This window comes from Duganella rivi (assembly GCF_009857435.1).
In the GTDB taxonomy this organism is placed as follows: Bacteria; Pseudomonadota; Gammaproteobacteria; order Burkholderiales; family Burkholderiaceae_D; genus Rugamonas; species Rugamonas rivi.
Genome location: NZ_WWCK01000005.1, coordinates 572,289 through 685,963 on the forward strand (window position 1 = coordinate 572,289; position 113,675 = coordinate 685,963).

The 113,675-nt window shown below is 61.4% G+C and carries 109 protein-coding genes, 2 tRNA genes and 1 pseudogene (2 of these 112 cut by a window edge); 47 read left to right on the forward strand and 65 right to left on the reverse strand.

The window, feature by feature from the left end; all coding sequences use genetic code 11:
- Positions 1-797: the 3' portion of a LysR family transcriptional regulator ArgP gene (locus tag GTP45_RS18685; protein WP_161015378.1), read on the forward strand. Its footprint begins 94 nt before the window's first position; the window shows 797 of its 891 coding nt (coding positions 95-891); its start codon lies beyond the left edge, outside the window; the stop codon is at positions 795-797.
- On the opposite strand, the gene GTP45_RS18690 is transcribed toward GTP45_RS18685, so the two are convergent.
- Genes GTP45_RS18690 through GTP45_RS18700 form a run of 3 tightly spaced genes read right to left on the reverse strand, consistent with a single transcriptional unit; the run spans position 766 to position 2,896 of the window.
- The gene (locus GTP45_RS18690) at positions 766-1,419 is read right to left on the reverse strand and encodes a lysoplasmalogenase (protein ID WP_161015379.1); all 654 of its coding nucleotides are present in this window, start codon (positions 1,417-1,419) and stop codon (positions 766-768) included. The genes GTP45_RS18685 and GTP45_RS18690 overlap by 32 nt on opposite strands.
- Positions 1,416-2,510 (reverse strand): class I SAM-dependent methyltransferase, encoded by a 1,095-nt coding sequence (locus GTP45_RS18695; RefSeq protein ID WP_161015380.1) that lies wholly within the window; start codon positions 2,508-2,510, stop codon positions 1,416-1,418. Before GTP45_RS18695 ends, GTP45_RS18690 begins: the two co-directional genes overlap by 4 nt.
- 20 nt (positions 2,511-2,530) lie before the next feature.
- Complete coding sequence (locus GTP45_RS18700) at positions 2,531-2,896, reverse strand: DUF5710 domain-containing protein (protein WP_161015381.1); 366 nt, start codon at positions 2,894-2,896, stop codon at positions 2,531-2,533.
- Between the two features lie 48 nt (positions 2,897-2,944).
- On the opposite strand from GTP45_RS18700, the gene GTP45_RS18705 reads away from it, so the two are divergent.
- Positions 2,945-3,586: a hypothetical protein gene (locus GTP45_RS18705; protein WP_161015382.1), complete on the forward strand. Its 642-nt coding sequence runs from the start codon at positions 2,945-2,947 to the stop codon at positions 3,584-3,586.
- A 5-nt stretch (positions 3,587-3,591) separates the two neighbouring features.
- Here GTP45_RS18705 and GTP45_RS18710 read toward each other — a convergent pair whose 3' ends face one another.
- Positions 3,592-4,698 (reverse strand): Gfo/Idh/MocA family protein, encoded by a 1,107-nt coding sequence (locus tag GTP45_RS18710; protein ID WP_161015383.1) that lies wholly within the window; start codon positions 4,696-4,698, stop codon positions 3,592-3,594.
- A 175-nt stretch (positions 4,699-4,873) separates the two neighbouring features.
- On the opposite strand from GTP45_RS18710, the gene GTP45_RS18715 reads away from it, so the two are divergent.
- Together GTP45_RS18715 and GTP45_RS18720 are read left to right on the forward strand one after the other, a co-directional pair.
- On the forward strand, positions 4,874-6,865 hold the full coding sequence (locus GTP45_RS18715) for a sensor histidine kinase (RefSeq protein ID WP_161015384.1): 1,992 nt from the start codon (positions 4,874-4,876) through the stop codon (positions 6,863-6,865).
- On the forward strand, positions 6,862-7,587 hold the full coding sequence (locus GTP45_RS18720; protein ID WP_161015385.1) for a substrate-binding periplasmic protein: 726 nt from the start codon (positions 6,862-6,864) through the stop codon (positions 7,585-7,587). The genes GTP45_RS18715 and GTP45_RS18720 overlap by 4 nt, the downstream gene beginning before the upstream one ends.
- On the opposite strand, the gene GTP45_RS18725 is transcribed toward GTP45_RS18720, so the two are convergent.
- The 10 genes and pseudogenes from GTP45_RS18725 to ybiB form a co-directional block, all read right to left on the reverse strand.
- Positions 7,556-7,897, reverse strand: a complete 342-nt coding sequence (locus GTP45_RS18725; RefSeq protein WP_161015386.1) for an excisionase family DNA-binding protein — start codon at positions 7,895-7,897, stop codon at positions 7,556-7,558. The genes GTP45_RS18720 and GTP45_RS18725 overlap by 32 nt on opposite strands.
- A gap of 7 nt (positions 7,898-7,904) precedes the next feature.
- Positions 7,905-8,225, reverse strand: a complete 321-nt coding sequence (locus GTP45_RS18730) for a type II toxin-antitoxin system RelE/ParE family toxin (RefSeq protein ID WP_229258530.1) — start codon at positions 8,223-8,225, stop codon at positions 7,905-7,907.
- Positions 8,226-8,668: 443 nt separating this feature from the next.
- Positions 8,669-8,992, reverse strand: a pseudogene (locus tag GTP45_RS18735) (helix-turn-helix domain-containing protein); the annotation flags it as partial.
- A 66-nt stretch (positions 8,993-9,058) separates the two neighbouring features.
- Positions 9,059-10,060, reverse strand: coding sequence for a hypothetical protein (locus GTP45_RS18740; protein WP_161015387.1), 1,002 nt, complete (start codon positions 10,058-10,060; stop codon positions 9,059-9,061).
- Between the two features lie 849 nt (positions 10,061-10,909).
- A complete protein-coding gene (rpoD, locus tag GTP45_RS18745) occupies positions 10,910-13,153 on the reverse strand; it encodes an RNA polymerase sigma factor RpoD (protein ID WP_161015388.1) in 2,244 nt (747 codons plus the stop codon).
- Positions 13,154-13,584: 431 nt separating this feature from the next.
- Positions 13,585-15,381, reverse strand: coding sequence for a DNA primase (gene dnaG, locus GTP45_RS18750; protein WP_161015389.1), 1,797 nt, complete (start codon positions 15,379-15,381; stop codon positions 13,585-13,587).
- An 87-nt stretch (positions 15,382-15,468) separates the two neighbouring features.
- Positions 15,469-15,918 carry a GatB/YqeY domain-containing protein gene (locus GTP45_RS18755; RefSeq protein ID WP_161015390.1) on the reverse strand — a complete coding sequence of 150 codons (450 nt, stop codon included), beginning with the start codon at positions 15,916-15,918 and terminating at the stop codon, positions 15,469-15,471.
- Between the two features lie 126 nt (positions 15,919-16,044).
- A complete protein-coding gene (rpsU, locus tag GTP45_RS18760) occupies positions 16,045-16,257 on the reverse strand; it encodes a 30S ribosomal protein S21 (RefSeq protein WP_008451879.1) in 213 nt (70 codons plus the stop codon).
- A gap of 140 nt (positions 16,258-16,397) precedes the next feature.
- Positions 16,398-17,603, reverse strand: coding sequence for a BaiN/RdsA family NAD(P)/FAD-dependent oxidoreductase (locus GTP45_RS18765; protein ID WP_161015391.1), 1,206 nt, complete (start codon positions 17,601-17,603; stop codon positions 16,398-16,400).
- Positions 17,604-17,637: 34 nt separating this feature from the next.
- A complete protein-coding gene (gene ybiB / locus GTP45_RS18770) occupies positions 17,638-18,621 on the reverse strand; it encodes a DNA-binding protein YbiB (RefSeq protein ID WP_161015392.1) in 984 nt (327 codons plus the stop codon).
- 75 nt (positions 18,622-18,696) lie between these two features.
- Between ybiB and GTP45_RS18775 the strand changes: the two genes are divergently transcribed.
- Positions 18,697-19,755 carry a 3-deoxy-7-phosphoheptulonate synthase gene (locus GTP45_RS18775; protein WP_161015393.1) on the forward strand — a complete coding sequence of 353 codons (1,059 nt, stop codon included), beginning with the start codon at positions 18,697-18,699 and terminating at the stop codon, positions 19,753-19,755.
- Between the two features lie 9 nt (positions 19,756-19,764).
- On the opposite strand, the gene GTP45_RS18780 is transcribed toward GTP45_RS18775, so the two are convergent.
- Positions 19,765-20,064, reverse strand: coding sequence for a Rieske (2Fe-2S) protein (locus GTP45_RS18780; RefSeq protein WP_161015394.1), 300 nt, complete (start codon positions 20,062-20,064; stop codon positions 19,765-19,767).
- Positions 20,065-20,243: 179 nt separating this feature from the next.
- Here GTP45_RS18780 and tsaD point away from each other — a divergent pair, with 179 nt between their 5' ends.
- A complete protein-coding gene (tsaD, locus tag GTP45_RS18785; protein WP_161015395.1) occupies positions 20,244-21,284 on the forward strand; it encodes a tRNA (adenosine(37)-N6)-threonylcarbamoyltransferase complex transferase subunit TsaD in 1,041 nt (346 codons plus the stop codon).
- On the opposite strand, the gene GTP45_RS18790 is transcribed toward tsaD, so the two are convergent.
- Together GTP45_RS18790 and GTP45_RS18795 are read right to left on the reverse strand one after the other, a co-directional pair.
- Complete coding sequence (locus GTP45_RS18790) at positions 21,281-21,466, reverse strand: hypothetical protein (RefSeq protein WP_161015396.1); 186 nt, start codon at positions 21,464-21,466, stop codon at positions 21,281-21,283. The genes tsaD and GTP45_RS18790 overlap by 4 nt on opposite strands.
- A 177-nt stretch (positions 21,467-21,643) precedes the next feature.
- A complete protein-coding gene (locus tag GTP45_RS18795) occupies positions 21,644-22,579 on the reverse strand; it encodes a LysR family transcriptional regulator (protein ID WP_161015397.1) in 936 nt (311 codons plus the stop codon).
- Between the two features lie 108 nt (positions 22,580-22,687).
- On the opposite strand from GTP45_RS18795, the gene GTP45_RS18800 reads away from it, so the two are divergent.
- Positions 22,688-23,539: an oxidoreductase gene (locus tag GTP45_RS18800; RefSeq protein ID WP_161015398.1), complete on the forward strand. Its 852-nt coding sequence runs from the start codon at positions 22,688-22,690 to the stop codon at positions 23,537-23,539.
- Here GTP45_RS18800 and GTP45_RS18805 read toward each other — a convergent pair.
- From GTP45_RS18805 to ybaK, 6 genes are all read right to left on the reverse strand, one after another.
- On the reverse strand, positions 23,536-24,711 hold the full coding sequence (locus GTP45_RS18805; RefSeq protein WP_161015399.1) for a metal-dependent hydrolase: 1,176 nt from the start codon (positions 24,709-24,711) through the stop codon (positions 23,536-23,538). The genes GTP45_RS18800 and GTP45_RS18805 overlap by 4 nt on opposite strands.
- On the reverse strand, positions 24,712-25,002 hold the full coding sequence (locus GTP45_RS18810) for a DUF427 domain-containing protein (RefSeq protein WP_161015400.1): 291 nt from the start codon (positions 25,000-25,002) through the stop codon (positions 24,712-24,714). It abuts the gene before it with no gap.
- Between the two features lie 13 nt (positions 25,003-25,015).
- The gene (locus GTP45_RS18815) at positions 25,016-26,068 is read right to left on the reverse strand and encodes a sensor domain-containing diguanylate cyclase (RefSeq protein ID WP_161015401.1); all 1,053 of its coding nucleotides are present in this window, start codon (positions 26,066-26,068) and stop codon (positions 25,016-25,018) included.
- A gap of 84 nt (positions 26,069-26,152) precedes the next feature.
- Positions 26,153-26,800, reverse strand: a complete 648-nt coding sequence (locus GTP45_RS18820; protein WP_161015402.1) for a DsbA family oxidoreductase — start codon at positions 26,798-26,800, stop codon at positions 26,153-26,155.
- A gap of 2 nt (positions 26,801-26,802) precedes the next feature.
- Complete coding sequence (plsY, locus tag GTP45_RS18825) at positions 26,803-27,414, reverse strand: glycerol-3-phosphate 1-O-acyltransferase PlsY (RefSeq protein WP_161015403.1); 612 nt, start codon at positions 27,412-27,414, stop codon at positions 26,803-26,805.
- 124 nt (positions 27,415-27,538) lie between these two features.
- The gene (gene ybaK / locus GTP45_RS18830; RefSeq protein ID WP_161015404.1) at positions 27,539-28,030 is read right to left on the reverse strand and encodes a Cys-tRNA(Pro) deacylase; all 492 of its coding nucleotides are present in this window, start codon (positions 28,028-28,030) and stop codon (positions 27,539-27,541) included.
- A 26-nt stretch (positions 28,031-28,056) separates the two neighbouring features.
- Between ybaK and GTP45_RS18835 the strand changes: the two genes are divergently transcribed.
- The 3 genes from GTP45_RS18835 (at position 28,057) to GTP45_RS18845 (ending at position 33,511) form a co-directional block, all read left to right on the forward strand.
- On the forward strand, positions 28,057-29,028 hold the full coding sequence (locus tag GTP45_RS18835; protein ID WP_161015405.1) for an endonuclease/exonuclease/phosphatase family protein: 972 nt from the start codon (positions 28,057-28,059) through the stop codon (positions 29,026-29,028).
- 164 nt (positions 29,029-29,192) lie between these two features.
- Positions 29,193-30,383 (forward strand): efflux RND transporter periplasmic adaptor subunit, encoded by a 1,191-nt coding sequence (locus GTP45_RS18840; protein WP_371874473.1) that lies wholly within the window; start codon positions 29,193-29,195, stop codon positions 30,381-30,383.
- Positions 30,384-30,385: 2 nt separating this feature from the next.
- A complete protein-coding gene (locus tag GTP45_RS18845; protein ID WP_161015407.1) occupies positions 30,386-33,511 on the forward strand; it encodes an efflux RND transporter permease subunit in 3,126 nt (1,041 codons plus the stop codon).
- A gap of 211 nt (positions 33,512-33,722) precedes the next feature.
- Here the strand turns inward: GTP45_RS18845 and GTP45_RS18850 are convergent, their stop codons facing one another.
- The 6 genes from GTP45_RS18850 to GTP45_RS18875 all read right to left on the reverse strand — a co-directional run bounded on the left by GTP45_RS18850 (position 33,723) and on the right by GTP45_RS18875 (position 38,644).
- The gene (locus tag GTP45_RS18850; RefSeq protein WP_161015408.1) at positions 33,723-33,902 is read right to left on the reverse strand and encodes a hypothetical protein; all 180 of its coding nucleotides are present in this window, start codon (positions 33,900-33,902) and stop codon (positions 33,723-33,725) included.
- A gap of 53 nt (positions 33,903-33,955) precedes the next feature.
- Positions 33,956-34,858: a site-specific tyrosine recombinase XerD gene (xerD, locus tag GTP45_RS18855; RefSeq protein ID WP_161015409.1), complete on the reverse strand. Its 903-nt coding sequence runs from the start codon at positions 34,856-34,858 to the stop codon at positions 33,956-33,958.
- Entirely contained in the window at positions 34,834-35,298 is a 465-nt protein-coding gene (locus GTP45_RS18860; RefSeq protein ID WP_229258546.1) for a methylated-DNA--[protein]-cysteine S-methyltransferase, read from the reverse strand. The genes xerD and GTP45_RS18860 overlap by 25 nt, the downstream gene beginning before the upstream one ends.
- A 454-nt stretch (positions 35,299-35,752) precedes the next feature.
- Positions 35,753-37,033, reverse strand: coding sequence for a TRAP transporter large permease (locus GTP45_RS18865; RefSeq protein WP_161015411.1), 1,281 nt, complete (start codon positions 37,031-37,033; stop codon positions 35,753-35,755).
- Complete coding sequence (locus GTP45_RS18870; protein ID WP_161015412.1) at positions 37,030-37,599, reverse strand: TRAP transporter small permease; 570 nt, start codon at positions 37,597-37,599, stop codon at positions 37,030-37,032. Before GTP45_RS18870 ends, GTP45_RS18865 begins: the two co-directional genes overlap by 4 nt.
- Positions 37,600-37,657: 58 nt before the next feature.
- The gene (locus GTP45_RS18875) at positions 37,658-38,644 is read right to left on the reverse strand and encodes a TRAP transporter substrate-binding protein (RefSeq protein WP_161015413.1); all 987 of its coding nucleotides are present in this window, start codon (positions 38,642-38,644) and stop codon (positions 37,658-37,660) included.
- A 128-nt stretch (positions 38,645-38,772) separates the two neighbouring features.
- On the opposite strand from GTP45_RS18875, the gene GTP45_RS18880 reads away from it, so the two are divergent.
- The 4 genes from GTP45_RS18880 (at position 38,773) to GTP45_RS18895 (ending at position 42,684) form a co-directional block, all read left to right on the forward strand.
- Positions 38,773-40,791 carry a two-component system sensor histidine kinase NtrB gene (locus tag GTP45_RS18880; RefSeq protein WP_161015414.1) on the forward strand — a complete coding sequence of 673 codons (2,019 nt, stop codon included), beginning with the start codon at positions 38,773-38,775 and terminating at the stop codon, positions 40,789-40,791.
- A gap of 4 nt (positions 40,792-40,795) precedes the next feature.
- The gene (locus GTP45_RS18885) at positions 40,796-41,383 is read left to right on the forward strand and encodes a response regulator transcription factor (protein ID WP_161015415.1); all 588 of its coding nucleotides are present in this window, start codon (positions 40,796-40,798) and stop codon (positions 41,381-41,383) included.
- A 57-nt stretch (positions 41,384-41,440) separates the two neighbouring features.
- The gene (locus tag GTP45_RS18890) at positions 41,441-42,277 is read left to right on the forward strand and encodes a CPBP family intramembrane glutamic endopeptidase (RefSeq protein ID WP_161015416.1); all 837 of its coding nucleotides are present in this window, start codon (positions 41,441-41,443) and stop codon (positions 42,275-42,277) included.
- Between the two features lie 110 nt (positions 42,278-42,387).
- Positions 42,388-42,684, forward strand: coding sequence for a hypothetical protein (locus tag GTP45_RS18895; RefSeq protein WP_161015417.1), 297 nt, complete (start codon positions 42,388-42,390; stop codon positions 42,682-42,684).
- A 35-nt stretch (positions 42,685-42,719) separates the two neighbouring features.
- Here GTP45_RS18895 and GTP45_RS18900 read toward each other — a convergent pair whose 3' ends face one another.
- From GTP45_RS18900 to queG, 4 genes are read right to left on the reverse strand one after another with little or no spacing between them, the layout of a single operon-like run.
- Positions 42,720-43,460, reverse strand: coding sequence for a hypothetical protein (locus tag GTP45_RS18900; protein WP_161015418.1), 741 nt, complete (start codon positions 43,458-43,460; stop codon positions 42,720-42,722).
- Position 43,461: 1 nt separating this feature from the next.
- The gene (locus tag GTP45_RS18905; RefSeq protein WP_161015419.1) at positions 43,462-45,222 is read right to left on the reverse strand and encodes a DUF885 domain-containing protein; all 1,761 of its coding nucleotides are present in this window, start codon (positions 45,220-45,222) and stop codon (positions 43,462-43,464) included.
- 45 nt (positions 45,223-45,267) lie between these two features.
- Positions 45,268-46,689, reverse strand: a complete 1,422-nt coding sequence (locus tag GTP45_RS18910) for a sensor domain-containing diguanylate cyclase (protein ID WP_161015420.1) — start codon at positions 46,687-46,689, stop codon at positions 45,268-45,270.
- Positions 46,690-46,731: 42 nt separating this feature from the next.
- The gene (gene queG / locus GTP45_RS18915; protein WP_161015421.1) at positions 46,732-47,823 is read right to left on the reverse strand and encodes a tRNA epoxyqueuosine(34) reductase QueG; all 1,092 of its coding nucleotides are present in this window, start codon (positions 47,821-47,823) and stop codon (positions 46,732-46,734) included.
- Positions 47,824-47,880: 57 nt separating this feature from the next.
- Here queG and tsaE point away from each other — a divergent pair, with 57 nt between their 5' ends.
- Genes tsaE through GTP45_RS18930 form a run of 3 tightly spaced genes read left to right on the forward strand, consistent with a single transcriptional unit; the run spans position 47,881 to position 50,536 of the window.
- A complete protein-coding gene (gene tsaE / locus GTP45_RS18920; protein WP_161015422.1) occupies positions 47,881-48,366 on the forward strand; it encodes a tRNA (adenosine(37)-N6)-threonylcarbamoyltransferase complex ATPase subunit type 1 TsaE in 486 nt (161 codons plus the stop codon).
- Positions 48,330-49,679, forward strand: coding sequence for an N-acetylmuramoyl-L-alanine amidase (locus GTP45_RS18925; protein ID WP_161015423.1), 1,350 nt, complete (start codon positions 48,330-48,332; stop codon positions 49,677-49,679). Before tsaE ends, GTP45_RS18925 begins: the two co-directional genes overlap by 37 nt.
- A 17-nt stretch (positions 49,680-49,696) precedes the next feature.
- The gene (locus GTP45_RS18930; protein ID WP_161015424.1) at positions 49,697-50,536 is read left to right on the forward strand and encodes a D-hexose-6-phosphate mutarotase; all 840 of its coding nucleotides are present in this window, start codon (positions 49,697-49,699) and stop codon (positions 50,534-50,536) included.
- Here GTP45_RS18930 and GTP45_RS18935 read toward each other — a convergent pair.
- The gene (locus tag GTP45_RS18935) at positions 50,533-51,549 is read right to left on the reverse strand and encodes a carbonic anhydrase (RefSeq protein ID WP_161015425.1); all 1,017 of its coding nucleotides are present in this window, start codon (positions 51,547-51,549) and stop codon (positions 50,533-50,535) included. The genes GTP45_RS18930 and GTP45_RS18935 overlap by 4 nt on opposite strands.
- A 137-nt stretch (positions 51,550-51,686) precedes the next feature.
- A complete protein-coding gene (locus GTP45_RS18940; protein ID WP_161015426.1) occupies positions 51,687-52,331 on the reverse strand; it encodes a VTT domain-containing protein in 645 nt (214 codons plus the stop codon).
- A 135-nt stretch (positions 52,332-52,466) separates the two neighbouring features.
- Between GTP45_RS18940 and GTP45_RS18945 the strand changes: the two genes are divergently transcribed.
- From GTP45_RS18945 to miaA, 3 genes are read left to right on the forward strand one after another with little or no spacing between them, the layout of a single operon-like run.
- Positions 52,467-53,399, forward strand: coding sequence for a peptidylprolyl isomerase (locus tag GTP45_RS18945; protein ID WP_161015427.1), 933 nt, complete (start codon positions 52,467-52,469; stop codon positions 53,397-53,399).
- A 7-nt stretch (positions 53,400-53,406) separates the two neighbouring features.
- Complete coding sequence (gene mutL / locus GTP45_RS18950) at positions 53,407-55,362, forward strand: DNA mismatch repair endonuclease MutL (RefSeq protein ID WP_161015428.1); 1,956 nt, start codon at positions 53,407-53,409, stop codon at positions 55,360-55,362.
- Positions 55,363-55,364: 2 nt separating this feature from the next.
- The gene (gene miaA / locus GTP45_RS18955; protein ID WP_161015429.1) at positions 55,365-56,312 is read left to right on the forward strand and encodes a tRNA (adenosine(37)-N6)-dimethylallyltransferase MiaA; all 948 of its coding nucleotides are present in this window, start codon (positions 55,365-55,367) and stop codon (positions 56,310-56,312) included.
- Here the strand turns inward: miaA and GTP45_RS18960 are convergent, their stop codons facing one another.
- Complete coding sequence (locus GTP45_RS18960) at positions 56,313-56,717, reverse strand: VOC family protein (RefSeq protein WP_161015430.1); 405 nt, start codon at positions 56,715-56,717, stop codon at positions 56,313-56,315. It abuts the gene before it with no gap.
- Positions 56,718-56,868: 151 nt separating this feature from the next.
- On the opposite strand from GTP45_RS18960, the gene GTP45_RS18965 reads away from it, so the two are divergent.
- From GTP45_RS18965 to GTP45_RS18990, 6 genes are all read left to right on the forward strand, one after another.
- Positions 56,869-56,945: transfer RNA gene (locus tag GTP45_RS18965), tRNA-Met, on the forward strand.
- A 65-nt stretch (positions 56,946-57,010) separates the two neighbouring features.
- A tRNA-Met gene (locus GTP45_RS18970) sits at positions 57,011-57,087 on the forward strand.
- A 353-nt stretch (positions 57,088-57,440) separates the two neighbouring features.
- Entirely contained in the window at positions 57,441-60,290 is a 2,850-nt protein-coding gene (locus tag GTP45_RS18975) for a TonB-dependent receptor (protein ID WP_161015431.1), read from the forward strand.
- Between the two features lie 3 nt (positions 60,291-60,293).
- Positions 60,294-61,424: a glycoside hydrolase family 88/105 protein gene (locus tag GTP45_RS18980; protein ID WP_229258531.1), complete on the forward strand. Its 1,131-nt coding sequence runs from the start codon at positions 60,294-60,296 to the stop codon at positions 61,422-61,424.
- Between the two features lie 13 nt (positions 61,425-61,437).
- Positions 61,438-62,685: a DUF2264 domain-containing protein gene (locus tag GTP45_RS18985; RefSeq protein WP_161015432.1), complete on the forward strand. Its 1,248-nt coding sequence runs from the start codon at positions 61,438-61,440 to the stop codon at positions 62,683-62,685.
- Positions 62,686-65,043: a beta-galactosidase gene (locus GTP45_RS18990; RefSeq protein ID WP_161015433.1), complete on the forward strand. Its 2,358-nt coding sequence runs from the start codon at positions 62,686-62,688 to the stop codon at positions 65,041-65,043.
- Between the two features lies 1 nt (position 65,044).
- Here the strand turns inward: GTP45_RS18990 and GTP45_RS18995 are convergent, their stop codons facing one another.
- Both GTP45_RS18995 and GTP45_RS19000 read right to left on the reverse strand, forming a co-directional pair.
- Complete coding sequence (locus tag GTP45_RS18995; RefSeq protein ID WP_161015434.1) at positions 65,045-67,432, reverse strand: DUF4214 domain-containing protein; 2,388 nt, start codon at positions 67,430-67,432, stop codon at positions 65,045-65,047.
- A 61-nt stretch (positions 67,433-67,493) separates the two neighbouring features.
- Positions 67,494-68,261, reverse strand: a complete 768-nt coding sequence (locus GTP45_RS19000) for an AraC family transcriptional regulator (RefSeq protein WP_161015435.1) — start codon at positions 68,259-68,261, stop codon at positions 67,494-67,496.
- 92 nt (positions 68,262-68,353) lie between these two features.
- On the opposite strand from GTP45_RS19000, the gene GTP45_RS19005 reads away from it, so the two are divergent.
- From GTP45_RS19005 to GTP45_RS19020, 4 genes are read left to right on the forward strand one after another with little or no spacing between them, the layout of a single operon-like run.
- Positions 68,354-69,286, forward strand: coding sequence for a 4-hydroxyproline epimerase (locus GTP45_RS19005; protein ID WP_161015436.1), 933 nt, complete (start codon positions 68,354-68,356; stop codon positions 69,284-69,286).
- Complete coding sequence (locus GTP45_RS19010; RefSeq protein ID WP_161015565.1) at positions 69,286-70,389, forward strand: NAD(P)/FAD-dependent oxidoreductase; 1,104 nt, start codon at positions 69,286-69,288, stop codon at positions 70,387-70,389. Before GTP45_RS19005 ends, GTP45_RS19010 begins: the two co-directional genes overlap by 1 nt.
- Positions 70,382-70,645 carry a (2Fe-2S)-binding protein gene (locus tag GTP45_RS19015; protein ID WP_161015437.1) on the forward strand — a complete coding sequence of 88 codons (264 nt, stop codon included), beginning with the start codon at positions 70,382-70,384 and terminating at the stop codon, positions 70,643-70,645. The genes GTP45_RS19010 and GTP45_RS19015 overlap by 8 nt, the downstream gene beginning before the upstream one ends.
- Positions 70,642-71,904 (forward strand): NAD(P)/FAD-dependent oxidoreductase, encoded by a 1,263-nt coding sequence (locus tag GTP45_RS19020; protein WP_161015438.1) that lies wholly within the window; start codon positions 70,642-70,644, stop codon positions 71,902-71,904. The genes GTP45_RS19015 and GTP45_RS19020 overlap by 4 nt, the downstream gene beginning before the upstream one ends.
- 220 nt (positions 71,905-72,124) lie before the next feature.
- Here the strand turns inward: GTP45_RS19020 and GTP45_RS19025 are convergent, their stop codons facing one another.
- The 6 genes from GTP45_RS19025 to GTP45_RS19050 form a co-directional block, all read right to left on the reverse strand.
- Positions 72,125-73,117 carry a LacI family DNA-binding transcriptional regulator gene (locus GTP45_RS19025; RefSeq protein ID WP_161015439.1) on the reverse strand — a complete coding sequence of 331 codons (993 nt, stop codon included), beginning with the start codon at positions 73,115-73,117 and terminating at the stop codon, positions 72,125-72,127.
- 70 nt (positions 73,118-73,187) lie between these two features.
- Positions 73,188-74,279 carry an aldose epimerase family protein gene (locus tag GTP45_RS19030; RefSeq protein WP_229258548.1) on the reverse strand — a complete coding sequence of 364 codons (1,092 nt, stop codon included), beginning with the start codon at positions 74,277-74,279 and terminating at the stop codon, positions 73,188-73,190.
- A complete protein-coding gene (locus GTP45_RS19035) occupies positions 74,279-75,676 on the reverse strand; it encodes an MFS transporter (protein WP_161015441.1) in 1,398 nt (465 codons plus the stop codon). The genes GTP45_RS19030 and GTP45_RS19035 overlap by 1 nt, the downstream gene beginning before the upstream one ends.
- A gap of 142 nt (positions 75,677-75,818) precedes the next feature.
- The gene (locus GTP45_RS19040; RefSeq protein ID WP_161015442.1) at positions 75,819-77,093 is read right to left on the reverse strand and encodes an MFS transporter; all 1,275 of its coding nucleotides are present in this window, start codon (positions 77,091-77,093) and stop codon (positions 75,819-75,821) included.
- Positions 77,094-77,168: 75 nt separating this feature from the next.
- Positions 77,169-77,492 (reverse strand): thioredoxin family protein, encoded by a 324-nt coding sequence (locus GTP45_RS19045; protein ID WP_161015443.1) that lies wholly within the window; start codon positions 77,490-77,492, stop codon positions 77,169-77,171.
- On the reverse strand, positions 77,493-78,287 hold the full coding sequence (locus GTP45_RS19050; RefSeq protein WP_371874474.1) for a ChaN family lipoprotein: 795 nt from the start codon (positions 78,285-78,287) through the stop codon (positions 77,493-77,495).
- 300 nt (positions 78,288-78,587) lie between these two features.
- On the opposite strand from GTP45_RS19050, the gene GTP45_RS19055 reads away from it, so the two are divergent.
- Positions 78,588-78,941, forward strand: coding sequence for a PEP-CTERM sorting domain-containing protein (locus tag GTP45_RS19055; protein ID WP_161015445.1), 354 nt, complete (start codon positions 78,588-78,590; stop codon positions 78,939-78,941).
- A 54-nt stretch (positions 78,942-78,995) separates the two neighbouring features.
- Here the strand turns inward: GTP45_RS19055 and GTP45_RS28060 are convergent, their stop codons facing one another.
- The 3 genes from GTP45_RS28060 to GTP45_RS19065 are packed head-to-tail and all read right to left on the reverse strand — an operon-like array spanning position 78,996 to position 81,157.
- Positions 78,996-79,163: a hypothetical protein gene (locus GTP45_RS28060; RefSeq protein WP_166454667.1), complete on the reverse strand. Its 168-nt coding sequence runs from the start codon at positions 79,161-79,163 to the stop codon at positions 78,996-78,998.
- A 9-nt stretch (positions 79,164-79,172) separates the two neighbouring features.
- Positions 79,173-79,562 carry a DUF3224 domain-containing protein gene (locus GTP45_RS19060; protein ID WP_161015446.1) on the reverse strand — a complete coding sequence of 130 codons (390 nt, stop codon included), beginning with the start codon at positions 79,560-79,562 and terminating at the stop codon, positions 79,173-79,175.
- Between the two features lie 14 nt (positions 79,563-79,576).
- The gene (locus GTP45_RS19065; protein WP_161015447.1) at positions 79,577-81,157 is read right to left on the reverse strand and encodes a sensor histidine kinase; all 1,581 of its coding nucleotides are present in this window, start codon (positions 81,155-81,157) and stop codon (positions 79,577-79,579) included.
- A gap of 120 nt (positions 81,158-81,277) precedes the next feature.
- Here GTP45_RS19065 and GTP45_RS19070 point away from each other — a divergent pair, with 120 nt between their 5' ends.
- Positions 81,278-81,625: a hypothetical protein gene (locus GTP45_RS19070; protein WP_161015448.1), complete on the forward strand. Its 348-nt coding sequence runs from the start codon at positions 81,278-81,280 to the stop codon at positions 81,623-81,625.
- The gene (locus GTP45_RS19075; protein WP_161015449.1) at positions 81,618-82,466 is read left to right on the forward strand and encodes an HDOD domain-containing protein; all 849 of its coding nucleotides are present in this window, start codon (positions 81,618-81,620) and stop codon (positions 82,464-82,466) included. Before GTP45_RS19070 ends, GTP45_RS19075 begins: the two co-directional genes overlap by 8 nt.
- 61 nt (positions 82,467-82,527) lie before the next feature.
- On the opposite strand, the gene GTP45_RS19080 is transcribed toward GTP45_RS19075, so the two are convergent.
- Entirely contained in the window at positions 82,528-82,863 is a 336-nt protein-coding gene (locus GTP45_RS19080) for a hypothetical protein (protein WP_161015450.1), read from the reverse strand.
- A 226-nt stretch (positions 82,864-83,089) separates the two neighbouring features.
- Entirely contained in the window at positions 83,090-83,413 is a 324-nt protein-coding gene (locus tag GTP45_RS19085; protein WP_161015451.1) for a hypothetical protein, read from the reverse strand.
- Between the two features lie 93 nt (positions 83,414-83,506).
- Here GTP45_RS19085 and GTP45_RS19090 point away from each other — a divergent pair, with 93 nt between their 5' ends.
- Positions 83,507-84,628: a PhoH family protein gene (locus GTP45_RS19090; protein ID WP_161015452.1), complete on the forward strand. Its 1,122-nt coding sequence runs from the start codon at positions 83,507-83,509 to the stop codon at positions 84,626-84,628.
- Positions 84,612-85,079: an rRNA maturation RNase YbeY gene (ybeY, locus tag GTP45_RS19095; protein WP_161015453.1), complete on the forward strand. Its 468-nt coding sequence runs from the start codon at positions 84,612-84,614 to the stop codon at positions 85,077-85,079. Before GTP45_RS19090 ends, ybeY begins: the two co-directional genes overlap by 17 nt.
- Positions 85,080-85,081: 2 nt before the next feature.
- On the opposite strand, the gene GTP45_RS19100 is transcribed toward ybeY, so the two are convergent.
- Complete coding sequence (locus GTP45_RS19100; RefSeq protein WP_161015454.1) at positions 85,082-85,834, reverse strand: substrate-binding periplasmic protein; 753 nt, start codon at positions 85,832-85,834, stop codon at positions 85,082-85,084.
- 144 nt (positions 85,835-85,978) lie between these two features.
- Here GTP45_RS19100 and GTP45_RS19105 point away from each other — a divergent pair, with 144 nt between their 5' ends.
- From GTP45_RS19105 to GTP45_RS19150, 10 genes are all read left to right on the forward strand, one after another.
- Positions 85,979-86,863, forward strand: a complete 885-nt coding sequence (locus GTP45_RS19105; RefSeq protein WP_161015455.1) for a CorC family transporter — start codon at positions 85,979-85,981, stop codon at positions 86,861-86,863.
- Positions 86,863-88,434, forward strand: a complete 1,572-nt coding sequence (lnt, locus tag GTP45_RS19110) for an apolipoprotein N-acyltransferase (RefSeq protein WP_161015456.1) — start codon at positions 86,863-86,865, stop codon at positions 88,432-88,434. The genes GTP45_RS19105 and lnt overlap by 1 nt, the downstream gene beginning before the upstream one ends.
- A gap of 69 nt (positions 88,435-88,503) precedes the next feature.
- Positions 88,504-89,415 carry a glycine--tRNA ligase subunit alpha gene (gene glyQ / locus GTP45_RS19115; protein ID WP_161015457.1) on the forward strand — a complete coding sequence of 304 codons (912 nt, stop codon included), beginning with the start codon at positions 88,504-88,506 and terminating at the stop codon, positions 89,413-89,415.
- A 15-nt stretch (positions 89,416-89,430) separates the two neighbouring features.
- On the forward strand, positions 89,431-91,539 hold the full coding sequence (glyS, locus tag GTP45_RS19120; RefSeq protein WP_161015458.1) for a glycine--tRNA ligase subunit beta: 2,109 nt from the start codon (positions 89,431-89,433) through the stop codon (positions 91,537-91,539).
- Positions 91,540-91,554: 15 nt separating this feature from the next.
- Complete coding sequence (gene gmhB / locus GTP45_RS19125; protein ID WP_161015566.1) at positions 91,555-92,121, forward strand: D-glycero-beta-D-manno-heptose 1,7-bisphosphate 7-phosphatase; 567 nt, start codon at positions 91,555-91,557, stop codon at positions 92,119-92,121.
- Between the two features lie 67 nt (positions 92,122-92,188).
- The gene (locus GTP45_RS19130) at positions 92,189-92,881 is read left to right on the forward strand and encodes a lysophospholipid acyltransferase family protein (protein ID WP_371874482.1); all 693 of its coding nucleotides are present in this window, start codon (positions 92,189-92,191) and stop codon (positions 92,879-92,881) included.
- A 5-nt stretch (positions 92,882-92,886) separates the two neighbouring features.
- The gene (locus GTP45_RS19135; protein WP_161015460.1) at positions 92,887-93,825 is read left to right on the forward strand and encodes a M48 family metallopeptidase; all 939 of its coding nucleotides are present in this window, start codon (positions 92,887-92,889) and stop codon (positions 93,823-93,825) included.
- A gap of 95 nt (positions 93,826-93,920) precedes the next feature.
- Positions 93,921-94,112, forward strand: coding sequence for a hypothetical protein (locus GTP45_RS19140; RefSeq protein ID WP_161015461.1), 192 nt, complete (start codon positions 93,921-93,923; stop codon positions 94,110-94,112).
- A 101-nt stretch (positions 94,113-94,213) separates the two neighbouring features.
- The gene (locus GTP45_RS28420; RefSeq protein WP_217363373.1) at positions 94,214-96,634 is read left to right on the forward strand and encodes a hypothetical protein; all 2,421 of its coding nucleotides are present in this window, start codon (positions 94,214-94,216) and stop codon (positions 96,632-96,634) included.
- Positions 96,635-96,641: 7 nt separating this feature from the next.
- Positions 96,642-97,766, forward strand: a complete 1,125-nt coding sequence (locus GTP45_RS19150; protein WP_161015462.1) for a hypothetical protein — start codon at positions 96,642-96,644, stop codon at positions 97,764-97,766.
- Here GTP45_RS19150 and waaA read toward each other — a convergent pair.
- From waaA to rfbB, 8 genes are all read right to left on the reverse strand, one after another.
- The gene (gene waaA / locus GTP45_RS19155) at positions 97,754-99,031 is read right to left on the reverse strand and encodes a lipid IV(A) 3-deoxy-D-manno-octulosonic acid transferase (RefSeq protein ID WP_161015463.1); all 1,278 of its coding nucleotides are present in this window, start codon (positions 99,029-99,031) and stop codon (positions 97,754-97,756) included. The two genes, GTP45_RS19150 and waaA, sit on opposite strands and share 13 nt — an antisense overlap.
- Before the next feature lie 5 nt (positions 99,032-99,036).
- Positions 99,037-100,023 carry a lipopolysaccharide heptosyltransferase I gene (gene waaC, locus GTP45_RS19160; protein WP_161015464.1) on the reverse strand — a complete coding sequence of 329 codons (987 nt, stop codon included), beginning with the start codon at positions 100,021-100,023 and terminating at the stop codon, positions 99,037-99,039.
- Between the two features lie 4 nt (positions 100,024-100,027).
- On the reverse strand, positions 100,028-101,410 hold the full coding sequence (locus tag GTP45_RS19165; RefSeq protein WP_161015465.1) for a phosphomannomutase/phosphoglucomutase: 1,383 nt from the start codon (positions 101,408-101,410) through the stop codon (positions 100,028-100,030).
- A gap of 46 nt (positions 101,411-101,456) precedes the next feature.
- A complete protein-coding gene (locus tag GTP45_RS19170; protein WP_161015466.1) occupies positions 101,457-102,551 on the reverse strand; it encodes a glycosyltransferase family 4 protein in 1,095 nt (364 codons plus the stop codon).
- Between the two features lie 111 nt (positions 102,552-102,662).
- On the reverse strand, positions 102,663-103,520 hold the full coding sequence (gene rfbD / locus GTP45_RS19175; protein WP_161015467.1) for a dTDP-4-dehydrorhamnose reductase: 858 nt from the start codon (positions 103,518-103,520) through the stop codon (positions 102,663-102,665).
- On the reverse strand, positions 103,517-104,065 hold the full coding sequence (gene rfbC / locus GTP45_RS19180; protein ID WP_161015468.1) for a dTDP-4-dehydrorhamnose 3,5-epimerase: 549 nt from the start codon (positions 104,063-104,065) through the stop codon (positions 103,517-103,519). Before rfbC ends, rfbD begins: the two co-directional genes overlap by 4 nt.
- Positions 104,062-104,955 carry a glucose-1-phosphate thymidylyltransferase RfbA gene (rfbA, locus tag GTP45_RS19185; RefSeq protein ID WP_161015469.1) on the reverse strand — a complete coding sequence of 298 codons (894 nt, stop codon included), beginning with the start codon at positions 104,953-104,955 and terminating at the stop codon, positions 104,062-104,064. Before rfbA ends, rfbC begins: the two co-directional genes overlap by 4 nt.
- The gene (gene rfbB / locus GTP45_RS19190) at positions 104,955-106,022 is read right to left on the reverse strand and encodes a dTDP-glucose 4,6-dehydratase (RefSeq protein ID WP_161015470.1); all 1,068 of its coding nucleotides are present in this window, start codon (positions 106,020-106,022) and stop codon (positions 104,955-104,957) included. Before rfbB ends, rfbA begins: the two co-directional genes overlap by 1 nt.
- Positions 106,023-106,143: 121 nt before the next feature.
- Here rfbB and GTP45_RS19195 point away from each other — a divergent pair, with 121 nt between their 5' ends.
- Positions 106,144-107,010, forward strand: a complete 867-nt coding sequence (locus GTP45_RS19195; RefSeq protein WP_161015471.1) for a symmetrical bis(5'-nucleosyl)-tetraphosphatase — start codon at positions 106,144-106,146, stop codon at positions 107,008-107,010.
- Positions 107,011-107,083: 73 nt separating this feature from the next.
- On the opposite strand, the gene GTP45_RS19200 is transcribed toward GTP45_RS19195, so the two are convergent.
- The 6 genes from GTP45_RS19200 to GTP45_RS19225 are packed head-to-tail and all read right to left on the reverse strand — an operon-like array spanning position 107,084 to position 111,682.
- Positions 107,084-107,833: a lysophospholipid acyltransferase family protein gene (locus GTP45_RS19200; protein ID WP_161015472.1), complete on the reverse strand. Its 750-nt coding sequence runs from the start codon at positions 107,831-107,833 to the stop codon at positions 107,084-107,086.
- Positions 107,834-107,843: 10 nt separating this feature from the next.
- Positions 107,844-109,148 carry a dihydroorotase gene (locus GTP45_RS19205; RefSeq protein ID WP_161015473.1) on the reverse strand — a complete coding sequence of 435 codons (1,305 nt, stop codon included), beginning with the start codon at positions 109,146-109,148 and terminating at the stop codon, positions 107,844-107,846.
- On the reverse strand, positions 109,145-110,110 hold the full coding sequence (locus GTP45_RS19210) for an aspartate carbamoyltransferase catalytic subunit (protein WP_161015474.1): 966 nt from the start codon (positions 110,108-110,110) through the stop codon (positions 109,145-109,147). The genes GTP45_RS19205 and GTP45_RS19210 overlap by 4 nt, the downstream gene beginning before the upstream one ends.
- A gap of 16 nt (positions 110,111-110,126) precedes the next feature.
- Positions 110,127-110,636: a bifunctional pyr operon transcriptional regulator/uracil phosphoribosyltransferase PyrR gene (gene pyrR / locus GTP45_RS19215; protein WP_161015475.1), complete on the reverse strand. Its 510-nt coding sequence runs from the start codon at positions 110,634-110,636 to the stop codon at positions 110,127-110,129.
- A 2-nt stretch (positions 110,637-110,638) separates the two neighbouring features.
- Positions 110,639-111,028 carry a Holliday junction resolvase RuvX gene (ruvX, locus tag GTP45_RS19220; protein WP_166454668.1) on the reverse strand — a complete coding sequence of 130 codons (390 nt, stop codon included), beginning with the start codon at positions 111,026-111,028 and terminating at the stop codon, positions 110,639-110,641.
- Entirely contained in the window at positions 111,029-111,682 is a 654-nt protein-coding gene (locus tag GTP45_RS19225) for a YqgE/AlgH family protein (protein WP_161015476.1), read from the reverse strand.
- Positions 111,683-111,834: 152 nt separating this feature from the next.
- On the opposite strand from GTP45_RS19225, the gene GTP45_RS19230 reads away from it, so the two are divergent.
- Entirely contained in the window at positions 111,835-113,283 is a 1,449-nt protein-coding gene (locus tag GTP45_RS19230) for a cryptochrome/photolyase family protein (protein WP_161015477.1), read from the forward strand.
- Positions 113,284-113,327: 44 nt separating this feature from the next.
- Here the strand turns inward: GTP45_RS19230 and GTP45_RS19235 are convergent, their stop codons facing one another.
- Positions 113,328-113,675 carry the final stretch of a hybrid sensor histidine kinase/response regulator gene (locus GTP45_RS19235; RefSeq protein ID WP_161015478.1) on the reverse strand. It continues 5,271 nt past the right edge of the window, so 348 of the gene's 5,619 nt are visible here — the last part of the coding sequence; its start codon lies off the right edge, out of view; its stop codon occupies positions 113,328-113,330.

Here is a 113,675-nt window from a genome sequence, read left to right on the forward strand (position 1 = left end):
AATCGGCAGTGTCGCAGCGCATCCGCATGCTGGAAAACAGCGCCGGCGAGCTGCTGATCGTGCGCAGCCAGCCGCCCTCCCCGACCGAAGCGGGCCAGCGCCTGATCGCCCATTACCGCCAAGTTCGGCTGCTGGAATTGGCGCTGGACAAGCGTCCCGGCGATGCCGACGCGCGGCCGGAAATTGCCATCGCCATCAACGCCGACAGTGCCGCCACTTGGTTGCAGGAAGCACTCACCCCGCTGATGAGCAGCGGCGATTGCATGCTGCAAATCCGCCTGGACGACCAAGACCACACGTTAAGCATGCTGCGCGAAGGCCGGGTGTTCGGCTGCGTGACCAGCGAAACCGCCCAAGTAGCGGGCACCACCGTCACGCCGCTGGGCGTAATGCGCTATTTTTGCGTCGCCAGCCCGGCGTTTGCAGCCCGCTGGTTTCCGGATGGCATGACGGCGCAGGCAGTCCAGCAAGCGCCGGTGATGAATTTCGATCGCAAGGACATGCTGCAAACCCGTTTTATCGCCCAGCACACCGGCTACAGCGGGCGCTATCCGCATCACACCCTGTCCAGTTCGGACGGTTTCGTGCGCTTTGTCGAGGCCGGATTTGGCTACGGCATGCTGCCGATCCAGCAATGCGGACGGCAATTGGAGGAAGGCAAGCTCATCGACCTCGCGCCCGGCCAGTGGCTGGATATACCCCTGATGTGGCATATGTGGGACATCCAAACCCCGTTTACGCGTGCTTTGTCTGACAACTTGATCGCTACTGCGCGTAAGTGGCTGATTCAAACTTAACCGACAGCGCGATCAAATACAGCGCCGCGTAGTAGCTGCCCAGTACCAGCAGCGTCGAAGCGGGCACCGGTGCGTGGAATTTGTTGTAGGCCAAGGTGGTGTCGGAAATCAGGAAGGCAATGCCGCCGCAAGCCGCCAGCCGACCATCCACCGTGCCGAGGCTGAGCGCGCGCGACACCGCCTGCGCCGTCATCGCCACCAGGCACAGCATGTAGGCCAGCACCGGCAATTGCAGACCCGGCCCCACGCCCGGCCACAGCACCAGCAGATTGGCGACGCTCAGCGCCAGCAGCAGGATCAGCGGTAAACGCTTGCCGAACAGGGGCGCATCTCGCGTGAACGCCCGCAAAAAGAACAAATGCGCGATCAGGAAACTTGCCAGCCCCAACTCGAAACCGAAGCGCATCGGCAGCATCAGGAATACATCGCCGCACAGCGACAGCAGCAGCGCCGCCAAGATGGCCTTGCGGTACAGCGGCTGTACGGTGGTGACGCGCCACACCATGGCCCACACCAGGATCGTGGTCAGCGGCTTGAAAATGTAGTGCAGCCAGATGGCGTCGCCGCCCAGCGTGGAGCCCAGAATTGCCAGCAAGGCCGACGCCAAAATTGCCAAACTCATGCACTTCCTCCAGTCATGGCATGCAAATCCGCGCGGGCGCGGGCTTCCCACGCGTCAGCATCGGGCTGATGCAGGTAGCGCGCTTCCGACGCCGGCTGCGCCATCTGCGGGCCGATACGCTGGTAAATCATCACACTGGTCCACGACAAGGTGCCCGGCGCATGCGATTGCAGCAGCCGGAACGCCGGATGCTTGATCGGATAGGTGGTGGTGCTGACCAGCGCGCCTTCCGGCAACTCGCGCGCCAGCTTGTCGCTGATGGCGTCCATCAGCGGGCCGAAGCAGGTGCTGTACAGGAACACGAGGCCGGCGCCACGCACGTCGACCTTGAACATATCGTTTTCAAGGAACAGGATGCGCGAGCCCAAGTCCAGCAGGTGGCGGCCATTGGCCATCACGCCGGACGGCAGTTGCAGCGGGGTTTCCAAGGTCAGCGGCTCGGGCAAGGCTTCCAACCCTTGCCGCGCCAAGGTCAGCAGGCGCACCAGCCGCTCCTGCGCCAAGCGGTGGCGGTAGTTGAGCAACTCCACGCCGATACAGCGGGTGAACGGCAGCGTCAGCGCAGCAGTCATCACCACTTTGCCGAGACCACTGCCGAGATCCACCATCACGCCGCCCGGCGGCAGGAAAGGCTTGATGGCGTCGAAGTAGTTTTCCAGCTCAAAACGCTGCATTTCGCCGTAGATCAGGCCGCCTTCCTGGATCAGCCAATCGCGCACTTCAGCGTCGCTAATCTCTTCCAGCTGGCGGAAACCGGGCAGCGGCGCCAGCTTGGGAAGCATGCCCATCGGCATGATACTGGCTGGCAGCGTGCCGATCATCACGCTAAGGTGCGGGCGCAGGCGTTCCAGCAAGTAATCGTGGCGCGCCGGTTTTTCCAAGCAGGCACGCAGCGCGAAGCCGATTTCCAGGAATGGCAGGAAGGGAGAATCCGGCGTCAACTCCAGCGTCGGGCGGGCGTGGGCCTCGCCGCCCTGCACGCTTTGGAACAGCGCTTCGAAAATATCGGCGGGCTGCCGGACGCGCTGCACCGGAACGGTGGGGCGATTCTCGGTGCGGAAAGTGGCGGCTTGCAGGGTCGTGCTATCCATTGCACGAGGATAATAGAAGCCTATGCTGGCCGCAATGGCTTTAGCATTTTTGCAACATCATCGTAGTGGCCCTGCCAGCCGGAGCTGGCCAGCTTGGGCGCGCACTCGGGGCACACCTCGAACGGATCGCAGTTATGCGGCAACTCCAGGTAATAGCGGCCGATCACCGGCTTGCCGGCGTAGGAATCGGTCATTACCGGGCGCGACTTGAGCGAAGGCTTGGCCACGGCCGGCACGAAGTCGGCGCCGCCCGGCGGCAGCCAGCGTTCGAAGGCTTCGACCGGCTTGCCATCCGGCACGTACCATGACTTGCGCTCGTTATTCCAGCGTGCGCCCAGCGCCTTGGCTTCTTCTTTTTCCGCGAACGGCACCTTTAAAAACATCATCTTGTATCACTCCTTGCTGCGAGAGTGCCATTATCGGACAATATCGCCATGCCTACCATAGAACCACTGACCCTCACGCTGGCCGAACTGGCCGAGCGCTGGAACATGAGCCCGCAGCAAGTGCTGGAATCCCCGCACGCGCTGCCCATGTATTTTTACTTCGACGGACTGGTGTTCGACTTCAACGACAAGTGGCACCGCGCCAACGGCGACGCCAGCGTGCTGCAAACGCTAGAGCAGCACAAGTCGCGCTTGTCCACCCTGGAAATCGATCTGCAGCGCCAAACCATGCACAAGCGCGGCTTGCTCAAGCTGACGCAGTGGGAGGAAGCGCTCAGCGACGAGGAGATGCAAGAGCAGCAAGCGGAAGCGGATCGCCTGACCGAGGAAATCCCGCAGCTGAGCGAACAGCTCAAGCAGCGCCGCGATGAACGCCAGCGCCGCGTGCGCAACGGCTTGCTGCGCGCCGCGCCACGCACGGTGAGCGAAATCGCCAAGCACGGCCAAGTCCGTTTCCCGCAATTCGCCTACATGCCGCATGCGCCGAACCAGGCCGAGAGCGAACACGCCATCGCCGCCGGTGCGGTGGTTGCGCTGGAGGACGGCTTCCCGCTGAAAGAATTCCTCACGGTAGCCGACCTGGTTGCAGCGATGGTCGATGTGCGCCTGGCCGAAGACGGCGCCGCCTAAGCTGGCTACGCCAGCGCGATGCGCTTCTGCTCGCGCGCCGAGCGGTACACCGCCTCGATGATGCGGATATCGCGCAAGCCCTCTTCGCCCGCGACGATAGGCTCCTTGTTGTTGAGGATGCACAGCGACAGGTGGTCTAGCTGGCCGGCCCACTGCGTCAGGCCCGGCCCCGGCGGCGGCGTGATCTGGTTGCTGCGGTCTTGCCCGACCCACAGCTTGTTGCCGTCGTAGCGCGTGCCCGGCTCCATATCGATGCGGCCCTTGTCGCCCACCAGCAGTATGTGGTTCTGGTTGGCGCTGTACATCGACATGCACGAGCCGATCACGCCCGATGGGAATTCCAGCTGGAACTCGATCATATCCTCCACTTCGCGGAAGCGCGGATCGTTGCGGTCGGTAGTTTCCTTGGCGTAGACGGCGATCGGTTCTTCGCCCGTCATGTAGCGCGCCGCGTTGAGCGCGTAGATGCCGATATCCATCAGCGAACCGCCGCCCGACATGGCTTTCTTCAAGCGCCATGCATTCGGATTGCCGGCCGTGAAGCCGTGCTCGGAGCGGAAGTAGCGCAGCTTGCCGATCGCGCCGGAACGGGCAAAGCGCACGGCTTCCAGGTTGTGCGCTTCGAAGTGGCAGCGGTAGCCGATCATCAGCTTCTTGCCGGCCTTTTTGCAGGCGGCGATCATGGCTTCGCATTCGGCCGACGAGACCGCCATCGGCTTCTCGCACATCACATGTTTGCCGGCTGCGGCGGCGCGGATGGTGTACTCGGCGTGCATGGACACTGGCAGGCAGACGTAGACGATGTCGATGTCCGGGTTGTCCTTGATGGCGTCGAAATTCTTGTAGTCGTAAATGCTGCGCTCCGGCACGCCGTACTCGGCCGCCACGCGCTTGGCCTTGGCCGGGTCGCCGCTGACCAGCGCCACCAGCTTGCTGTGCTGGCAGTTCTTGAACTGCGGGATGATGATCCCCAGCCCATAGCCGCCCAGTCCGACAATCGCGTATCCGAGCTTGCGTCCCGGCGTGGCGGCCAGCACCGGCAAACCTACGGCCGATGCCGTGATAGCGCTACCAGCAGCAAGTACAAGATTGCGTCGATTTATATTCATCATGCCCGTCTCCTTATTGGTTTCAGCCTGCGAATGGCAATTTTAGTATAAGCACAAGGTTGCGGCGCATCCTGCTGCGCAAAAATCACGGAAATGAAACATCACCAAACATCACTTGTCCAAGGCAAGCGAGCTTATGGGATACTGACCGGGCAGCAGCATGCTGTGGAGGCAGCCCATGACCGAGTCCGAAGTTCATGTTTCAGGCACCCTGAGCGACGCCGATGACGCAGAAGCCCAGCTGCAAACGCTGCGCGAATGCCTGATGGCGCACGAGCTCACGCACTTCACCGGCACGCTGCAATACTTGGCCACCTGCACGCTCAACGCCTCGCAGGCGCTGGAACTGGCCGCCTTCCAATTGCTGTCGCGCGCAGCCGACGTCAACCAGCCCGCCGACGATATCCTGATTGCTGCACGCGACTTGCAGCTGCAAGCGCAGACCGCCCAGCACCCCTTGGCCCAGGCCGCCGCCCTGCGCGCGCTGCACTGGGTGCAGATGCGCATCCGCCTGCATCACGCCGCGCTCGATAGCCTGGCCAAGGCGGCCGAACTGTACGAGCGCTGCGACCTGCCCGCGCTGGCCGTGCAGACGCGGGCGGCGCGTTGCCGCGTCATGCTCAGCGCCGAGATGCACGAGGAGCTGCACGCGTTCTGCGACGATATGCTGTCGCAGCCGGAAACGCTGACGCCATCCATCCACACCATGCTGCTCGATTACTCGGCCTCGTCGTCCTACTACCTCGCACTGGAAAATATCGACCGTCCCGAGGCCGAACCGCACTGGAACGATTGCGCGCTGCGGCGCGGGCAAGTGCTGCACATGGCGCGCGATCACGGGCTGCGTTCGCAGGAGTGCCTGGCGCTGCTGAACCTGTCCATTGTTTGCGCTACCCGCGAACAGGCCGATGACTGCCGCCACTACATGCAGCAACTGCACGCGGCATTCGGGCACGAGGGCTACTGGGAACCGTGGCTGCAATTGTGCGTGGTGCTGATGCAATGCGTGGAAGGCGAGCGCACGCAGGCGTGGCAAGCGCTGCTGGATTACGATGCATGGCTGGAAAGCGACGCGCTCAATAGCTCGCGCCTGCGCGACATCAGCCTGATGGCGATCCGCCGCTACGGACGCCGCTGGGGCCACCTTGAACAGGCGCTGCAAGCATGCATGGCGCAGGTCGCCAACGAGCGCCGGCACAAGCGCGAGCTGACCAATTCGCTCGGTGCGACACTGAACGCGGTGATGGAGCGGCCGCAGCTGCTGTATCAAAACGCGCTGCTGGCGCAGCATGGCACGGTGCTGGAAAACTCGCTCATGCAGCGCAACCAGGAACTGAAGCAGGCGCACGATCAGCTGGAGCAGAAAGTACGCGAGCGCAGCGCCGAACTGGCACAGGCACTGCAATCGCTGATGCGGCAGGAGAAGCAGTTGGGCTTGTCGCGGCTGGTGGTCGGCATGGCGCATGAACTGAATACGCCGCTGGGCAATGCCCGCGTGGCGGCCAGCGCCATCACCGAGCGCGCGGCCGAATTGCAGCAGAGCCTGGATGATGGTTCGCTGCGGCGCAGCCAGTTGGCCGGCTTGCTGGAGAGCGTCACGCAAGGCGGCGATTTGGTCGAACGGGCGCTGGTGCAGATTAGCGAGTTGGTGGAGCGGTTCAAGGGCTTATCGGTGCATCCGTCGCAGGAGAGCCGCAGCTACTTCGATCTTAGCGAGCGGCTGCACTTCTTCCGCAATAGCTGGGCGCGCACCTTGAAATCGCGCAGCATCCGCATGACGCTGGTGACGCCGGAAACCTTGTGGCTGCAAGGCTATCCGGGCGCATGCCAGATCGTATTCCAGCACCTGCTCGACAACTGCATGCAGCATGCGTTTAAAGAGCAGCGTCAGGGGGCGATCATGGTATCGGTCGAGGCGCTGGAAGGCGCCGTGCAGGTGCGCTGGGAAGACGACGGCATCGGCATCGCGGCCGATCAATTGGCGCAAGTGTTCGATCCGTTCTACACCACGCAATTGGGAACGACCGGCATGGGCCTCGGGCTGGCCAGCGTGCACAGCATGATCGTCAACCTGATGCGCGGCGAGGTCACGCTGGAAAGTACACCCGGCCACGGCACCCGCGTTCTGCTGCGCCTGCCAATAGAAGGAGGTCCGACAGGATGCAATTGAAGCGACGATTAATGCTGATGATGATGCTGTGCACGCTGCCGGCAATGGCGGCGGAGCCACTGAAGCTCATGGTAGGCGACATGGCCCCGTATTCGATGGCGTCCGGCGTGGCCGGGCCGGGATCGATGGTGGAAATCACCCAGGCGCTGGCGCGGCGCATGGGGATACCGGTGGAAGTGCAGTTCTATCCATGGTCGCGGGCGCTGGTGATGGTCTCGCTGGCGCCGCGCACACTGGTGCTGCCGCTGACGCGCACCGCCGAGCGCGAGAACAAATACCGCTGGCTGCTGAAACTCTACCGGCAAACCTTCATCTTCGTCGGCCAGCAAGGCAATCCGCAATTGAGTGATCCGGCGCGCCTGCTGCATGCGCGGCTGGTGGTCTTGCGCGGCACGCCGCACAAGCAACTGCTGCTCGACGCCGGCTATACCGACATCTCCGAGTGCGCGACCATCCGCGAATGTATCCGCATGGTTAAAAAAGGCATCGCCGAGGCCAGCTTCGGCGCCGAGGACACCCACCGCAGCGCGGCCCGCATGGACGGCAACAAGGCCGCCGAGTTCAGCTACAGCCCGGTGTTCCGCCAGGACGACGTCTGGCTGGCCGGCTCGCTCGACTTCACCGAAGAAGAGGCCCGGAAATGGCGCACCACCATGGAAACCCTGCGCACCGACGGCACCATCGGGCGCATCATGCACAAGTATGGCGCGGTAGGGAATTAACTCCCCGCAGAGATTTCTTAAACGATTTCAAATCCGCGGTGGCAAAGAGCTGGTTCCGGCCCATCTCTTTAGCAGCCGTAATCCTTCCGTGAGCCACGTATCGACGGAATGTAGACATCGACACGCCCAGATACTCGGCCGCCTCCGCTGCAGTGAATGTCGCTCCAGCCAAGTGACCGAATACCTCTTCATGTGAGAAATTCTGGACTTGCAGGCTCGGTTCCGCGAGCAATGCAAAAAATTTCGCACGCTCGCCAGGCGACAATTGGGTAAAGTTTTTATAAACAACTTCTGCGGTAATGCGGCTCATACAGGCCTCACGATTTCAGGTACTTCTTCAGGGCAGCATAGAAATTCTCGTGCGTTCCCATCTGGTAAAAATCAATAAACAGTAACTCAGCATCAATTCCCTCAGCCTTGAGCTCCTCATCCGTTGGCGGGCGGTAGGCCATCAGGTACTGCTGGCGTTTGTGTGCAAACTTATAGACCCAAATACCCTTGAGGTCGCCGACCTTCGCCTCGCCAATGAAGGGATCAGCACAGACCACTTCAACCACATCCTCAATCACGAGTTGGAATGCTCTGGGCTGTTTTCTTACAAACTTTTCGAAGGGAGGTTTGTAGTTCGGCCTCATCATCTGATCTCTTATTTTACCAAATATGAGTACATATGATGTCACACCACGGAGAACGCTTTATTGAGGCAAAACAAAAAAGGACTTAGGTTTGCACCTAAGTCCTTGATTTGTATTTGGTAGGCCCTCGCGGAGTCGAACCGCGCACCAAAGGATTATGAGTCCGCAAGATACGCCTCCTGAAACCCGCATTCCATCGTCAAAAACCGACTAAATTATTGATTTTTAATGATTTTTACTTACCACTGTTTGCCATTGTTTGCCGTGAATTTCCACTGAATTGTAGCCTAATTTGTAGCCTAAAATTCGTCCATTCTTGTACACTAGTACCGACAGTTCTAATTTAGAAAACACCAAAAGCACGTCTATCCACGTGAATTTGAGTGTCTTTGTGTACAAGTTGTTCGTTTGTGAGCAGGATTGACCCGGTCGATTTGACCCTCCCTCCATGTCCTGGCGAACGCCGCGACCCTGTCGTAAGACCCCTCGAACCCCAATTCTTTTAGGTCCTCATGGATCTGCTTTAGCGTGCGTCGCTGCTTCCGCGATCGTGCCGCTTCGGTCTTGAGCATTGCCGAAAGTTGGAAAGCGTATTGGTCGATGGCGCGTTTGGAGCGCCGCTCAGCGTAGGCAGGCTCTATGGTTTCTGAGCGCAGATAGCGCCGAACGGTGTTTCGTGAGATGCCTAAACGCCTGGCGATCTCTCTTAATGGGACCTGGTCTCGAATATGCCAGCGTCGAATAATGCCTAGTAATGCCACGTCGATCACTCCAAATCCCCGCTCAATGTCGTGAGCAGGATTGTGTCTTATACGTGGGTCAGATTCGTTTGCAAATTACACGGTAAAGTGGGTCAGATTTCGCTGCAAATCAACACATTCTTTCAATGTAGCTTTCAATTGATCCTTTTCAGAAGCAAATCCTTTTCCATTAGACTTAATCACAGCAACCACCCTTGCGATATCTGATTCATTATCTAATCTAAAAGAGGGATTTTTTAAAATGGATTTAACCCTACGTCCTACGTCTGCATTATAAAAAACGGGATAATAAAACTCAATTGATTGATAATAAGCCAAAAATTGCAATAACGGCATTCGTGCAGCTGACCTAGCATACCAAAATAAATCTATAGGCGCACCTTCATAAAAACTCCTAGGAAATTCAAGCGGCACTTCATGTTCCTGCGGACGAGCGTATTTTCTTTTTTGCTGCCTTCTAACAAGTGATAAATAAATATTTCTTTGGACATCGATGGCAAAAAATAATGAGTCAGAATATTTTTTTAGAATATCTATGGCCTGCTGATTTGTTTTAACACCCGAATTGGAAATTTCAATACTAATACCTAAGTTATCTGGTTGAGTCAAAGTCCTCACCTCAACACTTGTCTTTTTTAACTTTATAATAATACCATCAGAAGAATCTGATTCCAATACTACCCCTCTATTTAAAGAGGACTGTGGGAACAAACCAAGATTTTTTCTAATGACACGATATGCTCCCACTGTGGATGATGGCGCAGTAATCACCGCCTCAATTATGTCTGATCCGTATGAAACTATTGCTGCATAGTTCCCCACTAAGGTGTAGTCTTCAAAATTTATGCTGTGAAACGTTTTGATATCATCTAAGTCGTATAAAACAATGTCTTTGGTGTCGCGTCCAGCAGGGAAATGAATTCGGACGTCGATATCAAAATCTTCTTTTGATGACTTATCCGAATATTTGATATTTTTTGCATCACAGCGTCGCTTAATATCTTCAATTAATAAAACTGCAGACTCGAAATCTTTTTCGTAATCATCAAAGTCATTTGATGGATCGTCGTTTCCCATTATTCACTTTCAAAATTTAAGAAGCAAAGAGAACATCTATTTATTATTTCTGGAGGGGTATTTTGCTAGTTAATTTTGCCATGTATGAGGCAAGATTCACAGCTGAAAGTGCGTATGTGTCATAGATTCATTCTGCAAATTCCTTGTGTATCGTAGAAGATATCCAGCAGTATACGTTTTAGTAATGAAATCAGAAGTTGAACAGATCATCAACATTATTGGGCAAAAAAAAACCGCTTCATGTAAGTGAAGCGGTTTTTTATTTTTTGGTAGGCCTCCCGTGAGTCGAACACGGCACCAACGGATTCTGGTTTGTGTGACTTTCGCCACTCCCTGGACTATGCCTTCACCGTAGCTTACGCCTTAGGTGGGTGCCGTCTAGTCTCTACACCTTCAACAGCACTTTCGTACTGGAGCTTGGCTCGGCATTGCCATACGCATTGCTGCACTTAGGTTTCACCGAATTTGACACCATCCCTTACGTAGTTTCCCCTCGCAAGGCACATTTACATATGAGTCCGCTGCTCTAACCAAGCATGAGCTAGAGGCCCGAAACTTTACTTCCAACAGCACAAGAACCAATGCCGTTGAATATTAATACTATTTCCACGCCAACTGAATGAAATTAGACCATTCGTCAGGATCTCAGAATTATACCAAAGCGAACATCTGCAAAAGCAACTGTAGCCTAATTTGTAGCCTAAAATCAATTACTCGATCGTAAGTTATTGATTTTAAACAACTTTTTTCCTCTCGGCAGAGAGTTATGAGTCCTCTGCTCTAACCAAGCATGAGCTAAGGGCCCGAAGAACACGGGAGCATATAGGCTCCCCTACCCTCAGTCAAGCCTTAGTTACCTTCCAGGAAACTCTTCAGCTTGTCCGAACGGCTCGGGTGACGCAGCTTGCGCAGGGCTTTGGCTTCGATCTGGCGGATGCGCTCGCGCGTCACGTCAAACTGTTTGCCCACCTCTTCCAGCGTGTGGTCGGTCGACATTTCGATACCGAAACGCATGCGCAGCACTTTGGCTTCGCGCGGCGTCAGGGAATCAAGCACGTCTTTCACCACGCCGCGCATCGAGGCATGCAGGGCCGCGTCGGACGGCGCCAGGGTGTTGTTGTCCTCGATGAAGTCGCCCAGATGCGAATCGTCGTCGTCGCCAATTGGCGTCTCCATCGATATCGGTTCCTTGGCGATCTTCATGATCTTGCGGATCTTGTCCTCTGGCATTTCCATCTTGATGGCCAGCGTGGCTGGATCCGGCTCTGCGCCCGTTTCTTGCAGGATTTGGCGCGAGATGCGGTTCATCTTGTTGATGGTCTCGATCATGTGCACCGGGATACGGATGGTGCGCGCCTGGTCGGCGATCGAGCGGGTGATGGCCTGACGAATCCACCACGTTGCATAGGTCGAGAACTTGTAGCCGCGGCGGTATTCAAACTTGTCCACCGCCTTCATCAGGCCGATGTTGCCTTCCTGGATCAGGTCGAGGAATTGCAGACCACGGTTGGTGTATTTCTTCGCAATCGAAATTACCAGGCGCAAGTTGGCCTCGGTCATTTCGCGCTTGGCCTTGCGCGCCTTCATTTCACCAGCCGCCATTTGACGGTTGATGTTGCGCAAGTCCGGCAGCGGCAGCACCACGCGCGCTTGCAGGTCGATCAGGCGCTGTTGCAGCTCTTTAATGGTCGGGATGTTACGGCCGAGGATCGCGCTGTAAGCGTGACCGGCCGCCACTTCGCCATCCACCCATTCCAGGTTGGTTTCGTTGCCTGGGAAGACTTTGATGAAGTGAGCGCGCGGCATGCCGCACTTGTTCACGGCCACGTCGAGGATTTGCTTCTCGATATGGCGCACTTCGTCCACCTGGCCGCGCAGGGTGTCGCACAGCTTCTCGACCACTTTGGCGGTGAAGCGAATGCCGAGCAGCTCTGCCGAGATCGCTTCCTGCGCTTTGACGTAGGCCTTGGAGTTGTAGCCTTCTTTCTCGAAGGCGCGGCGCATCTTGTCGAATTGCAGGGAGATGACGTCGAATTTTTCCAGCGAAGCGTTTTTCATCGCTTCCAGCTGTTCGGCCGAGTAGCCGGCCGCAGCGCCCGATGGGCTGGCCTCTTCCTCTTCCTCTTCTTCCTCTTCTTCCTCGTCCTCTTCTTCCTCGTCTTCATCGGAGGAAGCAGCGGCCGGGGCCGGTGCGGCGTCTTCGTTTTCGTCGACCAGGCCGTCGACGATTTCATCGATCTTGATTTCGTCGGCGCGGATGCGGTCGGAGGCGGCGATGATTTCAGCAATCGTCACCGGGCAGGCGGAAATCGCCTGGATCATGTCTTTCAGGCCGTCTTCGATGCGCTTGGCGATTTCGATCTCGCCCTCGCGGGTCAGCAGCTCGACCGAGCCCATTTCGCGCATGTACATGCGGACTGGGTCGGTGGTACGGCCGAAATCGGAGTCGACGGTGGACAGCGCCGCTTCGGCAGCAGCCTCGGCCTCGTCATCGCTGGTGACGGTGGCAACATTGTCGGACAGCAGCAGCGTCTCGGCATCGGGCGCGTGCTCGTAGACGGCAATGCCCATGTCGTTGAAGGTGCCGATGATGCCTTCGATCGCTTCCGGGTCAACGATGTTGTCCGGCAAGTGGTCGTTGATCTCGGCGTAGGTCAGGAAGCCGCGTTCCTTACCGAACTTGATCAGGGTTTTGAGTTTTTGACGACGGCGCTCGAGTTCTTCCTCGGTCGCTTCCGTGTCCGACGAGAAGGCGTCCTTGAGCAAGGCCTTTTCCTTGGCCTTGCGGTCTTTGGCCTTGGCCTTGTCGACGGCCTTGAGTTCGGCGCGTTCGACCGCGTTGAGCGCGGCAACTTCGTCGTTCTCAGGCTGGAATTCTTTGGGTTTGCGCCCGCGCCGGCCCGGCACTTTGACCGAAGGCAGCACGTAACCCGAGGTGTCAATCGCGGCCAATGCAGCAGCGTCCGTGGTCTGGTTGACCGCAGGCGGTTGGCTGGCTACGCGCGTCTCCGGCTTATCCGCAGTTTTCGCGGATTTTGCGCTTACTTTAGTCGGCTTTGCAGCCGCTTTGGATTCAGGTTTCTTGATTGGCACAGGCGCTTTCGATTACGGATAAAGTTTCGATCCTTCTGGGATCACTACGTCTTCGAACTTGCCGACTACACAAGTCCGACAATACTACGACTTACTTACACCTGGGTCAGGCCGACCGAGTCTTATAGAATTCCAAGGAATTCTACTGCATCAGACACGTGCGTGGGGGCAAGAAACCGTGACTCGGTTAGGGAGCAAACAGACTCGTTGCCCCGCCGTAGCTGGCTCTGGCCGCCGACACCCGTCCTTCCGCGTCGATCAAGAGCCTAACTCACTGAAAACAAACACACTCTGAACAGAAAAACGATGCCAAAAATTACAACACTTAGCGTTTTATTATAGCACGTCACTTTTCAATTTCCAGAGGGAAGACCCCCATCTCTCCCTCTGGAATGATGACAGAAACATTACGACACAAACACGGCCCGGCTTTAGCGCCCCGGCACCTCCGCCTGCGCCTCCCGCAGCAGCTGATCTTGCTGCGCGGTCAATTCGCGGTAGCGCACGCCGATCTCGTCCGAGGTCAGCCCGGCCGAGAACAACTGGCTGAGCTCCTGCTTGAGGGCGTCGTGCTTGACCTGGCGGATCGCCGCCCGCAGCACCAGCCGCTCGGTATCGCGCTCCGACTCCGGCTCCTTGACGATCTCGCCGATAATGCCGTCGTACTCATCGCCCTGCGACTTCAAATGCTGCGCAAATGCGGCGAAATTGCCGCTATCGCCCAGCATCTTCGCCGAAGCCACCAGCTGCGCCAAGCGCTCGGCCGACTCGGCGCCGAAGAACTGGAAGGCCGCCAGCGCCGCCGCGTCGACTTCCAGCGCCAGCGCCGGGTGCGCCACCAGCAGACGCACGATCTGCAATTCCAGCCCTTTCGGCTGCGGCCGCCCGCTTTTCGGCGGCGCGATCTTGGCCGGCGCCGTCGGTCTGGACAGCTCGAACAGCGACTCGATCTCGTAAGTCGAGGTCATGCTGATCTGCGCCAGCGCATGGACGATTTGCAGGCGCAACGCGGTCGGCGTCATCGCTTGCAGCATCGGCTTGGCGTCGAACTGCGCGCGGGCGCGGCCTTCCGGGCTGCTCATATCGTGCTCGCCGACTGCTTCCTTGATCAGGAATTGCGACAGCGGCATGGCTTCATGGATTTCTTGCTCGAACGCTTCCTTGCCGTAAGTGCGCACATAACTGTCTGGATCGTGCTCCGTAGGCAAGAATAGGAACTTGATGGTCTTGTTATCCGTCACGTGCGGCAGGCAGGCCTCCAGCGCGCGCCGGGCAGCGCGGCGGCCGGCCTTGTCGCCGTCAAAACTGAAGATCACCGTGTCGGTCTGGCGCAACAACTTCTGCACGTGATTGGTGGTGCAAGCCGTTCCCAGCGTCGCTACCGCCTGCGGGAAACCCATTTGCGCCAGCGCCACCACGTCCATATAGCCTTCCGTGACCAGCACATAGCCCGCATCGCGGATTGCCTGGCGCGCTTCAAACAGGCCATACAGCTCGTGCCCCTTTGAAAATAAAGGCGTTTCGGGGGAATTCAAGTATTTCGGCTCGCCTTGATCGAGCACACGGCCGCCGAAGGCAATCACCTGCCCCTTGGTGTTTTTAATCGGGAACATGACCCGCTCGCGGAAGCGGTCGTAACGTTTCTTGTTGCCACCATCCTCGTCCACCTTGTCGATCACAAGGCCGGACTCGGCCAGCACCACCGCGTCGTACTCGGGGAACACGGAACGCAAGTTGTCCCAGCCGGCCGGCGCATAGCCGAGGCCGAAGCGGGCGGCGATTTCACCGGTCAGGCCGCGGTTTTTCAGGTAGGCGATGGCGTTCGGCGCACTGCGCAGTTGCAGCTTGAAGAAATCGCTGGCGCGCGTCATGGCGTCGGTCAGGGCCATGGTCTGGGCCTGCATTTGCGCGCGCTGCGCCGGCGGAATCTTGTCATCCTGCTCAGGCACCACCATGCCGACGCCCTGCGCCAGCTCTTTGACGGCATCGACAAAGCCCATGCCGGAGTATTCGATCATGAAACCGATCGAGGTGCCATGCGCGCCGCAGCCAAAGCAATGGTAAAACTGCTTGGTCGGGCTCACCGTGAAGCTGGGCGATTTTTCGCTGTGAAACGGGCACAAGCCCATGAAATTCGCGCCGCCTTTTTTCAGCTGCACATAGCGTCCGACAACGTCGACGATATCGACGCGGTTCAACAAATCGGCGATAAAAGATTGTGGGATCACTGGGCTGAACGGTCTTGTTGTTAATCAGACTAATCCGCCATAGCTGATCCGCTTTGATGCAGATCAAACTATGGCGGCGAAACTACATCAAGCTGGGGTCAGCGCTTTTTTCACCAGGGCCGAGACCACGGTCATATCGGCACGGCCAGCCAGTTTCGGCTTGACGATGCCCATGACTTTGCCCATGTCTTGCGGGCCGGCAGCACCCGAGGCGGCCACGGCAGCAGCGACTTCGGCGGCGATTTCTTCGTCCGACAGGCCGGCAGGCATGTAGGCGCTCAGCACGGCCAGTTCGGCTTTTTCAATGTCAGCCAGGTCGGCGCGGCCGCCGGCTTCAAACTGGGTGATCGAATCTTTGCGCTGCTTGATCATTTTTTCAACGATGGCAACGGTTTGCTCATCGCTGACTTCAATCTGCTCGTCCACTTCCTTGCGCTTGATTTCCGCCAGAATCAGGCGGATGGTCGCCAGGCGGCCAGCTTCCTTGGCGCGCATGGCGGTTTTCATGTCTTCGGTGATCTGTGCTTTCAAGCCCATGGCGTTTCTTTCAGAAAAGAGTGGAATAAAAATGCGAAAACCCGCTGCGGAATAAACCGGAGCGGGTATTCTCTTAGATGCCGCTAAACACAACCGGCATAGGCCAGGTTGTCTGCGTAAGCAATCTTAGAAGAGTTTTTTCGGCAGCTGTTGGCTGCGGATGCGCTTGTAGTGACGCTTAACAGCAGCAGCCAGCTTGCGCTTGCGCTCTGCGGTTGGCTTTTCGTAGAACTCGCGTGCGCGCAGTTCGGTCAGCAGGCCGGTTTTTTCGATGGTGCGCTTGAAGCGACGCATTGCGACTTCGAACGGCTCGTTTTCTTTAAGGCGAATAGTGGTCATGTAAATTCAAACCGTTGGAGGTTATAGGGAGACAGAGACTATAGCAGCTTTTTCCGGGAAATGGAAGCCCCGCAGCCGTTCAACACGGCCTGTCATGCGGCTTTCCTAGGAAAAACAACAACGTGCAGGAGGCTAGTATATCAAACTGCCTGGCCCGCCGCTACACCGGAAGCCCATGCCCACTGGAAGTTGTAGCCTCCCAGCCACCCGGTTACATCGACCGTTTCACCGATGAAATACAGGCCGGGAATTTTGTTGGCCATCATGGTCTGTTGCGACAGTTCGCGGGTATCGATGCCGCCGCGCGTGACTTCGGCTTTCTTGTAGCCTTCGGAACCATTCGGGGTCAGGCTCCACTGGTTGATGGCGGCGCCCAGCTTGCGCAGTTGCGCGTCTGGCATATCGGCCAGGCGCGCGTCCAGCGCGAAACCGTGGGCCAGCAGCAAGCCTTCCGCCAGCCGCGCCGGCAGCCACTGGGACAGCACATTGCCCAGTTGCTTCTTGATGGTGCCCTTGCCTTCGATCAGCGTGGCCGCCAAGTCCAGTTCCGGCAGCAGGTTGATCGTGATCGGCGTGCCCGGCTGCCAGTACGACGAAATTTGCAGAATCGCCGGGCCAGAGAGGCCGCGGTGGGTGAACAGCAAGTCTTCGCGGAAACGCGCGCCGGTCGGGTTGCGGCCTTTCAGCGAGCCGGTTTCCACATCCACTTCCAGCGCGATGCCGGACATTTCCACGAACGGCGCCCATTGCTGGGCGTCGAAAGTCAGCGGCACCAGCGCTGGGCGCGGCTCGACCATGCGCAGGCCGAACTGCGCGGCAACGCGGTAGCCAAAGTCGGTCGCGCCGATTTTCGGGATCGACAGGCCGCCGGTGGCAATCACCACGCTGGGCGCTTCGATGGTGCCGCTGTCGGTTTCCAGCACGAAGCCGCCATCGGCCTGCGCCAGCGATTCGACCTTGCACGGCATGCGCCAGTGCACGTCGCCGGCCGCGCATTCGTCTTTCAGCATCTCGATGATCTGCTCGGCGGAATCGTCGCAGAACAATTGGCCGCGATGTTTCTCGTGGTAGCCGATGCGGTGTTTCTTCACCAGCGCGACGAAGTCGGCCGGCGTGTAGCGCGACAAGGCGCTCTTGCAGAAGTGCGGATTCTCCGACAGGAAGTTGGCCGGGCCGGCATTCACGTTGGTGAAGTTGCAGCGGCCGCCGCCCGAGATGCGGATTTTCTCCGCCAGCTTGGCCGCGTGGTCGATCAGCACCACGCGCAGGCCGCGCTGGGCCGCCGTCGCTGCGCACATCATGCCGGCCGCGCCCGCGCCGATTACCGCTACATCAAACTTTGCCATGTTATTCCCGTCGATTCAGTGAAGGGGCGAGATTCTACGCTATCGGCTCGCTCACATGCTGGCGCGACTGCACGGTGCGCGCCACCAGCAGGCATTGCGCCACTTGTTCCGCGATCGGCGGCGGCACCGGCACTTCGCCGTCCAGTACCGACGTGATCCACGCGGCAGTCGTCGCCGCATCCTTGTTTTCCGGCAGCAGCGGCAACTCGCCGACCAAGGTTTGCTTCGGCACCAGGGTCGTGCGCAGGCCGCCGTGGAACCAGTCAATCTGCTGCGCCTTGTTGGCGTTGGCCACCGTCTCGCCTTCCGTGCCGCGCATCAGGAACGCATCGCCGCGCTCGTGCAGGGCCGCCGTGGTGAAATATTCGCCCAGCATCTCCAGGTACTCCGGGTGCGTGTACGACACCAGCCGCAACGCCGGCCCGGCAAACGGCTGCATGATCTTCACCAACGTGTGGGTCGAATTGCGCACGCCCAGCTTGCGCCGCAAGGACAGCAAGTACGCCAGCTTGGGCGCCATGGTCTCGATGGTGATAAAGGCCGGCTTGCCCTGCGACATAGCCTCCTCCGCCTCCGAGCGATGGCGCGCCGCCGTTACGCCGAGCTCGGCAAACACTTCCGCCGTCGCCACGCGTCCCAGGTCAGTCGCCACGCCGTGCACCAGCACCGGCACGCCCTCGCGCGCCAGCAGCATCGCCAGTAGCGGCGTCAAATTCGCCATCTTGCGCGCGCCGTTATAGGTTGGGATCACCACCGGTGCAAACTGGCCGGGCGGCGCATTGAACGGCTCAAACGCCGCCTCCGCCGCATCGAGGAAACCGGCAATCTCCTCCACCGACTCGCCCTTGATGCGCATCGACAGCAACACGCCGCCCAACTCCAGGTCGGACACGCGGCCATCGAGCATGGCTTGGTACAGGTCATGGGCGTCGTCGCGGGTCATGCTGCGGGCGCCGTTCTTGCCGCGGCCTATTTCCTTGATGAAACGTGCGGCTGGGAAGGGTTCAAATGTGGTCATGGCAGCAAGCTTAAACCACCGGGGCGCATTTCGGCTACACTATCCGTCCCCCGAAATGAATACACAGTAGAGATCATGATTTCCCCAGACATTGAAAACGTCAACGTCACCTCGTTTGCGCCGATGCCGTCGCCGGAAGCCTTGCACAGCAAGCTGCCGCTGACCGATCTGGCCTCCGAGACCGTGATGCAAGGCCGCGAAGCCCTGCGCAACATCATTGACCGCAAGGACAAGCGCCTGTTCGTGGTGGTCGGCCCATGCTCGATCCACGACCCGGTTGCCGGCCTGGACTATGCACGCCGCCTGAAAGCCCTGCAAGCCGAAGTCGCCGACACCATGCTGCTGGTGATGCGCGTGTATTTCGAAAAGCCGCGCACCACCACCGGCTGGAAAGGCTATATCAACGACCCGGACATGGACGATTCCTTCCGCGTCAACGTCGGCATGGAAAAAGCCCGCCAATTCCTGCTGGATGTCTGCGAACTGGGCCTGCCGACCGCCACCGAAGCGCTGGATCCGATCTCGCCGCAATACCTGGGCGATTTGATCGCCTGGACGGCCATCGGCGCCCGCACCACCGAATCGCAAACCCACCGCGAAATGTCGTCCGGCCTGTCGACCCCGGTCGGCTTCAAGAACGGCACCGATGGCGACATCAGCATCGCCATCAACGCCATCCTGTCGTCGGCGCACCCGCACTCCTTCCTCGGCATCAACGCCCAAGGCAATGTGTCGATCGTGCGTACGCGCGGCAATGCCTATGGCCATGTGGTGCTGCGCGGCGGCGACGGCCGTCCGAACTACGATTCGGTGTCGATTGCGATTGCCGAACAGTCGCTGGCCAAGGCCAAGCTGCCGGCCAACCTGGTGGTCGACTGCTCGCACGCCAACAGCTACAAAAAGCCGGAACTGCAACCGCTGGTGATGGCCGACGTCATCCACCAGATCGTGCAGGGCAACCAGTCGCTGGTGGGCGTGATGATTGAATCGAACATCGTTGGCGGCAACCAGAAGATCCCGGCCGATTTGAGCCAGCTGGTCTACGGCTGCTCTGTCACCGACGGCTGCATCGACTGGGACACCACCGAGAAGATGCTGCGCGAAGCGCACCAGCAGTTGAAGAACCGTCCGTAATCAGCCGCCTCAATAGCAGTAGGCCACCATGCTGGTGGCCACGCCAAACGTCCCCGCCAGCGCCGCTTCGGCCTTGCTGGCGGGCGCACTCAGTTCATCCAGGTCGAGATAGACCTTCAGGCCCTCCACCTTCACCGAATACCGCCGCGTGCTATCGCAATCGAGCACCGCGTGCACGCTTTCTTCGCCGGTGCGGAACAAGGCCACGCCCGGCAGCTCCTGCCACGCCAGCCCGCGCGGCACCAGGCGCACTCCGCCGCCCAGCGGTACATCCTTGAGTTTGCAAATCAGCTTCCAGTGCCTGTCCATGGCTACGCCCTCCCCCTGCGCTGCATGAAGCAAAAGCAATGCCATTCAAAACAGCATGAAATTCTGACCATTTGGCAAAAATGCGCACCCGGCCAGTGCGCTGCGGAACTGCGCTGGTGCATGCTTGCACGCCATTTCCATTACAATGGCGGATTCCCCTTTTGATTTGTGCTGCTTCCATGATCGTTCTTGGCGTTGAATCCTCCTGTGACGAAACCGGCCTTGCGTTGTACGACACGCAACAAGGCCTGCTGTCCCACGCCCTGCATTCGCAGGTCGCCATGCACGAGGAATACGGCGGCGTGGTGCCGGAGTTGGCCTCGCGCGACCACATCCGCCGCGCCATTCCGCTGCTGACGCAGACGCTGGAACATGCCGGCAAATCGCTGAACGACATCGACGCCATCGCCTACACCCAAGGCCCGGGCCTGGCTGGCGCGCTGCTGGTTGGCTCGTCGGTGGCATGCAGCCTCGGTCTCGCGCTGGATAAGCCGGTGCTGGGCGTGCACCACCTCGAAGGCCACCTGCTGTCGCCGCTGCTGGCGTCGGAGCCGCCGGAGTTTCCCTTCATCGCCCTGCTGGTCTCGGGCGGCCACACCCAGCTGATGCGGGTGGACGGCGTCGGCCAATACACGCTGCTGGGCGAAACGCTGGATGACGCCGCAGGCGAAGCGTTCGACAAATCGGCCAAGCTGCTGGGCCTGGGCTACCCTGGCGGCCCGGCGATCTCGCGCCTGGCCGAGTTCGGCGATCCTCTGGCGTACAAGCTGCCGCGTCCGATGATGCACACCAAGGATTTCAACTTCAGCTTCTCCGGCCTGAAAACGGCGGTGCTGACGGTGGTGAAGAACCACGAAGAAAAGATCGTCGCCAACATCTGCGAGCAGGACAAAGCCAACATCGCGCGCGGCTTTGTCGATGCGATTGTGGAAGTGCTGACGGCGAAATGCGTGTCCGCGCTCAAGCACACCGGCCTGAAGCGGCTGGTGATTGCCGGCGGCGTGGGCGCCAACGCGCAGCTGCGCGCCTCGCTGAACGCGGCGGCAGCCAAGAAGAAGTTCAAGGTGTACTACCCGGAACTGGAATTTTGCACCGATAACGGCGCGATGATCGCCTTCGCCGGGGCCATGCGCTTGATGATCAACCCGGACGCGGCGAAGAAGGATTACTCGTTCAACGTGCGGCCGCGCTGGCCGCTCGACGAGCTCAGAGTCATTTAACTCTGGGCGAATGCCATCCCGGCGAGAACGGCCAGGCCGACCAGCGGGATCAGGTATTTCGCCTTGCCATTGCCCAGGTGCACGCCTTGGGCGGCAATGCGTTCGCTACGCAGACGATGATCATCGGCCGGCGATTCGTGTTGTACTGCGGTTTTGTTGTCTTTTTCAGTTACGGTATTCATAACAGCCTCCATAGTCATCGATCTTCTTCCTTTCTGGAGGGCAATGCAATTGTTGTGCCAACCAAATAGGCAGAAAGCAGCCTATACAGCTTGATTCTAGGCGCTTTTGTGGTGAAGTAGCCACACAGTACAACGTGCCAGGCACTGGAACCGTGCACACACGCACTGAAACTGGCCTTACTTTCCTTTTGCCGCATTGACAGCACGGCGCTGCGCCTGTAACCGCAGCGGCGCCTGCTCGGACACAAAATCGATGAAATGCCGCACCCGCAGCGGCATCTGGGTTCGTTGCTGGTAGTACATGAAAACGCCGTTGTTGGCAGTGATGGTCGGCGTCAGCAGCGGAATCAGCGCGCCGCTGGCCAGTTCGCGCTCGATCATGAAGACTGGCATCTGGCCGATGCCCATGCCGTTCAGCACCGCCGTCAACTCCGCTTCCACCGTATTGAAGCTGGCGACCACCGGCACGTCCTGGTAGACGGTAGCGCCGTCGACGTGGAATTCCCATGGCAGCAAACGGCCGGTATTCGGCTGACGGAAACCGGTGCAGCGATGCTCGGCCAGGTCAGCCACGCGCCTGGGCGTACCGTGGCGATCAAGATAGGACGGCGCGGCGCAGGTCAGCAAGGTGATCTCGCCCAGCTTGCGCGAAATGAGATTGCGCTCGGGCGGACTGCCGGCGCGGAAGCCGACGTCGATCTTGCTCTCGACCAGATCCGTGAAATGGTCGTCCAGCTGCATATCGAAATGCGCGCCGGGGTAGCGCTGCTGAAATTCCTGCAACAGCGGCACGATGATGGAATTGCCGATTGACATAGGCGCGGCCACGCGGATCAGGCCGTCCACATCTAGGCGGCTGCTCTGGATTTGATCGATCGCATCGTCCAGCAGGCGCAGGCCGGGATTGGCCAATTCGAACAGGCGCGTGCCCTCGTCAGTGAGGCTGAGGCTGCGCGTGGTACGGTGGAACAGCCGCACGCCGAGATGCTCCTCCAGCTGCCTCACCGCCTTGCTGACCGCCTGCGGCGTCAAGCTGGCATCGACTGCCGCCTGGCTAAAACTCTTGGCGCGCACCACGCCGATGAACAAACTGATGACCCGGGCCTTGTCCATATCATTATCAACCAATAGGTGAAAATCAAACAGCTTTCCTATGGCTAGTGTAGCAGGTTCCTGAAGCCTAAACTGGGCTCCATCAACTCACTTCGAAAGGAAAGCATCATGAAAAAAGTATGGTTCATTACCGGCGCATCGCGTGGCTTTGGCGTACTGACGGCGCGAAAAGCACTGGAGCGCGGCGACTTCGTGGTGGCGACTGCACGCGATCCCGAAGCCGTCACCGCCGCGCTGGGCGAGCATCCCAACCTGCTGGCCTTGCGCCTGGACGTGAAGCTGGAAGCGCAAGCCATCGTCGCCGCGCAGCAAGCGGTGGCGCGCTTCGGCCGCATCGACGTCCTGGTCAACAACGCTGGCTACGGCTTGCTGGGCGCGGTGGAGGAAGCCAACGCCGAGGAAGTGCGCGCGCTGTACGAGACCAACGTGTTCGGCCTGCTCAACGTCACCCGCGCCGTGCTGCCGGTGATGCGCAAGCAGGGCAGCGGCCACGTGATGAACATCTCGTCGGTGGGCGGCTACTCTTCGTATGCCGGCTGGGGCGTGTACGGTTCGACCAAGTTTGCGGTGGAAGGCTTGAGCGAAGCAATGTCGATCGAGCTGGAACCGCTGGGCATCCAGGTGACCGTGGTGGAACCGGGCTTCTTCCGCACTGACTTCCTCGATACCACTTCGCTGGTGTCCACGCGTGACCGCATCGATTCCTACGCCGCCACGGTAGGCGCGATGCGCGACTTCGCGGCAGGCGCCAACCATGCGCAGCCTGGCGATCCAGTCAAGCTGGCAGGCGCCCTGCTGCAACTGGCCGACAGCGACAAGCCGCCAGTCCGCCTGCAACTCGGTTCGGACACGGTGCAACGCGTGCGCGCTAAAAACCAGTTCGTGGAAAAAGAGATGGCGGAGTGGATCGACCTCGCCACCTCCACCGATCACGATGACGTGTTGAAGCAAGCCGCTTAAAACAAGTCAGCGCGCGGATAGCCCCATGCCGGCACACCTTGCGGGCATGGGGCTGATTCGTTGACACGCAGCGAGGTGAAGTTCCCGCGCGGCGTGGTGGCGAAGCGGTAATCGGATAGCACGCCATTCGCCAAGATCGGCATGCGGCCAAAGCGCAGCCAGGCGTCAACTTGGCAGTTGCCGGCCTTCTGCGCGCGCAGCTCCTGCAAGCTGCCGCTAACGGTTTGCGGCTGCTCGTTCAAGCCTGCCGGACACGCCGCAGCCGCCAGCCACGCTGGCGCCACGCTGGCAATGCCACGGCGCAGGCGATACTGTTCGCCATTGCTCTCCATGCTGACGTAGGTCCAGCACAGCGGCTGCGACGGGAACGCCGTCATCGCCACATCCAGCACGCGTGACGAAGGATCGATGCGCTGCAAGTCCGCCGTAATCAGCGCCCGGCCCACGTGCGACGCCACGCCCTGTCCCGCAATGAACACCACACTGACGCCCAGCGCCAGCAGCAAACCACCGCGTCCCTGCTCACCCGAACGCCACTGCGCCACGCCGCAAACAGCAGCAATCGCCAGCAGCGCCGCAAATGACATCCATCCCAAATAACCACGCGCCGCAAAAAACACCAGCGCCGCAAACAAAGCCAGCAAACCGATAAAACGCAAAGACCGCCAGCGCATAATCAGCGCCATCGGCACACCAATCGCCACCCAAAACAGCGGCTCAATGATGAACACCATATCGCCATAAAACCAGCGGCCATCAAATGGATACCAAGGATGCACGCCGTACGAATTGGTAAAGTCCATCAGCAAATGCAGCGCAAAGCCGACGCCGATACTGAGCGCAAAACCAAGCCGCGCCGGACGGCTAGAGCGCAGCAGCGCACGTGCCGAAGGCCAGCAAAGCCACAGCAAGGCCGCCAGCACCAACGCCTGCGGCAGCGCCCACAACGCCGTATGCGTATGCCCGCGATGATTGAGCAGATAGCCCAAAGGATCGGGCAGCAGCTTGGTCAGGAACAGATCGAGATCAGGAAAATTACTCGCCAGCGCGCACGACACCAGCAACAGCCGATGCCGCACGCGCTGCGACAGCGAGTCCACCTCCGCAGGCAGACTGCGATGCACTACCTCGCCAACGCCAAAGCCGATAATGCTGTGAGTGATGTTATCCAACTAGCGCTGCACCTCGACGCCGCGCCAGAAGGCCACGTGGTCCTTGATCTGCGCGGCCTTCTCGGAAGGCTCCGGGTAGTACCACGCAGCGTTTTCATTGAGCTTGCCGTTGACGCTGAGCGTGTAATAACTGGCCAAGCCCTTCCACGGACAGCGCGAAGTGTGGCTGCTCGCTTGCAGATATTCCCGCTTCACACTGGACGGCGGGAAGTAGACATTGTTCTCGACGATTTGAACTTCGCCGTCGTCCGCCTGCGCGATGACGACGCCGTTCCAGCTAGCAGTAGGCATGATCCGTCTCCTCTTAGTCAGCGCCGCATTCCACGCGATTACGGCCGCCGCGCTTGGCGCGGTACATCGCGGCGTCGGCTTGCTTTAGCAAGCTTTCCGCGTCATCGATTTCCATGTGGTTGAACGCGCCCACGCCGATGCTTGCAGTGATCTGCAACTGGCGCGCGCCGGCCACGTGGATCTGCGCCTCTATTTTAGCGCGCAGCGTTTCGGCCAGCTTGCACGCGCCTTCCACCGGCGTATTCGGCAGCAGCACGCACATTTCTTCGCCGCCGTAGCGGGTCGGCATATCGATCACGCGCACGTTCTCGCGCAGCAAGCGGCCGATGTTGGCCAGCACCTGGTCACCCACCACATGGCCGTATTCATCGTTGATTTTCTTGAAGTGATCGACGTCGATCATCAGCGCCGATAGCGGCGCGCGGAAACGGCGCGCACGCGCCACCTCGAACTTCAGGCGGTGCAGCAGCGAGCGGCGGTTGTGCAAGCCGGTCAACTCGTCGGTGGTGGCCAGCAACTCCAGCTCGCGCACGGCAGCTTCGAGATTGCGCTCGTTGGAACGCAGCTCGATCAGCGCCATCACCTGCCGCGCCAGTTTCGCCAGCGTGGCACGCTGGTCGTCGCGCAGGCGGCCCGGCTTGGTGTCCAGCACGCACAGGGTGCCGATGGCGTGGCCGTCCGAGGACGTCAGCGCCACGCTGCTGTACATGCGCATATGCGGCTCGCCGACGGTCAGCGCCATGTGCGCGGTGCGCGGGTCGTCGCTAAGGTCGGGGATTTCGGTGGCGGCATCGCCCAGCACGGCCAGCGAGCAGTAGCTCTCGCCGCGCGGCAGCTCGCCCATCTGCATGCCGGTGCAGGATTTGACCCACACGCGGTCGGTGTCAACCAGCGAAATGAAAGCGTAAGGAACTTCGCACACCTTGGCCGCCAGCTCAGTCAGGAAGCTGAAATCTTCACAGGCGGGGGTGTCGAGGATGTGATAACGGTGCAGCGCGGCGAGCCGGAATTGGTCCGCCTGGGGACGAGCAGTGTGCAGCGTGTGAACTTTTTCTACGGCCAGCATGGGCCTCCCTGAGTAGAGTGACAAGTGTCTTATCATTTTTACCCAAGGAGTTTATAGCAAAACAAGAGGAAAGTAGGCGACTTTTTACGCCTTGGACATAATCTCCCGCAACGCGCGTTCGAACACCTCGGCCGGCTGGCCGCCGGAAATCAGGTGGCGCTCGTTGATGATCACGGCCGGCACCGAGTTAATGCCGTGGCGCTGGAAGAACTGCTCGGCCTCGCGCACCTCGTTGCCGTACTCGCCGGAATGCAGCACCTGGCGCGCCGCATCCTTGTCGAGACCGACTTCGCCGGCGACGTAGATCAGCACTTCGTGCGCGCTGGGATCCAGGCCTTGTGTGAAGTAGGCCTTGAAGAGCGCCTGCTTCAGTTCCTTCTGCTTGCCTTGCAAACCGGCCCAGTGCAGCAGGCGGTGCGCGTCGAAGGTGTTGTAAATGCGGCCGCGCTTGTCCATCGCAAACTCAAAACCGACCTCGGCGCCGCGCGCGCGGATCATCTCGCGCGCTTGCTGTTGCTGCTCGGCGGTCGAGCCGTATTTCTCGGTCAGGTGCTCGGTGATGTCCTGGCCTTCCGGCGGCATGTTCGCGTTCAGCTCGAACGGCTGGAAGTGGATACTAACTTCGGCATCATCGCCGATGGCGGCCAGCGCCTTGTCCAGCGAGCTCAGGCCGATGGCGCACCATGGGCAAGAGACGTCCGAGACGAAATCGATTTTGAGAGTAGTTGCCATTTTTACTTGCCTTTCGCTTTGCTGCCGATGCGGCTCTCCTTGCCTGCAATCAGGTTGGAGATATTTTTCGCGTGACGGTAAACCAACAGCGCGCTCATGGCGAACACGGCGTACAACTGCGGCTCAACGCCAAACAATAAACCATAATAGAACGGCGCAAACACTGCCGCCACCAAGGCTGCCAGCGACGAATAACGGAATGCAAACGCCACGGCCAGCCACGTTACCAAGGTGGCGACGCCTAGCCAAGGATTCAAGCCCAGCAGCACACCGGCCGCCGTTGCCACGCCCTTGCCGCCGACAAAGCGGAAGAATACCGGCCACAGGTGGCCCAGGAACACGGCAATCGCCACCAGCGCGATGGTCGCATCGCCGATATTCAGCTGGTTCTGGAAATGAATCGCCAGCCAGACTGCCAGCCAGCCCTTGACGGCATCGCCGATCAGAGTAGCAATCGCCGCCCCCTTGTTGCCGCTTCGCAACACATTAGTGGCGCCGGGATTTTTCGAACCGTAGGTGCGGGGATCGGCCAGGCCGAACAACTTGCTGCTGACAACGGCAAACGAGATCGAGCCGATCAGGTACGCGGCCACGGTCATCCAAACTGTATTCATCTTTTCCTCAAATTATTGTTATCCCAAATTCGGGGTCAGTTCTGCCAATCGGACATTTCGCGCGCGAAATGTCCGATTGGCAGAACTGACCCCGAATTTGGGACGGAATATACACTGCCGCGCCTTACTCGGCCAGAGCGCAGTGTACCGGCTTGGCGTTCAGCAGCTCGGTCAGCACTTGGGGCTTGATGCCGACCAGATAGCCGCGCCTACCGCCATTGATATAAATCGTTTCCAGCGCAAGGATGCTATCCTCTACGTACACGGGCATACTCTTCTTGGTGCCGAATGGCGAGGTGCCGCCGATCATGTAGCCGCTGTGGCGCGACGCCACTTCCGGCTTGCACGGTTCGACGGACTTGCAGCCGATGTTGCGGGCGAGATTCTTGGTCGAGACCTTGCAATCGCCATGCATCAGCACAATTAAGGGTTTAGCGGCTTCGTCTTGCATCACCAGGGTCTTGACCACGTGATGCTCGTCGACGCCCAGCTCGCGCGATGAAACGCCGGTGCCGCCGTGCTCCTCGTAGTCATACGGGTGCTCGGAGAACGCCACCTTGTTCTTGCGCAGCAGCTGGGTCGCTGGAGTTTCGGAGATGTGCTCTTTTTTAGCCATGGTGTGATCGGGGGGAGTTGTCCATTATGCAGCAGGAAATTCGCTTTGCCACTTTCAATGTATGCAATCTTTCCCAGCCTGGGGCGAAATTGTACGACAATCTGGCGCCCCTGACCGAAGCCGAGTACCAGGCAAAAGTGACGTGGACGGCGCAGCAGCTCGACGAATTGGATGCCGACGTGATCGGCCTGCAAGAAATCTTCTCCCTGGACGCACTGCGCGACGTCATGGCGCACAGCCGCCGCTACCGCGACGCCACCCTGGCCGGCTTTGAGCCGCCGCCCGATTCCCTCACCGGCGCGCCGCGCCTGACGCCGGAAGTGGCGCTGATCACGCGCCTGCCGCTGGCCGCGCCGGCCGCCGCCTACATCATGTTCCCGGACGGTGTGGCCCTGCCCGAAGGCAGCCGCGACGCCGACCGCTTCGCGCGTGCGCCGCTGCACGCGCAAGTGGTGCTGCCGAACCAGCAAATTGCCGATGTGATCGTGATCCACCTGAAATCCAAGCGCCCGGACTACCGCAACGGCGACGTCGGCGACGACCCGATGCTGCATGCGCAAGCCAATCTGCGCTCGCTGATCCGGCGCGGCACCGAGGCGGTTGCGCTGCGCGCCCTGCTCAGCGCTATGGACAAGGAACAGCGCCGCCCGCGCGTGGTGCTCGGCGATTTCAACGACACCGTTGACGCCGTCACCACCCACATCGTCATGGGCGCGGGCAAATCCTGCGAGCCGGGTGAGGAATTGCGCGGCCAGTTGTTCGATTGCCGTCAACTCCAGCCCGGCCGCGAGAACCACCGCGACGGCGGCTACACCATCACCCACGACGGTCATCAGATGACCATCGACCACGTGCTGGTGTCGGAAGAATTCCACCCGGCCTCGCGCCACGCGGTGGGCGAAGTGCTGCACGTCAGCTACCTGAACAGTCACTTGCAGCCGCAGCAGCCGGATGCGTCAGACCACGGCCAGGTGCTGGTAAGGCTACGCATGTATTAATTTCCCGCCAATCTCGTTTTTCTGCATTTCAGGCGTGTTTTTACACCGCCTATCGCATTCTGCTGGCTGTCACTCTTGCAACGGCCTAAAGTGACACCATGCGCAATCCATACCAGAAAAACGATATGAAACTTGAAACCCTCCCCCCATACACTCAGCCTACCGTGCGCAAACAAGCCTGGCGCAAACCGGTAGCTATTCTCGTTGTGGTTGCGCTGGCCGGCGGCGGTTGGACTGTCTGGCACAACAAGCAAGCGCCTGCCGCTGCCCCGGCCGCAGCGGCGGCGCCTGCGGCCAAGGAAAAGAAAGACGTATTCGAATTGTCGACCGGCGACATCGCCGCCGTCGGCGCCCGTTCATTGGCGGTCAGCTTGCCCTTATCCGGCTCGCTGGCGCCCCTGAGTTCCGCCACCATCAAGTCCAAGGTGTCGGGCGTGGTGGAAGCGACCACGCTGCAAGAAGGCATGCCGGTCAGCGCCGGCCAGGTGCTGGCCCGCATCGACCAGGCCGACCTGCGCGCGCGCCTGCAACAGCAGCAAGCGATGCTCGACGAAGCACAAGCCAAGCTGGCGATGGCAACCAAAAACGAAGGTAACAGCCAAGCCCTGCTCCAGCAAAAATACATCTCGCAAAACGCCTACGATTCGACCCAGAACACGGTCGACCTGGCGCGCGCCGCCGTCAAGTCGGCAGCAGCGATGGTGGAGATTGCGCGCATTGCCCTCAACGACGGCGTGATCAAGGCGCCTATCGATGGCGTGATCAGCAAGCGCCACGTCCAGGCCGGCGAAAAGCTGGCGCTCGATATGCCGGTGTACAGCATCGTCAACCTGTCCGAGCTGACCTTGGAAGCGCAAGTGCCGGCCTCCGAAATCCCGCGCGTGAAAGTGGGACAGGATGTGAAATTCCGCGTCGATGGTTTCGCCCAGCGCGAGTTCGCCGGCAAGGTCGCGCGCATCAATCCGGCCACCGAGGCCGGCTCGCGCGCCATGCTGGTCTACATCTCGGTCAAGAACGACGACCACGCGCTGCGCGCCGGTATGTTCGCCAAGGGCAGCATCGTCACCGACCGCTCGGCCGTGGCGCCGGTGGTGCCGCTGGCCGCCATCCGCAGCGACAAGGACGGCCAGCAGATCGTCTACAAGGTAGAACAAGGCAAGCTGCTGGCGCAGCCGGTCAAGATCGGCCTGCGCAACGAAGAGGAAGGCTATGCCGAAGTACAGGAGGGCCTGCAGCAAGGCGCGCACGTCATCATTTCGCGCCTGGACAGCCTGAAGCCGGGCGCCTCGGTCAAGCTGCCGTCCGCGCCGCCGCCGTCGGCACAAGCCAAAGCCGCTGAACCGTCGAAGGGCTGATTATGTGGATCACTAAAATCAGTATCCAGAATCCGGTATTCGCCACCATGGTGATGGTGGCGCTGATGGTGCTGGGCCTGTTCTCGTACCGCGGCCTGGGCCTGGAAGCCATGCCCAACGTCGAGATTCCTGGCGCCGCCATCGAGGTGCAGTATCCGGGCGCCTCGCCGGAAGCGGTGGAAAACGACATCACCCGTCCGATCGAGGAAGCGGTCAACACCGTCAGCGGCATCAAGACGCTGCGCTCCAATTCCTGGGAAGGCCGCGCCGGCGTCTACATCGACTTCGAACTGTCGGCCGATATGGATCGCGCCATGCAGGATTTGCGCGACAAGGTGGCGCAGGTGCGGCCGCGCTTCCCGCGCGAAGCCAAGGATCCGTTCATCATCCGCTTCGAAGGCGAAAACGCCCGTCCGATCGCGCAGATCGGCCTGACCGCCAGCGAGCACTCGCTACGCGAACTATCGACCTTGGCCGACCAGATCATTGCCAAGCGCTTCCAGGGCGTGGCCGGCGTCGGCCAGGTGCGCGTCAACGGCATGACGGCGCGCCAGATCCTGATCCAACTGCGCCCCAACGATCTGACCGCGCAGGCGGTCGGCGTGGACGAAGTACTGAACGCGATCCAGAACACCAATACCAACCTGCCGGCCGGCTTTATCAGCTACGGCGCCAGCGAGCGGCTGGTGCGGGTGGAAGGCAAGATGAAGGACCCGCGCGACTTCAACAAGATCATCGTCGCGCGCCGCGCCAACGGCCCGGTCTATCTGGAGCAAGTCGCTACCGTGGAAGACGGCGCGCAGGAAGAATTGTCGATCTCGCGCATCAACGGCAACCGCGCCGTCACGCTCGACATCACCAAGGTGCAGGACGCCAACGTGGTGGAAGTAGGCCGCCGCATCCAGCAAGTGGCCGCCGACCTCAAGAAAACCCTGCCGGCCGACATCAAGGTCGAAGTGCTCAACGACGAATCGCTGAAGGTGCAGGCGCAGCTGGATAACGTCAAGAAAACCATCATCGAAGGCGCGGTGCTGACCATGGTGATCGTGTTCTTCTTCCTGCACTCGTGGCGCTCGACCATCATCACCGGCCTGACGCTGCCGATCTCAGTGCTGGCCAGCTTCATCGCCATGAAGGCGTTCGGCTTCACGCTCAACTTCCTGACGCTGATGGCGCTGTCGCTGTGCATCGGCCTGCTGATTGACGATGCGATCGTGGTACGTGAAAACATCGTGCGCCACCTCGGCATGGGCAAGAAACACCGCCAGGCGGCGGAAGACGGCACCAACGAAATCGGCCTGGCGGTGATGGCCACCACCTTTGCCATCGTGGCCGTGTTCATCCCGGTGGCCTTCATGGACGGCATCATCGGCCGCTTCTTCCTGCAGTTCGGGATTACCGTAGCGGTGGCGGTGCTGGTGTCGCTGTTTGTCTCGTTCACGCTCGATCCGATGCTGTCGTCGGTATGGCCTGATCCGGTTGAGGATCGCTTCAAGTATCTGCCGTGGCTGGGCCGCTTCATGCACTGGCTGGAAGGCGGCGTGGAATGGCTGCACAAGGTGTATGGCAAGGTGCTGGCGCTGGCGCTGCGCTGGAAGAAGTCGACGCTGGTGCTGGCCTTTGCACTGTTCGCCGGCAGCATCCTGCTGGTGCCGAAAATCGGCGGCGAGATGATGCCGGAGCAGGACAACGGCTGGGTCAACTTCCTGGTTAAGACCCCGGTCGGCTCCAGCCTCGACTACACCAACAACAAGGTGCACCAGGTGGAAGACGCGCTCAAGGCCTTCCCGGAAATCGACAACGTGATCGCTGTGGTGGGCACCTGGGATGGCCGCAACACCGCGCAGATCGACATCAAGCTGAAGGATCGCAAATTCCACCATCGGCGCTCGCAGCAGCAGATGGAGGCGGCGATCCGCGCGCGCCTGAACCAGATCGCCGGCATCACGCTGACGGCGGGCATGAAGCCGATTTTCATCGCCATCCTCGGCACCGACGAAGCCAAGCTGGATGACGTCGCGCATCGCCTGATGGAGAAGATGCGCAAGATCAAAGGCCTGGTCGACCTCGAATACAGCCAGGAAGGCGCCAACCCATCGACCAACATCAAGATCAACAACGAGCTGGCCAGTGACCTCGGCCTGACCACGCAGCAAATCGGCACCGCCCTGCGGCCGTTCGTGGCAGGAGACACCACCTCGCACTTCCTGGCGGCCGATGGCCAGAACTACGAAGTCAACGTGCAGTTGCCGAAGTCCAGCCGCCAGAAAGTGACCGACCTGGCCGACCTGTCGCTGGCGTCGAGCAAGCTCGGCCCGGACGGCCGTCCGGTGATGGTGCCGCTGCGCCAGGTGGTGGACTTTGTGCCGGCCTTCAGCCCGCAAGTGCTGAAGCGCCAGGCGCTGCAACGCCGCGTGGCGGTGTACGCCAGTACCGAAGGCCGTCCCGGCGGCGACGTCGACAGCGACGTGAAAAAGGCCATGAAGGAAATCGAGCTGCCGTCCGGCGTGCGTTTCGACGTCGGCGGCAATGCGCAAGAGATGGAGCAGTCGATGACCTCGGCCATGATCGCGCTGGGCATCGCGGTGATCTTCATCTACCTGGTGCTGGCGTCGCAGTTCGGCAGCTTCCTGCAGCCGGTGGCGATCATGATGTCCTTGCCGCTGTCGCTGATCGGCGTGCTGGTGGCGCTGCTGGTGACCGGCAGCACGCTCAACATCTTCTCGGTGATCGGCTTCATCATGCTGATGGGTCTGGTGACCAAGAACGCGATTCTGCTGGTGGACTTTACCAACCACGCGCAGAAGGAAGGCCAGAGCCAGTATGAAGCGCTGATGACGGCCGGCCAGGTGCGCCTGCGCCCTATCCTGATGACCACGCTGGCCATGGTGTTCGGCATGCTGCCCATGGCGATCGGCATGGGCGAAGGCGGCGAAACGCAGGCGCCGATGGGCCGCGCGGTGATCGGCGGCGTGCTGACCTCAACCCTGCTGACCTTGGTGGTGGTGCCGGTGGCCTATACCTACCTCGACAGCCTCGGCAAACGCTGCGCGCGCCTCTTCAAGGGCAAGCACGAAGAAGAGCACGAACTGCACGAGGTGAAAAAAGAAGAAGCCGAAGTAGCGTAATTCGACGGGGTACTCAGGATGACCAGACGTTGGCGCTTCTCCACGCTCCTGAAAAAGCACCCCTACCGAAAGGGTCTGACCCCGTACGGGGTCAGACCCTGGCCGCAGCGGTGTGCGGGTTGATTAGTGCCGTCCGCACCAAGGCAACAGCAACAACAACGTCAACCCCATCCGCGCGACAAATCATTTCGCTCAAGGCGCTCAATGACAGCTAATCTTCATCATCGGGGGCGAGGCCGGAGGTTTCGCCCTCAGCGAGATCTTCCTCGCCTTCCTGCGCCAGCCCCGGATTATTCTTCAGCTCGGCCTTGCGCCGGGCTTTCTCTTCCTGCTTTTTCTTCTTTTCCAACTCACGCTGCCGCTTTTCATACGCGAAGTTCGTTTTGGCCATTTGCCACTCCTTCTCTAAAAGCGTTGCCCTGCCCCCATTATGACCGAAGTTGCTCAACCGCGAGGATGATGTTGCGCATGCAAATGCTTCAAACGTTCCCTTGCGACGTGGGTATAGATCTGCGTGGTTGAAATATCTGAGTGTCCCAGCAACAGTTGCACAACACGCAAGTCGGCGCCGTGGTTGAGCAAGTGGGTGGCAAACGCGTGGCGCAAGGTGTGCGGCGACAGCGGCGCAGTGATGCCGGCTTTCAGGGCATGCTTTTTAATCAAGACCCAGAACATTTGCCGCGTCATGCCGGCGCCGCGCCCGGTGACGAATAGCGCATCGTCCTGCTGGCCGTTGAGGATCACGCCGCGCGCGTCTTTCAAGTAGCGCTCTAGCCACGATCGCGCCTGCTGGCCGAACGGCACCAGCCGCGTTTTCGCGCCCTTGCCGGTCACGCGCAGCACGCCGTCATTCATGCTCAATTCCAGCAGCTTGAGGTCGACCAGTTCCGACACGCGCAGCCCGCTGGCGTACATCAGCTCCAGCATGGTGCGTTCTCTTAGGCCCAATGGGGTATTGACGTCCGGCGCGCCCAGCAAGGCCTCCACCTGCGCTTCGCTGAGCGTATGGACGAAGCGCTGTGGCTGCTTGGCAGAGGCCAGCTTCAGGCTGGGATCAACTTCAATCCGGCGCTGGCGCAGCAGCATCTGGTAGAAGCGCTTGATCACCGACAAGCGACGGTTGGAGGAAGTGGCCTTGCCCTGCTCGTGGCGCGCCGCGATATAGCTTTCGATATCGTGCGCCTGTACCGCCAGCAAGCCGTCGACCTGCTCGCGCTTCTTTTCCAGCCAGCCAGCGAACAGGCGCATATCGCGCCGGTAAGCTTCCAGCGTGTTCTTGGACAGCCCGTCTTCCAGCCACAGGCTGTCGCAGAACTCGTCGATCAGAGCAAGGTTGTCTGCTGCCATGCGTACTCGCTCGAACCTTCATGCGCCAGCAGCCAGCGCTTCACGCCCAGCAGGTAGCCGTTGGGATCGTCGCTGTTAGAGAAGCCGCCCAAACCGCTCGCCGCCGTCACCCGGTGGCATGGCACCACGATCGGAAACCAGTTGGCACCGCAAGCCTGCCCCACCGCGCGCGGCGCAGAGCCGAGGTGCTTGGCCAGTTCGCCGTAAGTACGCATGCTGCCGCGCGGGATCGAACTGATCGCCTCCCACACCTTTTGCTGGAACTCGGTGCCGACCGGCTTCAACGGCAGCGTGAATTGGTAATCGGCGTCCTTGCAGTACTGCTCCAATTGATAAGCGGCCAGCTCGGCAGTCGCGTCCTGCGGCGCCTTTGCATCAAAATGGGGCGGCAGGTAGCACAGCTCGGTAATCACCCCGGATGCCGTGCGAATGCCTAGCATCCCGAAAGGCAGGGCCAGAATCGCGGAAAACAGCTCGCTGCCTTGTTGTATTTTGTTCACAGTTGCTTGCACCAAAAAGTTGTCCTTATGCACCATTATGTTGCATGCCCGCTACAGCAACAATGCCAACATGATGTGTATTGTAATTGGCGCGGGCAAAAAAAAACGCACCGTCTGGTGCGTTTTCAAATCCTGCTTCACGTTCCCGGTCGCTTGCCTGGTTCCGTAGCGCGCTTGTGGCGGCCTGCAGACCCTATAACAGCGACATTCTGTAAAACGTGTGTCTCCTCGATCTAGTGCCGGTATTCGTTACCGTTTCTATACACACTCCCCACTTACAATTCTTTGCTACCGGGCTGCATATCGATATGCACGTATCCCTGAGAGCGACGCCATCATAACTTATGTTTTTGGCTTTTTCCCAGTTTTTTTTGCGTACCGGCAGCGGACTAGTTTAAGAGTAAATTAAATTCGGGAGCCAAAGCGAAATTTGTGGTACATACGTGACCAGCACCAAAAACGCGAGCATGGTCAGCAGCCAAGGCCACACCGCCACCGTCAATTCCGTGATACCCATCTTGGTAATGCCCGAGGCCACGTACAGGTTCAGGCCCACCGGCGGATGGCACATGCCGACCTCCATGTTGACCACGATCAAGATGCCGAAGTGCACCGGATCGACTCCCAGCTTCATCGCCACCGGGAACAGGATAGGCGCCATAATCAGCACGATCGACGACGGTTCCATCACGTTACCAGCCAATAGCAGCAGCACGTTCACCACCAGCAGGAACGCAACCACACCCAGCCCCTGCCCGGTCAGCCACTCGGCCATCGCCTGCGGGATGTTTTCACTGGTCATCAGGAACGAGAACAGCACGGCGTTGGTGATGATGTACAGCAGCATAGCCGACATCGACGCCGAGTCCAGCAGCACCTTGCCCACCTGCTTGAGCTTGAGATCCTTGTAGACGAACACGGCAATGACGAAGGCATACACCGCCGCCATCGCTGCCGCCTCGGTCGGCGTGAACGAGCCGGTGTAAATGCCGCCCATCACGATCACGATCAACAGCAAGCCCCAGGCGCTCTTGCGGAAGCTGGCCCAGCGCTGGCCCCAGCTGGCCTTGGCCATGCGCGGGTAGCCGTGCTTGCGCGCCAGCCACCAGGTGGTCAGGCCGAGGAAGAAGGCCAGCATCACGCCCGGCACCACGCCGGCCATGAACAGCTTGCCGACCGAGGTGTTGGTGGTCACCGAGTACATCACCATCACGATCGACGGCGGGATCAGGATGCCCAGCGCGCCCGAGGTGGTGATCACGCCGGCGCCGAAGCTCTTTGGATAGCCCTGGCGCACCATGGCCGGCAGGATGATCGAGCCGATCGCCACCACCGTGGCTGGCGACGAGCCCGATACCGCGGCAAACAGCGCGCACGCCAGCACGCCGGCCAGCGCCAGCCCGCCGTGCCAGTGGCCAACCATGTCGCTGGCGAAGTTGATCATGCGCCGCGCCACCCCGCCATGGGTCAGGAAATTCCCGGCCAGGATAAAGAACGGGATCGCCATGATCTCGAATTTCTCGATGCCGGTGAACAGCTTCAGCGCCACCGATTCGATCGGCACCTGGGTCATGGTGAACAGGAAGGTCAGCACCGTCAGGCCGAGCGAGATGGAGATCGGCATGCCGGTCAGCATCAGCGCCAGCAGCAGCACGAAAATAATCAGGGCGTTCATGCGCGGGCTCCTTTATCGGCCGACAATTCATTGTCCAATCCCTCGACGTGGGAATGGTCATGCTTGGGCAGCGCGCCGGTGCGGGCAAACGTCACCAGCACTTGCAAGAAGCGGAAGCACATCAGGTAAGAGCCCAGCGGCACCGCCAGGTAGACGATCCACATCGGCATTTCAAGGTCGGCAGAGGTTTGGTCGGTATGGCCGATTTCCCATACGAAGCTCGCGCCCAGCGTGCCGACGATGCCGGTAAACACGGCGCCGGCCAGCAGCCCGAAGATGATGAACTTGTTGCGCCATGGCGTGCTCATGCGGTTAATCAGCACGTCCACGCCGACGTGGATGCCGGTGCGCACGCCGTAGGCGGCGCCGAACTTGGCCATCCAGACGAACATGTAGATGCAGGCCTCCTGCGCCCAGCTGGTATTCAGCTGGATCAGGTAATCCTGCAAGCCGGGAATCGGTAGCCCGGACAGGTAGCGGTGCAGCACCGCGACGAAGATCAGGATGGTCGCTGCGGCCATGAGGGACGCGATCAGCCATTCTTCGAGTCGATCGAGGAATTTCATGGTGGTCTTCCAAGGAAGGAGAGAAAATGGGGCGGCACGGTGCCGCCCCGCGAGTGGCTTACTTGGCCGCTTCTTTATTGATTGCCGAGATCAGCTCTTTGCCGATGCGGCCTTCCATCTGCTGGTGCACTGGCAGCAGCGCCTTGCGCCAGTCGGCCTGCTCTTTCACGCTGAGCGTGTAGATCTCGGTCTTGCCGGTCTTCTTGATGGCTTCCAGCGCCAGATCGTTGTCGCGCTGGGCGATGGCTTTCTCGAAGGTGGTGGCATCCTTCATCGCCTTATCCAGCGCGGCGCGGATGTCGGCTGGCAGGCCGTCCCAGAACTTCTTGTTGACGATCACCGCGTAGCCCAGGTAGCCGTGGTTGGACACGGTCACGTACTTCTGCACTTCGTGCATCTTCTGGGTGTACATATTCGATGGCGGGTTCTCGGTGCCGTCTACCACGCCGGTTTGCAGTGCCTGGTACACCTCGGAGAACGCCAGCACTTGCGGGTTGGCGCCCAGTGCGCGCATCTGCGCGTCCAGCACTTTGGACGACTGGATACGCATCTTCAGGCCTTTGAAATCAGCCGGCGCGCGCAGCGGCTTGTTGGCCGACATCACCTTGAAGCCGTTATCCCAGAAGGCCAGGCCGGTAATGCCCTTCGGCTCCAGCTTCTTCAGCAGCGACTTGCCGATTTCACCTTCGGTCACGTTGTACAGCGCCGTCTTCGATGGGAAGATGAACGGCAGGTCGAAGGCTTCGAATTCCTTCACGCCCAGCGGGCCAAATTTTGCCAGCGACGGCGCCAGCATCTGTACCGCGCCCAGCTGCAGCGCTTCAAGTTCTTCCTTGTCCTTGTACAGCTGGCTGTTTGGATATACCTCGACCTTCACGCGGCCGTTGGTGGCTTTTTCCGCCAGTTGTTTGAAGCGCTCTGCGGCCTGGCCTTTCGGCGTGTCGGTAGCAACCACGTGGCTGAATTTGATGACGATAGGCGCTTGAGCATACGCGTTGAAGCTCAGCGCCGCGCTCAGGACGAGCAGGGCGTGTTTCAGTTTCATGAAGTCTCCTGGTGAAGTGTTACGTTAAACTTATTCTATTTTCACCGATTCTTATAAATCGCTGCAAGACTGGCAACTGTGGATAACCACAATGGCCACCCTGGCGCGACCAGCTACTCTGACTGCCCATGACGCCATCGCCTTCTACAGCGCCTGCCGCGCGCCGCCGCCCGCATTCCAGCACCTCGCTGCGCTGGCTGCTGCCCATCGTGCTGGTGTTGTTTTTTCTGGCGATTCTGATCTGGCTACCGTGGCAAGCGCGCCAGATGGAAAGCAACGAGCGCCAGGAGCAGCTGATTGCCGACACCCTGTGGGTCGAGCAAACCATCCGCTTCCAGCTGGGGCGCGACGAGGAAAGCCTGCGCACGCTGGCGCTGGAAATCACCTCCAACAATCTCACGCACAAGCAGCTGCACGACCACATGGCGCGCCTGCTGAAAAACGGCCACGAGCTGCTGCGCGTGGTGTGGATCAAGCCTGACGGAGAACTGGGCGGCAGCAGCGACCCACTCGGGCGCCCGGTATCGCTGTCGACGGCCTCCAAGGCCACCGCCGACATCACGCGCAAAACGCGCCGCGCCATGTACACCCAGCCGGAAGCGCAAACGCCGAACGAATCGGCGGCGCCATCGGCGGTGCTGATGGATTACCATGTGCCGCTGTTCCGCGGCGACGAATATCTCGGCAGCCTGGTCGCCACTTATCAGACCAGCGTCATGCTGGAAGAGATGGTGCCGTGGTGGTTCGCGCAGGACAACCAGGTGACGCTGGTGGATCGCGACGACAAAGTGCTGGCGCGGCGCGCGGCGGCTGGCCCTGGCCACGGCGTCTACACCCACAAGCGCGCGCTCGATTTGCCGGGCGCCTCGGTCACGCTGGTGACGGATAGCGTAAAGAGCGAGCCGCAGCTGCTGCCTAATCTGCTGGTCGGTTCGGTAATCGTGCTGTCGCTAGGCCTGTTATGGAGCTTGCTCGCGCTGTGGGGCCACATCTCGAAGCGCCTTGCAGCAGAAGGTGCGCTGCGCCAGCAGATGACCTTCCGCACCGCGATGGAAAACTCGCTGGTGACCGGCTTGCGCGCACGCGATCTGGAAGGCCGCATCACCTATGTGAATCCGGCCTTCTGCCAGATCGTCGGCTACCCGGCCGAGGAAATCGTCGGCAAACTGCCGCCCATGCCCTACTGGGCGCCGGAAGCGATGGCTGAATACCAGACGCGGTTTGCCAACGTCCTGGCGGGCAAAGTCACGCCGCAATTCGAAACCTTCTTCCAGCGTCCAGATGGTGAGCGCGTGCCAGTGCTGATCTTTGAAGCACCGCTGGTGGACAACGACGGTAAGCAGACCGGCTGGATGGGCTCCATCCTCGACATCTCCGATCGCAAGCGCATCGAAGAACTGAATCGCCAGCAGCAAGAAAAGCTGCAAGCATCAGCGCGCATGGCGACCATGGGCGAAATCGCCTCGATGCTGGCGCACGAACTGAACCAGCCGCTGGCCGCGATATCGAGCTACACCACCGGCGCCTTGAATGTGCTGGATCGCGACGGCCCGGTCGACTGCAACATCCTCAAGCCGGCGCTGGAACAAGCAGGCGCGCAGGCGCAGCGCGCCGGTCAGATCATCCGCAGCGTGCACGAATTTGTGAAGAAACGCGAACCGCTGCGGCAGGAAGTGGCGATAGGATCGCTGCTGGAGAGCATCCGCGCGCTGATCGAACTGCAAGCGCGCCAAAGCTACGTTTCATTCCGCACCGAGATTCCGGCCGACCTGCCGGCGGTGCGCGCCGACCGCGTAATGATCGAACAAGTGCTGCTCAACCTCACGCGCAACGGCATCGAGGCGATGCAGCACGTGCAGCCGCAGCGCCGCATCCTCAACGTGGTGGCGGCGTATGACGAAGCGACGGCGCAAGTGAGCGTGGCGGTGATCGACCAGGGGCACGGCATCCCGGAAGAAGTGGCGCAGCGCTTGTTCTCGCCGTTCTTCTCGACCAAGGCGGAAGGCATGGGCATGGGCCTCAACATCTGCCGGACTGCGATAGAATTCCACGGTGGCGCACTGACCTTCCGCGCCAACCCGCAAGGGGGAACCATATTCACGTTCGTGCTGCCGGCCGCGCCGGTCGCCACGGCACAGGAGACATAACAAGATGCTGCATATCGTTGACGATGAAGCGGTCGTGCGCGACTCACTTAGCTGGCTGGCCACTTCGCGGGCCATCCCGGCGCGCGCCTATGAATCAGGCGTGCACTTTCTCGCGCAAATCGGCAGCGGCTCGTTCGACGCCGATGGCGACTGCCTGCTGCTCGATGTACGCATGCCGGACATGAACGGCGTGGCGGTGTTCGACCAGCTGCTGTCGCGCGGACTGGTGCAGCGCATGCCGGTGATCTTCCTGACCGGTCACGGCGACGTGCCGATGGCGGTGGACAGCTTGAAGCGCGGCGCCTTCGACTTCTTCGAAAAACCGTTCAACGACAACCAGCTGATGGACCGCGTGCAGGAAGCCTTAGCCACCTCGCGCCGCGCCGGTGAAACGGCCGCCGTCCACGCACGCCTGGCCACGCTGTCGGTGCGCGAGCGCGAAGTGCTGGATCTCATCCTGGCCGGCAAAATGAACAAGGTGGTGGCCGACCAGCTAGGCATCAGCATGCGCACGGTAGAAGTTCACCGCGCCCACATCTTCGACAAAATGCAGGTTAAAACTGCGGTTGAGTTGGCCGGTCTGCTGAAGTAAGAAAAAAGCAACAAGCTCCGTTGGCTGTGATACATTTAGCAACCAACAGGAGACTTCATGAGCATCGCCCAGCAGATCGTTCCGCCCGTTCTTGGCTTCCGCAATCGCTTCTTCTCGCATCCCATTACCCGCATGGTCATCGGTGTGATTGCCGTACTGGCGCCGATTACTCTCACCATGATCCTGGCCGACATCCTCGTGCCCAAGCCGCTGCGCGTGGGCGGCTGGCCGTTCCTGCTGGCGACGGCGATGAGCGTGTTGAGTTACCGCTATTTCGTGCGCCGTACCGAGTCCGGGCGCGCACTGACCGAACTGGCGATGCCGGGCGCCGCACGTGAAGCTGGCGCCGGCATCGTGCTGGGCGCGAGCCTAGGCTTGGCCGTCGCCGGCCTGTTGGCCTTGGCGGGCGCGTTCCACGTCACCGGCAGCAACGACTGGACCATCATGCTCAAGACCTTGCCCGAGCAAATGATGGTCGCCATCTTCGAAGAATTGATTTTCCGCGCGGTGCTGTTCCGTCTCGTTGAGCAACGCTGGGGCACGCGCGTGGCACTAGTGTCGTCGTTCGTACTGTTCGCCGCAGCGCACCTGCCGAACGAAGGCGTGAGCGTGCTGGGCGTCGTGATCACCGGCGTGGCCGGCCTCACGCACAGCGCCGCCTACATGGTCACGCGCCGCCTGTGGCTGCCGATCGGCCTGCACTTCGGCTGGAACTATCTGTTCGACGGCGTGTTTGCGGTTCCCGTTTCCGGCCACGCCGCGCGCGGCTGGCTACAAGTCAGCATGCCCGGTCCAGAATGGCTGAGCGGCGGCCACTACGGCGTAGAAGCCTCCGCCGCCGCCCTGCTGGTCTGGGCCATCGCCACCCTCCTCCTCCTGCGCCGCAAACAATAAATCGAACCTGTGCTCGCTTGATTCACCTCAAGCGGCGTCCTACGATGAATTACGCATCAGCAGCTTAGGGCTATTGCGTGGTCGGGTCGTCCGTTTGACTTGGACACCAGTTGGCGATGATGCGCGAATCATTTCTTGCAGATATGGAGATCGATATGACACCCGAAAGTACTTCAAGTCCGTACTTTACCCAAGAGGAAATTGACGCCGCAATTGCAGCGGCCCCGGAATACATCTTCGACCCCGACCGCCCTTTAGACCCCAGTAATGAAGCTGAATTGAATGCCTATTGGTCCAGAGGTATCGTAACCGTCCCCGGCGGGCATCCACATCAAGATCCATTGTGGAGGCTCCATAGAGCATTGCGGGCAGCGGTGAACCTGATAACCGCCAACGCTATCTATTAGCAACTCTGTATGATCAACTGGACAAAGCATATCGGCTAGTAACGAAAACGGATGGGCATGGGCTCAAGTCGCTCTAAGCTCGTTGAGATGACTTTTTGACGAATTGGATCATAGTCTGGTTTCACCAAGGACAAGACATGCTTCGCGTCGTCGAATCGGCCTTGCTCTCGAAAGAGTTCAGCCAGCAATATATTATCCCCGTCATCGCAGGTACGCGTCACAAACAGCGCGGTCAGAGCGGCCATATTCTCACGCTGCTCGTCGGAGACCTCGAAACGTGGGAAGCTGATGGGGCGATCCGGCCGCCGATAGACCGGCGCCGGCTTACGCCGTACCTTGTCCCACCACGTGCGGCGATCCGGGTTAGCGGCATGCCATTCAGCCTGGATGTCTGCTTCTTCCTTATCACGATGCGCGCGATACTCTTCCCGATAGGCGTGGTTCAAATCACGCCACAGATCTAGCCTCATTGCGCGCATCAGGTTAGGCTCAACATTTTTCGCAATATGCAGCCGAAAATCGTCAGTACTGGCCCACGCCGGACTTGGCAAGTCAGACGACTCCTTCACCTCAACCAATTCGCACTCCCGCGAGAGAAACAGACTGCCGCAGGTGCACGCGCGCACACCTTCACCAATAGGCATCGCTGCCCCGTCACTCCACCCATCCGTCCAATATTCGAAGGCACAGAAATTCATCGAACGATAATTCGGATAGGCGTAGTGATTGCCGCAGCACGGCGCGCGCAGCACGCGCACGCCGGAAATAATGGTCATATCAGCTGGCCTTCTGCTGCGCGATCCACTCGTCGACGACTTTTTCCAGCACGGACAGCGGGACGTTGCCGGTTTCAAGAACAGTGTTGTGGAAGCCCTTGATGTTGAACTTGTCGCCCAAGGCTTTCTGCGCCTTGGCGCGCAGGTCGAGGATGCGGATCATGCCGATCTTGTAGGAACACGCCTGGCCCGGCATCACCACGTAACGATCCACCTCCGACGGCGCGATGCCGTAGTCGATGCCTTGCTGGCGCGTCCACTTCATCGCGTGCAGGCCGGTGTCCACCACCAGGCGGCGCGCGCGGAACAGTTCTGCATCGAGCTGGCCCAGTTTGCCGACCACGTCATCGCCATACCAGCCATTCTCCGACGCCAGTTGCTCCGCATACAGCGCCCAGCCTTCGCCATACGCCGAGCCTACGCCAAATACGCGGTCGCGGCGATAGCGCGGCAGGCTGTTGTTCTCCTGTTGCAGCGCGACCTGGAAGTGGTGGCCCGGCACCGCCTCGTGATACACCAGGGTGCGCATGCCAACGATGCGGAAGTCCGGCCCCGGCATCGGCGCCCAGAAGATGCCAGGACGCGTGCCGTCTTTAGCAGGGCCGGTGTAATGCGCCGCCGCCGTCTTCTCGGTGAACAGGGGCTCGCGCTTCACCACCACCGGCGCTTTCGGCACGATGTCGAACAGGGTCTTCGCGCGCTCCTCGGCGTCGCGCATGATGCTGTCGTAACGCGCAAGCATTTGCGGACGCGGATCGGCTTCCTTCGGCTGCTGGTCTTTTTCCAGCTTGGTCATGCGATCCTTGATGCTGCCTTCGGTGTAGCCGATCGACGCCAGCAGGCCATTCATCTCCTTCTCGATGCGCGCCACTTCCAGCAGGCCGATTTCGTGGATCTGCTGCGGCGTGTAATCGGTGGAGGTCATTTGACGCAGCACCACCGCATACGCCTTGTCGCCATTCGGCAAGCGCCACAAGCCCGCATCGTTGTTCGTGTGCGGCAGCTGTTCTTGCAGCAGCGTGCGCGTACGCTGGAACACGGGAATGATGGACTGCTTGACGATGCCGGCAGCATCAGCCGAAAACTTGGCCTGATCTTCAGCCGAGACATCCTTCACGCTCGCCATGCGCTGCACCAGCGAGGCCACGAATACATTGCTCTCCGGCGCGCCATCGAGGAAGCGATCCAGCTGGCCAATCGACGCTTGGGTGATAAAGGTCGGCATGAAGATGCCGCGGCCTGCAGCGCCGCGCGCCTGCACAATGCCGGTATCCATCTTGCCCGCTACCGCTTTCAGACGCACGAGGTAGTTCTCGATATCACGGCGATTGCGGATCGGATGCTGCTGCGACAGGAAGTTCACGATCTGCACGTGCAGGCCGGTGAACTGGTTGAACACGAAGTTATAGTCGCGGTACTGATACGCATCGACCGTGCCCTGCAAACTCCACGCGATGGTGGCGGCGCTGGCGCGCTGCTGCGGCGTCAGTTTCGATTGATCGATCTTCGCCAATTCCGCCAGCGACTTCTTGGCTTCCGCCACTTCGGCGGCACGGAACACCACCGTATTCGGCGTCAGTTTGCGATCCAGCGCATCCTGCTCCTTGGCGTCGAAGTACTGCTTTTGCGTGGCTTGCTCCGGGTCGTTGCGTACCTTGGCGTTGGCGACCTTGTCGGCCCAATCGTCAAAGGACACGGCGTGCGCAGCGACGGTGAACGATGCACCAACCAACAACGAAATTAATCTAAGTGAAGTTTGCATTACATTGGGCCTTTGTAAGGAGAGAACCCAACGAGTGTAGCCCACTCAAGCCAGCTTCTCAACCGTCGATTGATCCAGCTCGATGCGATTTCGTCCCCCCTGCTTGGCGCGGTACAGGGCTTGGTCGGCGCGCGCAAACCAGCGTTCGAAATTGGCGTCGTCATCGCGCACAATGGCCACGCCGAGACTGATCTGCATCTGGAAGCTGACGTGGTCGTGCTTGACCACTGCCGCCGCCACCTCTTGCCGCAGGCGCTCGGCAAAGGCGTGAGCGCCGCGCATGCCGGTCTCCGGCAGCACGATCAGGAATTCTTCACCGCCATAGCGCCCCGCAAAATCCACAGCGCGCATTTCGGTTCGCATTACGCCCGCCAGACGGCGCAAGGCGGCATCGCCAGCCGGATGGCCATAGTGATCGTTGACGTGTTTGAAGTGATCGATATCGAGCAGCACCATGGCCGTGCTGCGGCCCGAGCGGCGCGTGCGCTGCCACTCCGCTTCCATGCGCCGATCCGCCTCGCGCCGGTTCAGCAAGCCTGTCAGCGCATCGGTGGTGGCCAGCTTCTGCAACTCGGCCAGCAAACCATCCTGCGACTTCTGCCAATGCAGGAACAGCTGGTAGCCGAAGAACGCCATGAACAGCACGATCACCACGAACACCCAGTAGAAAATCCACATGGTCTGGCGCAGCGCGTCCAGGTTCACCTGAGCCTCCGCCAGCCCGGTGGTGGCATAGCCGTAGACCAGCACACCAAACGTCACGCAAGCGAGCAAGCCAAGCAGCGACTTGCGCGAACGGATATGCCCATCGCGCATCAGCCGTGGATGGGCAGTCTGCCAGCGCTGCACGCGCGGCCACAGTGCCGCCATCAACGGCCCGACAATGAATACGCTTTGCATGAAGGCGCCCAGCCACCAGCCCTGCCACACCGGCAGCAGCGCGGTGCGGTCATAGCCATTGGTATAGCTCCAGATCAGCGCACCGCTGGAGCTGAACACGCAGGCCACAAACGACTGCTGCACGTAGAACAGCAAGTCACTCACGCCGCGCAAATCGCGCCGCATGGCAGTGGCGCGGTAGCCGATCACCATCACGGCAAAACCGAGCGGATTGGAAAGCGCAAACAGCAAGGCCCAGAACAAGGGCATGCCGGCATACAGCGCCAGCGAGAGCGTGGCGAAATAGGCGGGAACCGCGCCCCACCACCAGCCCAATGTGAGGGTCAGCAGCAGGCAAATCAAAAGAGGCGGATAAACGGTGAGGTAGACGGCGACGCCGCCGAATTCAAATGGAATGCCAGACCAGCCCCACACCACCATGCCCACGCCCAGCCAGATGCACAGCGCGATCAGCACCAGCCAGCCACCGAACAAGCAGGCTTGCTGCAAGCGACTGCCGTTGCGCAATAGGCGCGAAGGCGACAGTTCCCGGTACGGCGGCGGCTTTTCGGCGGCGGGCTTGGTCAAAGCGTTTCCCCTTGATGTCCTGCCAATTATACCGCCGTTGTCCTAAACAGAATGGCAGTCCAGCGCCCATTCCACGTGCTCGCGCACCAGCGGCGATGGATCGTCGCGCCGCGCCAACAGCGCGGCCACGATGACAGCATCGCCCTTGGCGCCGGCCGCCGCCGCGTTGCCCAAGCCGACCGCAATATTGCGCAGCCAGCGTTCATGGCCGATGCGGCGTATCGGGCTGCCTTCCATCTTGCGATTGAACTCCTCCTCGCTCCACGCGAACAGCTCCACCATGGAAGCGTGGCCCAGGCCATGGCGTTCGTCGAAGTCCGGCAGCACGGCGCGCTGTGCGAACTTATTCCACGGACAGGCGGTCTGGCAGTCGTCGCAGCCGTAGATGCGGTTGCCGATCAGCGGCCGCATCTCCAGCGGAATCGCGTTTTTCAACTCGATAGTGAGGTAGGAGATGCAGCGCCGCGCATCGAGCTTGCCTGGCCCGAGGATGGCCTGCGTCGGACAGGCGGTGATGCACGCCGAGCACTGGCCGCAGTGCGCGCCAGTCGGCTCATCGACCGGCAGCGGCAAGTCGACCAGGAATTCACCCATGAAGAACATGGAGCCGGCGGTACGCGACAGCAGCAAGGTGTGCTTGCCGCGCCAGCCCAAGCCGGCCTTCTCGGCCAACGGCAGTTCCATCACCGGCGCCGAATCGGTGAACACGCGGTAGCCGAAATCGCCGATTTCCGCTTTCACCTTGTCGGCCAGCTGCTGCAAGCGGGCGCGCAGCACCTTGTGGTAGTCCCTGCCGCGCGCATAGACCGAGATCACAGCCGCACCGGGATCGGCCAAGCGCGCCAGTTCGCGCTCTCTCCATTCGCTTTCCGTGTCCCTCGGCAGATAGTTCATGCGGGCGCTGACCACCCGGATAGTGCCCGGCACCAGCTCTGCGGGACGGGCGCGTTTCATGCCGTGAGCGGCCATATAGTCCATTTCGCCGTGCATGCCGGCGTCCAGCCACGCTTGCAGGCCGGCTTCGGCGTGACTGAGGTCGACGTCGGTGATACGGATTTCGGCAAAGCCCAGCTCCACACCCCAGCGCTTGATGCTGAAGGCAAGTTCGGCTAAATTGGTTTCATTGAGGGACATCGGGCGCGGGCTAGAAGGTACAATGGCTGGCGATCCAACCAACCGTTATTTTATTCGATGCAGCACTTCACAGCCCATCTCCACGACGAAGAAGGCACCGCCGCCCTTGGCGCGGCACTGGCGCGCGCGCTTGCGCCCGGCCTTTCGGTCCACCTGCACGGCGATCTGGGCGCCGGCAAAACCGCCCTCACCCGCGCCCTGCTGCACGCGGCGGGCCATACCGGCACGGTGAAAAGCCCGACCTACACCCTGTCGGAACCGTACAGCATCCAGCTCGGCAGCCGCGCCGTCAGCGTGATCCACTTCGACTTGTACCGCATGTCCAGTCCCGAGGAATTCCTCGACGCAGGCTTCCGCGAAGACTTCAACGGCGACAACATCTGCATCGTCGAATGGCCCGAAAAGGCCGAAGGCGTGCTGCCGCCGCCTGATTTGAACGTGTTTTTGACTGTGGCGGGCCACGGTCGTGATGTAGAATTGCAGGCGTCCACCGCCTTGGGTAACTCATGCCTTCAACGCCTCAAATTCGCGCCCAATATGTGAGCCGCCGCACCGTCCTGAAGGCCGGCGCCACCCTGCTGCTCTCCGTGACCGTTCCGCTGCGCGCCCATGCCGCGCAAATTCTCGCCGTGCGCGTGTGGCCGGCCGAGGACTATACCCGCGTCACGCTGGAAAACGACACTGATCTCAAGGCCACCCACTTCATCGTCAAAGACCCGGAACGCATGGTGGTCGATATCGAAGGGCTGGAGCTGAATCCGACCTTGAAATCGCTGGTCGCCAAGATCCAGTCGAACGACCCGTACATCAAGCAGGTGCGCGTGGGCCAGAACCGCCCGAACGTGGTGCGGCTGGTGTTCGACCTGAAAGAAGAAGTGACGCCGCAGGTGTTCACGCTGGCACCGGCCGGTAATTACAAGCACCGCCTGATTTTCGACCTGTATCCGAACAAGCCGGTCGACCCCATCGCCGCCATGATTGAAAAGGGCGACTGGTCAGATCCAGCACCGGCGGCGCCTGCGCCAACGCCTAAGGAACAACTGGCCGAACTGAAGCCCGACCTCAAGGCAGAGCCGCGCGAGGAGCTGAAGAACGAGCTCAAAACCGCCGAGAAGTTGGACAAGTTAGACAAGAGCGGCAAGCTGGTACGCATGATCACCATCGCGCTCGATCCCGGCCACGGCGGCGAGGACCCCGGCGCCTCCGGCAAAAACGGCAGCCGCGAAAAAGACATCGTGCTGTCCATTGCCAAGCGCCTCAAGGCCAAGCTGGAAGACGTCCCGAATATCCGCGTGATGCTTACGCGTGACGGCGACTACTTCGTCCCACTCGGCACCCGCGTGGAAAAAGCACGCAAGGTGCAAGCCGACCTGTTCGTCTCCATCCACGCCGACGCTTTCGTGCAGCCTACCGCGCGCGGTTCGTCGGTGTTCGTGCTGTCGGAAAAAGGCGCCACTTCATCGGCGGCGCGCTGGCTGGCGGACAAGGAAAATCTCGCCGACACCATCGGCGGCGTCAACGTCAAAAACCATGACAAGCAACTGGCTAGCGTGTTGTTCGACCTGTCCACCACGGCGCAGATCAACGACAGCATGAAGCTGGGCCGCTCCGTGCTGGGCGAAATCGGCGGCATCAACCGCCTGCACAAAGGTTCGGTCGAACAGGCCGGCTTCGCGGTGCTGAAAGCGCCGGACATTCCTTCCATCCTGATCGAGACGGCCTTCATCTCCAACCCGGAAGAGGAAGCCAAGCTGCTGGACGAGGCGTACCAGAACAAACTGGCCGACGCCATCGTTACCGGCATCCGCCGTTATTTCGCAAAGAACCCACCGCTGGCAAAGAACCGGCTGACCTAAAGAGCTAAGAGAGAGACATGGCTGTAGTAACGATGACCGAATACGGCGCCCTGCCGGCAGTACAACTTACCGCAGCCGATGGCGCACAAGCGACGGTATCCCTGTTTGGCGCGCACCTGCTGTCGTGGAAAACCGCCGACGGCAAGGAGCGTTTGTTCGTCAGCACGCAAACGCCGCTGGACGGCAGCAAGGCAATCCGCGGCGGCGTACCGGTGATCTTCCCGCAATTTAATGTGCGCGGCCCAGGCCTGCGCCACGGCTTTGCGCGCGTCAGCACCTGGCGCCTGACCGGCAACGGCGGCGATGGCGGCAGCTCCTTCATCGAATTCGGCTTGAATCAAGACGATCTGTCGGCGGAACACGCGCAGGCATGGCCGCACGCATTTGAACTCACGCTGCGCTTCACGCTGCACGGCGATGCACTGGACTTCGCGTACACTGTGCACAACAGCGGCGCGCAGGAATTCCCGTTCGGCGTGGCGCTGCACACCTACTACGATGTCGGCCACCTTGATGCGACCAGCATCAGCGGCTTGCAGCACCAGCAGTACACCGACCATCACCTCAACACGCGCACGCAGGAATATCCGGCGCTGCACTTCACCGAGAAGCACGACCGCCTGTACCAATCCACGCCGGCGCTGACGCTGAACACGGCCAACGCCACGCTGCGCCTGGAGCAGCAGGGCTTTAGTGAATGGGTGGTGTGGAATCCGGGTCAGGACGACGCCAAAGCCTTGGTGGATTTGGCCGATGACGAGTACCAGCGCTTCGTCTGCATCGAGCCGGCGCGCATCGACCAGCAGCCGCTGGCAGCCGGCACCACCTGGGCCGGCAAACATACCATCAGCGTTTAATTCGACTCTTTAATGATGCGGCCGGAGCCAGGCTGCACCGGGCGCGCGTTCAGCGGATACAGACGGCTGAACAGCGCCATTTGCTGCGGCGACGCTTGCACCGGCTCTTTCATCACGATCCACAGCACGCCTTCCTGGCATGGCGGCGTGGTCATGGAGCCCATGAAGGTGTAGTAGTCTCGGCGCGCCGGCAGCAGATCCAGCGGATCGAGCACGGTCGACGGCGCAGCGGTCTCGTATTTTTCCAGCGGCAGATTATTCCACACGGTTTGAATCACCGGCTGCGGCTTGCCGCGCTCCAGCAGCAGCGCCACCATCGCGATGCGGCCCTCCGCATCCTTGTGCACCAGGTGCACCACCATCTCATAACCCTTGCCGTTGATACGCTCTTCCGATGGGCGATGGAAGTGGAACTGGATCAGCTCATACATGCGGTTGCCGACGTTGATGAAGTTGCCGCCGCCGACCATCACTTGCACGGTCTTGCCGTTGTCCGTCACGTTGAACGAGGATGGGTGATAGTCGAAGCCGATCTGCTCCAGCTCCACCTTCATGCCGTCGCGGATATCGATCGGCGACTGGCGATTGCCGGTGCCGCACTTGGCCCAGGCAGGATTGATCTTGCCCCAGTTGGCCGGGCCGCTTTCGCCTTCATACGACCACACATTGCTGTACACCTTGGGCTTGGCCGCTTCCGCAGCGGCCTTGGCTGCCGCGTCTTTCTTGGCCTTGGCCGCCGCCGCCACGCGCGCGGCCTGGTTGGCGCGCATGATGGCCAGCCGCTCCTGAATGCGGGCCGATAAATCCGCTTCGGCCTGCGCTTCCTTTTCGCGCTCGGTCAATTTGCGCGGCGGCGCAGACGACGAACCGGAGGCCGCGGAACCGGACGAAAGCGCGCCCGCCGCACCGCCCAGCGCCGATTTCGCGGACGGCGAAATGAGCGGGTCGTTTGCGCCGCTCGCTGCGGAAACGACGCAGCAGCAGGCAATCAAGGGAAGGACGAGAGAGCGCATGGGTATCCAGAAATCACAATGTCAGTCTGGTATACGGATGCTTTAGGGAAAAACTTGAGAGGAGATGGCCGCGCGGGGTGAATTTCTTTCTAAAACGTCACGCTGCGGCGGCCGCGCAGCGTGCGTTCATGCGGGTTTCAGCGGCTTTGCATGCGGCGCGACAGTTTGTACACGCCGCCAATCGCCATCGGCACAACCGCCACGCCCACGCCGACCAGCACGATCTCGGTCAGGTGCTCGCGCACGATAGGGATATTGCCGAAGAAGTAGCCGGCGGTGGTCAGCATCACCACCCACAGGATAGCGCCGGTGAAGTTGTACAGCTGGAAGCGGGCAAACGTCATGTCCGATACGCCGGCCACGAACGGCGCGAAAGTACGCACCACCGGCACGAAGCGCGCCAGCACGATGGTCTTGCCGCCGTGTTTTTCGAAGAAATCGTGGGTTTTCTTGAGGGCGTCTTTATTGATCCAGCGGTAGTCGTGGGTAAACACCTTTTGCCCGACCTTCTCGCCGATCCAGTAATTGACGGTGTTGCCGGTAATGGCCGCCGTGGTCAGCAGGAACATCAGCAGCGGTAAATTCATTTCGCCCACCGCGCACAGCGCGCCGGCGATGAACAGCAGGGTATCTCCAGGGAAGAAGAACAGCACCACCAGGCCGGTCTCGGCGAAGATGATGGCGAACAGAACGACGTAAATCAGCGTCCCGTATTGTTGGATCAGCACTTCCAGAGTCTTGTCGACATGAAGGATCATGTCAAAAAATTGCATAAAATCCATATTCTTCCCATAAAGTGAGCGCCGGAATCATACACCACCGGGGCCGTGCGGCGGCGGTTTCCTAGCGATTAATATCCAGTTTACAATCGTCTCACGTCCCGCAGCAAGCGGGTTCGCTTAACCGAGGAGATTTGGATGGCTTTATCCCGCAGCTTCCGTGTTTTATCCCTGTCCGGCCTGTCGCTGATCGCGACTGCGGCCACCGTGACCGCCACCGCCGCCGACCTGCCGGTACGCCCTAGCGCCGGCGAAATCATTAAAACTTCCAAGCCGTCCGACTGGCGGCCGCTCGATCCGGCCAACACCCTGTATATGGAGCTGCCGGGCGGCCGCGTGGTGATCGAGCTGGCGCCCGATTTTGCGCCGCTGGCCATCGCCAATATCAAGACGCTGGTGAAAGAACACTATTTCGACGGGCTGGCGGTCAACCGCTCGCAGGATAACTATGTGGCGCAATGGGGCGATCCGAACGCCGAAACCTCGCCGAAATCACTGGGCAGCGCCAAAGCCAAGGTGCCGGGCGAGTTCTCGGTGCCGATCGCGAACGACAAGCGCTTTGTGCGCCAGAAGGACTTTGACGGCTACGCGCCGCAGATCGGCCACTCGAACGGTTTCCCGGTGGGCCGCGATCCCAAGGCCGGCACCACTTGGCTGGCGCACTGCTACGGCATGGTCGGCGTCGGCCGCGATAACGACACCGACAGCGGCAGCGGCGCCGAGCTGTATGCGGTGAACGGCCACGCACCGCGCCACCTCGACCGCAATATCACGGTGGTGGGACGCGTGGTATCCGGCATGCCGCTGCTGGCGACCCTGCCGCGCGGCGGCGAGACCATGGGCTTCTACGGCCCGAAAGAAGCGCGCACGCCGATTATCTCGGTGCGGCTGGCGGCCGAGGTGCCGGAGGCGGAACGCAGCCATCTGGAAGTGATGCGCAGCGAGGCGCCGATCTACCAGAAAGTGATCGAAGCGCAACGCAACCGCGGCGGCCCGTGGAATAAGTACGCGGCCAACTACGTGGAGCTGTGCAACGCCACAATCCCGGTGCGGGAGACGCCCAAGTTATAATCCCGGGATGAACGCGCCAGACACCTCCGCCCGCACCCCACGCCCGATTCAGGCACTGCCTGACCAGTTGATTTCCCAGATCGCCGCCGGCGAGGTGGTTGAACGCCCGTCTGCGGTGGTCAAGGAGCTGCTGGAGAATGCGCTGGATGCGGGTGCCACGCAGATTACCGTGCGGCTGGAGGAAGGCGGTGTGAAACGCATCGCCATCACCGACAATGGCCGCGGCATTCCGCCCGAGCAGATGCCGCTCGCGCTGGCGCGCCACGCCACCTCCAAGATCGCGTCCTTGCAGGACTTGGAAAACGTCGGCACGCTGGGCTTCCGTGGCGAGGCGCTGGCGTCGATTGCCTCGGTAGCGCAGGTGACCATCACCTCGCGCACCGCCGACGTGGCGCATGCCTGGGAAATCGAAGGCTCGCACCTGGCCACGCCAACGCCGTCTTCGGGCGCGCTAGGCACCACCATCGACGTCAAAGACCTGTACTACAACACGCCGGCGCGCCGCAAATTCCTCAAGTCCGAGCAGACCGAGTACGGCCACTGCGCGGAAGTGGTGCGCCGCATTGCGCTGGCGCGGCCGGATGTGTCGTTCCAGCTGACGCACAACGGCCGCACGGTCGATCATTGGAACGTGAGCGAAATCGCGCGCCGCAGTGCGCAAATCCTGGGCGACGGCTTTGCCGAGGCGCGCCTGCCGGTGGATGAGACGATCGGGCCGCTGCGCCTGCACGGTTACATCGGTTTGCCGACCGCTTCCAAGGCGCGCGCCGACGGCCAGTTCTTCTACGTGAATGGCCGCTTCGTGCGCGACAAGGTGCTGGTGCACGCCGTCAAAGCCGCTTACCAGGACGTGTTGCATGGCGACCGCTTCCCGTCATACGTGCTGTCGCTGGACATGGATCCGGCGCTGGTGGACGTCAACGTGCACCCGTCGAAAATTGAAGTGCGCTTCCGTGATGGACGCGCGGTGCACCAGTGTGTATTCCACGCCGTGCAGCGCGCATTGGCGCAAACCTCGGCCACCTCGCACGGCAGCGTGCCGTCGCCGCTGCCGGCTGCCGATAGCCTGAACGCCACGCCTGCATGGCGCGGCGAGCAAACCTCGTTCGGCCCATTGCTGGCGCCGGACTATACGCCGACCTTCTCGCCATCGCCGTTTGGCTCGCGCAGCGCGGATACCGGCAGCGTCAGCACCTCCTACACGCCGCCACGCTTTACCGCCGAAGGCGGCGTCGCACAAAGCCTGGAAAACTACGGCGCCATGTTCCGCGACAGCGACCGCCCAGCCATCGACCGCAGCACCGCCGATATGTCGCTGCCGCAGGCCAGCAGCTTCACTGTCTCCGCCGCCGCGATGGCGCAGGAAGAATTCCCGCTCGGCTTCGCGCTGGCGCAGCTGCACGGCATCTACATCCTCGCGCAGAACGCCAAAGGTCTGGTGCTAGTCGACATGCACGCCGCTCACGAACGCATCCTGTACGAGCAACTGAAGAATGCCTTGAATAGCCGCGTGGCCGGCGAAGAGATGCAGGTGCAACCGCTGCTGATCCCGATCACCTTCTATGCGGACGCAGTGGAAGTCGGCACCGCCGAAGAACATCAGGAAACCTTGCAGGCATTGGGCTTCGACATTGCCGTACTGTCGCCAACCACGCTGGCAGTACGCTCCGTGCCAGTGCTGCTGAAGAACGCCGACGCCCAGACGCTGGCCCGCGACGTCCTGCGCGATGTGCGCGAATTCGGCGGCTCGCGCGTGCTGATCGAACGCCAGAACGAACTACTCGGCACCCTCGCCTGCCACACCGCCGTGCGCGCCAACCGCATCCTGTCGCAGCAGGAGATGAACGCCCTGCTACGCCAGATGGAAATCACCGAGCGTGCCGACCAGTGCAACCATGGCCGCCCGACCTGGGTGCAGGTTGAAATCAACGCCCTCGATAAGCTTTTCCTGCGCGGTCAATAATCATGAGTACCAAACCACTGGCCGTCGCCATCATGGGCCCGACGGCATCGGGCAAAACCGCCTCCGCGCTGGCGATTGCGGAGCGCATCCCGTCCGAGATCATCTCGGTCGATTCGGCGCTGGTGTATCGCGGCATGGACATCGGCACCGCCAAGCCAACGCGCGAAGAACTGGCCGCCGTGCCGCACCACCTGATCGACATCATCGATCCGCTGGATTCGTACTCGGTGGCGCAGTTTCGCAAGGATACGCTGCGACTGGTAGAAGAGATCAGCGCGCGCGGCAAATTGCCGTTGCTGGTCGGCGGCACCATGCTGTATTTCAAAGGCCTGGCGGATGGGCTGGACGACCTGCCCGGCGCCGATCCCGAGGTACGCGCCGCGCTTGATGAAGAAGCGGCCCGTCTCGGCTGGCCCGCCATGCACGCGCGCCTGGCCGCCGTTGATCCTGAAACTGCGGCCCGCCTTGCGCCGGCCGATTCGCAGCGCATCCAGCGCGCGCTGGAAATCTACACGCTGAGCGGCAAGCCGATGTCCGAGCTGCTGGCCTTGCGCGAGAAAACCGAACTGCCGTTTGATCTGCTGTCGTTTGCGCTGGAGCCATCGGATCGCGCCGTGCTGCACAAGCGCATCGCGCGCCGCTTCGACATCATGCTGGAGGAGAGCCCGCAGGGTAATCTCATCACCGAAGTGGAAGCGCTGCGCAAGCGTGGCGATCTGCATCTCGGCCTGCCGTCGATCCGCTGCGTTGGTTATCGCCAGGCGTGGGAATACCTCGACGGCGCCATCGACTACGCGACGATGCGCGAGACCGGCATCATCGCCACGCGCCAACTGGCCAAGCGCCAGCTGACGTGGCTGCGCTCCATGCCGGAGCGCGTGGTGCTGGATTGCCTCGGCCCGAATCCGGCCGGCGCCATGCTGGCGCAGATTGCCGAGCGCCTTGGCTGATCAATGCTTGGGCGGCTCGCCGCTCATGTGCACCAGTTCCCACAGGTGGCCGTCGAGGTCTTGATAACCGTGGGCGTACATAAAGCCATGGTCTTGCGGCTCCTTGTAGGTGCTGCCACCGGCTTCGACGGCCTTGGCCACCATGGTCTCCACCGCCGCGCGCGATTCCAGTCCCAGACATAGCAGCACCTCGGTCGAAGCGCGCGCGTCGGCCACCGGTTTCGGCGTAAACTCCTTGAAACGGGCTTCGGTCAGGAGCATGACGTAGATATTCTCGGCCACGATCATGCAGGTGGCGGTGTCGTCGGTATAATTCTGGTTGAAGCTGTAGCCGAGATGCGTGAAGAACTTGATCGATGCCGGCAAATCGCGCACCGGCAGATTCACAAAAATATTGGTCGCCATATCGTCTCCCGTTAAAAAAATGCTCACATCGCAGAATACCAATATGCCAATGTTTTGACGACCGCGACACGATAGGGGGCACTTTTTTCGAAAAAGTGGAGTGGGTTCCTTGACAGTACGAACGCCAGCCCCGATAATGCTGGGCGTTGCAGGTGATATAGCTCAGTTGGTTAGAGCATAGCATTCATAATGCTAGGGTCGGTGGTTCAAGTCCACCTATCACCACCACAGAATTCCATGACAAATGGCCTCACCGGAAACGGCGCAGGCCATTTTGTTTCAGTACCAGTTTCGGTGATATAGCTCAGTTGGTTAGAGCATAGCATTCATAATGCTAGGGTCGGTGGTTCAAGTCCACCTATCACCACCAAATCCTAAAAGCCGTAATCGTTTATACGATTACGGCTTTTTTGTTTTGGCTCGGCATCAACCCTCGTAGGTTTTTTTCCACAACTCGTATAGAAAATTTGCGTTGGCCTATACGATGTCGGCATACCTGCCTGGTCAAATAATCAGGATGTTGATTGTTTGCACTTTGCCCACATAGACAAACACCCACCTTTCATAGACAAACCCAGTTTTTCACCGCCGTCGCACCCCGCCCACAGTTTGATAAAACGTTTTCCTAAATGTGTTGCTCACGTTGCGCGAAGTGTTTAGTCTTGGCTCTGACAGGTCATCAGACAACCTGCACCCTCCCAGATCTAACCACTGAGGAACGACATGAAAAAGAAAATACTGGAGACCATGGTTCCGCTCGCACTGGCGGCCATGTACGCGCCTGCCGCACTGGCGCAGGACAGCAAGGACATCCCGCCGGTTCCAGAACCGGCAGCCAACTCGGACATCACGGTGGTCGTCACCGGCTTCCGTTCCAGCCTTCAGAAAGCGCTTAACCTGAAGCAGCAAGCGATCGGCGTGCGCGACTCCATCGTGGCCGAAGACATCGGCAAATTCCCCGAGGCGAACGTGGCCGAATCGCTGCAGCGCGTGCCCGGCGTGATCCTGAACCGCGACGAATCCTCCGGCGAAGGCCAGCGCATTTCGATCCGCGGCCTGCCGACCGAATACTCGGTCACGACCCTGAACGGCGCCCCGGTCAACACCACCTCCACCGCCACCATCGGCTCGGCCGCGCGCGGCTTCAACTACGACGTCTTCGCGTCCGAACTATTCGGCCGCGTCGACTTCTACAAGTCGCCGCTGGCCGAACTGACCGAGGGCGGCCTGGGTGGTATCGTCGACCTGCAAACGCCGCGTCCCTTCGACAATCCAAAGCGCACCATCCGCTACGGCCTGACCGATACCTACAACACCTCGTCCAAGCACAATGATCCGAACGGCTTCGTACTGTACTCGAACACCTGGGACAAGCTTGGCTTCCTGATCGGCGCTTCGCACTCGGGCAGCATCAACACCCGCTCCGGCTTTGAAGCGACCGGCGGCTACAACAGCTCCTTCAACGGCAGCCAAAGCCCGGTCAAGGGCAACTTCGCACTGGCGCTGGACTTCGACAGCCCGCTCGCCAACCTGGGCGGCTACACCAAAGACCAGGTAGCGAAAGCCTTCCTGCCGCGTATCTACCGCTTCTACGGCTCGCAGAATGAGCGCACGCGCGACGGCCTGGTGTCGTCGGTGCAGTGGAAGACGCCAACGCTGAACATCAGCCTGGACACCATGTACTCCAAGCTGGAAAACACCCGCGCGGAGCAGTTGTTCGGCATCCTGGTGCGCAGCACTGCCACCACCAACCGCAACGCGCCGATTGGTGCCTCTGGCAACAACGGCATCATCCCGCTGAACGTGAAGATCGACCCGGCCACCAATCTGTTGACCGGCACCTTCGGCAACACCACCTACAACGCCGGCGCCGCCTACACCGAAGACGAAACCAAGTTCGGTTACGGCGCCTTGAACGCCAGCTGGAAGGCCAGCAACAAGCTGACGCTGAGCGGACAGGCCAGCCTCAATCAAAGCACCGCCACCAGCGCCACCGGCCAGTTGTCCGGCTACATCTACGGCGCCACCTCGACCATCGATTACGGCAGCGATCACGTCTACCCATCGATCTCCTCCACCAGCAGCTATACCGATCCAAACAGCTGGAGCGGCTTCACCATCAGCAGCGGCAAGACCAAGGAGACCGACAAGGGCAAGCAAGCGCGCGTCGCCGCCGATCTCGATTACGACTTGCCCGCCGGCTGGACTGGCCACCTGAAAACCGGCCTGACTTACGTCGCCACCATCAAGGGCGTCAACAAGCGTAACGGCACCGCGCTGGCCACCGCGAAGTTGAACAGCATCGGCGCGGCCGGCCTGCGCAACGCCATGACCTCGCAACTGCCGATTGATAATCTGGACTTCGGCGCCGGCTGGCCGCATAGCTGGGCGACCTGGAACAGCAACTACTTCTACTCGCAATTCAGCCCCGAGGTGTACAACCCCGATTCTACCTTCCAGCCATCGCAAAGCTTCGCGGCGGAAGAGGATGTGAAGACGGCCTTCGTGCAGTCCGACTTCAAGGGCGAGATCGCGGGCCGCGAGCTGCGCATCAACGCCGGCGTGCGCTACTCCAAGACCGACACCAAGATCGATAACTTCAAGCAGAAAGGCACCAGCCTGGTCTACTCGCCGAATCACGAGCAAGGCTCTTACAGCAATGTGCTGCCGGCGATCAGCAGCGCGTTCGATGTGACGGACAGCTTGATCTGGCGGGCCTCGTGGGGCAAGACCATCACACGTGCCTCGCTGTCCATCATCGCGGCGCAGACAGTCATTCCCAATCAATTCGACACCACCGCCACCTCGGGCAATCCGAACCTGAAGCCGCAGCAATCGAAGAACCTGGACACCAGCCTCGAATGGTACTTCCAGCCCGGCAGCATGCTGTCCGCCGCCGTGTTCCAGAAGAAGCTGACCGACGCCACCGTCGCCAACACCCGCGTGGTGACCTTCGGCTCTTTGGGCTTGCCTGATACGGCGCTGGGCCCGTTGTTCCAGGATGCGAGCGGCCGTGTCGATCCTAACCTGGCGATGACGCTGCGCACTTACACCAACGCCGGCGAGCAAACGCTGAAAGGCTACGAGCTGGCTTACCAGCAGGCCTTCAGCTTCCTGCCTGCGCCATGGAACGGCCTCGGTGCGCTGGCGAGCTACACGCACATCAATCCATTCAACAGCGTGGCGTGGGTGACCAACGGCGGCAAGGTGATCGACGTGAACTCGGTGCCAAAGTACGCCTACAGCACCACAGTCTACTTCGAGCAAGGCCCGTGGGCGGCGCGCATGTCCTACAACTACAAGGACAAATCGCTGCATCCTGACAGCCCACGCAACCTCGGTGATGATTTGATTCGCTGGCGCGCAGGCCGCGGCTACCTTGACGCCAACATCAGCTACAAGATCAGCGACAAGCTGGAGCTGCGTCTCGATGCACTCAACTTGAGCAACACACTGGCCTATGATTACTTCGAAGACGCGAGCGGCCAATACGGCAGCGGCAAGAAGACCCGCATGGACTATGCGAAGTACGATGGCCGCACCATCAAGATCGGCATTCGGGGGAAACTCTAAACTATGATGAAACGACTCTACGCCGCTGCATTGGTGGCGGCTAGCTTGGCCGGCTGCGCTTCGGCGCCGCCGGCAGTCGACACCTCCGAGCAGGAGGTAGTCGGCATTATCAATAAGGTCAACAACTACTGGCAGCAGCGCGAGCCGGCGCAGAAGTGGGCGTTCTGGGATATCGCCGCTTATCACACGGGGAATATCGAGGCCTACCGCATCACCGGCAACAAGGCGTGGCTGAAGTATTCGCAGGACTGGGCCGAGCACAATCAATGGCAAGGCGCCAAGTCTACCAACAAGGCAACGTGGAAGTACCAGTATGGAGAGACCGACGATCACGTGATGTTCGGCGATTGGCAGATCTGCTTCCAGACTTACGCCGACCTGTATCAGCTAGACCGCGATCCAAAAAAAATCGCCCGCGCACGCGAGGTGATGGAGTACCAGATGAGTACTCCGAACAAGGATTACTGGTGGTGGTCGGACGGCTTGTACATGGTGATGCCGGTAATGACCAAGATGTACCACATCACTGGCGATAAAAAGTATCTCGCCAAACTGTACGAATACTTCGACTACTCCAACAGCATCATGTGGGACAAGGACGCGCAGCTGTACTACCGCGATGCGCGCTACGTCTATCCCAAGCATCAAAGCGTGAACGGCAAGAAGGATTTCTGGTCGCGTGGTGACGGCTGGGTGTTTGCCGGTCTCGCCAAGGTGCTGCAAGATCTGCCGATGGATGATCCGCACCGCACTGATTTCGTGGTGAAGTTCCAGGGCATGGCGCAGGCGCTGAAGAAAGCGCAATCAGAGGAAGGCTATTGGACGCGCAGCCTGCTCGATCCGCAGCATGCGCCGGGGCCGGAAACTAGCGGCACCGCGTTCTTCGTGTATGGCTACCTGTGGGGCATCAATAACGGCTTGCTGGAACGTGAAGAGTATCTGCCGGTGGTGCGCAAGGGCTGGCGCTATTTGAGCAAGACCGCGCTGCAAGCGGACGGCAAGATCGGCTACGTGCAGCCGATCGGCGACCGCGCGATACCGGGGCAGGTGGTGGATCAGAATTCGACCACGGCGTTCGGCGTCGGCGCATATCTGCTAGCGTCATCAGAACTGGTACGCCTGCTGCGTCAATAATTACGGAGACTGAATGGAACGACGACACTTTATCAAAGCGTTGGCTGCTAGTTCTGCTGCGGTTTCTGCAGCGGGAGTATCAGCAGCCGATGCTCCCGCTGGCGACGCCCGCGCGCAGCTTGCGGCGCTAGCGCAAAAAATGTCCGAGCCGGTGCTGGCCAACATGGCCGCCGGCACGCTGAAAAAAAACTTCGCCCTCGAAGTCAGCCCAACATGGGATGGCCGCGACAAAGGCGTCGCCTACCTGGAATGCTTCGGCCGCCTGATCGCCGGCATCGCCCCATGGCTTGCCCTGCCCGACGACGGCACGCCGGAAGGCCGCACCCGCAAGCACCTGCACCAACTGGCGCTGCAAAGCTACACCAACTCGGTCGATCCCGCGAACCCAGACTACCTGTCATGGAAAGTCCCCGGCCAAACGCTGGTCGATTCAGCCTACTTCACCAACGCCCTGCTGCGCGCACCGCAAGCGCTGTGGGATCCGCTGGACGCCAAAACCAAACAGCGCATCATCGCCGAAATCAAATCCTTGCGCCGGATCGAACCGCCCTACATCAACTGGATGCTGTTCGCGGCCATGAACGAAGCATGGCTGATGTCCATCGGCGAAGAATTCGACCCGATGCGCATGAACGTCGCCATCCGAAAAATCAACGAATGGTACGTCGGCGACGGCTGGATCAAGGACGGCGACGCCTTCCACTTCGACTACTACAACGCCTTCGTCATGCACCCGATGCTGGTCGAAATCCTCGACGTGCTGGAAGCGAAAAAAGGCGCATTCTGGAACGGCAAACCGGAAGAACTGCGCGCGCAAGCGATCAAGCGCATGCAGCGCTACGGCGAACATCTCGAACGTTTCATCGCCACCGACGGCAGCTTCCCGCCAATAGGCCGCTCGCTCACCTACCGCACCGCCGCCTTCCAGCCTTTGGCGCTACTGGCGCTACGCAAGCAGCTGCCGAAAAGCCTGCCCGAAGGCCAAGTCCGCGCCGCGCTGCAAGCGGTGCACAAGGCCGTGTGGTCGGCGCCGTCCAACTTCACCAAGGACGGCTACCTGACCATCGGCTTCGTCGGCGCGCAGCCGGAGCTGGGCGACTGGTACTCCAACAACGGCAGCATGTATATCGCCTCCGCCAGCCTGCTGCCATTGGGCTTGCCGGCGACCGACAGCTATTGGACGTCACCGGCGCAGGATTGGACGCAGAAGAAAGCCTTCGCCGGCGCGCGCTTCCCCAAAGACTACCCCGTGAATTACTAAATGACGATCATCTCCGCATCCCGCCGCCGCGTACTGCATGGCGCAGGCGCAGCGGCAGCAGCGGGCGCCATCGGCAGCCTGCTGCTACCGATGTCCGCACAAGCCGCCGCGCGCTTTACCATCAGCGACACCGACTTCCTGCTGGACGGCCAGCGCCTGCAAATCCGCTGCGGCGAAATGCACTTCGCCCGCGTGCCGCGCGAATACTGGCAGCACCGCCTCAAAGCCATCAAGGCGATGGGCCTCAACACCGTCTGCGCCTACCTGTTCTGGAACTATCATGAGTGGCGCGAAGGCCGCTTTGATTGGCAAGGCCAGCGCGATGCGGCAGAGTTCTGCAAGCTCGCACAGCAAGAAGGCTTGTGGGTCATCCTGCGTCCCGGCCCATACGCCTGCGCTGAGTGGGAAATGGGCGGCCTTCCATGGTGGCTGCTGAAGCAACCGGGCGACGCTTTCCTGCGCACGCGCAACGCCGCCTTCGTGCAGCCGGCACGCCACTACATGAAGGAAGTGGGCCGCGTCCTCGGCCCGCAGCAAATCACGCATGGCGGCCCGATACTGATGGTGCAAGTCGAGAACGAGTACGGCTTCTTCGGCGAAGACCTGGACTACATGCGCGACATGAAACGCATGCTGCTCGATGCCGGTTTCGACGTGCCGCTGTTCCAGTGCAATCCGACCAACGCGGTGGTCAAGTCGCACATCGACGGCCTGTTCAACGTGGTGAACTTCGGCAGCGATCCGGTGGCAGGCTTCAAAGTGCTGGATCAAGTACAGAAAGGCCCGCGCATGTGCGGCGAGTACTACTCCGGCTGGTTCGATACGTGGGGCGCACCGCACCGCCGTGGTTCCGCCAACGGTGCGGTGGCGGACATCCAGACCATGTTGAAGGCCAACGGCTCCTTCAGCCTGTACATGGCGCATGGCGGCACCAGCTTCGGCTTGTGGGGCGGCTGCGACCGTCCCTTCCGTCCCGACACCAGCAGCTACGACTACGACGCGCCGATCAGCGAAGCCGGATGGACCGGCGAGAAGTTCACAGCCTACCGGGAAGGTATCAAGCCCTTCCTGCAGGCCGGTGAAACGCTGCCGCCGCCACCGCCGCAAAATCCCGTCATCAGCATCGCGCCATTTTCGCTGAAAGAGTCCTGCGCGGTAAGCGCCGCCCTGCCCGCGAACGGCATCAAGGCCGTATCGCCGCTGCCGATCGAACAGTACGACATCAGCCGCGGCTTGGTCTCCTACCGCGTGACGCTGCCCGCCGGTCCGGCCGGCACGCTGGAAGCAGCCAAGGTGCGCGACCTGGCATGGGTCAGCATCGACGGCAAGCAAATCGGCACCATGGACACGCGCTATCGCCGTTTCAGCGTTGACATCCCCGCGCGCAGCATACCGGTAACGCTGGAGATCCTGCTGTACACTATCGCCCGCGTGAACTTCGGCGTCGAGATCCACGATCGCAAAGGCCTGCATGGGCCGGTGCGCTTCAACGGCCAGCCGCTGGAAAACTGGGACATCCGCGCCATCGATTTCGATGCTGACGGCGTGCTGCCGCCGCTGACGTGGAAGACCGGCCGCACGCAAGGCGCGGCCTTCTGGCGCGGCAGCTTCGACGCCGCACAAACCGGCGATACCTTCCTCGACATGTCGAGCTGGGGCCAAGGCATCGTATGGATCAACGGCCGCTGCCTAGGACGCTACTGGAGCATCGGCCCGACGCAGACCATGTACCTGCCCGGCCCATGGCTGCAACGCGGACGCAATGAAGTCGTGGTGCTGGACCTCACCGGCCCGCGCAGCGCACGCATCGCTGGATTGAAAACACCTATCCTCGACCAACTGCATCCAGAGCTGGACCTGCCACGCCCACCAAGCAAAGTGAAGCCGGCGCTGGATGGCGTTAAGCCGGCATACGAAGGCGAATTCGCACGCGGTGCAGCAGTGCAGGACGTAGTCTTTGCGCAGCCGGTAAAAGGCCGCCAATTCTGCCTCGAATCGCTGGACGCCTTCGACGGCAAACAGTACGCCGCTGTCGCCGAACTGGCGCTGCTGGGCACAGACGGCAAGCCGCTCAACCAATCCAACTGGACCATCGCCTACGCCAGCAGCGAAGAAGCCACCAAGGAAGACGGCGGCGCCCTCAACGCCATCAACGGCCAAGCCACCGATCATTGGCACACGGCCTACAGCGGCAAGGCGGCGGCCAGCAGCAAGCATCCGCACCAACTGATCATCGATCTGGGCACGGATGCCACTGTGGCCGGCCTGCGTTATACGCCGCGCCAGGGGCCGGACAACGTCACTGGCCGCATCTGGCACTTCCGCGCTTACATCGGCCAGTTGGTCACGGCCCCTTAGCTCAATAGCGGACGTACTCGATGCCAAGGTTAATCGCCGGCGCAACCTGCTGGCGATTTTCCTGACTGTCCGCGAAGTTCAACAACAGTCCTTCCGGCGTCAAGCCACTGTTCAATGCATTCAACCAGTAGTTATAGCCTCCCGCGTCGCCCTCGCGATGCAGCGTGTTGTTGTACATCGCACGCACCAGTTGGTCCTTGGTCGGCGTCTGTCCATACAGATCCTTGAATTCCTTCGACGCGGTAAATGCCGCGGCGATGGCAATGGCTGGAGTATTGCCATCGAGCGCCTTCAACCAGTAACCCAGTCCCGCAGCATCAGGCTTGCGGTTGAATGCGGCCTGATACAAGCGATAAGCGGCACCCGCCTTGCCATCGACATCGAACGCCAGGCTGACATCGGTGAAATTCAGCCGGAATGGATTGCGCACAGTTTGCACACCATCGTTACCCACCATGTCGGTGAAGACATAGCCGGCATCGGTCTTGGTCACGCTGTAATTGGCGCGCTTGCCGGTGAAGACTGCGCCATCTACATACAGCGAGGCGCCTGGCCCCCAGTCGCCGTAGTAAAGCGACTGATACTGAGTACGGCCGTACAACACATAATCGCCAGCCTGGTCGAAATCGACCGCGATACTGCCGCTGGCCGGCACCGCATAGGTCTGCTCATTCACCAATGCGCTGCTGTCCCTGAGGGCGATGTCGCTGACGTTCCAGCCGCAATCGCTGCAAGTGTACACCCGGCCGCTCTGCGTCACCGCCAGGCGCAGCTTGATCTTGCGGCCGGCGTAGGCGGCCAGGCTGACCTGCACCTGGCGCGCACTGGAAGGGGAATCGGTGCCGGCTTCGGAATAGGCGTCGCTCCAGCTGCTGCCGTCATCTTCCGACACCTGCACCCGTAGCACCTCCTGCAGGGCGGCGTAACCGGTCGAACGCGTAAAGCTGATCGACGCCCCGCTACCCAGCATCAACTGCGAAGCATAAACCAGGCTAGGGTCGCGGAAGTCCGAGGTATGCCGCAGCGAGAAGCGGGCGCCGGCCAGCGGGTCGTAGCCGACCGGTGAGCCGGACAGCCATGCGCCGGCAGCGTTGGCGGGATTATAGGAAGTTGCCGGCACACTGCGGCGCTGGTATTGCCTGATCTGGTAGCCGGAGGCGCCGGCCATGGGCTCTACCGCCATCGTCGACGATGTGCCCAGCGTGGCCTGCGCCGGCGGCAGCACGGTGGTACGGATGGCGTTGGGCGTTGCCGTCGCCGGGTCAAACACAACGACATCGTAGGAATAGGTGACCGGCTTACCCTGCACGTAGACATTCGATACCGTCACGCTGTAGCGCTGATCGGCGGCCGGCTTGGTACGCGGCATATCATCAAGATGGGTCGACAACTTCCATGCCAGTGTGTTCTCGCCATAGCCGTCATGGACCTCTTCCTGCACCACCGGCACATTGGCGCCGGCCAGCGTCATCACCACCTTGGCCTGTTTGAAGTCGGCATTCGGATAGGAGATGGACCAGCGGGGATAGACCACCTGGTAAGGCACGTAACCGCGCGGCGGCCAGGCCACGTAATCGTCCCGCACCTTGGGCCGCACGCCGCCATACTCGGCGGTGACAGTCCACAGCGCATTGGCGCCGTAATAGGTGACGCCATTGACCGTGCCGCCGGGAACGCTGCCGGAGCCGAAGTAGGTATTCTGAGGATAAAGCACCCAGCGCCGGTGGCCCAGCGGCGCGTTGCTGTCGCCGTAATCAAAGATGTATGAATCGATTCCTTGCACGCCGGCAGCCATCGACAGGTTCGAGTGTCCGGCGGCATCGGCGCCAGCGGCGGTGTAGCTCTTCCACGACGTATCCGGGTAATGCGACAGCTTGCCGTTCACGCTCATCATCATGGCCGCTTCCTGATCCTTGGCGCTCAGGTTCGCATCCAGCGTAACGTTCGACGGCACACCGGCCATGGCGCGGAACCAGTTGATGCGCAAAGCGGTGGAATCTTGATAGGCCTGGCTGACGGTGCCGGCGGCGCCGGTGGCGTAACTGCCGGTCCAGTTCATCGGCGCTTCAGGAATGCCCAGGTAGATGCCGTTGAAGAAGCGCCGCACCGATTCCCGGTCCTGCAGATCGACTTGCAGGCTGTCGCCCGCAGCGCCCATGCGCTGGCGCCTTCCTTTGGCAGCGGCGCGCAGTTGCTCCAGGTCGCTGACCTGGTCGATGCGCAGCGCGCTGTCCAGCATCTGGGTGGGTACGTTCGCCGCTACTGCGGCCGGAGCACCGCCTTGGGATATCCTGCCTGGCGCGGCGTCCCGGGGCGCATCGGAAGAACCGCCGCACGCGGCCAGCAATACCGCCAGTGCTGCGGCACCCAGTTGAGCATCGTGTTTCACAACTATCCTTTAGTTTCCATTGGGAAACTAAGTATATACGAAATTTACAATGATTTGCCAATTAGCTAAGTCTGTCGCCGGCGCTCAGCTGGCGGTACTGGCTAGGTGTGAGGCCGGTGGTGGCTTTGAATTGGCGGGTGAAGGCGGAGTGGTCGCCGTAGCCGCAGGCCTGGGCGATTTCGGCCACGCTGGCATCGCCGTTCAGCATGCGCGAAGCAGCATCGACACGCGTTTGAATAATCATCTGGCGCGGCGTGAGGTGGAAGATGCGCAGGAAGTAGCGCTCGATCTGCGCCACCGACATATTCGCAATGCGCGCCAGTTCCGGCAGCTGCAAGGGCTGGCCGTACTGCTCATGGATCACGTTCACCGCTGCCGCCACCTTGCGGTAGGCGGGATTTTTTTTATCGGCCATCGCAAGATCGCGCGATATACCCGTGAGGCCGATGATGCGGCCATGCGCGTCGCGCAATGCCGTCTTGCGCGTCAGGCACCAGCCGGGATCGCGGTTGGGATAGAGGTGCAGCTCCAGTTGATCTTCAATGTCGGCATCGCCGGCCAGCACCGCCATGTCCTGCGCGAGATAGGTCTGGCCGAAAGGATGGGCAAACACCTCTGCCGGGGTGCGCCCGATCAGCGCCGATTTGTGCCGCTGGCCGCAACGCTGCACCAGGGTCTGGTTGACTACCACGTAGCGTCCGCCGGCATCCTTCACGAAGAACACCACGTCCGGCAACGCATCGAACAGCCCCTCCGCAAAGAAGGGATCCACGATATGTGCGCCCAATGCACGGCGCACGCTGTCATTGTTGATAGATTCTTTGTGCATGGAGTTTATTGTCCACCATTATGCAGATTTCGTCACTCATCGTGCGCAGACGGTGCAAGACAGGGCGCCGCGCCAAGCCTAAGATTTATAGCATGAAAACCATCTCCATCATCGACTCCCACACCGGCGGCGAACCTACCCGCCTGGTGATAGACGGCGGCCCGGAACTGGGCAACGGCCCACTCAATGAACGCGTGGCCCGCTTGCGCGCCGCCCACGACAACTTCCGCTCCGCCGTGGTGTGCGAGCCGCGCGGCTCGGACGTGCTGGTGGGCGCACTGCTGTGCGAACCGCACGCCCCCGATTGCGCGGCAGGGGTTATTTTCTTTAACAACGTTGGCTATCTCGGCATGTGCGGCCACGGCACCATCGGCCTGGTCGCCTCGCTGGCGTTCATGGGCCGCATCGGGCCCGGCCGCCACCGCATCGATACGCCGGTGGGCGTGGTGGAAGCGGAACTGCATGCCGACGGCAGCGTCACCGTCGATAACGTGGCCTCGTACCGCAGCCGCGCCGCCGTTACGGTCGAGGTGCCGGGCCATGGCCCTGTCACTGGCGATATCGCCTATGGCGGCAACTGGTTCTTCCTGGTTGCCGACCATGGCCTCGAACTGGGCGTGCGCAATGTGGAAGCATTGACCAACTACACCGTGGCCGTCGCCCAGGCGCTGGCCGACCAAGGCATCACCGGCGACAACGGCGCAGTGATCGACCACATCGAATTGATTGCCGATTCGCGCACCGGCGCGGACAGCCAAAGCTTCGTGCTCTGCCCCGGCAAAGCCTACGACCGCTCGCCATGCGGCACCGGCACCAGCGCCAAGCTGGCCTGCCTCGCCGCCGACGGAAAATTGGCCGAAGGCGAATTGTGGAAGCAGGAGAGCGTGATCGGCAGCGTGTTCGACGCCTCCTACCGCTTGCGCGACGGCCAGCTGCTGCCTAGCATTCGCGGCAAGGCGTGGGTCAACGCGCAGGCGCAATTGATCCTCGATCCTACCGACCCATTCGTGTGGGGCATCCGGTGATGAATGTCGATGTGATCGTCGTCGGCGCCGGCATCGTCGGCGCGGCGTGTGCGGATGCGCTCAGTGAGCGCGGGCTGCGCGTGGCGGTCATCGAGCAAGACATCGCCGGCGGCGGCGCAACGGCTGCCGGCATGGGACACCTTGTGGTCATGGACGACAATGCGGCCGAACTGGCGCTGTCGGCCTACTCGCTGTCCCTGTGGAAGGACTTGGTGGGCGACCGCCCGCAGCGCCACGAATACAGCGGCTGCGGCACCATCTGGGTCGCCGCCGATGAAGAAGAAATGCAAGCGGCCTTGGTCAAAGCACAGACGCTGGCCGGCCACGGCCTGCTGTGCGAAGTGCTGACGCCCGCCGCGCTATACGCACGCGAACCGCAACTGCGTCCCGGCCTTGCCGGCGGCCTGTTGGTGCGCGGCGACGGCCTGGTCTACCCGCCCAAGACCACGCGCATCCTGTTGGATCGCGCCATGCGACGCGGCGCCGTTACCAAGCGCGCCACTGTCACGGCCATCGAAGATCACTGCGTGGTGCTGAGCGACGGCGCGCGCCACATCGCACCGAACATCGTGCTGGCAGCCGGTGTGCGTTCCAGCACGCTGCTGCCCGAGCTGCCGATCCAGCCTAAAAAAGGACACCTGGCCATCACCGACCGCTATCCCGGCTTCGTGAAGCACCAGCTGGTGGAACTGGGCTACATCAAGAGCGCGCACGCTGCCAGCGGCGATTCGGTGGCCTTCAATTTGCAGCCCCGCCCTACCGGGCAAATCCTGATCGGCTCCTCCCGCCAGTTCGACACGATCGATCCGGCGGTGGAGCCGGCCATGCTGCAACGGATGCTGCGCCATGCCGCCAGCTTCACGCCGCGCCTGGCGGAGCTGAACGTGGTGCGCACGTGGACAGGCTTTCGCGCCGCCACGCCGGACGGCCTGCCCTTGATCGGCCCTTGCAGCGCAAGGCGCGGCTTGTGGCTGGCAACCGGCCACGAAGGATTGGGCATCACCACCTCGCTCGCCACGGCGCAATTGCTGGCGGGCCAGATGCAAAACGAAAAAATGCGCATCCCGTTTGCGCCGTACTTGCCGGGACGCTTCCATGACTGACACCGCCATCACGCTTTCCATCAATGCTCAAAGCATCAGCGTCGCGCCCGGCGTAACCGTGGCCGCAGCCATCGCCATGAGCGGCAGCGGCGTTACCCGCCACTCGGTCAGCGGCGCTGCGCGCGCGCCCTTGTGCGGCATGGGCGTGTGCCAGGAATGCCGCGTCACCATCGACGGCCGCCCGCACCAGCTGTCGTGCCAGACTTTGTGCGCCGAGGGCATGCATGTGATTACCTTCGGCGAGGCGGCAGCATGAAGCATTTCGATGTATTGATCGTAGGCGCCGGGCCGGCCGGACTGGCGGCGGCGCAGGCGGCGGCAGCGCAAGGTGCGCAGGTTGGGATTATCGATGACAATCCGTTGGCGGGCGGCCAAATCTGGCGCGGCGGTCTTGAGCAGCAAGCCGACCCGCGCGCGCCGCAACTATGGCAAGCCCTAAGCGACGCGCAGAACGTCGAGTTCATGCCGCAAACGCGCGTGATGTATTCGCCGCAGCCCAAGCACCTGCTGGTGCAAACGCCCGCCGCATCGCTCACCCTGCACTATAAAAAACTGATCCTGGCCACCGGCGCGCGCGAGCGCCTGCTGCCCTTCCCCGGCTGGACGCTGCCCGGCGTGACCGGCGCGGGCGGCCTGCAAGCGCTATCCAAAGGCGGCTATCCGCTGGAAGGCAAGCGCGTGGTAGTGGCAGGCAGCGGCCCGCTGCTGCTGGCTGCTGCCGCCACGCTGAAAAGCAAGGGGGCGCAGATTGTCGCCATCATCGAGCAGGCGGGTACGCCGGCGTTGGCGCGCTTTGCGCTTGGCCTGTTGCCTACGCCTTCCAAGATCACGCAAGCGCTGCAACTGGCGTCGGATTTGCGCGGCGTTCCTTATCTGCGCAACAGCTATGTGCACTCGGCGCATGGCGACGGCACGCTGCAATCGGTGCAGGTGCAGCGTGGTGCGGAGCGCGATCAGGAAACCCTGCAATGCGATTACCTCGCTTGCGGCTATGGCCTGCTGCCCAACGTGGAATTGGCGCAGGCCTTGGGCTGCGCCACCGCCAGCAGCAACGGACAAACCGTGGTGGCGGTCGACGAGTGGCAGCAAACCTCGGTTGAAGATATCTACTGTGCCGGCGAAGGCACCGGCGTGGGCGGCGTTGACCTCGCGCTGGCGGAAGGCCGCATCGCCGGTTTCGCGGCCGCCGGTCAACAAGAGCAGGCCAGGCAAGGCTTTGCCCAGCGTGCCAGTTGGCGCCGATTTGCCGAGCGCCTCGCGCGTGCGTTTGTGCTGCGTCCCGAACTGCGCACGCTGGCCGGCGACGACACCATCATCTGCCGCTGCGAAGACGTGTGCCACGCCGAGCTGCGCACCCACACCTCGTGGCGCAGCGCCAAGCTGCAAACGCGCTGCGGCATGGGGCCGTGCCAAGGCCGCATCTGCGGTGGCGCCACCGACATTCTCTACGGCTGGCGGCCGGACGCAGTGCGCCTGCCGATTTCACCCACCCGTATCTCCAGCATCATCGACTAAGCGGAAAGGATTTGGGGTTCATTGCGGATAAAAGGGAATAGCGGGTTTGACGTTGCCTGTCGCAGTAAAAATGCGCGGCACCAACCCAACCCGCACACCGCTGCGGCCAGGGTCAGACCCCGTACGGGGTCTGACCCTTTTGGTCGGGGTGCTTTTTAGGATAGCAAGGTGGTGTCAACGCAGCTCATCTTAAGTACCCCGAAAATCCGTGAAGAACCTTTTAGCTACGCTTGACGGTCGAACCGCGCAGGATCAGTTGCGGCTCGATCATGGTGGTGTTCGGCGGCGCTTTGCCGTCGATGGTGGCGATCAGTTTCTCCATCGCCACCGCGCCCATGCGCTCGCTCTGCAAATCGACCGTGGTTAAAGGCGGAGAAGTGTATAAACCGTATTGAATATTATCGAAGCCGGCCACCGAAATATCTTCCGGCAGCTTGAAGCCCAGGGTCTGCGCCGCTTTCATGAAGCCCAGCGCCATCAAGTCGTTGTAGCAGATCAGCGCATCCGGGTGCTCGGAGCCGAGCATGATGCCCGAGCTGACACGCTCACCTTCCGCCGAAGTCGGCGCTTCGCCTTCGTAGATCTTTAACTCCAATCCCTGCGCCGCCAGGCACTCGCGGATGCCGCCCAGACGCTCCTCGTCGCGGCGCGAACGCGGGAAGCTCAGGTAGGCGATGCGCTTGTGGCCCAGCGACACCAGATGGCGCGTCAGCATGTAAGCGCCGCGATGGTCGTCGCTGATCACCCACGGAATCTCCAGGCGGTTCAAGCGGCCGAAGAACACCAGCGGCTTGCCCAGCTCCGTCATCCAATCCATCTCCGCTTCCAGCATGCGCGAGAACACAATCATGCCGTCCACGCGGCGGCTCAGCGCTTCCAGCAGCGGGCGTTCGCGGCCCGGGTTTTCTTCCGTATCGACCAGCAGCAGCGTGTAGCCGTGCGCCAGCGCAACACGGTTGGCACCCTTGACGATGCTGGTGAAGTGCGGATTGCTGACGTCCAGCACCGACAGGCCGATGCTCTTGGTACGGCCGGTAATCATGGACGCGGCCAGCGGATTGGAACGGTAGCCCAGCTTTGCAATCACTTCCGTGATGGTCGCCTCGACGGCCGGTGAGAACCGCTGCGCGCCATTGACGAACTTGGAGACGGTGGCAGTCGAGACCCCGGCGGCGGTGGCCACGTCACGGATGGTTGCTACGTTTTTTTTCATGTTCAGACGGTCGTATGGCGTGGCGGCTGCTGCGCCGAGGTGACAATCTTATCATGAGGGCATGACTTTACTAGTCGGGCGTAAAGTGGAAACTGGTCTGGGAGCGGAACACCTGCCCCGGATACAAGGCGGTGGTGGGGAAGTTGGCGTGGTTGGGACTATCGGGCAAATGCTGGGTTTCAAACGCGAATGCGCCGTAGCGCTGGTAGGCCACGCCTTCGCTGCCGGTCTCTTTGCCGTCAAAGCCGTTGACGGTGTACACCTGTACTGACGGCTCGCTGGTGGCGACCGCCATGCGGATGCCGCCGCCCTGCACTACCGCGACGTGCGCGTATGCGCCGACAGGCTTGGCGAACAACAGGCTGTGGTCATAGCCGCCACTTACCGAGGGCAGGCGTTCATGCACGCTGGCCGCGCGGCGGAAGTCGAACGGCGTGCCCGCTACGTTGAGGATCGCGCCGGTCGGCACGCGCACGGCGTCGGTTTCCAGATAACGGTCGGCGGCGATCTGGAAGCGGTGGCCTTGCAGCGTGTTGGCGGCCGCGCCGGCGAGGTTGAAGTAGGCGTGGTTGGTCAAATTAAGCACTGTCGGCGCGCTGGTCTTGGCCTCGTACTCGATGCGGAATTCATCGCGCTTGCGCAGCAGGCGATAGGTCACGGTGACATCTAAAGCACCGGGGAATTTCTGGTCGCCGTCGGGACTGTGCAGGCGGTAGATGGAGCCGATCGACTCCTTGTCGGCGAAGTCCTGGCGCTGCCACACGCGCTTGTCGTAGGGATCGGGATCGCCGTGGATGGCGGCGCCGCGTGCATTCGGCACTAGCTGCACGGTCTTGCCGTCCAAGGTATAGCGCGCGTTGGCGATGCGGCCGGCGTAGCGGCCGATGATGGCGCCGTAGCGGCCCCGCGTGCGTTCAAACGCTGGAAGATCGGGCAGGCTCAGTATCACATTGCGGCGCTGGCCGCGCCGGTCGGCCACCTCGGCCTGCACCAGCGTGGCGCCGTAGTCGATGTAGGCCAGCCGCATGCCGCGCTCATTTTCAAGCACGACTTTTTCCACTGGCTGGCCGGCTTGCGTAACGCCGTACGCTTCCACGCGGATGCCCGCGTGGGCGGAAGCGGCGGCCGCCAGCAACGCGGACAGTAGCGTCAGGCGTAGCATCACAGGTCGGTGATTTCCTTGTGGCGCGGCACCAGCGCCTTCATCACCACCCACGCCGCCAGGTAAGCCAGTGCGCAGATACCGAACATGATCATGTAGCCGGTGCGGATGTCGTTGACGGTCTTGTAGTAGTCGAACACCCAGCCACCGAGCTTGGTCAGCAGCACGCCGCCGATACCGCCGGCCATGCCGCCGATGCCGATCACCGAGGCCACCGATTTTTGCGGGAACATATCGGACACGGTGGTGAAGATATTCGCCGACCATGCCTGGTGCGCCGACGCGCCCACGCCGATCAGCAGCACCGGCACCCAGTAGCTGATCGCGCCCAGCGGCTGCGCCAGCAGCACCACCAGCGGGAAGAAGGCGATCATCAGCATGGCTTTCATGCGGCCGTCGTACGGCGCGTAGCCGCGCGACATGAAGTAGCTTGGGAACCAGCCGCCGCCGATGGAGCCGATCATGGTCATGCTGTACAACACGGCCAGCGGCAGGATAATGGCTTCGCCCTTCATGCCGTACTGCGCCGACAGATAGGTCGGCAGCCAGAACAGGAAGAACCACCACACGCCGTCGGTCATGAATTTGCCGAAAGCGAAGGCCCAGGTCTGGCGGTACTTCAGCAGCTGGAACCACGATACTTTTTTCGCCAGCTCATCGCTGGCGGCCGCCGGTGCAGCCACCGGTGCATCGCTGCGGATGTAAGCCAACTCAGCGGCCGACAGGCGCGGCTGCTTTTCCGGTTTGTCGTACAGCCACAGCCACACGCTCATCCAGATGAAGCCCAGCATGCCGATCATGATGAAGGCCGCTTGCCAGCCCCAGATCGACGCCAGCACCGGCACCGAGATCGGCGCCAGGATGGCGCCAACGTTGGCGCCGGAGTTGAAGATGCCGGTGGCGAAGGAACGTTCTTTTTTCGGGAAGTATTCAGCCGTGGCCTTGATGGCGGCCGGGAAGTTGCCGGCCTCGCCCACCGCCAGCACCGCGCGCGAAATCATGAAGCCGATAATCGACGGCACCGCCGCCACGCCGAACAGGCCGAGGATGCCGACGGCCACTTCGCCCACCGGCACCGAGGCCGCGTGCAGCAGCGCGCCCAGCGACCACACGGTAATCGCCACCACGTAGGCCGCCTTGGTGCCGATCTTGTCGACCACGCGGCCGGCAAACAGCATCGAAATGGCGTAGACAAACTGGAAGGCGGCGGCAATGTTGGCGTAGTCGGTATTACTCCAGCCAAATTCCACCGATAAGGCGGGCGCCAGCAGGCTCAAGACCTGACGGTCGAGGTAGTTGACGGTGGTGGCGAAAAACAACAGGGCGCAGATAGTCCAGCGGTATTTACCGACGGACTGGGCCACCGCTTGCGCATTTACAGGCTCGCTCAGGTTCATGGCATCACTTATGTTTTGTTTATGGTGATGATCTCTCGGTCTCCACGAGATCATGCTTAGTCGTATGTCATCGTACAACCATAAAACAGGCGAAGCAAGCAGAATCGTCTGCCTCTTCGCATCTGTTGTACGATGACTGGGACTAAGCTTGCTTAGTCTTTACCAAAAGCAATGCGATCAGGCTGATCAGCGCCGCGCCCGACAAGTAGTAGCCGACATACTGCAAGCCGAAGTTGGTCGCCAGCCAGGTGGCGGCGTACGGCGCCAGCGACGCGCCGAGGATGCCGGCCAGATTGAAGGTCAGCGAGGCGCCGGTGTAGCGCACCTCGGCCGGGAACAGCTCGGACAGGATGGTGCCCAGCGGGCCGTAGGTCAGGCCCATCAGGCCGAGGCCCAGCGACAGGAAGAAGGTCACTTGCGTGGCGTCGCCCGAACCGAACAGCGGCGCCATGGTCAGGCCGAACACGGCAATCGCGGCCGACACCCAGATCAAGGTCGAACGGCGGCCTTTGCGGTCGGCCCAAATCGCCGAGAACGGAATCGTCAGCGCGAAGAACAGCACCGCGAACAGTTGCAGGATCAAGAAGTCCTTGCGGGTGAATTTGAGCGCGCTGGTGCCCCAGCTCAGCGCAAACACCGTCATCAGGTAGAACAGCACGAAGGTGGCCAGCGCGATCAGCGTGCCCAGCACCAGCGGCTTGCGGTGTTCTTTCCACACGGTCACGACCGGCACTTTGACGCGCTCGTTTTTATCGAGCACTTTTTGGAAGTCCGGCGTCTCGTGAATTTTCAAACGGATGTAGAGGCCGACGATTACCAGCAGCGAGCTGGCGAGGAACGGAATGCGCCAGCCGTAGGCAAAGAAGTCGGCATCGGTCAGCACCTGGCTCAGCAGCAGGAAGATGCCGCCCGACAGGAAGAAGCCGATCGGCGCGCCCAGTTGCGGGAACATGCCGTACCAGGCGCGCTTGCCCGGCGGCGCGTTCTCGGTCGCCAGCAGCACCGCGCCGCCCCACTCGCCGCCCAGGCCCAGGCCCTGGCCAAAGCGGCACAGCGCCAGCAAGGCCGGCGCCAGCGTACCGATGGTCGCGTAGGTCGGCAGCAGGCCGATCACCACGGTCGAGATGCCCATGGTCAGTAGCGCGGCCACCAGCGTCGCCTTGCGGCCGATGCGGTCGCCAAAGTGGCCGAACACGGCTGAGCCAACCGGACGCGCAAAGAAGGCAATCGCAAACGTCGCCAGCGATTGCAGGGTCGCGGCGGCAGGGTCGCTAGCGGGGAAGAACAGCTTGGGGAACACCAGCACGGCAGCGGTGGCGTAGATGTAGAAATCGAAAAACTCGATCGTGGTGCCGATCAGGCTGGCAAACAATACGGTGGCGGCGGAATTAGTCTTCGGCGATCCCGGGTGACTCATGCTTGACGCTCCTGCAAGGTGGTGTGCGGGCCATCATACACACGACATTGCAGGATTGCCAAGCATGACTAGCGGTCAATGCGGATCAATTTGCGTAAAGCCGGCCGATATGTCGCCTGCTTTCAACGGCCGCACCACGCGCGCCACTTCCTCGCCGTCGCGCAGGAAGATCAGGGTCGGCCACAGTTTGACGCGGAACGAGCGGCCCAGTGGCCGGCCGGGGCCGTCTTCGACCTTGTAGTGGGCCACATCCTCGTGGCCAGCAAAGGCATCGGCCAGAGGCGCTTGCGCAGCCATGCAGTGGCCGCACCAGTTGGCGCCGAACTCCAGCAGCACGGCGCCCTGCATGGCGTCGACTTCGGCGCGTTGCAGTGTTTCGGGGATGTAGCGTGTCTTCATTTATTTCTTAACCTGTTTGCACGGATCGTCGCGGGTTTGCGCGGCCACCGTTTGCATACTGTCGTAGCGGCCGCCATTGCCGCCGCCCTCGATAAAACCGACGCTGCGCATGGTCAGCGCCGGCGTCACCCGGTTCAGCCAATAGCCGACGCCGACGTCCTTGCGCACATGGCCATTACCGGCGATCAGCACCACGTCTTTCGGCTGCTGGTCGCGGATGATCTTGGCCATCCAGATATCGCGCGCCACCTGGGCGTTGACCAAGCCGCCCACCATCATCTCCGGCAGCATATTGCAATGGCCGGCGACGATTTCCTGCTGCTGCACGCTGGTCACGGCCGCCGGCAGCGGCTGATCCAGCTGGTAGTCCTTGACGCTTTGCGGGTCGAAGCTCGACGCCACGCCGTCGCGCACCACGCGCGACGCATCGGCACGCGACAGATTGCCCGCCACCAGCGGCAAGTGGTAAGTCAGCGCCAGCTGGATCACAGGATAATACAGTTGCCAATCCCAGCGCGCACCGCCGGCCACGCGGATCACGCACTGGGCGTCCAGGCAGCCTTTTTGCGCCTTGCTCAGCTGATCCTGGTTTTCACGGTCGAACTGCTCCATGACGATGGCCGGACGCCAGCCCGCTTCCACGCGCTGGCGCAGCAATTCGTAGCGCAGCTTGTGCCCTTGCGCATTGTCGTGCACCTCGCCCAGCAGCAGCACCTGGGGATTGCTCGCCTCCAGCAGATTATCCGACAACACGGCGGCCGGTTTGCCGCTGCTGGCGCACCCGGAAGCCAACACAACCGTGGCAAGCGCCAAAGTCAATCGAATCGTAGGGTTATATGTAGAAATCATCTGATCGGCGCGAGTGTGCATAGAATTTAGTTGTTGAAGTTTTTAAATCATCTGCGCCACTGGCAAGCTGCCGGCGGGTGTTGTTGCGACGCAAAAATCCGTTGTTCCGAAAGAAAAAGAGATGGCAATTTGTTATTGGACATGGTTTAATATCAGAACGGTAGCGAGTGTTAGAACACTGCGCCGTGACTTTACAGTTTGTGCATTAAACCGACCTTAACTCCCGTTCGCAAGAGGAGTGTCATCGTGAAAGTTGTGTCCTTGATCTCGACAGCATTACTTGCCTTAAGCTTTGCTGGCGCCGTACAGGCTACGCCTGCCGCGCCTGCCACCAACAGCAATGTTGCACCTGCAACAATTGTACTCGCCCATTGCGAAGCGAACGACCCTGCGCCGTGCGGTATCAGCGCGCCTGCCGCCAAGACGACCGAATCCGACCCTAACGCTTTACCACCGGCAGATCCCAAACACCCGCAACAAACCGAACCGGTCACTCCGGTGCCGGAACCACAAACCTTTGTCATGTTGATGCTGGGTTTGGTTGTCCTCGGCTTCGCCTCGCGCCGCCGCCAAGGTTCAGAGAAATTCACCGACGAATAAGAAGGTCTTCCGGCCTCCATAAAAAATCCCGCTGCATGCCAGCGGGATTTTTATTTACAGGCACACCGATCGGATATTGCTGAGCGCGATGCCATGCACAGTGGCGCGTGCCACGCAGCCCAGCTTGTGCCAGCCATCTTCCGTTCCGACAATCGCCAACAAGGCCAGCGCCAGCCCGACGGCCAGCAAAATCAACAGGCCCTTGATCGCTTCTTTATCCATGCCGCCATTTTATAGCGTGTAATCGAAGTCGTAGTAGTGCTTGCCGCCGTCGATGCGGATATTTAAGGTGCCGCGCAAGCCAGCCAGTTCGCCGGTGCCGGAATCGGGCACCACTGCCACCGACAGGCTGGGCGCGCCGCGCGTCATGACGCCGGTGTGGTGCAGCAAGAAGCTGCCGCTGCGCCCTTCCACCGCGCCGGTCACGCGCTCGACCGCGACGTACACGCCGGAACCGAGCGCGCGATCCATGTAGGCCAGCATCTCGCCCTTGCCTTCGGCCTGCAGGGCGCCGTGGTAGTGCTTGTCGAGCGACATGCGGCCGATGCCGCTGTCAGCCGCTACTGCCGACATGGCCTCCGGCTGCATGGCGACGGTGAATTCTCCGGTAATGATGGGCATGGTTTGTTTCCTGGTTAGGCGTGCAGGCGGGTGTCGGCATGCAGCGCATGATCATCAACCGGCGTGATGCACGGCATGCGCAGCACAAAGCTGGCGCCCTGCCCCAGCACGCTGGACACCGTGATGCTGCCGCCAAACTGCTTGGCAATCAGGTTGAACACGATATTCAGGCCGAGGCCGGTGCCACCCTGTCCGCGCCGGGTGGTGACAAACGGGTCGAATACCTTGTCCAGCATATCGGGCGGGATGCCTTTGCCGTTGTCGGTCACCTGCATCTCGATCCAGTCGCCCTGCTGCGCGACGCCGATCACGATGCGGCCCTCGTCGTCCGCATCAAAGGCGTGCTCAACGCAGTTGAGGGTCAGGTTGGTGATGACCTGCGCCAGCGCGCCGGGATAGCTGTCGAGCATGATGTCGGGCGGGCAGGCAATGCTGACCGTGATGCGGGTCTTTTTCAGCTTGGGCTGCAAGCTGGACACCACCTCGTTGATGTAGTCGCGCAGCTCGAAACGGCGGCGTGCCTCGCTGACCTGATCGACCGCGATCTGCTTGAAACTGTGGATCAGATGCGCCGCGCGGTAGGCGTTGTTCATGATCAGGCGCGTGCTCTCGGACGCCGTCTCCAGGTAGCGCGTGATGTCGGACTTCTTGATGTTGCCGCCCTCGACCGAGGCCTGCACCTTCTCGGTGGCCTCCATCAGCACGGAGGCGCTGGTCAGGGCGATGCCGACCGGCGTGTTGATCTCGTGCGCGACGCCGGCCACCAGGCCGCCCAGCGACGCCAGCCGCTCGGCCTGCAACAGCGACTCCTGCGTGCGGCGCAAATCGTCCATGGCCTTGGCGGTGGCCTGGGCCGATTTGCGGGCCTCGTCCTCGGCCTCGCGGATGCGTTGAATATTCGATTTAATCTTGCGCTGGATGGCGTTGAAGCCGCGGATCACCTCGCCCAGTTCGTCGTGGCGGCTGTCCGGCAACTCCTCCACCTCATCGCTGCCGCGCGTCGCAAGGTCAAACAAGCCGTCGCGCAGGCGCTTCAGCGGATCGAACACAATGCGCAGCGACAGCGCCAGCGCCGCCACCAGGATCAAGTCCAGCAGCAGCACCTCGGTCACCTTGCGGCGCACCTCGGCGGCCAAGGTGGCGTCGATTTGCGCGCGGCTGAAGTTGACCACCACGCGGCCGACGATCACCGGCTTGAGCGCGGCGCCGGCCGCGCCGGAATCGCGGTAGGCCAGGTCGGCCACCACTGGCGTGCCGGCCACCGCAGCGTCGTTTTCAATCGAGGAAATAGTGCCGTTCTCGTTGCGCAGCTTGCCGGAGAACAGGCCGACCGAAGTATCGTAGACGCGGATCGAGACCAGCTCCGGCGGCATCATCTCGGCGGCGACGATGTTGTCGACCTTGGCCTTATCGAGATCCCACAGCGCCGACGGCAGACTGGTTTGCAGGCGCGTCAGCACGCCCTGGCGCAGGCGCTGGCTGCTGACCTCCAGTTCATGGCCGAGGCTGTATTGGGCATAGGTGCCGGAAATGCCCAGCACCAGCGTTACGATGACCACGAAAAGCAGCGTCAAGCGGCCTTGAATCCCAAACATCTAGCGATCTCCCGACGACATAGATTTGACGGCAACGCCCCAATGTACGGTATGGGCTGCGTCTTGGCAAGACAATGGTAAGATCGGGAAATATAGTTCAAGGAGCAACCGGGAGGCAGCATGGCGGGGAATTATCATCAACTGGCACTGGCGGAGGTGCGGCCGGGCATGGTCTTGTCCGACGTGCTGCTCGACGTGCAGGGCAATGTGCTGCTGCCGCAAGGCACGGTGCTGACCGAGGCCATGCTGGCGTTGATGCCGCGCCATGGTATTGCCATCCTGCCCATCGTCACCGAGCAAGTGCAGCCGGAAGTGGTGGCGGCCACGCTGGAACGCCACGAGGCCCGCCTGGCCCACCTGTTCCGCAAGAACGACCCGGACAGCGGCAGCGACTGGGCCACGGCCACGCTGCGCCGCTTTGTCACCGACTTTCGCCTTGGTGTAGAGGAGACCCCGGAACATGAGTGACGCCATGCTCAGTTACGACGACGTGGTCCGCACGCTGGACGACCTGCCATCGCTGCCGGCGGTGGTAATGGAACTGCTCAACAGCATCGACCAGGACGACATCGACATTTCCGTGCTGGCCAAGAAGGTCTCGCACGACCAGGCGCTGACCGCCAAAACGCTGCGGCTGGCCAATTCCTCGCTGTACGGCTTGCAGGTCAAGGTCACCACCATCCAGCAGGCGATTACTTACCTCGGCTTCCAGACCACGCGCAACCTGATCACGGCGGCGGCCGTTACCGGCTGCTTTGCCGAAGGCGATTGCCCCGGCTTCGACCACAAGGCCTTCTGGCGCCACTCGATTGCCACCGCCGCCTGCGCCAAGGTGCTGGCGCGGCAGATGCGCTTCAACCAGGATTACGCCTTCACGGCCGGGCTGCTGCACGACATCGGCCGGCTGGTGCTGGTGTCGTGCTTCCCGGAACAGTACGCGGCCGCCATCGCCTACCGCGCCGAGCACGACTGCTACTTGCTGGACGCAGAGCGCGCCGTGCTGGGCGTCGATCACGTCGACGCCGGCCTGGCGCTGGCAGAACACTGGAATTTTTCCGACACCATGCGGCTGGCCATCGGCGGCCACCACGCGCCGGAGCAACCGGGCGCCGGCTTCCTGGCGGCCATCATCCACGTGGCCGATGCGATTGTGCATGCGCTCGATTTGGCGCAGGTGCAGGACGATCTAGTCCCGCCCGTCTCTACCGTGGCCTGGACTGCGCTGGGCCTCGACGAGGAAATTTATCTGCAATTGTTCCGCGAGACGGAACTGCAGTATGAAGAGATCTCTATGGTGCTGCTAACCTGAAGTGGCCACCTGCCGGGCCGGGCTCATGCTCGGCGCGGCAGGTGCGGGCGCGCGGTGCGCATCAATGGGCCGCGAATCCAGCTTCGGCTTTTTTCTCGACCGGACGGTCTTCTGGTTTCGGACGGCCCTGGGCGTCGGACAGGCGGTACTTGGTGCGGCGGTCGCCCATCAAATCACGCAGGTCGCGGATGCTCATGCCGGTCACTTCGTGCATGCGGATCAGCAGCGAGGCGCCGACCGGCAGGCGGTGGTGGCGGATTTTGCTGATCACCGGCGGTGCGACTTCCAGCAGGCGCGACAGCGCAGCATCGTTTTTCAGTTGCATCTTGCCGAGCAAGATATCGAGCAGGTGGTTCGGGTTGTAGCTTTCCTGCGAAGCGAGAGCATGATGTGCCATGATTTTCCTCATTGGTTGGGGTGAACAGATAGTGCTGGTTTGAACTTAAGCAAAACTTAGCGTCTCGGATTGCTATTAGTGCAAGATACCAGCGCGCACCGCGCTAAGATTGTTCGGCATCAATCGGAGGCTAGAAACCTTAGCAACAATGCTATTTCAACACACGCAATCGGAGGGTGTCGCACGCAACAACTTCTGCGCGGAAAAGGTGGGGATTAGGCGGAAGTCAGGCAGTGGTGTCGATATTGCGGCCCAGCGTCTTTTGATTGTCGCGGCGCTCGGTCTCGGCTTTTTTGTCGGCTTGCTGGGCGGCGCGGCGGTCGGCGGCGGCGGCGGCGTCGTTGTTGCGGGCTTCGTTGCGGCTGGCCTCGTTGTTTTCCTTGACCCGCTGCTTGAGCGCGGCGCCGTCTTTCTCGGCGCGGTTGTCCTGCTGGGCGCGGCGCGTCTCCGCCGCCTGCTCGCTACGCTGCTCGGCACGGTTGGCGCGGGTTTCGCGCAGATTGGTTTGCACCGGGTCGGGACGCGGCGCGCTGGTGACATTGATGGCCATACCTCTACTGTAGAGCAAAGGCGCTACTGACCGCAAATTACGATAAACTATCGCCTGTGCCGGTCGCCGGCCTTCTCTCCTAAAAGCATTCCATTGAAAACCAAGACCCCAGTCCAGCCGCACTACTTCGTCCCGGAGCCGCTCGATAACGCGCGCCTGGCCCATTTGTGCGGCCCGCTCGACGAAAACCTGCGCCAGATTTCTGCCGCGCTGGACGTCACCATCTTCCGCCGCGGCGAGAAATTCATCGTCAGCGGCCACAACGCCGAACGCGCGGTCGAGATCCTCGAACACTTCTACGCCATCGCCAACAAGATCGTGCCGATCGAGGAAGTGCAACTGGCGCTGGTTGAGCAACGCGCCAGCATGCACGCCGGGAATATCGCCGCGCTGACGCCTGAGCAGGAACCATCAAGCGAGGACGACGGCGCGCCAGCCGCCCGCAGCGCCAAGCCGCGCAAGATCGAACCGGTGCCGGCGGTCGATATCGACATCAACAGCCCGGTGCTGAAAACCCGCCGCGCCGACCTGCGCGGCCGCACGCCGCACCAGATCCGCTACCTGCGCAACATCCTCGAGCACGACATCAGCTTCGGCGTCGGCCCGGCCGGCACCGGCAAGACTTACCTGGCCGTCGCTTGCGCGGTCGATGCGCTGGAACGCGACGCCGTCAAGCGCATCATCCTGACCCGCCCGGCGGTGGAAGCCGGCGAACGCCTCGGCTTCCTGCCCGGTGATATGTCGCAAAAGGTAGACCCGTACTTGCGCCCTTTGTACGACGCCCTGTACGACCTGCTCGGCTTCGACCGCACGCAGAAAATGTTCGAAAAGCAGGTGATTGAAATCGCCCCGCTGGCCTACATGCGCGGCCGCACCCTGAACCACGCTTTCGTGATCCTGGACGAAGCGCAAAACACCACGGTCGAGCAGATGAAAATGTTCCTGACCCGCATCGGCTTCGGCAGCAAAGCGGTGATCACCGGCGACATCACGCAGGTTGATTTGCACAAGAACCAAAAGAGCGGTTTGGTCGACGCCATCCAGGTGCTGAAAGAAGTGCGCGGCATCGCCTTCAGCCACTTCAACAGCGAAGACGTGGTGCGCCACCCGCTGGTCGCGCGCATCGTCGACGCCTACGAAACCGCCCACAACCACGAAGCGGAAATCGCTCCACTCCTCAAAGCCACGGCTCTCAAAAATGTCCGCAAAAAATAAATTGACGCTGTCGGTGCAATACGCCGATCCACGCCTGCAAGAAAGCATCACCCGCCCGATGATCCGCAAGTGGGTGCAAGCCGCGCTGTTCGCGCCGGCCGAGCTCACCATCCGCTTTGTCGACGCCGAAGAAGGCCAGGCGCTGAACCGCGAATACCGCGGCAAGGACTACGCCACCAACGTACTGACCTTCGCCTACAACGAGGGCGAAGAAGAACTGCCGGAAGACGCACCGACCCAGGCCGACATCATCCTCTGCACCGACGTGCTGGAAAAAGAAGCGGCCGAGCAAAAGAAAACGGTGGAAGAGCACACCGCCCACCTGATCATCCATGGCGTGCTGCACGCCCAGGGCTATGACCACATGGACGACGAAGAAGCGGCCGAAATGGAAGGCATCGAAACCGAACTCCTCGCCGAACTCGGCTACGCCGATCCCTACGCCAGCTGATCTTATTTGCGCACGTAGCGTGCAACGATGGCGGCTATACTGCCGCCGTCCCGCAGCCGCCGCATGGCTGCGGCCAGCTTGTCCGCCGTCGCCGCGTCATAGTTGCTGTTCGCATAATGCAGCCAGGCCTCCCGGCTGGTAAGCGCCAGGAAATCGCCGATCCGCTCGGCCGCCACGCCTTCGGTCTGGAATGCGTAATACAGTGATTCGCGCACGCCGATCACCGCATCCACCCGCCCCAGCGCCAGCATTTTGACCATTTGCGCCATGGTATTGGTGCTGTACTTCAAAATCGCGCTGTCCTGCTCGAGCGGCGCAAAGTAGTCGGCGCTGCGCAGCTGTCCGACGGTCTTGCCGCGCAGGTCGCTTAGCGCGCGCAGGCGGATGCCGGGGCGGGCCACGATGCCGACCTCAAAACTGGCCACCAGCGCCACGCGCCGCGCGCTGGCTTGCAGTTCGGGATTGTCGAAACCGATCATCAAATCCGCCTCACCGGCCTTGAGCATGGCCTGGGCGCGCACCTTCGGCGCCATGGCATTGCTAATCGGCACGCCGCTAGCGCGCGACAGTTCGGTGATCACGTCGACAAAAATGCCGCTGGGTGCGGCACCCTGCCGCTCCATGCCGAACAGCGGCACAGTCAGCGACACCGCCCGCAAGACCGAGGGCGCAGCCAGGGCGCCGGCCGCCGGCAAGGCCAGGCACAATGCGCCGTCAATCACCATCGATCGCCTGGCGGGCGAATGCTTGCTCATAAAAGACCTTTATCCGGGACGTGTTCACCAGCCACAAGCTTATTATAAGGGCAGCTTTCCGTGCTGTTTTTTTGACAAAAACGGCCCCCGGCTCCCATTTGGTGTATCCTATGCCTCTTCGAAACAACCGGCTTTACGCCAGCTATGCAAGAGCACTCTAGTAGCGTCAAGACTGACGCTAAACCCCACAGGTCATTGTTTGAACGACTGACCGCCCTGATTTCCCCAGAGCCCGAGAACCGCTCGGAGCTGCTCGAAGTTCTGCACGACGCCCACGAACGCAACCTGATCGACGCCGACGCCCTGTCGATGATCGAAGGCGTGTTCCAGGTATCCGACCTGTCCGCCCGCGATATCATGATCCCGCGCTCGCAGATGGACGTGATCGACATCTCCAAGCCGATTGAAGAATGGCTGCCGCTGGTGCTGCAAACCGCCCACTCGCGCTTCCCTGCCATCGAGGGCGAACGCGACAAGGTGATCGGCATCCTGCTGGCCAAGGACCTGCTGCGCTACTACGCCGAAGAATCGTTCGACGTGCGCGACATGCTGCGCCCAGCCATCTTCATCCCGGAATCGAAACGCCTGAACGTGCTGCTGCGCGACTTCCGTGCCAATCACAACCACATGGCCATCGTGGTCGACGAGTACAGCGGCGTGGCCGGCCTGATCACCATCGAAGACGTGCTGGAACAAATCGTCGGCGATATCGAGGACGAGTACGATTTCGACGAGGAAGAAGACAACATCCTGTCGATCCGCGAAGGCCAGCACGGCCCGCGCTGGCGCATCAAGGCGCTGACCGAGATCGAACAGTTCAACGAAGAGCTGGACACCGCGCTGCCGGAAGACGACGCCGACACCATCGGCGGCCTGGTCGCCAAGCACCTCGGCCGCATGGCCCACAAAGGCGACGTGTTCGACTTTGAAGGCCTACGCTTTGAAGTGCTGCGTGCCGACGCCCGCCAGATCCATGTGCTGACGGTGGAAAAACTGCCGCCGGCGCCAGACCACGGCGACGACGCATAATGCGCTTTCGCCGCGCCAATCCTAACGATCCTCCCAAGCCGCAACGCTCGACCCGAGGCCGCATGCTGATCACCGGCCTCGCCGGTGCGCTGTGCGTGTTCGCGTTCGCGCCGTTCGGCTGGTGGCCGCTGGAGATCCTCGGCCTGGCCACGCTGTTCTACCAAGTCCTGCGCAGCACCAGCGTCAAAGCGGCAGCGCTGATCGGCTGGGCCTTCGTCACCGGCTGGACTGCCGCCGGCGTGCACTGGCTGTATGTCTCGATGCATACCTACGGCGGCATGCCCGCGCCGCTGGCTGCGCTGGCGGTGCTGCTGCTGGGCGCCGCCATGGGCATCTACGGTGCGCTGGCGATGGGCAGCGCATGGTGGCTGCGCCAGCGCTGGACGCTGCCGCTGCCGGCTGCCAACCTGCTGGTGTTCCCGGCAGTGTGGGCACTGTTTGAATGGGTGCGCGGCTGGCTGTTCACCGGTTTCCCGTGGCTGTCGTCCGGCTATGCCCACAATCACAGCCCGCTGGCCGGTTTCGCCCCGATTATCGGCGTGTACGGCCTTGGCTGGCTGGCCGCCGTGATTGCCGGCGCGCTGCTGTTGCTGCTGCACCGCTCGCGCCTGCGCGCGGCCGGGCTGGCGGTGGGCGTCTGCATCGCCGGCGCCGGCCTGAGCTTCCTGCAATGGACTTACCCCGAAGGCAAGCCGATCTCGGTGCGCCTGCTGCAGGGGAATATCCCGCAGGACGAGAAGTTCAATGGCGCCAAGATCGTCTCGAACATGAAGCTGTACCAGGACGCCATCACCGCCGCCCCGGCCGACCTGATCGCCACGCCGGAAACCGCCATCATCACGCTGCAACAGCAACTGCCGCCGGACTACCTGCCTGGCATCGCGCAGTTCCTGAACAAGACCAATAGCAACCTGATCCTCGGCATCTTCACCGCCGACAGCCAGACCGCCTACTTCAACAGCGTGATCGGCATCCCGGCCAAGCTGGGCTCGAACTTCTACCGCTACGACAAGCACCACCTGGTGCCGTACGGCGAGTTCATTCCCTACGGCTTCCGCTGGTTCGTCAACCTGATGTCGATCCCGCTCGGCGACATGACCAGCGGCCGCGATATCCAGCCGGCGTTCGCCATCAAGGATCAGCGCGTACTGCCCAACATCTGCTACGAAGACTTGTTCGGCGAAGAGATCGCCGCCCAGCTGAACAATCCGGCACAGAACCAGAAACCGGCCACCCTGCTGCTGAACACCTCCAACCTGGCCTGGTTTGGCGACACCATCGCCATTCCGCAGCATTTGCAGATCTCGCAGATGCGCACGCTGGAAACCGGCCGCCCCATGCTGCGGGCGACCAACACCGGCGCCACCGCCATCATCAATGGCGAGGGCAAAGTGGTGCAGCAACTGCCGGTGAACACCTTCGGCACGCTGGCCGCCAATGTGCAGGGCATGGCCGGCAGCACCCCGTACATCATCTGGGGCAACAAGCTGTTCCTCGCCCTGACCGCCTTGTCCTTGGCAGGCGCGTGGTTTTGGGCAAAGCGCTCAAAAAACCAGCCAAAAGCCGCTTAACCCGCTAAAATCATCGCTTTAGCGAAACTGCAACCTGCATGCCCCGGGCATGCCACCGACTGACAAAAGATGCTGACATTTCAACAAATCATCCTGACCTTGCAAACCTACTGGGACAAGCAAGGCTGCGCCCTGCTCCAGCCATACGACATGGAAGTCGGCGCCGGCACCTTCCACACTGGCACTTTCCTGCGCGCGATCGGCCCTGAGCCTTGGCGCGCCGCCTACGTTCAGCCGTCGCGCCGTCCGAAAGACGGCCGCTATGGCGAGAACCCGAATCGCGGCCAGCACTACTACCAATACCAGGTAGTGATGAAGCCTGCGCCGGAAAACATCCTCGACCTGTACCTGGGTTCGCTGGAAGCGCTGGGACTGGATCTGAAACAGAACGACGTCCGCTTCGTGGAAGACGACTGGGAATCGCCAACGCTGGGCGCCTGGGGCCTCGGTTGGGAAGTTTGGCTGAACGGCATGGAAGTGACGCAGTTCACCTACTTCCAGCAAGTCGGCGGCCTCGATTGCAAGCCGGTGCTGGGTGAGATCACCTACGGCGTTGAGCGCCTGGCCATGTACCTGCAAGGCGTAGAAAATATGTACGACCTGGTGTGGACGACGTGGGAAGAAAACGGCGAGACCAAGGTGCTGAAATACGGCGACGTATTCCACCAAAACGAAGTTGAGCAATCGGCTTACAACTTCGAGCACTCCAACACCGAGTTGCTGTTCTCGCAGTTTAACAACCACGAATCGGAAGCCAAGCGCCTGATCGAAGCGCAATTGACGCTGCCGGCCTACGAGCAAATCATGAAGGCCTCGCACAGCTTCAACCTGCTGGACGCACGCGGCGCCATCTCCGTGACCGAGCGCGCTGCCTACATCGGCCGCGTACGCGCCCTGTCGCGCCTCGTGGCGCAGGCTTACTACGATTCGCGTGAGCGTCTGGGCTTCCCAATGCTGCCACAAACCGCAGCCGCTGAATAAAACGATATAAACGATATGACTCAAACTCTGCTCATCGAACTGCTGACCGAAGAACTGCCGCCGAAGGCGCTCGCCAAACTGGGCAAGGCTTTCGCGGACGGCATCGTCAACGGCCTGAAATCGCGCGACTTCCTGGAAGCCGACAGCGTCGCCACCGCCTACGCCACGCCGCGCCGCCTGGCCGTCTCCATCACCAAAGTGCGCGCCGTGTCGCCAGACAAATCGATCCGTGAAAAAGTGCTGCCGGTATCGGTCGCTCTGGACGCCAACGGCAACGGCACGCCGCCGCTGGCCAAGAAACTGGCCGCACTGGGCTTCCCTGACCTGACCGTGGCCGATCTGGAACGCGCGCAGGACGGCAAGGCCGAAAGCTTCTTCTACACCTACACCGCATCCGGTAGCGCGCTGCAAGCGGGCCTGCAAGCCGCATTGGAAGATTCGGTCGCCAAGCTGCCGATTCCAAAAGTAATGAGTTACCAGCGTCCAGACGGCGCCACCGTGCAATTTGTGCGTCCTGCGCACGCGCTGGTTGCACTGCATGGCGACGCCGTGCTGCCACTGACCTTGCTCGGTCTGACCGGCGGCAACGTCACCGAAGGCCACCGCTTCCTGACCGCACCGGGCCAGCGCGCCGTCACCATCGCCAACGCCGATGCCTACGTCGCCACGCTGAAAGCCGACGGCAAGGTACTGGCGTCGGTAGAAGACCGCAAAGAACAGATCCGCGCCGAACTGCTGGCCAAAGCCGGCGCCGACACGGTGCTGATGCCGGAATCGCTGCTGGACGAAGTCTCCGCTCTGGTTGAATGGCCAGTGGTCTACGAATGCAAATTCGAAGACGAATTCCTGGCCGTGCCGCAGGAATGCCTGATCCTGACCATGCAGACCAATCAAAAGTACTTCGCGCTGACCGACGCCAACGGCAAGCTGCGTTCGCGCTTCCTGATCGTCTCCAACATCGCCACCGACACGCCGGCCGCCATCATCGGCGGTAACGAGCGCGTGGTGCGCCCGCGCTTGTCCGACGCCAAATTCTTCTTCGAACAAGACAAGAAGAAAACGCTGGAATCGCGCCTGCCGCTGTTGAAGAACGTCGTGTACCACAACAAGCTGGGCACCCAGGCCGAACGCAGCGACCGCGTGACCGCACTGGCCGGCGCCATCGCCGCCAAGCTGGGCGCCGACGTCGCTCTGACCGAACGCGCAGCGCGCCTGTCGAAAGCCGACCTGCTGACCGACATGGTAGGCGAATTCCCTGAGCTGCAAGGCATCATGGGCACCTACTACGCCCGCAACGACGGCGAAAAAGAAGACGTCGCGCTGGCCGCATCGGAACACTACCAGCCACGCTTCGCCGGCGACGCCCTGCCATCGACCGTAACCGGCACCGCCGTCGCACTGGCCGACAAGCTGGAAACCCTGGTCGGCATCTGGGCCATCGGCCTGCAGCCTACCGGCGACAAAGATCCGTTCGCACTGCGCCGCCACGCGCTGGGCGTGCTGCGCATGCTGATCGAGAAGCGCCTATCGCTGTCGATCTCCGGCCTGCTGGCCGACGCAGCGAAGCAGTTCAACGCCGTAGCCGGCTTCAAAGATCCGACCACCGAAGTAGCAGCCTTCATGCTGGATCGCCTGCGCGGCATCCTGCGCGAGCGCGGCTTCTCGGTCAACGAAATCGAAGCCGTGGTTGCACAGAATCCTGATCGCCTGGACGACATCGTGCAGCGCCTGGAAGCAGTGCAAGCGTTCGCCGCGCTGCCTGAATCGGCATCGTTGGCAGCGGCCAACAAGCGCATCACCAACATCCTGAAGAAGAACGAAGAAGCCCTCGCCGCTGTTGGCGAAGCTGGCGTCAACGTGGCGCTGCTGAAGGACGTGGCCGAAGTGAACCTGAACGCCGCCGTAGTACGCGTGCTGCCGGAAATCGACGCCGCCTTCAACCAGGGCGACTTCGCCGGCACGCTGAAAACGCTGGCCCAGTTGAAAAACGAAGTCGACGCCTTCTTCAACGACGTCATGGTCATGGCCGAAGATGTCGCCCTGCGTAACAACCGTCTGGCGCTGTTGTCCTCCCTGCACGGGATGATGAACCGCGTGGCCGACATCTCCAAACTGGCGGTGTAAATGGGTGCGCCGTCCATGAAGCTGGTCATTCTGGATCGTGACGGCGTAATCAATCACGATTCGCCGGACTTCATCAAATCGCCGGCGGAGTGGATTCCCATTCCCGGCTCGATGGAAGCAATCGCCCGCTTGAATCAGGCGGGCTACCGGGTGGTGGTGGCGTCGAATCAGTCGGGCATCGCCCGCGAGTTCTTCGACATGACCATCCTCAACGCCATCCACCAGAAGATGCACAACCTGGCGCAGCAAGTGGGCGCGGACATCGACGCAGTGTTTTTCTGCCCGCACGCGGCGGCCGACAACTGCGACTGCCGCAAACCCAAGCCGGGCATGTTCACAGAAATCTCGCAGCGCTATAAAATCAGTCTGAAAGGCGTGCCTGTCGTCGGCGATTCGCTGCGCGACCTGCAAGCAGGTTATGTGAGCGGCTGCGTGCCGTACCTGGTCTTGACCGGCAAAGGTGAAAAAACCCAAGCCACCGGCGGTCTGCCGCCCGGCACCATGATCTTCCCGGATCTGGCGGCGATGGTCACACACCTGCTGAAAACCACCAACCCGCCGGCGCTGCACGTCGTTAGCTAAACAGTTTTTGGAGTCTGCATTGGGTCATCCCGTCTTGTTTCTGCGTTCCCTGATTTTCACCGTCGTGATGGTGGTGTCGACCGTTATCTGGTCGCTGGTGTGCTTTGCGGCGGCGCCGCTGCCGTATCGACAGCGCTTCTTCATCACCTCGCGCTGGAACGTGTTCATGATCTGGTGCCTCAAAGTGATCTGCGGGATACGCTATGAAATCCGCGGCATGGACAACCTGCCGGATGCACCGGCGATCCTGCTGTCCAAGCACCAGTCGGCGTGGGAGACCATCTTCCTGCTGCCGCTGATGCCGCGCCCACTGGTGTTCGTGTTTAAAAAAGAGATTCTCTACATCCCGTTCTTCGGCTGGGCGATGGCGCTGCTGCGCATGATCCCGATCGACCGCAAGCAAGGCAAGAACGCCTTTAAAGACGTGGTCCGCCACGGCAAGCGCCGCCTCGCGCAAGGCCTGTGGATTATCATGTTCCCGGAAGGGACGCGCATCCCGGTCGGCAAAGCGGGCAAGTACAAGAGCGGCGGCACCCGCCTCGCGATTGAGACCGGCGCAGTGGTGGTGCCGATTGCCCACAATTCCGGCGAGTGCTGGCCAAAAAACTCTTTCATCAAGCGCCCCGGCCTTGTTACAGTATCGATAGGTAAGCCAATTTCGTCGGAAGGCCAAACGGCCGACGACATGATGCAACAGGTGGAAAATTGGATAGAATCAGAAATGCGCGTCATTTCGCCCCACGCCTACAACGCTGGTTAGACGATTTGGCGACGCTGGTAAAACCAACGTCGCCTGATCCGAATCAACCAGACCTGTTTGGCGGGGAGGGCCAGAAACCGGTGTACACCGCACCGGTATGGTCCGTTCCACCTGCAGCAAAAAATCCACCGCCAGCCTCCCCTTACGTCGCCCCGCCGGAAACGGCCGTCCCTGTCAAGACACGTCCCTTAGTCGCACCGCCATCGAACCAGCTGCCGCGCCGCCAGTTGATGGTCGGTGAGTTCATCCTCGAATACGAATTGCGCCGTTCGACGCGCCGCTCGATCGGCTTCATGATCGACGACGACGGCTTGCGCGTGACCGCGCCCAAGCGCATCAGCATCGCCGAAATCGACGAGGCAATCCGCACCAAGCAGCACTGGATCTTGAGCAAGCTGAAAGAGCGCCGCGAACGCCGCGCCGCGAGGCTGCAAAAGCCGCCGGTGGAATGGATCGACGGCGCGCAGATTCCGTATCTTGGCGCCGACATCACCTTGCGGCTGCTGGTGGGTGGCCGCAACCGCAGCATCTACAACCCGAACACGCGCGAACTGTGGATCACCCTACTGCCCGGCGCCAGCGAAGAAGTGCTGAAGAACCGCGTGCAAGTCTGGTATCAGCAGCAAGCCAAGACCCTGTTCGAAGAACGCCTCGACCTGTACGCCGGCCGCCTGGGCGTGCAGTACCACTCGTTCGGTTTATCGTCGGCCGGCACCCGCTGGGGCTCGTGCACGGTCGACCGCAAGATCCGCCTGAACTGGAAACTGATCCACTTCTCGCTGCCGCTGATCGATTACGTAGTGGCCCACGAACTGTCGCACATCCTGGAAATGAACCACAGCCAGCAATTCTGGGACACGGTCGGCCTGATCTATCCCGAATACGAAGAAGCCAAGAACCTGCTGCGCAAACGCTCGCAGGAGCTGCCAGTCCTGTTCCCTTAACTATGCTGCGTCCGACGGTTCCACGTCGTAACGCGTGCGACTTTGCCCCCAGCCCATGACAGAATAAACCTCGACTTCTTTTCTGCGAGGCTGCCATGACCAACCCATCCGACTCAACCATCAATCCCGGCGATGAAGCCCAGCCGGGCACACCGGGCAGCGGCGAAGATGTTTGCCCCATCTGCCAAGGCACGGGCGTCAAGCCGGACGACGATGACGGCGAGGGCACGCCCTGCCCCAACTGCGGCGGCACCGGCATCATTACCGAGGGAATCGGCGGCGGCTAAGCTGCCGCGCACTGAAAACCGTATTTTTTCAGATCCGTTTCCAAGAAGGAAAATTGCTTATGTTATAATTGCCAAATCGGTACAACTAATTGGCAACTAGCATGAAATTGAAGCGTTTGAGCTTGGCTTGCACTTTAACCTCGGCACTGGCGGCCTGCGGTGGCGGTGGCGGCGGCACCACCACCACTCCTCCTCCGGCCAATCCAGGCACCAGCACCGGCGGCCCTAACATCACGCTGGCCGGTGTGGCCTCCAAAGGCACCATCAAGGACGCTATCGTCAATGTCTACTCGTATGACGCCGCCGGCGTGCGTTCCGCCACGCCGATTCTAACTACCCGCAGTTCCAAGGTCGATGGCAGCTACAACATCAACCTTGGTGCGCGCACCGGCCTGTTCTTGATTGAGATTAGCGCCGACGCCAGCACCACCATGGACGACGAGTACGCCGGCAACATTCCGATGCCTCTCGGCCTGACCATGCGCAGCGTGGTGCAGCTGGACGCCAACAGCGCCAGCACCGTCACCGGCCACGTCACGCCACTGACCGATATGCTGGTCACCGCCGCGTTGAGCGCCGGCGGCAACGGCACGCTGACCGCCGCCAACGTCGCTACCGCACAAGCCGAAGTGACCAAGACGCTCGGCTTCAATCCGCTCGTCACCAAACCGCTGAACGCCAACAGCGATGCCGCCGCCAACACCGACGACGCCTCGGAGAAACTGCAAGCGCTGGCGCTGGCGGCGATCTCGGGCATCGCGCACCACAACGCGCTTGGTTGCAGCGGCAGCGATAGCGAAAAGATTAAATGCGCGGTGAACGCCACCACCGGCTCGGCCACCATGCTCAACGGTACCGTCGCCATCACCGGCGCAGCCAAGGATGCACTGTTGACCGAGCTGGCTGCAACGGTACAGGATACGCGCATCAACAAGACCACCATCAAGACGATCGAAGGTCAGAAGCTGTTTGCCGAGGTGACGATTTCGACACCGACTCCTACGCCAACGCCTACGCCAACACCGACGCCTACGCCAACTCCAACGCCAACCCCTACGCCGACGACGCCTACCCCGACACCGACGCCAACGCCGACTCCAACGCCTGTCGCCAATCCGGTCGCCGAAGCGAAGGCCTTCTTCGGCAGCCTGCGCACCAATCTGCAAGCATGGTCGTCGTCGAACGAAAACGGCGGCTTGCGCAACGCGCTGGACACCATGCAGTCCGACTTTGAAAGCGCCGTCGAGCCGCTCGATCAAGGCCTGGCCGACTGGGTAGTGGTCTCCGGCCGCGGCATCCAATTGTTTAACAGCTTCGCGCAGCACAAAACCACCGACACCACCGTCGGCGACGGCAACGACGACAGCTCGCTGGGCGTCTGCACACTGTACAAAGACAGCGCCGCCACCATCGCCCTCACGTCTGCCGATAGCGGCACGCAGCCGGGCAGCGTGGCCTGCGTCTTGAACAAGCAAACCTTGGCTGGCTCGGAGCGCAGCACCGCCTCCTCCGGCGTCTACAACCGTGACCAGGTCAAGCGCACCATCACGCTGCTGCCGGCCGGCGCCAATAGCTTCAGCTATTCCTCGCGCACGCTGCTCGAAACGCAGTCGTACTCGAAGAATGGCGCAGGCATCGGCTACAACTACGTCACCTTGAGCGGCAACACGCCGGTCGGCACGACCGCCACCGGCCAGCTGTCGTACGTGCTGAATGGCGTCAACGTCACCAGCGCCACCATCAGCGGCTTCATGCCGGCCCGCGTCGACGACAGCGGCGAAGCAGTGACCGATCGCGAAGCATGGAACATCCGCTACGTCACCACCGCGGAAAGCGGCGGCGTCACCAAGTACGCCTTCTCCGGCAAGGTCGATGGCGAAAAGAACGGCGCCAGTGTGGGTGCGGTCTCGGTCAATGAGGGCAGCTACGTGCGCGCCTTCATCGACGCGGGACAATACCGCATGAAGGAAGGCTCGCTGTCGATTACCGTCAAAGCCGGCACCAGCTCCGTCACCGGCGCCCTGTCCCTGAGCCAGTTCTCGAAAGACCGCAACGGCAACCGCTACCTGCCGACCAACGCCAAATTCACCGGCAACTTCACCAACACCAAGGGTGACAGTTTTGACGGCAGCATCAGCGTGCAGGCGACCAACTACAAGAACTTCAACAGCACCGCGCCGCAATCGGCAACCAATTACGCCACTGGCAGCGCATCGTTCAGCGGCACGCTGAAAGTGACTGGCCTCAAACCACTGTCGGTCACCTTTGCCCGCCGCATCACCGGTTACCAGAAAACGGAATACAACGGCAGCTATTCGGATTCGACCAACCAGATCAGCTTCAGCGGCGATAACACCAACTCGCGCAAGATCGCGCTGTCCAGCTCCTCCGGCATCATGCTGACCTGGGTGGGCGATGCGGCCTTCCTGGACGTCTACAAGAACAACAGCAAGGTCGCGCTGATCAACGTGAACACCCACATCATCAACTACGTTGACGGCAGTTTCGAAACGTTCAAGTAAGGCTGGCATGCAGTATCGTTTTTTGCTGGCAGGCTTACTGCTGACCAGGAGCGCGATGGCGCAAATGTCCGTTGCGGACAGCGACATCGCGCTGCATGCGCCGGATGCGGCGTGGCGCGCCTATGGCAAGGTGCAGGCATGGGCCGCGTATGATGCGATTCCGATCCGTGACTTCACCGGCGACTGGGGCGCGCATTACACGCCGCGCGACGGCCGCAACGTCTTCATGCAGCGCGACCGCGCGGAAGCCGGCGTGGAGAAGGACGGCTGGCGTATCGGCCTCGAGTACCGGCTGGAGATGACGCTGGCGTCGAACCGCGACACGGTCGAGATGTACCACTTCTATTTGCAGCGCAAAGATCCCGACGGCGACCGCCGTTTCGTGGCCGACGCGCATTTGAAATCATGGGCAGCGGGCGGCATGCGCGTGGGACGCACCTTCGCGCTCGGCGACAGCAAGGCGCCGATGCTGCTGATGGTGTCCGGTGCGGCCTACAGCAACGCGCGCAACCGCGACGGCGAAGCCGGCGGCAGCGTCACCTACTCCAAGGCGAATGCCTATCGTTTCGACGGCGTATACTTCGGCTCCAACACCAACTACACCTATCCCTTCATGCCCGAAGCGGAACAGAAATCTTCCGGCGCGACACTGTCGGCAGCGTTGCAATGGCCGCTGAGCAGCGAGCTGACGGCGAATCTGGCGGTGAATGATTTGTGGAGCCGCATGCGCTGGTCTAACCTGCCGGTGATCGACAAGGTGATTCATTCCGACGTGCGCTCGGTGGACAAAGATGGCTACATCAATTATCAGCCGCAGATCTACGGCAAGAGCAGCCTGATTGAACGGCGCGGCACCATCGGCGCCAGCACCGCGCTGAATCTGAGCTATGTGCTGAACCAGTGGACGCTGCGCGCTGGCGTGGAGCGCATCGCCGGCATCAACATCCCGCGCGTGTCCGGCGGCTACGCGACAGCATGGGGCACCTTCAGCACCAGCTACGACAGCCGTTTCAACATGATCGGCGTGGGCTACGACTACGGCCCCTTCCGCGCCCGCCTCAGCGGCAACCGCCTGCCGCTACTGGACTCCAGCGCCTTCGCGGCGGAGCTGGGGCTGCACTACATCTTCTGAAGCAGAGCCACCGTGCGGCGGGTGGCGCCGCGGTGCTGGTTGGCGAAAGATTGGGCGTTGAGGCCCATGGTTTCGCGGGCGGTGGTGTCGTTGAACAGGCGGGCGGCGGTGGACATGAGGTCGGCCGCGTCGGTAATGCGATGGGCGCCGCCGGCTGCCAAAGCGTCTTCGGTCACCAACTCGAAGTTAAAGGTATGCTGGCCGATCAGAACCGGCTTGCCCAGCGCTGCCGGCTCGATCAGGTTTTGGCCACCCAGCGGCATCAGGCTGCCGCCGACGAAGGCGATGTCGCAGGCGGCGTAGTAGGCGAACATTTCGCCCATCGAGTCGCCTAGCAGGACGTCGGCTTCCAATACGCTGCCGTCCAGTGCCAGCTTACTGCGGCGTTGTACATTCAGGCCGCGCACGGCGATCATTTTTTCTACTTCGTCAAAACGCTGCGGGTGGCGTGGGACGATGAGCAGCAGCAAGTTGCTCGGCAGCGTGGCACGCGCGCTTTCGAAGGCTTGCAGGATCAGCTCTTCTTCGCCTTCGCGGGTGGAGGCGCAGAGCAGCACTGGACGCGGGCCTATCGCGGCGCGCAACGCGGCGCCGATGGCCAGTGCGGCTTCCGGCACCACGACGTCGAACTTGATGCTGCCGGTGATTTCTACGCGCTGTACGCCCAGCGAGCGCACGCGCTGGGCGTCAGCTTCGGTTTGGGCGGCGACCAGCGAGATGCCGCGTGCGGCATTCAGCAGCAGTGATCCGAGGCGCGTGGCTTTGCGCAATGAGCGCTCAGATAAGCGGGCGTTGGCCAGCACCACCGGCACTTTGCGCGCGTTGCAAACGGCGATCAGGTTCGGCCAGACTTCGGTCTCCATCAAGATGCAGACGCTCGGCTGGAAGTGGCGGATGAAGCGCGAGACCATGCTGCCGGTGTCGTATGGCAGGTAGGATTGCACCAGGCGCTCGCCGTGCTTGGCGAAGAGCGCTTTGCCGGTGGCGCGGCCGGTTGGCGTCATGTGGGTGAGGATGATGCGGCTTTGCGGGTACTCGGCCAGCAAGGCATCTACCAGCGGTTCGGCAGCGCGCGTTTCGCCGACAGAGACGGCGTGCACCCACAGCACCGGCGCGAAGGCCGGCGTGGCGGTCGCGCGCGGATAGAAGCCAAGGCGCTCGGCCCAGTGCTGGCGGTAGCCCGGCTCTTTGCGGCCGCGCAGCCACAGGCGCGTGAGCACCAGCGGCAAGGCCAGCCACCACATCAGGGAATAAAACAGTCGCATGAAAATCAGCCCAGCAGACTCCGGGCTGCCGCCAGCACTTCCGCCACCGATGGCGGCGTACCTTGATCGCCCAGATTGATAATGCGCGGCGACCAGTTACCCTCGGTCTTCCAGCGCGGCGAATCCGCATAAATTTCCACCGTCGGCCGCACAAAGGCCGCCGCAATGTGCACCAGTCCCGTATCGACGCCAATCACCAGCGACGCGCGGCGCGCCACCATGATGGCATCGGCCATCGACAACTTCGGCAGCACGCGTGCATTCGGCAGACCAGCAGCGATACGCTCCGCTTCCGCCTTCTCTTTCGGCGAGCCCCAAGGCAGCAGTATCGGCATCGGCGCCAGTTCGCGGCCCAGCGCGATCCAGTTTTCAGCCGACCACTTCTTGGCATCGCGCGCGGTGCCGTGGAAGTAGACCGCGTACGATTCCGGCATCCACTCGGGACGCGGCGTATCGTCCGGCACCGCCGGCAAACCGAAATCAGCCGGCGTATCGACCGGGTAGCCCAGCGCCGCACCAGCAACGATGCGGCCACGCGCCACCGCGTGCGTGCGCGGATCGGTTGGAATACTCAGGTTATGGAAAATGCGCGAGATGCCCTCGTAGCCGGAGCCCTCGCTGCCGTTGGCCAGACCGACCTTGCGGCCGCCCTTCACTACGCGCGCAGCGCCCATGATAATGCCGGTCTTGAGCAAACCCTGCGTGTCGAACACGTAGTCATACTCCTGCAGGCGCAAAGTGCGGAAGAACGATTTGATCTCGGCCCGCGTCTCAGGCTTGCCGAGGCTCTTGCGCCAACGCCGCAGCGCAAACGGAATCACATTGCGCACGCGCGCGTTCATCCGCACCAGGCTGACAAAGCCCTCCTCCACCACCCAGTCGATATTCGCGTCGGGGAAGTGGCGGGCAATGTCGGCCACCATCGGCATGTTATGCAGCACGTCTCCCAGCGAGGAGACGCGCACCAGCAGAATATTCAAAGGCGGCGTCATGAACTTAGAACGGCAGTTCCGCGTCCGGCTTCGCCGCAAGAATCACGTCACGGAACTGGCCTTGAATGCGCGCCAGCGCTGCCGGCGTTTCCGCTTCAAAGCGCATCACGATCACCGGCGTGGTGTTGGACGAACGCGCCAGGCCGAAGCCGTCCTCGTACTCCACGCGCAGGCCGTCGATGGTGATAATGCGTTCATTGCCAGGGAACTTGGCGTCGGCGCGCAGCTTGTCCATCACGATGAAGTTCTCGCCTTCGCTCAAGTGAAGATGCAGCTCAGGCGTGCTGTCCGACTGCGGCAGTGCGTTCAGCAGCGCCGATGGATCTTTTTCCTTGGTCAGGATTTCCAGCATGCGCGCGCCGGCATACAGGCCGTCGTCGAAACCGTACCAGCGGTCCTTGAAGAAGATGTGGCCACTCATCTCGCCGCCCAGCGGCGAACCGGTTTCCTTCAGCTTGGCCTTCACCAGCGAGTGGCCGGTCTTGTACATCAGCGGCTTGCCGCCGGCCTTCTCGATGTAAGGCGCGAGGTGGCGGGTGCACTTCACGTCGTACAGGATTTCCGCGCCCGGATTGCGCGACAGGACATCGCCTGCGAAAAGCATCATCTGGCGGTCAGGGAAAATGATCTGGCCATCCTTGGTAACGAGGCCGAGGCGGTCGCCGTCGCCGTCGAACGCGAGGCCGATTTCAGCGTCGGTTTCTTGCAGCGCGCGGATCAGGTCTTGCAGATTTTCCGGGTGCGCAGGATCCGGGTGGTGGTTAGGGAAATTGCCATCCACTTCGCAGAACAGCTCAATCACTTCGCAGCCCATGCCGCGATACAGGTCGCCAGCAAACGCGCCGGCCACGCCGTTGCCGCAGTCCACCGCGATCTTGATCGGACGCGAAATCTTCACGTCGCCGATGATGCGTTGCAGGTACTCGGCGCGGATATCGTAAGTGCTGTACGCGCCCGGCGTAGCAGCCGGCGAACCGTCGTGCGCGAGGATGCTTTCATAGAGGCCGGTGATCGCTTCGCCGTGAATCGCTTCGCCGGCCAGCACCATCTTGAAGCCGTTGTAGTCCGGCGGATTGTGGCTGCCGGTAACCATGATGCCGGAAGCAGCGCCCAGCACATTGGTGCCGAAGTAGACCATCGGCGTAGCGACCACGCCCAGATCAATCACGTCCACGCCGGAGGATTGCAGGCCTTCCGCCAGCGCCTTGATCAGCGATGGGCCGGACAGGCGGCCGTCACGGCCGATCACGACTTTTTTCTCGCCCTTGGCCAGGGCAGCGCGGCCGAAAGCAGCGCCGATCTGGTGCGCCACGCCGGCGTCCAGGGTTTTATCGATAATGCCGCGGATATCGTAAGCTTTGAAGATCGTTTTGGATAAGGTAACCATAGTGTGGGTATGAGCTGGAATGGATGGGATAGTGTACATCATGACATCAGTGTTTCTTGTGCCGGATCATCCAGCGCGGCGCCTTGAAGCGCACGATGCGCACGTAAATCCAGATGTAACTACCAATAAAGAGTATGCATGACAGCATCAGCACCCAGGTGTGACGCCAGAACACGGTAGCCGGAATCACGGCCGTGAGCGAGAACAGCCACAGATACGGCGAAGTCAGCGAATTACGGCGAATCAGCGCGCGCGCTTCCTTGCGGCCCACCGCCCATTGGACGATGCGGCGGAAAATCAGGCTGTGCAAGTGAATACCGTCCGGCATGGCCGGCGATTTACCGCGCACGAACATGCGGCGGTACACCGAGAACATGGTCTCAAACGCCGGGTAAATCAGCAGCAAAGCCGCGTACCAGGTCGACACTTGCGGGTTGCGCATCACCAGCAGCAAGGCCAGCTCGCCCAGCATGAAGCCGATGAAATAAGCACCGCCGTCGCCAAGGAAAATCAGGCCGACCGGGTAGTTCCAGATCAGGAAACCGGCGGTGGCACCAGCCACCATCAGCGCCGCGATCAGCACGAACATATCGTTCACTTGCAGCGCCACATAGCCGAGCGACAGCAGCATACAAATGCACACCACGCTGGCAAGGCCGTTAAAACCGTCGATGATGTTGATGGCGTTGGCAATGCCGGCCACCGCCAGCACTGTCACCGGCAGCGTCAGCCACATATAGGGCAGCGCCCAGGTCGAGAACGCCCAGTCGAGGCGGTCGATGCGGGCATCGAGCAGGAAGTAGCCGAGGGTGGCAGCGGCCATGGTCAGCAGCAGGCGGCGCAAGGCGCTCACGCGGCCGGTGTAGTCTTCAACGATGCCGCCGATGAAAGCCACGGCCGAGCAAGCCAGCAAGGACAACAGCCATTGGCTCATGGCCGGCACGCGCCAAATGGAAATCGCCGAACTCAGCGCCACCGACAGGAAAATAGAAAGCCCGCCGATGCGGGCCACATTATGGACGTGCACTTTTTGCACGCCGTCGAAATTGGAGTCGAGCGCCGGCCCGTGCAATCTCGCTTCTTTAATCACCAACAGGGTAAGCAGCGCGGAAGCGATAAAGCTCAGTAGGAAGGAAAACATATTATTTTAGGTTCTGCGTTGTATCGCAACACGTAGCATTATCAGCATGCCAACAGGCGATTGTACCAGTACGGACTCACGCCAGTGGACATGCTTACCAATCGATACAACTCAGCGCATACAAAGATGCAACGCTTCTTTCCAATCCGGCAAGTGGCAGAAGCGCGCCATCAGGCGCTCGGACGACATCACCGAGTATTGCGGACGCTGGGCCGGCGTTGGGTATTCGGCGCTGGTAATCGGCAGTACCTTGCACGACAGGCCCGCTTCCGCGACGATGGCCTCGGTGAATTCGTGCCACGTGGTCTGGCCTTGCGCGCTCAGGTGGTAGATGCCGCTGTTCTGCACCCACCATTCGCGGCCGCCGGCATGTGCCTGCGACAGCACTTGCGCCGTGGTGTCGGCGATGGTGCGGCTCCAGGTTGGCGCGCCGTGCTGGTCGGCCACCACGCGCAGTTCGTCGCGCTCTTTCGCCAGGCGCAGCATGGTCAGCAGGAAGTTCTTGCCGCGCATACCATACACCCAGCTGGTGCGGAAGATCAGGTGCGGAATGCCGGCTGCGGCAATCGCCTGCTCGCCAGCCAGTTTGCTGGCGCCGTAAACGTTGCGCGGGCCGACCACGTCGTCTTCCACGCGCGGCGATGGCTGGGTGCCGTCAAATACGTAATCGGTCGAATAATGCACCAGCGCTGCGCCCAGCGCCTTGGCTTCTGCAGCCATGACGGCCGGTGCTTCGGCGTTGATGCGGTGCGCCAGTTCCGGCTCGCTCTCGGCCTTGTCGACGGCGGTGTAAGCGGCTGGGTTGACAATCAATTGCGGCTTGACGCTGCGGATCACGTCGCGCACTTGGTCGAGATTCGACAGATCCATCACATTGCGATCCACGGCCACCACTTCGCCCACGCCTTGCAGGCTGCGCGCCAGTTCGTAGCCGACTTGGCCGGTGCTACCGGTCAGCAGTACTTTCATGCGAACACCTCGGCGTTGGCCAGCAGCAGTGCGGCTTGGTCTTTGCCCGACAACAGCGGCGCGGCGTCCAGCGCCGGCCATTGGATGCCGATGGCGGGATCGTTCCACAGGATCGAGCGTTCATGCTCAGGCGCCCAGTAGTCGGTGGTTTTGTAAAGGAACTCGGCGCTGTCGGAAGTCACCACGAAGCCGTGCGCGAAGCCCGGCGGAATCCACATCTGGCGCTTGTTCTCAGCCGACAGCTCGATACCGAACCACTGGCCGAAAGTCGCCGAGTTTTTGCGGATATCCACCGCCACGTCGAACACCGAACCGGCAGTCGCGCGCACCAGCTTGCCCTGCGCTTGCTGGATTTGATAATGCAGACCGCGCAGCACGCCCTTGGCGGAACGTGAGTGATTGTCTTGCACGAACTCGGCGGTGACGCCGGTCAGTTCGGCAAAGCGCTTGGCGTTGAAACTCTCGAAGAAGAAACCGCGGTCGTCGCCGAACACGCGCGGCTCCAGTACCAGCAAGCCTTCCAATGGCGTAGTAATGACGTTCATCGTGGGACTACCTTATCTTCCAGAATTTGCAGCAGGTATTGACCGTACTGGTTTTTCTTCAGCGGCTCGGCCAGCTTGCGCAACTGGTCGCCGTTGATGTAGCCCTTGCGGTAGGCGATCTCTTCCGGGCATGCCACTTTCAAGCCTTGGCGCTTTTCGATGGTGGCGATGAACTGGCCGGCTTCCAGCAGCGACTCGTGGGTGCCGGTGTCCAGCCACGCCATGCCGCGGCCCATCACTTCCACGTTCAGCTCGCCCTTGTCCAGATAGACTTTATTCACATCGGTGATTTCCAGCTCGCCGCGCGCGGACGGCTTGATGCTGGCAGCGATATCGCACACCTGGTTGTCGTAGAAGTACAGGCCGGTGACGGCGTAATTCGATTTCGGTTGTTTCGGCTTTTCTTCGATCGACACGGCGGTGCGCTTGTCATCGAACTCGACCACGCCATAACGCTCAGGGTCTTGCACGTGGTAGGCGAACACGGTCGCGCCCGAGGTTTGCTCGGTGGCGTGGCGCAGCAGCGCATCGAGGTCATTGCCGTAGTAGATGTTGTCACCCAGGATCAGCGCCGACGGCGAATCGCCGACGAACTCTTTGCCGATGATGAAGGCTTGCGCCAGGCCATCCGGCGAAGGCTGCACCGCGTAGCTGATGCTGATGCCCCACTGGCTACCGTCGCCCAGCAAATCCTTGAAGCGCGGCGTATCTTGCGGGGTCGAAATCAGCAGGATCTCGGTCATGCCGGCCAACATCAGCACAGTCAGCGGATGATAGATCATCGGCTTGTCGTAGATCGGCAGCAGCTGCTTGGAGACGCTCATCGTCACCGGGTACAGGCGGGTGCCGGAGCCGCCCGCCAGAATGATGCCTTTGCGCTTGTTGCTCATTACTGCCCCTCGCGATTGAAGTAATTGGTTTCCACCCACTTGGCATAGCTGCCCGATTGCACGTCGGCCACCCATGCCTGATTGTCCAAGTACCACTGCACGGTCTTGGCGATGCCGGTCTGGAAGGTCTCGGCCGGCTTCCAGCCCAGTTCGCGTTCCAGCTTGCGCGCGTCGATGGCGTAGCGGCGGTCGTGGCCCGGACGGTCTTTGACGAAGGTGATTTGATCGCGGTAGCTGCCTTCGGCCTTCGGCTTCAGCTTGTCCAGCATGTCGCACAGGGTGTGAACCACGTCCAGATTGGCCATCTCATTCCAGCCGCCGACGTTGTAGGTCTCGCCCAGGCGGCCCGCTTCCAGTACACGGCGGATGGCGGCGCAGTGGTCGCTCACGTACAGCCAATCGCGTACTTGCTGGCCGTCGCCGTAGATCGGCAGCGGCTTGCCCGCTTGCGCGTTGGCGATGATCAGCGGAATCAGCTTTTCCGGGAAGTGATACGGGCCGTAGTTGTTCGAGCAGTTGGTGGTCAGCACCGGCAGGCCGTAGGTGTGGAAGTACGAGCGCACCAGGTGATCGGATGCTGCTTTGGAGGCCGAATACGGGCTGTTTGGCGCAAACGCGGTGGTTTCGCTGAACGGCGCATCGTCCGGGCCCAGCGTGCCGTACACCTCGTCGGTGGACACGTGCAGGAAGCGGAAGGCCGACTTCTCGTCTTCCGGCAGCGCAGACCAATAGGCGCGCGCCGCTTCCAGCAGGCTGAAAGTACCGTTGATGTTGGTGTTGATGAATTCGCCCGGGCCGAGGATGGAACGGTCGACGTGGCTTTCCGCTGCAAAGTGCACCACCGCGCGCGGCTTATGCTGCTGGAACAGGGCCAGCACCTGCGCCTGGTCGCAAATGTCGCCGCGCACAAAGGTGTGGCGGGCGTCCTGCTTCAGCGAGGCCAGATTGTTCAGGTTGCCTGCGTAAGTCAGCTTGTCAAAATTGAGAACCGGCTCGTCCGACTGTGCCAGCCAGTCGAGGACAAAATTTGAGCCGATAAAACCAGCACCACCCGTTACAAAAATCATTTAGTATCCCGCAGCAAGAGTGAAATTAATCAGTAGACATGATTTTATGTGAAGTCCCCCAGATCGGGGCAAAAATTCAAGGTATTTCATTTTCCCAAGCAACGAACCAGCGAGTATTTCTATGAAAACCTATGTAATCGGGGATTTGCAGGGCTGCCACGAGCAGGCGCTCGCCCTCCTCGACCGCATACGCGAACACGCGGCCGCCGACGGCGTGGCCGAGCCCGCCATCCTGTTCGCAGGCGATTTAATCAACCGCGGGCCAGATTCGCTGGCGACCCTGCGCCACGTGCGCAAGCTGGCCATGGCGAGCGGCGGGCTGATTGATAGCGTGCTGGGCAACCATGATTTGCACTTGCTGGCGGTCGCTTACGGCATCCGGCCCGAACACAAGTCCGACACGCTGGCCGAGATCCTGCACGCGCCGGATCGGGAAGAGTTGATCGATTGGGTGCGCCAGCGGCCGCTGGCGATCCACGTGCAGGGCCATGTGCTGGTGCACGCGGGCTTGCTGCCGCAGTGGAGCGCCACGCAAGCGATGGCGCTGGCCGGCGAGGTGCAGGAGATGCTGCGCGGCGACGGCATTGCCGAGTTTTTGGCGGAAATGTATGGCAATCAGCCGGATCAGTGGTCGGATGATTTGCAGGGCGCAGACCGGCTGCGCTGCATCATCAACGCCATGACGCGGCTGCGCTTCTGCTCGGCCGATGGCGTGATGGATTTCAAGATGAAGGAAAGCGGAACCGCCGATCCGGCCAGCGGTTTGATGCCGTGGTTCGATGTGCCGGGCCGGCGCAGTGCGAAAGAGACGGTGGTGTTCGGCCACTGGTCGGCGCTGGGCTTGACCATCAAGCCGAATTTGATCGGGCTGGATAGCGGCTGCGTGTGGGGCGGGCAGCTGTCCGCCGTGTGCCTGGAAGACCGCAGCTTGCTGCAGGTGCAGTGCCCGCAGTTTCAGGAGATCAAACCCGCAACCCGGTCAAAGTAAAGCTAACACGGAACTGTAAACCCAAGGCAAAAAGGGGTCTGACCCCGTATGGGGTCAGACCCCCGTGACCGGTTTACGGGGTGGCGGCTGGCACGCCGAGCGATAAGGCGATGGCTTTGTGTGACGCCTCCGCCAGTTCGCGGCGGTGCGCGCCTTGGGTTTCCAGCGCCGGCAAAATCGCCAGCTTGGCTTTCACCGGCGGGCCGTTCAGAATCAGCATGATGCTCTCCGCGAAGCTGGTCTCGCCGATGAAATCCACCGACGGATGCGAGCCGCCGTTCACGTCTTCATAGGTCAAGGCGAACGGCTGCACCGGCACTTTCGCATCGATGGCCGCTTCAAACAGGTTCGCATGGAACGGCAGCAAGCTGCCTTGCGCCGCCGTGGTCCCCTCCGGGAAGAAGGCCACGCGCTCGCCCTTCTCGAGGCTGGTCACCAGCCCTTTGAAGATATGCCGCAAATCGCGCCGGTTGCCGCGCGCGATGAACACGGTACCGGCCTTCTCCGCCAGCCATCCCGCCAGCGGCCACGAACGAATCTCGGCCTTGGCGACAAAGTGGCTAGGGTGCAGGCTGTGCACCACGAAGATGTCCAGCCACGACACGTGATTCGCCACCACCACGCAATGCTCCAGCGCAGGCGCGCTACCCGCCGCCTGCTCCACTGTCACATTGCACATCCGCAGCAGCTTGGTAGACCAGCGGCGGATATGGCCGTTACGCTTCTCCTGACCAATCCACGGAAACACCGTGGCGCAGATCGCCATGCCCTTGAACACATGCAGCATCACCCGCGCAAGGCGGAATATCGTCGACAGTTTCATGCAGGGCGGTTCAGCGTTGGAAGGCAACGTGGCCGGCCACGATGGTGGTGTTCACCTGGCCTGCCAGGTTGTAGCCGAGGAACGGCGTGTGCTTGCCCTGGCTGGCCAGCGCCGAGCGTTCCACCGTCCAGTGCGCACCGGCGTCGAACAGCACCACGTCAGCCGTGGCGCCAACCGACAGCGTGCCCGCGTCCAGGCCCGCCACGCGCGCCGCTTCCGAGGTGATGCGCGCCAGCGCGCGCGACAGCGGACGCTGGGCGCCGGTGTCTTGCAGCGACGCGTAATCGTCGGCCCATTTCAGGGTCAGCGACAGCAGCAGTTCCAGGCCGGTTGCCCCCGGCGAGGCCTCGCCGAATGGCAGCAGTTTTTCGTCGTCATCGACCGGCGTGTGATCCGAGCACAGCGCATCGATGGTGCCGTCCAGCAGGCCGAGGCGGATCGCGTCGCGGTCGCGCTGGCTGCGGAATGGCGGGTCCATGCGCGCATTCGAGTCGAAGAAGCCGATGTCGGCATCGGTCATGTGCACGTGGTGCGCGCCGACGTCGCAAGTGACCGGCAAGCCTTCTGCTTTGGCCTTGCGGATCAGTTCCAGGCTGGCGGCGGCCGAGATGCGGCACAGGTGCACGCGCGCGCCGGTAGCACGCATCAGTTCAAAGATGGTGTGCAGGGCGATGGTTTCCGACATCACCGGCACGCCGGATAAGCCGAGGCGCGACGCCAGCGGGCCGGCAGCAGCCACGCCGCCACGGCCGATGTGCGCATCCTGCGGACGCAGCCACACGGTGTAGCCGTAGGTCTTGGCGTACTGCATGGCGCGCAGCAGCACGTTGGTGTCTTCAATCGGCTGCTCGGCATGCGAGAAGCCGATGCAGCCCGACTCGGTCAGCGCCGACATTTCGGTCAGCGCTTCGCCTTTCAGGCCCACGGTCAGCGCGCCCAGCGGGTGCACGTGCGCCTGGTTCAGCTTTTGCGCGCGGTGCTTCAGCATCTCCACCAGGCCCGGTTCGTCCAGCACCGGATCGGTATCCGGCGGGCACACCAGCGAAGTGACGCCGCCTTGCACGGCAGCCTGCATTTCCGATTCCAGCGTGGCCTTGTATTCAAAGCCCGGCTCGCGCAGGCGCGCCGACAGGTCGACGAAGCCCGGCGCCACGATCAGGCCGATAGCGTCGATAGTTTGATCGGCGGTAAATCCGGCCGGTGCAGCGCCGATCGCCGCTACTTTGCCGTCGGCGATGTAAAGGTCATTGAGGCCGTCGATGCCGTTGGCCGGATCGATGACGTGGCCGTTTTTAATGTGGATATTCTTCTTCATGCTTGCGTTCCTGCCACGATACTCATCACCGCCATGCGGACTGCGATACCAAACGTTACCTGCGGCAGGATCACTGCCTGCGCGCCATCGGCCACGGCGGAATCGATTTCCACGCCGCGGTTCATCGGGCCCGGGTGCATCACGATGGCGTCCGGTTTCGCCAGCGCCAGGCGCTCCGGCGTCAGGCCGTAGCTCTTGAAGTATTCGCCGGCCGACGGCAACAGCGCGCCGCTCATGCGCTCGTTCTGCAAGCGCAGCATGATGATCACGTCCACGTCCTTCAAGCCTTCATCCATGTTGGTGAAGGTGCGCACGCCCATTTGCTCCAGGCCGCCCGGCAGCAGCGTGTGCGGGCCGATGGCGCGCACTTCCGGCACGCCCAGCGTGGTCAGCGCGTGGATGTCGGAACGGGCCACGCGGCTGTGCAGAATGTCGCCGACAATCGCCACGCGCAGGTTGGTGAAGTCTTTCTTGTAGTGGCGGATGGTGTACATATCCAGCAGGCCCTGCGTCGGGTGCGCGTGGCGGCCATCGCCCGCGTTCACCACGTGCACGTGGTTCTGGCCGGTTTCCATCAGGTGCTTGGCGATCAGGTACGGTGCGCCCGATTGCGCGTGGCGCACCACGAACATATCGGCGTGCATGGCGGCCAGGTTGTCGATGGTGTCCAGCAGCGATTCGCCCTTGCTGGTCGAGGAAGCCTGGATGTTCAGGTTGATGACGTCGGCCGACAAACGCTTGGCGGCAATCTCAAAAGTCGTACGCGTGCGGGTCGAGTTCTCGAAGAACAGGTTGAACACCGATTTGCCGCGCATCAGCGGCACTTTCTTCACATCGCGGTCGGAGATGCCGACGAACGACGAGGCGGTGTCCAGGATGTGATTGAGGATGCCCTTCGGCAGGCCCTCGATCGACAGCAAGTGCTGAAGCTCGCCGTGTTTATTCAGTTGCGGATTAAGCATAGTTTTGGTCGAAGCGTTATTCGATAGTTAGCGTAAATTTTCCATCATCGGCGCGTTTCAGCACCAGCGCCTGTCCCTTCGGCACCGCCACATGACGGGCAACGAAGTCCGCTGCCACCGGCAGCTGGCGTTCGCCGCGATCGACCAGCGCGGCCAGCATGATGCGTGCCGGGCGGCCGTAGTCGAACAACTCGTTGATGGCGGCGCGGGTGGTGCGGCCGGTGTACAGCACGTCGTCCACCAGCAGGATGTTGGCGGCCGCCACGTCGAAGGTGATGTTGGTCGGCTTCACGTCCGCAGGCAGGCCCTTCTTGGCGTAGTCGTCGCGGTAGAAGGACACGTCCAGCACGCCGCAGCGGGCCGACAGGCCAAGATCGGCCGCGAGGCGCTCGGCGATCCATGCGCCGCCGGAGTGGATGCCGACAATCGCGACATCGGGCACGCCGGCCAGGCCGGCTTTCACGTCGGCCAGCAGCTGTGCGTACAGCGCCTCGGCATCGAGTTGGTTGGGATTGAGAGTAGACATGATCAAAGCGAATCGAAGTATTGTTGCAAGATGATGGCGGCGGCGCGGTCATCGATGACCTCGCCGCGCTTGGCCGAAATCACGGCAGAGGAATAGCGCTCATCGACCAGTTCCACTGCCAGGTTGAAGCGGCCGTTCAATTGGTTAGCAAAACGGCGCGCCCGCGCCGTCATTTCATGTTCATTGCCATCCGGGTGCATGGGCAGGCCGACCACCAGCCGGGCCGGCGTCCATTCGTCCAGCAGCTTCTGGATATCAGCAAACCGCGTGGCGTTGTCCTCGGCCTTGATGACCTTCAGCGGTTCCGCCTGCCGCAGCATGGTGTTACCGATCGCCACGCCAATTCGTTTAATGCCGAAATCGAAAGCAAGAATGGTGTCGATACCGCTCATTTACGCGTGGCCCGCCTCGGAAGTCAGCATCAGCGGGTCGATGCCCAGCAGGCGCATGGCGGCGGTGTAGCGGTCTTCGATCGGCATGTTGAACAGAATCTCGGGATCGGCGCCGACAGTCAGCCAGCCGTTGCGGCTGATTTCTTCTTCCAGCTGGCCCGGGCTCCAGCCCGAGTAGCCGATCGACACCAGCATTTGCGGCGGGCCTTCGCCGGCAGCCACCGCTTCCAGCACGTCGATGGAGGTGGTGAAGGCCACGTCCTTGGTCACCGTCAGCGAGGACGAGTAGCGGTGGCCGGGCGTGTGCAGCACGAAGCCGCGGTCGTCCTGCACCGGGCCGCCGAACATGATCGGCTTGTCGTCGTGCCCTTCCAGGCCGTGATCGACCTTGAGGTCGATGCGCTCGAACAAGGTGTGCATGGTCATGTCGGTCGGCTTGTTGATAACAACGCCGAGCACGCCATTTTCGTTGTGTTCGCAAACATACACCACCGTGCCGCCGAAAACCGGATCTTGCATGGATGGCATTGCAATGAGGAAATGATTTGCCAGGTTCAGCGTGCTTTCGGCAGCGCCAAATGGCTCCAGGGGATCACCGGCGTCTTGCATCATGCCGGGAACAGGTAGAGTTTTGCTTATTTTGCTCTTCTTCATACAAGTTGCTCTCTCTGCTGGGTGCGTGTTCTCTCTGTGCTGCTGACAATTACTGTAGTATCGCGCGGCTAGCAACTCTGTTTAACCCATAGTTTACACTGAATTGAGGGCACAGCTACGATTGCGACCCTCACAAGCTTGATACAAACCGAATGAAACTAACTTCTTCCCTCGTCTGGCTGCGCCGCGACCTGCGCGTTTTCGACCATGTGGCCCTGCAGCAGGCCCTACTGGCAAGCGAGAAGGTGTATTGCGTTTTTGTCTACGACACCACCATTCTGGATCTCTTGCCGCGCCGCGACCGCCGGGTCGACTTCATCCACGCCAGCATTGCCGAGGTAGCGGCGGAGCTGGAACAGCTGGGCGGCCACCTGATCGTGCGGCACGGCGATCCCCTGCAAGAGATTCCGGCGCTGGCCGCAGAACTGGGCGTGCAGGCGGTGTTCTGCAACCACGATTATGAACCGCAAGCGATGGAGCGTGACGCCACGGTGGAAAGCACCCTGCAAGCGGCCGGGCGCAAGTTCTACAGCTACAAGGATCAGGTGATTTTTGAGCGCAGCGAGGTGCTGTCGCAAACCGGCGGCGTGTTCTCGGTGTTCACGCCCTACAAAAACGCGTGGCTGAAGAAGCTGGCGGCCGATCCGTCGGTGCTGGCGCCGTACAACATCGAGCCGCATGCGGCGCGCCTGGCGCCGCCGCCCGCCTCTTTGCCACCGCTGCCGACGCTGGCCGATCTTGGTTTCGAGCCGAGCAATCTGGCTGAATTGAAAATCCCGACTGGCATGTCGGGCGCAGCGCAATTGTTTGAAGATTTCGTATCGCGCATGGCCGACTACAACGTGGCGCGCGATTTCCCTGCGGTGAAGGGGCCTTCGTACTTGTCGGTGCACTTCCGCTTTGGCACGCTGTCGGTGCGCCACATGGTGCGCACGGTGCTGGATATGCAGGAGCGCGGCGCCGGCGGCGAAGGCGCGGCCGTGTGGCTGTCGGAACTGATCTGGCGCGAGTTTTACGCCATGATCTTGTATCACCATCCGCACGTGGTGAATGCTTCGTTCAAGCCCGCCTACGATGCGATTGAATGGGAAACCGGGCCTGAGGCCGACGAAGCGTTTGCCGCATGGTGCGAAGGCCGCACCGGTTATCCGCTGGTGGATGCGGCCATGCTGCAACTGAACCAGACCGGCTATATGCACAATCGCCTGCGCATGGTAACGGCATGCTTCCTGATTAAAGACCTGGGCATCGACTGGCGGCGCGGCGAGGCTTACTTCGCGCTGCATCTGAATGACTTTGATCTGGCGTCCAACAACGGCGGCTGGCAGTGGGCGTCGTCCTCGGGTTGCGATGCGCAGCCTTACTTCCGCATCTTCAATCCGATTACGCAGTCGGAGAAGTTTGACGGCGAAGGGAAATTCATCCGCCGCTACCTGCCTCAGTTGAAACAGCTAAGCAACAAGGAAATCCACGCGCCATGGCTGGCGCCGCGCATGCTGGCGCCGGACTACTGGCCGCCGATCGTGATGCACGACGAAGCGCGCAAGCTCACGCTTGAACGCTACGAAGTGGTGAAGAAAACCCCGACTGAAGGGGTCTGACCCCGGCCGCAGCGGTGTGCGGGTTACAACGGTGCCGCGAGCTACTACTGCGCGAGTAAGCCGCGGATCGCCTCAAGCAAAACGTCTTCTTGGTAGGGTTTGCCAAAGTACGCATTTACCCCCAACTCCAGCGCCACGTTGCGGTGCTTGTCGGCGCTGCGCGAGGTGATCATGATGATCGGGATGTCTTTTGTGCGCTCGTCGCTGCGCACATTGCGTGTGAGGTCAAAACCATCCATGCGCGGCATCTCGATATCGACCAGCATCAGCTCCGGCCGCGTTTCTTGCAACTGCCCGAGCGCGTCCACGCCGTCTTTCGCCAGCAGCACGCGGTAGCCTTCGCGCTCCAGCAAGCGCTGAGTGACGCGGCGCACGGTCAGCGAATCATCCAC

Coding starts and splice junctions, on each gene's coding strand:
- GTP45_RS18800 (WP_161015398.1), top strand. CDS start 22,688: ATGAAAAAAGTATGGTTCATTACCGGCGCATCGCGTGGCTTTGGCGTA.
- GTP45_RS19070 (WP_161015448.1), top strand. CDS start 81,278: ATGGCGGGGAATTATCATCAACTGGCACTGGCGGAGGTGCGGCCGGGC.
- GTP45_RS18890 (WP_161015416.1), top strand. CDS start 41,441: ATGAGCATCGCCCAGCAGATCGTTCCGCCCGTTCTTGGCTTCCGCAAT.
- GTP45_RS18940 (WP_161015426.1), bottom strand. CDS start 52,331: ATGGATTTTATGCAATTTTTTGACATGATCCTTCATGTCGACAAGACT.
- miaA (WP_161015429.1), top strand. CDS start 55,365: ATGAGTACCAAACCACTGGCCGTCGCCATCATGGGCCCGACGGCATCG.
- GTP45_RS18765 (WP_161015391.1), bottom strand. CDS start 17,603: ATGGCAAAGTTTGATGTAGCGGTAATCGGCGCGGGCGCGGCCGGCATG.
- GTP45_RS18725 (WP_161015386.1), bottom strand. CDS start 7,897: ATGAGCCGCATTACCGCAGAAGTTGTTTATAAAAACTTTACCCAATTG.
- GTP45_RS18700 (WP_161015381.1), bottom strand. CDS start 2,896: ATGATGTTTTTAAAGGTGCCGTTCGCGGAAAAAGAAGAAGCCAAGGCG.
- GTP45_RS18880 (WP_161015414.1), top strand. CDS start 38,773: ATGACGCCATCGCCTTCTACAGCGCCTGCCGCGCGCCGCCGCCCGCAT.
- GTP45_RS18790 (WP_161015396.1), bottom strand. CDS start 21,466: ATGAATACCGTAACTGAAAAAGACAACAAAACCGCAGTACAACACGAA.
- GTP45_RS18925 (WP_161015423.1), top strand. CDS start 48,330: ATGCCTTCAACGCCTCAAATTCGCGCCCAATATGTGAGCCGCCGCACC.
- GTP45_RS19045 (WP_161015443.1), bottom strand. CDS start 77,492: ATGAAGACACGCTACATCCCCGAAACACTGCAACGCGCCGAAGTCGAC.
- pyrR (WP_161015475.1), bottom strand. CDS start 110,636: ATGTCTACTCTCAATCCCAACCAACTCGATGCCGAGGCGCTGTACGCA.
- GTP45_RS19060 (WP_161015446.1), bottom strand. CDS start 79,562: ATGCCCATCATTACCGGAGAATTCACCGTCGCCATGCAGCCGGAGGCC.
- rpsU (WP_008451879.1), bottom strand. CDS start 16,257: ATGACCACTATTCGCCTTAAAGAAAACGAGCCGTTCGAAGTCGCAATG.
- GTP45_RS18930 (WP_161015424.1), top strand. CDS start 49,697: ATGGCTGTAGTAACGATGACCGAATACGGCGCCCTGCCGGCAGTACAA.
- GTP45_RS19195 (WP_161015471.1), top strand. CDS start 106,144: ATGAAAACCTATGTAATCGGGGATTTGCAGGGCTGCCACGAGCAGGCG.
- rfbB (WP_161015470.1), bottom strand. CDS start 106,022: ATGATTTTTGTAACGGGTGGTGCTGGTTTTATCGGCTCAAATTTTGTC.
- GTP45_RS19230 (WP_161015477.1), top strand. CDS start 111,835: ATGAAACTAACTTCTTCCCTCGTCTGGCTGCGCCGCGACCTGCGCGTT.
- GTP45_RS19000 (WP_161015435.1), bottom strand. CDS start 68,261: ATGCACAAAGAATCTATCAACAATGACAGCGTGCGCCGTGCATTGGGC.
- GTP45_RS18820 (WP_161015402.1), bottom strand. CDS start 26,800: ATGGCAACTACTCTCAAAATCGATTTCGTCTCGGACGTCTCTTGCCCA.
- GTP45_RS19080 (WP_161015450.1), bottom strand. CDS start 82,863: ATGGCACATCATGCTCTCGCTTCGCAGGAAAGCTACAACCCGAACCAC.
- GTP45_RS18985 (WP_161015432.1), top strand. CDS start 61,438: ATGGAACGACGACACTTTATCAAAGCGTTGGCTGCTAGTTCTGCTGCG.
- lnt (WP_161015456.1), top strand. CDS start 86,863: ATGCGCTTTCGCCGCGCCAATCCTAACGATCCTCCCAAGCCGCAACGC.
- mutL (WP_161015428.1), top strand. CDS start 53,407: ATGAACGCGCCAGACACCTCCGCCCGCACCCCACGCCCGATTCAGGCA.
- GTP45_RS18990 (WP_161015433.1), top strand. CDS start 62,686: ATGACGATCATCTCCGCATCCCGCCGCCGCGTACTGCATGGCGCAGGC.
- GTP45_RS18845 (WP_161015407.1), top strand. CDS start 30,386: ATGTGGATCACTAAAATCAGTATCCAGAATCCGGTATTCGCCACCATG.
- glyS (WP_161015458.1), top strand. CDS start 89,431: ATGACTCAAACTCTGCTCATCGAACTGCTGACCGAAGAACTGCCGCCG.
- GTP45_RS18885 (WP_161015415.1), top strand. CDS start 40,796: ATGCTGCATATCGTTGACGATGAAGCGGTCGTGCGCGACTCACTTAGC.
- GTP45_RS19105 (WP_161015455.1), top strand. CDS start 85,979: ATGCAAGAGCACTCTAGTAGCGTCAAGACTGACGCTAAACCCCACAGG.
- ybiB (WP_161015392.1), bottom strand. CDS start 18,621: ATGACCACATTTGAACCCTTCCCAGCCGCACGTTTCATCAAGGAAATA.
- waaC (WP_161015464.1), bottom strand. CDS start 100,023: ATGACGCCGCCTTTGAATATTCTGCTGGTGCGCGTCTCCTCGCTGGGA.
- GTP45_RS19085 (WP_161015451.1), bottom strand. CDS start 83,413: ATGGCCATCAATGTCACCAGCGCGCCGCGTCCCGACCCGGTGCAAACC.
- rfbC (WP_161015468.1), bottom strand. CDS start 104,065: ATGAACGTCATTACTACGCCATTGGAAGGCTTGCTGGTACTGGAGCCG.
- GTP45_RS19025 (WP_161015439.1), bottom strand. CDS start 73,117: ATGAAAAAAAACGTAGCAACCATCCGTGACGTGGCCACCGCCGCCGGG.
- GTP45_RS18945 (WP_161015427.1), top strand. CDS start 52,467: ATGGCTTTATCCCGCAGCTTCCGTGTTTTATCCCTGTCCGGCCTGTCG.
- GTP45_RS18705 (WP_161015382.1), top strand. CDS start 2,945: ATGCCTACCATAGAACCACTGACCCTCACGCTGGCCGAACTGGCCGAG.
- GTP45_RS18870 (WP_161015412.1), bottom strand. CDS start 37,599: ATGAAATTCCTCGATCGACTCGAAGAATGGCTGATCGCGTCCCTCATG.
- GTP45_RS19225 (WP_161015476.1), bottom strand. CDS start 111,682: ATGAAGAAGAGCAAAATAAGCAAAACTCTACCTGTTCCCGGCATGATG.
- GTP45_RS28420 (WP_217363373.1), top strand. CDS start 94,214: ATGAAATTGAAGCGTTTGAGCTTGGCTTGCACTTTAACCTCGGCACTG.
- GTP45_RS18780 (WP_161015394.1), bottom strand. CDS start 20,064: ATGGACAGGCACTGGAAGCTGATTTGCAAACTCAAGGATGTACCGCTG.
- tsaE (WP_161015422.1), top strand. CDS start 47,881: ATGCAGCACTTCACAGCCCATCTCCACGACGAAGAAGGCACCGCCGCC.
- GTP45_RS19020 (WP_161015438.1), top strand. CDS start 70,642: ATGAAGCATTTCGATGTATTGATCGTAGGCGCCGGGCCGGCCGGACTG.
- GTP45_RS18815 (WP_161015401.1), bottom strand. CDS start 26,068: ATGCTGGCCGTAGAAAAAGTTCACACGCTGCACACTGCTCGTCCCCAG.
- GTP45_RS19040 (WP_161015442.1), bottom strand. CDS start 77,093: ATGAGTCACCCGGGATCGCCGAAGACTAATTCCGCCGCCACCGTATTG.
- GTP45_RS18740 (WP_161015387.1), bottom strand. CDS start 10,060: ATGGGAAACGACGATCCATCAAATGACTTTGATGATTACGAAAAAGAT.
- GTP45_RS18775 (WP_161015393.1), top strand. CDS start 18,697: ATGATTTCCCCAGACATTGAAAACGTCAACGTCACCTCGTTTGCGCCG.
- GTP45_RS19130 (WP_371874482.1), top strand. CDS start 92,189: ATGGTGGTGTCGACCGTTATCTGGTCGCTGGTGTGCTTTGCGGCGGCG.
- waaA (WP_161015463.1), bottom strand. CDS start 99,031: ATGCGACTGTTTTATTCCCTGATGTGGTGGCTGGCCTTGCCGCTGGTG.
- ybaK (WP_161015404.1), bottom strand. CDS start 28,030: ATGGCTAAAAAAGAGCACATCTCCGAAACTCCAGCGACCCAGCTGCTG.
- GTP45_RS18875 (WP_161015413.1), bottom strand. CDS start 38,644: ATGAAACTGAAACACGCCCTGCTCGTCCTGAGCGCGGCGCTGAGCTTC.
- GTP45_RS18900 (WP_161015418.1), bottom strand. CDS start 43,460: ATGACCATTATTTCCGGCGTGCGCGTGCTGCGCGCGCCGTGCTGCGGC.
- GTP45_RS18975 (WP_161015431.1), top strand. CDS start 57,441: ATGAAAAAGAAAATACTGGAGACCATGGTTCCGCTCGCACTGGCGGCC.
- GTP45_RS19210 (WP_161015474.1), bottom strand. CDS start 110,110: ATGCTTAATCCGCAACTGAATAAACACGGCGAGCTTCAGCACTTGCTG.
- glyQ (WP_161015457.1), top strand. CDS start 88,504: ATGCTGACATTTCAACAAATCATCCTGACCTTGCAAACCTACTGGGAC.
- GTP45_RS18795 (WP_161015397.1), bottom strand. CDS start 22,579: ATGGACAAGGCCCGGGTCATCAGTTTGTTCATCGGCGTGGTGCGCGCC.
- rfbD (WP_161015467.1), bottom strand. CDS start 103,520: ATGAAAGTACTGCTGACCGGTAGCACCGGCCAAGTCGGCTACGAACTG.
- gmhB (WP_161015566.1), top strand. CDS start 91,555: ATGAAGCTGGTCATTCTGGATCGTGACGGCGTAATCAATCACGATTCG.
- GTP45_RS18905 (WP_161015419.1), bottom strand. CDS start 45,222: ATGCAAACTTCACTTAGATTAATTTCGTTGTTGGTTGGTGCATCGTTC.
- GTP45_RS18690 (WP_161015379.1), bottom strand. CDS start 1,419: ATGAGTTTGGCAATTTTGGCGTCGGCCTTGCTGGCAATTCTGGGCTCC.
- ruvX (WP_166454668.1), bottom strand. CDS start 111,028: ATGAGCGGTATCGACACCATTCTTGCTTTCGATTTCGGCATTAAACGA.
- GTP45_RS19010 (WP_161015565.1), top strand. CDS start 69,286: ATGAATGTCGATGTGATCGTCGTCGGCGCCGGCATCGTCGGCGCGGCG.
- GTP45_RS18935 (WP_161015425.1), bottom strand. CDS start 51,549: ATGCGCTCTCTCGTCCTTCCCTTGATTGCCTGCTGCTGCGTCGTTTCC.
- GTP45_RS19140 (WP_161015461.1), top strand. CDS start 93,921: ATGACCAACCCATCCGACTCAACCATCAATCCCGGCGATGAAGCCCAG.
- GTP45_RS19065 (WP_161015447.1), bottom strand. CDS start 81,157: ATGTTTGGGATTCAAGGCCGCTTGACGCTGCTTTTCGTGGTCATCGTA.
- plsY (WP_161015403.1), bottom strand. CDS start 27,414: ATGAATACAGTTTGGATGACCGTGGCCGCGTACCTGATCGGCTCGATC.
- GTP45_RS18865 (WP_161015411.1), bottom strand. CDS start 37,033: ATGAACGCCCTGATTATTTTCGTGCTGCTGCTGGCGCTGATGCTGACC.
- rfbA (WP_161015469.1), bottom strand. CDS start 104,955: ATGAGCAACAAGCGCAAAGGCATCATTCTGGCGGGCGGCTCCGGCACC.
- GTP45_RS19205 (WP_161015473.1), bottom strand. CDS start 109,148: ATGAAGAAGAATATCCACATTAAAAACGGCCACGTCATCGATCCGGCC.
- GTP45_RS18835 (WP_161015405.1), top strand. CDS start 28,057: ATGCAGCAGGAAATTCGCTTTGCCACTTTCAATGTATGCAATCTTTCC.
- GTP45_RS19075 (WP_161015449.1), top strand. CDS start 81,618: ATGAGTGACGCCATGCTCAGTTACGACGACGTGGTCCGCACGCTGGAC.
- GTP45_RS19100 (WP_161015454.1), bottom strand. CDS start 85,834: ATGAGCAAGCATTCGCCCGCCAGGCGATCGATGGTGATTGACGGCGCA.
- GTP45_RS18960 (WP_161015430.1), bottom strand. CDS start 56,717: ATGGCGACCAATATTTTTGTGAATCTGCCGGTGCGCGATTTGCCGGCA.
- GTP45_RS19035 (WP_161015441.1), bottom strand. CDS start 75,676: ATGAACCTGAGCGAGCCTGTAAATGCGCAAGCGGTGGCCCAGTCCGTC.
- GTP45_RS18860 (WP_229258546.1), bottom strand. CDS start 35,298: ATGCTAGGCATTCGCACGGCATCCGGGGTGATTACCGAGCTGTGCTAC.
- GTP45_RS19200 (WP_161015472.1), bottom strand. CDS start 107,833: ATGAAACTGTCGACGATATTCCGCCTTGCGCGGGTGATGCTGCATGTG.
- GTP45_RS19015 (WP_161015437.1), top strand. CDS start 70,382: ATGACTGACACCGCCATCACGCTTTCCATCAATGCTCAAAGCATCAGC.
- ybeY (WP_161015453.1), top strand. CDS start 84,612: ATGTCCGCAAAAAATAAATTGACGCTGTCGGTGCAATACGCCGATCCA.
- GTP45_RS19170 (WP_161015466.1), bottom strand. CDS start 102,551: ATGTTTTCCTTCCTACTGAGCTTTATCGCTTCCGCGCTGCTTACCCTG.
- GTP45_RS19005 (WP_161015436.1), top strand. CDS start 68,354: ATGAAAACCATCTCCATCATCGACTCCCACACCGGCGGCGAACCTACC.
- GTP45_RS18980 (WP_229258531.1), top strand. CDS start 60,294: ATGATGAAACGACTCTACGCCGCTGCATTGGTGGCGGCTAGCTTGGCC.
- GTP45_RS18730 (WP_229258530.1), bottom strand. CDS start 8,225: ATGATGAGGCCGAACTACAAACCTCCCTTCGAAAAGTTTGTAAGAAAA.
- GTP45_RS19150 (WP_161015462.1), top strand. CDS start 96,642: ATGCAGTATCGTTTTTTGCTGGCAGGCTTACTGCTGACCAGGAGCGCG.
- GTP45_RS18850 (WP_161015408.1), bottom strand. CDS start 33,902: ATGGCCAAAACGAACTTCGCGTATGAAAAGCGGCAGCGTGAGTTGGAA.
- GTP45_RS28060 (WP_166454667.1), bottom strand. CDS start 79,163: ATGGATAAAGAAGCGATCAAGGGCCTGTTGATTTTGCTGGCCGTCGGG.
- GTP45_RS19165 (WP_161015465.1), bottom strand. CDS start 101,410: ATGGTTACCTTATCCAAAACGATCTTCAAAGCTTACGATATCCGCGGC.
- xerD (WP_161015409.1), bottom strand. CDS start 34,858: ATGGCAGCAGACAACCTTGCTCTGATCGACGAGTTCTGCGACAGCCTG.
- GTP45_RS19030 (WP_229258548.1), bottom strand. CDS start 74,279: ATGCTACGCCTGACGCTACTGTCCGCGTTGCTGGCGGCCGCCGCTTCC.
- GTP45_RS18810 (WP_161015400.1), bottom strand. CDS start 25,002: ATGCCTACTGCTAGCTGGAACGGCGTCGTCATCGCGCAGGCGGACGAC.
- GTP45_RS18755 (WP_161015390.1), bottom strand. CDS start 15,918: ATGGGCTTGAAAGCACAGATCACCGAAGACATGAAAACCGCCATGCGC.
- queG (WP_161015421.1), bottom strand. CDS start 47,823: ATGTCCCTCAATGAAACCAATTTAGCCGAACTTGCCTTCAGCATCAAG.
- GTP45_RS18695 (WP_161015380.1), bottom strand. CDS start 2,510: ATGGATAGCACGACCCTGCAAGCCGCCACTTTCCGCACCGAGAATCGC.
- GTP45_RS18710 (WP_161015383.1), bottom strand. CDS start 4,698: ATGATGAATATAAATCGACGCAATCTTGTACTTGCTGCTGGTAGCGCT.
- GTP45_RS18715 (WP_161015384.1), top strand. CDS start 4,874: ATGACCGAGTCCGAAGTTCATGTTTCAGGCACCCTGAGCGACGCCGAT.
- tsaD (WP_161015395.1), top strand. CDS start 20,244: ATGATCGTTCTTGGCGTTGAATCCTCCTGTGACGAAACCGGCCTTGCG.